This is a genomic window from Arthrobacter sp. V1I7, assembly GCF_030817015.1.
Classification (GTDB): Bacteria; Actinomycetota; Actinomycetes; order Actinomycetales; family Micrococcaceae; genus Arthrobacter.
In genome coordinates, this window is the sequence record NZ_JAUSYS010000001.1 from 1,189,629 (window position 1) to 1,303,998 (window position 114,370).

A 114,370-nucleotide genomic window follows, 5' to 3' on the forward strand; every position below is an offset into this window, starting at 1 on the left:
GAGCTGGCGGAGCGCCTCGATCATCAGCGCCGAGTCACGGGAATGCAACGGAGCCCGCAGGCGCGAGGGGCCGTCCGCGAGGGCAGCGAGCACCAGGTACCTGTTGGTCAGGGACTTGGACCCAGGAACGGTGACTGTCGCGTCGACGGGCCGTCCGGCATGCGGAGCCCGCCAGTGCGGTGCCCCGCCGGCCGGGATGGGGTGGGCAGCTGCTGTGGGGGTGGCGCCTGTCATTGTTTCCTTATGCTCCGGCCGTGTGGTCTACGGCCCTGCGGACGGCTTTGTCGGCCTTCTTCAACTGTTTGCCCGTGGTCTTCTTCACGTCCGAGGCGAGGTGTCCGGCGCTTTTCCTGGCATCGGCTGCGAGGTGCTCCGCGCGCCAGGCCAGGCCGGGCTTTCCGTTCGTGTCCACGGAGGCGAGCAGGACGCCGCCGGTCAGCGTGACGTTCTTGAGCAGCTGCTTGCGGCGGGAATCGCGGCCCTCCTTGGAGGAACCGTCAGCGCTGCGCCACTCGACGTAGCCGTTCAGTGCCGTGATCACGGCCAGCACAGTGGCGGCCAGGCGCGACGCCTTGCCCAGGGCGAGGCAGACGCCGGCGCCGACCTGGGTGCCGCCGAGAACGCGGGCGAGGACCTTCTCGTCAGTCTGGAAGGGCAGCGACGCAGCCGCGCCGCGCAGGAGGGGAGACAGTTGTGCCGCAGTGGCATCCGCGTTCTTCAGCTTGTCCATGCCCGCGAGGACGAAACTGGAGGCGAGCATGGGCCGGGCGAGAAAACGGACAAAGGACATGAATTTCCTCCTGGATGGACGAACCGCGGAATCGAAGCGGGAGAACCGGTTCCAGTCTTGCACTTTTGCGGAATATTTGCCCGTTGCGAGTGGTTGTGAATGGCAGGTTCCGGGCGCGTCGCGCGGCCGGATTTTGAGTGGGGTCGGGCCTGGAACGACGGGCCGGACCCACAGTCCAGAACAGCGGTCGGGCAGCGGTGCAATGAGGGCGGCGCCGTAACGGTGGCGGCTGTGCCGCGGCACGATGAAGGCACGGAAGGCGGAAATGTGTTGCTCGTGAAGGAAAGCGTAAAGCTGGGGACCGGGCCCGGTAATCCCTGGCTCAAGCAGAAGCCTGTTCGCGGGGTCGAGTCCCTGGGCGGCGCAGTTTCGGGTGCCCCGCGTACGGTGACAGTAGACTTGAAGGCAATGAGTTCCATGGATCCGGCCGTTGCGGCCACGCACGAGGTTGCCGGAAACGACACCACGCCCAATACGACACCCGTAGCCAGCCCGGTTGGCGCGTCTCCCGACCCTGCCCGGGAGATGATCGTGGACGGGCAACCGCTGGACACCGCCACGGAAACCGGAGAAGAGCGCCGGGTCCGGTTCGAACGTGATGCCATGCAGTATGTGGACCAGCTCTATTCCGCCGCCATGCGGATGGCCCGCAACCCGGCCGACGCCGAGGACCTGGTCCAGGAGGCCTACACCAAGGCGTTCTCGGCCTTCCACCAGTACAAGCCGGGCACCAACCTGAAGGCATGGCTGTACCGCATCCTCACCAACACCTACATCAACCTGTACCGCAAGCGGCAACGTGAGCCACTGCAGTCGAATTCGGACACGATCGAGGACTGGCAACTGGCCCGGGCCGGGTCGCACACCTCCTCGGGCTTGCGGTCGGCCGAGGCGGAGGCCCTGGACCATCTGCCGGACTCGGACGTGAAGCGTGCCCTGCAGGCGATCCCGGAAGAGTTCCGGCTGGCCGTCTACTTCGCCGACGTCGAGGGCTTCGCGTACAAGGAAATTTCAGACATCATGAACACCCCGATCGGGACCGTCATGTCCCGGCTGCACCGCGGCCGGAAGATGCTGCGCGACATGCTCGCCGACTATGCGGCCGAGCGGGGATTCAAGGCCGTCGAACCCACAGCAACGGCCGGAAGCAACAAACAGGAGAACAGGAAATGAGCGACTGCCAGGGACTGGGCGACTGCGACGACGCCCGGATGCAACGTATCTACGAGTATCTCGATGGGGCGCTCACGCACGATGACATCGCAGAGATCAAGGACCACCTGGAGGGCTGCCCGGAGTGCTTCGAGCAGTACGACCTCGAATGTGTCATCCGTGTGATGGTGAAGCGTTCGTGCACGGAGGCTGCCCCCGAGAACCTGAAGAACGCAATTCTCGACCGGATCCACGCCAGCAACCCGGTAGAAGCCTGACCAGTTGATCCCATAAAGCGAATGACCCCGGATTCCGTGAGGACTCCGGGGTCATTCGCTTTAAAGCTGTAATCCAAGCTTTTGCTTAGGCGTTGGGGCGCTTACCGTGGTTCGCGCCGCCACGCTTACGGTCACGACGTTTACGTGCACGTTTGCTCATAGCTGGCCTCCTTAATCTTGGTACTCAAAAGAGCTGCCCTCAAGTCTCCCACATCACGGGTTAGGCCGCGAACCGGGCCGGCGATCACTACGGCTCAGCCGTCCAGGGAATTGCGGATGGAGATCCGGGCCTGGTCCAGCACGGTCTTGACCGTCTCCAGCGTCACCGGAGTGATCGGCCGCCCGCTGCCGTGGCGGCGCAGTTCAATGCGGATGTCGTCGCGGAAGGCCTGGACCAGCATCTCCGCTTCCCGCAGCCGGCGGTCCCCCTCCTGGGAGTAGCGCGGGCCGGTCGCTGAGCCGGGTGCCGGCGCGGCGGAGCGGGCTGCGGAACGGGCGGCCTCGGCCGTCGCAGCCAGGTCCGCCCGCAGGCCCTGCATGTTGATCCGGATGTCCTGCCGGAGGTTGTCGGCGAGCCGGCGGACGGAGGCGGAGATGTCGTTTTCGACGCCGGCGAGTTCGTCCCGCCTGCGGTTGAGTTCCACGAGCCCGGCCGGGGTGATGTTGTAGTTTGTCCTGCGCCCCTCGGACTCGGTGGCGACGAGCCCCTCCTCCTCGAGTTTCCCGAGGCGGGGGTAAATCGTGCCGGCGCTTGGGGAGTAGGTGCCGCCGAAACGTTCGCTGAGTGCCTTCATGAGTTCGTAGCCGTGCTTGGGGCCGGACTCGAGCAGGGCGAGCAGATACAGCCGCAAGGCGCCGTGGGCAAAGACCGGAGGCATCAGCTGGCCTGTTCGGTATCCGCGGCCGGCTGGCCGTGGAAGATCGAGGTCTTCCCGGAGACGGAGTTGGTCCGGACCAGCATGAGCTGCGTATCCGGCCCGGCGATCGTCTGAACGGAACCGCCGGGCAGCGTGTATTTCTGGTCGTCGATGATGACGGCACCGCTGGCGGACTTCGCGACGATGTCGACGCCGACGTCGTGCGGGAGCCGGATGGTGACGTCGCCCGAGACGGAATTGGCACCGAAGTCATGGGTGAAGCCGTGCAGGTCGAAGCTGAGGTCGCCGCTGACGGTGTTGGCCCGGATGTTGCTGAACTCGCCCGAGGCCGTGACTTCCCCGGAAACGCTCCTGGCCGTCAGGATGCCGTGGTGGTTGCGGGCGATCACTTCCCCGCTGACGGTGCTGACCGCCAGCTCACCGGAGGTGCCGTCGGCGAGGACGGAGCCGGAGACGGTGCTGAGGCGGCTGTGGCCGCTGATGCCCGACACCATGCCATCACCGCTGACCGTGCCGGCCTCCACGTCCACGCCGGCGGGCAGGGCGATGCTGATCACGACGGCGTTGCTGCTGCTGTTGTTGACGGTTCCCATGAGGTTCTTGAACCAGCCCTGGGCGCCGTGCAGCTGGTGCCGGACCTCCAGCCGGCCGTTCACCAGCGAAACGGCGAGCGGGTCCCCGGAGATTTCGGAGACTTCGACCCGGGCCACGTCCTCCTCATGCGTCACGATGTCGAAGCGTCCCCGGACGATGCCGAGCTTGAGCGAGCGGACGCCGTCGACGTCGATGACCCGCGGGCCGGTCACGGTCCAGCTGTTCTCTTCCATGGTTCCTCCGGAGATAGGCTCTCATCGCACAGTTACGATATATCGTGACTGGTGCAGCTCACGCTATATCGCCTTTTTGATGCGGTCAAGATATATCGTGAACCTGTTCCGGAGGCGTTCGGAGGGCGCCCGCAGGGCGAGGCCGGCAAGGGGAGCATCGCAGGCCGGTCCTGCTTATTCCGGCGCGTCCATGCCCAGCCACTGGAACCAGCCGCGGTGCAGCACGAGCCACGCCATCAGCCCGTAGCCGGCCTGGCCGGGCGTGCCGCCGTTGGCCGCAAGGTCCTGGCGCCACTGTTCGTGGTTCAGCAGCGGTGAGAAAGTGTCCACGTAGACATGCTTGCGGCGCGTGGTGACGTCGGCGAACGCCGTGTTGAGATCACCGAGCCGGCGGTTCTGTGCGGGATCGAGCGTGGGCGGCGGTCCGACCACGAAGACCTCGATCTTGTTCTGCGTGGCCGAGTCCAGGATGTTCGCCAGGTTCAGCCGGCTGCGGGCCGTGGACAGCCCGAACTCAATGTCGCGGCCGGAGAGCCCGATCACGAGGCGGTTCTCGTGGTGGACGCTGAAGCGGCGGCTGGCCTCCTCGAGCCAGCGCGCGGCCAACCCTTCGGTGCCTTCCTGCGGGCAGGGCAGGGAGTAGCTCTCCACCGCTGCGCCGTCCTGCGGAGTGCGGGCCAGCACACGGCCCAGCCAGCCCAGCGCGCGGGGATCACCGAGCCCGGCCAGCAGCTCATCGCCAACGGCTGCGATCCGCAGCTTTCGATCTTCCACGACTACCTCTTCAGTCCACCGCGTCAATTAAACGGAATCAATTGAACACAGACGATTAAACAAAGCTGCCCGGCCGGAGTCGCGTTCTTCCATCTCCGGCCGGGCAGCTTTGAACTTATTTACGTGCGAATGCCTGCTTGAGCAGGGCATCCTGCTCGGCTGCGTGGCGCTTCATCGACCCGGCCGCGGTGGAAGCCGAGGCAGGACGGGAAACGAGGCGCACCCGGCGGTCAAGGGAGTCCGGCAGGTTGAGGCCCATGAACGGCCACGGACCCTGGTTGGCCGGCTCATCCTGCGCCCAGACGACGTCGGCGTTCGGGTACTTCGCCAGCTCCGCGGCGATCTCGGCGGCGGGCAGCGGGTAGAGCTGCTCGACCCGGACGATCGCCGTCGTCTTGTCCTCGGTCTTCTGCCGGGTGGACAGCAGATCGTAGTACAGGCGTCCGGAGACCAGCAGCACGCGCTCGACGGCGTCGGCCTGCAGCTGCTCGTGCTCGGGGATGACGGTCTGGAAGGTACCCGTGGTGAAGTCCTCCACGGAAGAGGCTGCGGCCTTGAGGCGGAGCAGCTGCTTCGGCGTGAAGATGATGAGCGGCTTGCGCGGCCGGCTGTACGCCTGGCGGCGCAACAGGTGGAAGTGCGAGGCCGACGTCGTGGGGTTGGCCACGATCATGTTCTCCTCGGCGCACATCAGCAGGAAGCGTTCGATCCGGGCGGAGGAATGATCCGGTCCCTGGCCTTCGTAGCCGTGCGGCAGCATCAGTACGAGCGAGGAGCGCTGGCCCCACTTCTGCTCGGCCGAGGAGATGAACTCATCGATGATGGTCTGGGCGCCGTTGACGAAGTCGCCGAACTGCGCTTCCCAGAGCACGAGGGCATCCGGGCGTTCCACCGAGTAGCCGTACTCGAAGCCCATGGCGGCGTATTCCGAGAGCAGGGAGTCGTAGATCCACAGCTTGGCCTGGTCCTCGGTGAGGTGGGCCAGGGGGATCCACTCGTCGCCGTTGGCGCGGTCGTGGAAGACCGCGTGCCGCTGGACGAACGTGCCGCGGCGGGAGTCCTGGCCGGCGAGCCGGACCGGGACGCCTTCCATGACGAGCGAGCCGAAGGCCGCGAGCTCACCGAAGCCCCAGTCAATGCCGCCCTCGCGGGACATCTGCTCACGCTTTTCCAGCAGCTGCTTGAGCTTCGCATGGACCGTGAAGCCCTCCGGAATGGCGGTGTGGGCCTTGCCGATCCGGGCCAGCGTCTCGGCGGAAATTGCGGTCGACGCGGGGGCGTTGTTGCCGCCGTCCGACTGCTGCGCGATCGGGCGCTCCAGGTCCGAGATTGCCGCGGAGTCCGCCGTGATGATCGGAATCGGCGAGGTCTGCGCGGCGTGGGTTTCGGCGAAGACCCGCTCGAGGCGTTCCTGGTAGTCGCGCAGCAGCTGCTCGGCTTCTTCCTCGGTGATGTCACCGCGGCCGATCAGGGATTCGGTGTAGAGCTTCCGGACCGACCGCTTGGCTTCGATCAGGTTGTACATCAGCGGCTGGGTCATCGACGGGTCATCGCCCTCGTTGTGGCCGCGGCGCCGGTAGCAGACCATGTCGATGACAACGTCCTTGTGGAAGCGCTGGCGGAACTCGTAGGCGAGCTGGCCGATCCGGACCACTGCCTCCGGGTCATCGCCGTTCACGTGGAACACCGGTGCCTGGATCATCTTGGCGACGTCCGTCGAGTAGGTGGACGAGCGCGAGGACGACGGTGCGGTGGTGAAGCCGACCTGGTTGTTCACCACGATGTGGATGGTGCCGCCGGTGCGGTAGCCGCGCAGCTGGGACAGGTTGAGCGTTTCCGCCACCACGCCCTGGCCCGCGAATGCGGCGTCGCCGTGGACCATGATCGGCAGGACGGGGAACGCCTCGCCCTGGTCCAGACGGTCCTGCTTGGCGCGGACGATGCCTTCGAGGACCGAGTCCACCGCTTCGAGGTGGGACGGGTTGGCAGCGAGGTAGACCTTGGTCTCCTTGCCGTTGTCCGAGGTGAAGGTGCCTTCGGTGCCGAGGTGGTACTTCACGTCACCGGAGCCCTGCACGGAGCGCGGGTCCTGGGTGCCCTCGAATTCGCGGAACACCTGGGCATAGGTCTTGCCGGCAATGTTGGTGAGCACGTTGAGCCGGCCACGGTGGGCCATGCCGATCGCTACCTCGTCGAGTTCGTCGTCGGCGGCGTCGGAGATGATGGCGTCCAGCAGCGGAATCAGGGACTCGCCGCCTTCCAGCGAGAAGCGCTTCTGGCCGACAAACTTGGTCTGCAGGAAGGTCTCGAAGGCTTCGGCGGCGTTGAGCTTGGAGACAATGCGCAGCTGCTCGTCGCGGCTCGGCTTGGAATACGGGTGCTCGAGCTGGTCCTGGAACCACTTGCGCTCGGCAGGGTCCTGGATGTGCATGTATTCGATGCCCGTGGTGCGGCAATAGGCGTCACGGAGGACGCCGAGGATGTCGCGGAAGGCAAGCACCGGCTTGCCTCCGAAGCCGCCCGTGGGCCATTCGCGGTCCAGGTCCCACAGCGTGAGGCCATAGGTCAGGACGTCGAGGTCCGGGTGTTTGCGCTGGACGTACTCCAGCGGATCGGTGTCCGCCATCAGGTGTCCGCGGACGCGGTAGGAGTGGATGAGCTGCTGGATCCGGGCGACCTTGTTGATCTTTTCTGCGGGGTCAACCTGCAGGTCGGGGCTCCAGCGTACGGGCTCGTACGGGATGCGGAGGGACTCGAAGATCTCGTCGTAGAAGTTCTGGGCACCGAGCAGCAGCTGGTGCACGAGCTTGAGGAACTCGCCGCTGCCGGCACCCTGGATGACGCGGTGGTCGTAGGTGGAGGTCAGCGTGAGGACCTTGCTGATGGCGTTCTGCGCGATGATCTTCTCGCTGGCACCCTGGAATTCGGCCGGGTAGTCGAGGGCGCCGACGCCGATGATGGCCGCCTGGCCCTTGGACAGGCGTGGTACCGAGTGCACCGTGCCGATTCCGCCCGGGTTCGTCAGCGAGACGGTGGTGCCCGAGTGGTCGTCCGCGGTCAGCTTGCCGGCGCGGGCGCGCTTGATCAGGTCCTCGTAGGTGTGCCAGAACTCGGAGAAGTTGAGCGTCTCCGCCTTCTTGATGTTGGGCACCATGAGCAGGCGGGTGCCATCCGGCTTGGGCATGTCGATGGCGATGCCGAAGTTCACGTGGGCGGGCTGGACCGCGACCGGCTTGCCGTCGACTTCGTCGTAGTACACGTTCATGGAGGGGAACTGGGCCAGGGCGCGGATGACGGCGTAGCCGATCAGGTGCGTGAAGGAGACCTTGCCGCCGCGGGCACGGGCGAGGTTGGAGTTGATGACCACGCGGTTGTCGATCAGCAGTTTCGCCGGGATGGCCCGCACGCTCGTGGCGGTCGGAACCTCCAGGCTCGTGATCATGTTGGTGGCGATGGCCTTGGCGGGGCCGCGCAGGACCGAGACGACGTCCTCTTCGGGCGCCGTCGGGGCCTTGATGTTCTTGGGCAGCTGGGCCGGGATCGGCTGCGTGCCGGGTCCGGCCTCAGTGGTCTTAGTGATCTTGGCGCCGTCCCGGGCGACGGTGGCCGGGTTCCTCTGGCCAGCGGGAGGAGCCGTGGCCGGAGCCGGAGCCGCTGGCGACGCCGGTGCTGCGGCAGCAGGAGCTACGACGGGAAGTTCGCGGGTTGCCGGGTGCACAGCGGGCGCTGCGCCCGAGGCCCCGTTGGAGGAAGAACCATCACCGGCGTCGAAGGATTCGAACAGCGGCCACCACTTGGCGTCCACGGAGTTCTTGTCCTGCTGATACCGCTCGTACAGTTCGTCAACGAGCCACTCGTTTCCGCCAAATTCCTCTGGTAGACGGTGGCTAGGCTGCTCTGGCACTTGAAATACGCCTCTTCCATGAGTTTGATTCCCACTGATTTCCACGGTGCCTCAGCACGACGGTGGACCAGTCTCCGCGTCCAGTGAACCCAGACCTCTGCCAGTCTAGTGACGATTCTTGCCAAACCGCCAATAAGGGTGACTCAAATCATGTAGTCATCGGGAGCCTTCGCCGCGGCGCCCGGACGACGCCTGCGAAGGCGGCTTCTGCAGCAGCTCCACAGGCCCGTCAGCCTCGCCTAGAATCGCTCTGGGAAGACTTTTAAACACCCACAATGCCTGTGAGCACCGAGAATGCCTATCGAGGAGCAGCGTGCGATTCCTGAATGAGCCCACCACCGACCTGACGTATTCGGACATCTTCCTGGTCCCGTCCCGCTCCGGTGTCACCTCGCGGCTGGACGTGGACCTCTCCGCGGACGACGGAACGGGCTCCACGATTCCCCTCGTGGCCGCGAATATGACGGCGGTGACCGGCAAACGCATGGCCGAAACGATGGCCCGGCGCGGCGGACTCGCGGTCCTGCCGCAGGATGTGCCGCTCGAGGTGATCCGGGACGTCACTTCCTGGATCAAGGCCCGCCACACGGTCCTCGAGACCCCTGTCACCCTCTCGCCCTCCGATACGGTCATCGATGCGTTGCACCTGATGGGCAAGCGGCCGCACGGCGCGGTGACCGTCGTCGACGACAGCGGCGCCGTAGCCGGCGTCGTCCGCGCGGCGGACTGCGAGGGCCAGGACCGCTTCGCGTCCCTGGCGTCGGTGCTCCGCCACCCGACCCTCGTGCTCGACGCGGCCCTCTTTGACGGCGTGTTCGACGGCGCGTTCGACGGCGGGAGCGACGCCGCGTCCGAGGCGGCGCTCCGCCGCGCGTTCGACGCGATGGACGCGGCCGGCACCGACTACGTGCCGGTGCAGCAGGGCGGCTCACTCAGCGGTGTTCTGACCCGGAAGGGCGCTTTGCGCTCCACGCTGTACCGCCCCGTTCTGGATGATTCGGGCCGGCTCAAGGTCGCTGCCGCGGTCGGGATCAACGGTGATGTCGCCGGACGGGCCGCCGAACTCCTTGCCGCCGGCGTGAACGTGCTGGTCCTCGATACCGCGCACGGCCACCAGCAGAAAATGTTCGACGCGCTGGGCGCCGTCAAGGGCATCAACCCCGGCGTGCCGGTGGTGGCGGGCAACGTGGTCACCGCGGACGCGACCCGGGAGCTTATCCAGGCCGGGGCAGACATCGTCAAGGTCGGCGTCGGGCCCGGCGCCATGTGCACCACGCGGATGATGACGGCGGTAGGCCGTCCCCAGTTCTCCGCCGTCCTGGAATGTTCCGCGGCGGCGCGCGCCGCCGGGGGCCGGGTCTGGGCCGACGGCGGCGTCCGCTACCCGCGTGACGTGGCCCTTGCCCTGGCGGCCGGGGCGAGCCAGGTCATGATCGGATCCTGGTTCGCCGGCACCCACGAGAGCCCGGGGGACCTGCAGCTGGATGCCGGCGGCCGGCAGTTCAAGGAAAGCTTCGGCATGGCCTCGGCGCGGGCGGTGCAGAACCGCAACCAGCGCGAGGGTGCCTTCGAAAAGGACCAAAAGGCCTTGTTCGAGGAGGGCATCTCCACCTCCCGCATGTTCGTGGACCCCGCCCGGCCCGGCGTCGAGGACCTGCTCGACACGATCACGGCCGGCCTCCGCAGTTCGATGAGCTACGCCGGCGCCGCGGACCTGGCCGCGTTCCGCGAACGGGCCGTTGCCGGGATCCAGTCCGCGGCCGGCTACGAGGAGGGCCGCCCGGTGCCGCAAAGCTGGTGATCATCGCCGGTGGTTGCGTGGCCGTCCGGGGACTCCGTCGCCGGTCGCCACCTGACGTCCGGCGGCAGGCGCTCCTGTAGACTGGCATTCTTATGGACAGTAAATCTAGGTGCCGGCCTGGGGGCTGCCAGCGGAGAACGAAAACCGTTACCGCGCAGTCCACCCGCAGAGCCGGCAAACCCCGTTCACGCGCCCCTCGCTCACCGGCAGCACACGAGCCCCGAGCCTTCCAGGAAACAGGGTCAGCGCACGCCGACCATCCTCCGCCGGGCCCATCCCAGAGGCCTCCAAGGACCGGGACTTCCTGCGCCCGCCACCGCGCCGCCCCGATTCCACGCTGTGCCGCAGCCCCGGAAGCAGGCCGCTAGATGGAGTGGTTCCTGCTCGCAGCCGGCCTGCTGCTCATTCTTGGCACCGGCTTCTTCGTAGCCGTCGAGTTCTCCCTTGTCGCCCTGGACCAGGCCACCGTCCAGCGGGCCGTGGACAACGGCGATACGGCCGCCGCGCCACTGCTCAGGTGCCTGAAATCCCTGTCCACCCAGCTTTCCAGCTGCCAGCTCGGCATCACCATGACCACATTGCTGACCGGCTACGTCATGGAACCGTCGGTCGGGAAGCTGCTCGAAGGGCCCCTGACCGTACTCGGGTTCCCGGAGGCGGCCGCGGCCTCGGTGTCCCTGGTGCTCGCGATGGCCTTTGCCACGCTGCTGTCGATGCTGATCGGCGAGCTGGTGCCCAAGAACATGGCCATAGCCTTGTCCTTTCCGATCGGGAGGGCCCTTGCGCGTCCGCAGCTGGTCTTCACGGCCATCTTCAAGCCCGCCATCGTGGTGCTCAACGGCTTCTCCAATATGATCCTCAACGTCTTCGGACTCGAGGCCAAGGAAGAGATCTCGGGCGCCCGCACCCCGGCCGAACTGGCGTCCCTCGTGCGCCGTTCCGCGGCGATGGGAACGCTGGACCTTGGAACCGCCAACTTCGTGGCCCGGACCCTTAAATTCTCTGCGCGGACGGCCGCGGACGTCATGACGCCGCGCATCCGGGTGGAAACGATCGACGCGGACCAGCCCGTCACCGACATTGTGGAAGCCGCCAAGCGCACGGGCTACTCGCGCTTTCCCGTCATCGGCGAGTCCTCCGACGACATCCGCGGCGTGGTCCACGTCAAGAAGGCCATAGCCGTTCCCTCGGGCCGGCGGGCCAACCTTGAGGCCGGTGCCATCATGACCGACGTGCTCCGCGTTCCGGAAACCATCCACCTCGACGCCCTGCTGGCCGAGCTGCGCGAAGGCAACCTGCAGCTGGCCGTGGTCCTCGACGAATACGGCGGAACCGCCGGCATCGCGACCCTGGAGGACCTCGTGGAGGAGATCGTCGGAGAAGTCGCGGATGAACATGACAAGGTCAGGCCGGGGGTGCTGCAGAGTGCCTCGGGGGACTGGTACTTCCCGGGACTGCTCCGGCCCGATGAACTCTCCGAACAGATCCCCGGCCTGACCGTGCCCGACGAAGCTGCCTACGAAACCGTGGGGGGTTACGTGATGAGCAAGCTGGGCCGCATCGCGTCCGTCGGAGACACCGTCGACGTCGGCGGGGGGACCTTGAGCGTGACCCGCATGGACGGGCGTCGGATCGACCGGATCTGCTTCCGGCCCGCCCGCTTCAGCGGCGGGGAACCCGGGGACAACCAGAAGTCCGGCCGGGTCGGTGCCGCATGAGCGACTGGGCGGGAATTCTCTGGCTCGTCATCCTGCTGATGGGCAACGCCTTCTTCGTGGCCGCCGAGTTTGCGGTCATGTCCGCCCGCCGGAGCCAGATCGAACCGCTTGCCGAGGCCGGGTCCAAACGGGCACAGACCACCTTGCGGGCGATGGAAAACGTCTCCCTGATGCTGGCCTGCGCCCAGCTCGGCATCACGGTCTGCTCGCTGCTCATCCTGCAGGTCGCGGAACCCGCCATCCACCACCTGATGGCGGTGCCGCTTGAAGCCGTGGGCATGCCGATGGAAATCGCCGACGTCGTCGCGTTTGGGGTCGCGCTGCTGGCCGTCACCTTCCTGCATGTCACCTTCGGCGAGATGGTGCCGAAGAATATCTCGGTTTCCGTCGCGGACAAGGCAGCCCTGCTGCTGGCTCCGCCGCTGATGTTCATCGCCCGCGCGGTGAAGCCGGTCATCGTGGCCCTGAACTGGTCCGCGAACCACATCCTGAAGCTGATGCGGATCGAGCCGAAGGACGAAGTCACGTCCTCCTTCACGCTGGAGGAAGTCCAGTCGATCGTGCAGGAGTCCACGCGGCACGGACTGGTGGACGACGACGCCGGGCTGATCACAGGTGCGCTGGAGTTCTCCGAGCACACGGCGTCGCGGGTGATGGTCCCGCTGGAGAAGCTGGTGATGCTTAAGGCAGCCACCACGCCGCTGGAGTTTGAGAAGGCCGTGAGCCGGACCGGGTTCTCGCGCTTTCCGATGCTGGATGAGGATGGCATGCTCTCCGGTTATCTGCATGTCAAGGATGTGCTCTCCATCGCCAACGGAGCGTACCGACAGCCGATCGCCGAGAGCCGCATCCGTTCGCTGGCAAACCTGGCGATGGACGATGAGATTGAGAAGGCCATGTCCGTCATGCAACGGTCCGGCTCGCACCTGGCCCGCGTGATCGGGCCGGACGGGAAGACCCAGGGCGTCTTGTTCCTCGAGGATGTCATTGAAGAACTCGTCGGCGAGATCCGGGACGCCACCCAGGCGACCGGCTACCGGAGGCTCGGACAGGACTAAGGCAACAACGGGAGGTAGCCCTAAATAGGAATCATTCCTATTTAGGGCTACACTTCTAGCTGTTGCTATTGCTCCTGATTCTCATTACCAGATCCGAGGTTCCCCCATGCGTCGTCCTACTGCCCGTGCCATAGTGACCGCTGTTGCCGGCCTCAGCGTGATGCTGACGGCCTGCAGCCCGACGGCGGAGAGCGCCCGGACGGGTGACGGCGACGGTGCAGACGGCGTTGTTGAGGTGGTGGCCTCCACCAGCGTCTACGGCGACATTGTCAGCACCATCGGCGGTGACAAGGTGCGGGTCAACTCCATCATCGCGCGCACGAGTCAGGACCCGCACTCCTATGAGGCCACCACCCAGGACAAGCTGGCCGTGTCCAAGGCCGAAATGCTCGTCGAAAACGGCGGCGGCTACGACGACTTCATCCACAAGCTCGCGGACGACGCCGGGCTGGACCACGCCAACGTCCTGAGCGCCGTCGAGCTTTCCGGGCTGGCCCCGGAGGAAGACGCCGGCGCCCACACCGAAACATCCGACGCGAGCGGCCACGGCCACGACCATGAAGGCTTCAACGAGCACGTCTGGTACAGCCTGCCGGCCATGTCACGGCTGGCCGACGCCGTCGCGGCCAAACTCGGCGAGCTGGAACCGGACTCCGCCGGGACCTTCAAATCCAACGCGGCGTCCTTCAAGGAATCCCTCGCGGGTCTTGAAGCCAAGCTGGCCACAACCGCAGCTATCGCCTCATCCGGCCAGGCCGGCCCGGCGGCGGTCGCCGTCACCGAGCCTGTGCCCTCGTACCTGCTGGCGGCTGCCGGCCTGGAAGACCAGACTCCCGCCGAGTACAAAGCAGCCATTGAATCCGGCTCCGACGTCCCGCCCGCCGTGCTGAAGGCCGCCGTCGACCTGGTCAGCTCCGGCGGCGTCAGGTTGCTGGCCTACAACTCCCAGACCGAAGGTCCCCAGACGCTGGCGCTGAAGGAGGCCGCAGCAGCGGCAGGCGTTCCGGTGCTGAACTTCAGCGAAACCCTGCCGGACGGCAAGAACTACCTCCAGTGGATGTCGGACAACGTCGACGGGATCACCAGGACACTGTCCTGAGACCAGGGCGGACGGCGGCGGCAACCGCCACCGGAACGTCCGGTCCCCGGAATACAGGGGGCCTAAGATTGTCGGGACAGCGCGAGCAGAACGACTTGCGCAGAAATCGAGGAAATCCACGTTGACACCCGTAGTCAGCCTCCGCGGTGCCTCCCTCTCGTTCGGCAAACGGACTCTCTGGGAAAACCTGGACCTGGACATCCACCCGGGCGAGTTCTTCGCCGTCCTCGGCCCCAACGGCAGCGGGAAGACCACTTTTCTCAAGGTGCTGCTCGGGCTGCAGGAGCTCACCTCGGGGACGGCGGTACTGGGCGGACACCCGGTCGAACGGGGCAGCCGGCGGATCGGTTACATCCCGCAGCAGAAGTCCTTTGACCCGGACACGCCACTGCGCGCCCGCGACCTCGTCGGGCTCGGCATCGACGGCCACCGCTGGGGGATTCGCCTCGGGGCCGCCACGGCTGGCCGCAGGATTGACCGGCTGCTCGAACTCGTCGGCGCCGAAGAGTATGCCAAGGTGCCGGTCGGCCAGCTCTCGGGCGGCGAACAGCAGCGGCTGCGGGTCGCCCAGGCCCTCGCCACGGACCCGAAGGTCTTGCTCTGCGACGAGCCCCTGTTGTCCCTCGACCTCCAGCACCAGCATGCCGTCAGCGGCCTGATTAATGACCAGTGCCGTGAGCAGAACAGCGCCGTGGTGTTCGTGACGCATGAGATCAACCCAATCGTGGACTACGTCGACACCGTGCTCTACCTGGCCGGCGGACGCTTCCGGGTGGGCAGGCCGGAGGACGTCATGACCACCGAGGTCCTTTCCGACCTGTACGGCAGCCATGTCGAAGTGATCCACGCGAACGGCCGGATGGTCGTGGTGGGCGTTCCGGATGCCACCACGCACCACCACGAGGATGCCCACGCCGTCGCAGGGGAGGTGGGCTAGTTGGACCTCGACAACCTGCTCAACTCGATCTTCAACTTCGAGAACTACGGCGAATTGCTCGTTCTAGTCCAGAACTCGATCTGGGCCGGGGCTGTCCTGGGCCTGTTGGGCGGCCTGGTCGGGACCTTCGTGATGAAGCGGGACCTGGCGTTCGCGGTGCACGGCATCTCCGAGCTCTCGTTCGCGGGCGCGGCGTTTGCCCTCCTGGTCGGCGTGGACGTGGTGCTCGGTTCCCTGGCCGGGTCGGTAGTGGCGGCGCTGCTGCTGGGCCTGATGGGCGTCCGTGCCCGGGACAAGAATTCGACCATCGGCGTTCTCATGCCCTTCGGACTGGGCCTGGGCATCCTGTTCCTGTCGCTCTATGAAGGCCGGGCCGCCAACAAGTTCGGTCTGCTCACCGGACAGATCGTCTCCGTCGGAACCGTCCAGCTCCAGGTGCTGGCCGGTGCCGCCGTCGTAGTGATGCTGGCCCTGATTGCCATCTGGCGGCCGCTGACCTTTGCCAGTGTTGATCCCGACGTCGCCGCGGCCCGCGGGGTACCGGTCCGGGCCCTTGCCCTCGGGTTCATGCTGCTGCTGGGCGTCAGCGTGGCGCTTTCCATCCAGATCGTGGGAGCCCTGCTGGTGCTGGCGCTGTTGATCACGCCCGCCGCCGCGGCCTTGCGGGTGACGTCCTCGCCCCGGCTGGTGGTGGCCCTCAGCGTGGTCTTCGCCGTGACCGCGACGGTGGGCGGCATCTTGCTGGCCCTCGGCGGCCGGCTTCCGATCAGCCCCTACGTGACCACCCTTTCGTTCCTGATCTACGTGGTCTGCCGGCTGATCGGCGGCATCCGGGCCAAGCGCGGCATCAACGGCCGGGTGCTGCGGAGCGAGCCGGTTCCCGTGTCCTGAGCCGGCCCGGCCGTGGCTATTTGCCGGCCTGCCTGGCCCTGCACTCCGGACACAGCCCGAAAATCTCCACGGTGTGCTCCACGGCGGTGAAGCCGTGCTCCTGCGCGATCCGGGCGGCCCACGCCTCAACGGCGGGCGCCTCGACTTCAACAGCCTTTCCGCAGTTACGGCAGAGCAGGTGATGGTGATGCCCGGTAACGGCGCAGCGCCGGTAGACGGCCTCGCCGTCGGCATTCCGGAGCACGTCCACGAGGCCGTCGTCGGCGAGGGACTGCAGAATCCGGTAGGAGGTGGCAAGCGAAACCGAGGTGCCCCGCTCGTGCAGGATACGGTGAAGCTCCTGCGTGCTCACGAAGTCCGCTAGCTCGTCGAGGGCGGCGGAGACCGCGAGGCGCTGCTTGGTGACGCGCTGCTCCTTGCCTGCGGCGGGAGCCGGGGCAGGGGTCCTGCTGCCGTCGGCGGGGGCGCCCTGGGACATTGACGAACTCACTTCACTGTCGGTTTCGTTGGCATGCTGGCAATGTCCAAGATTACCAGCCGGGGTCGTGGACACCGCGACGCCGGGTCCTTAGGCTGGCCCGATGAAGCTGACGAAATTCACCCACGCGTGTGTCCGCCTCGAAAAGGACAACAAGGTCCTGGTATTCGACCCGGGAAACCTCTCGGAGACGGACGAGGCGTTGGCCGGCGCGGACGCCGTGCTGATCACCCATGAGCATCCGGACCACATCGACGTCGACGCCGTCGTGGCCGCCCTGCTGGCCAGCAGCTCACTGCAGCTCTTCGCGCCGGCCGGTGTGGCGGCGCAACTGCGCGACAAGGCGCCCGACGCCGGGTCCCGGATCCATACCGTGGCGCCGGGGGAGAAGTTCGACGCCGCGGGGTTTGCTATCCGGAGCTTCGGCGGGCAGCACGCCGTGATCCATCCCCAGATTCCGGTGGTGGCGAACGTCGGCTATGTGGTGGATTCCAATGTCTACCATCCGGGGGACTCCTTCGCGGTACCCGACGGTGTCGAGGTCCAGACCCTGCTGGTGCCGATCCACGCGCCCTGGAACAAGGTGGGGGAGGTAGTGGACTTCGTGATCGGCGTCCGGGCGCCCCAGGCGTTCCCCATTCACGACGGTCTGCTCAACAAGAGCGGGCTGGGCCTCGTCGAGGGGCATGTCACGCGGATCGGTGCGCACTACGGCACCGAATACCGGCACCTCGCCAGTGGGGACTCGGTGGAGGTCTAGAGCCTAGGCCGGCCACACTCCGGTCCCGAAGAACTCGCCGAGGGTGGCTTCGTGGGGGTCCGGGTCAAGACCCTGGGACTGCAGCCACTGCGGGCTGTAGTAGTTGCCCGCATAGCGGTCGCCGCCGTCGCACAGCAGGGACACCACGCTGCCGCGGCGGCCCTCGGCGATCATCCCGGCGATGAGCTGCCATACGCCCCAGAGGTTCGTGCCGGTCGACGGGCCGGCGTGCAGCCCGGCGTAGCGCCCAAGGTGCCGCATGGCCGCCACCGAGGCGGCATCCGGGACCTGGATCATATGGTCGATCACGGCCGGGACGAAGCTTGGCTCCATCCGGGGCCGGCCGATGCCCTCGATCCGCGAGGGGAGACCGGTGGCCTTCGAAGATACCGCGCCGCCGTCGCGGCAGTCCAGCCACGCCGGGTAGAACGCCGAGTTCTCCGGGTCGACGACGGCCAGCCTCGTGTTGTGCCGATGGTAGCGCAGGTACCGGCCGATAGTTGCGCTGGTTCCGCCGGTTCCGGCGCCAACGACGATCCAGCTCGGAATCGGGTGCTCTTCGAGTGCGAGCTGTCCGAAGATCGACTCGGCGATGTTGTTATTGCCGCGCCAGTCCGTGGCCCGCTCGGCATAAGTGAACTGGTCCATGTAGTGGCCGTTGCAGCTCCGGGCCAGTTCGGCGGCGGCCTCGTAGACCTCCGAAGCGTGGTCCACCAGGCGGCAGGAGCCGCCGTACTGTTCGATCAACGCAATCTTTTCCCGGCTGGTGGTCCGGGTCATGACCGCGATGAAAGGCAGGCCCAGCAGCTGCGCGAAGTAGGCTTCCGAGACAGCCGTGCTGCCGCTGGACGCCTCCACGATCGTGGTGCCCTCCTTGATCCAGCCGTTGACCAGGCTGAAAAGGAACAGTGAGCGCGCCAGCCGGTGCTTGAGGCTGCCGGTCCGGTGCGCGGACTCGTCCTTGAGGTACAACTGGACGCCCCAGTGCTCCGGGAGCGGGATGGAGTACAGATGGGTGTCGGCGGAGCGGTTGTTTTCGGCGTTGATCCGGCGGATGGCCTCGTCGGCCCAGGCCCGGTCCTGCATACTCTCTCTCGTCACGGCACCAAGCCTACCGGCGGCTGCCACGCGCCAACGATGCCCTGACGGATGCCCGGCCCGCATGGATAGAGTTGGCAGATGCAGACACTTATGGACGCAGCCTCACTGAAGGACCGGCTGGACTCCGGCCGCCGCACCGTACTGCTGGACGTGCGCTGGGCCCTCGGCGATCCGCACGGACGCGAGCACTATCTGAAGGAGCACCTTCCCGGCGCCGTCTTCGTGGACCTTGCCACCGAACTGGCGGGCCCCGCAGACCCGGCCCGCGGCCGGCACCCGCTCCCGCCGCTGGAGCAGTTCCAGGCATCGGCCAGAGCCTGGGGCGTCCGTACCGGCGACGTCATGGTCGCGTACGACGATAGCGGCAACATGGCCGCCGCGCGGCTCTGGTGGATGCTCCGGAACGCCGGCCTTACTGACGCCTGTCTGCTCGACGGCGGACTGGCCGCCTGGCGCGCCGCCGGATACGCGACGGAAAGCGGCGAACGGCAAGCGGAGACCGGGGACGTCGTTCTGTCGGACGGTGCCATGCCCGTGATCGACGCCGGGCGGGCGGCTTCCTGGGCCACACAGGGCGTGCTGCTCGACGCCCGGGCCGGCGAACGTTTCCGCGGCGAAATCGAACCCGTGGACCCGCGCGCCGGCCACATCCCGGGTGCGGTGAGTGCCCCCACCACCGGCAACCTCGGCGATGACGGCCGGTTCCTGCCGGCCGAAGAGCTGCGCGGCCGCTTCGCGGGCCTCGGCGTGCGGCCCGGCGCCCGCACCGCTGTCTACTGCGGTTCGGGCGTCACGGCAGCCCACGAAATCGCAGCCCTCACCATCGCCGGATTCCCGGCCGCGCTCTACCCGGGCTCCTTCTCGGAATGGTCCTGCAACCCTTCGAACGAGGTCGTGACTGGTCCGGCGCCCTATGCCGACAGCATCGCAGCGGATTAGCTGCCGCTGGCGCGCGGGTGCCGCCGACTATCGCACCGTTAGGCGGCCGGCTGCACTGCGAGGCGCGGCCGCCTGCGTATCTTTGCCCGATGCCGGAGTTCCTTCCGCTGGCTTCCGGCGGCGGGGTCGGGCGGATCTGGAGGACCGGCCGCATTGTGGGCGAGGGCCGTTCCGGTCATACCCGTCTCGGTCACACCCGTGCCGGGCAGGGGTGGCGCGGTGGAGTGGTAGCTGTGGCCGGTGGGGGTGGTGAGGTCGAGGCCGTGCCTGTGCTTGTTGGAGCCGGCGGCCCGGGTCGTGGCCGGCTTGTCCAGCCGGGGGTTTCCTTGGTGTAGTTGCAGGCTTCGCAGCGCCCGGCACCGTTGGCCGAGGTGGTCGGCCCGCCGTGCTGCCACGCAATGATGTGGTCCAGATGCCGGATCGGGGCGTCGCAGTAGGGGTGCGGCAGGTGTCGTCGCGGGCCTGGAGGAAGCGTCGGAGCCCGGCGGGGAAGAGCCGGGCCCGGGAGTCCATCGCGACCAGGTCCCCGGTGCCGGGGGCGGTGTAGAGCCGCCGCAGCCAGGTCTGCAGCTGGGGGTCGCCGTCGCTGCCGGCGACGCCGCGGGTTTCCGCACCGCCGGCCCAGTTCCCGGCGGCGCCGCGGGTGTCCGCACCGCCGGCCCAGTTCCCGGCGGCGCCGGCGCTGCCGCCCCCACTGAATTTGCCTCCGGTGCCCGGCGCTGAGCCGGCGTTTTTGATCAGTTCGCGGGCCCAGCCGGCGGGGACGATGCCGTAGCCGGGGAGCCGGGCGGGTTCGCTGTCGCCCTGGAACAGGGTCCGGTCGGTCAGAACGAGCTGGATCTCGAGTCCGGTGATCCCGCCGGGGGTGCCGGTGAGGCGTTCGACGAGCCCGTCGGCCATCAGCTGCCCGCGGCCCCGGGGATCCCCGCCGGCGCGGAGCGAATCGGCCTGCCGGGACAGGGCGGCGTAGGCGGCGACGCCGGCGGAGACCGGGAGCAGCGCGGTCAGGTACGTCATGGTGTCCGGGGCGGGGCGGAGGCTGACGTGCCGGTCACCGGCGGCGTGGCTGGCCCGCTCCGTGACCGAGCGCGGGTCCCGCCGGTAGGCGCAGGCCCGGGCCGCGGCAACCATGGCCCGGTCGCCGGCGCCGGTGAAGGATCCGGTGTCGGCGGCGAGTTCCTCGTCGACGGCGCAGCGGTCCGCCGCGGACAGGCACGCGGTTTCCCTGACCAGGAGGGTGGCGCGCCATTCGTTGAGCTGCCCGGTCTCGAGCGCGGCGAGGGTGTGCGGCATTTCGGTCACGAGGGCTTTGGCCAGGCCCAGGAGCCGGCCGCCGCGGGCCGGGGATTCGCGCCGGGCGAGGGCGATCTGCGCCGCGACCCCGGCCCCGAGCTCGGCCGCGGGTATCCCCGCGGCACGCTGGGTCCGGCGCTGGGCGACATCGAAGGCGACCGCGATCCGGGCCTGCAGCGCGGCCGCGGCGGACTTCAGATCCTCGAGCTCCCGGAGCTGGTCAATCAGCCCGGGCCCCGGCACCGCCGCAGCCGGCCCCGCCGTCGTCGTGTTCGGCACCGAAGGCGCCGGCCCCGCCGCCGTCGTCGAGGTGGGAAACGCGCATGGTAGCGAGCAGGCGGGCGACATCCGGAACCGTCGCGCCGCTTCCAGCGCCGCCCCGTCCTCCCCGAACCACTTCGGGCTCCCTATTGCCGTCCATGAACCAACTCAATCAGAGACCTACGACATTTATCGCGCCGATGTCCTGCCGCTTCCGACGACCGCGCGCAGAAATTGGCCATGTTCCGGCGGCCGGGGGTAGCGTCGAGGCATGACTCCCGGAAGCCCCGTACCGCCGCCCCTCGCGAAGCCGCTGCCCACTGTCGACATCCCGTCCGAGGCTTACCACGCGCCCCGCCTCGCCGCCGCCTATGGCGCCACCTCCAGTGACAGCGGACTTGTTCCGCTGACCATCACCCGGCGTGCGCCCAAGGAAGACGATGTCGAGATCGCCATTGAGTTCTGTGGACTGTGCCATTCCGACGTCCACGCCACCCGCGGTGAGTGGGGCACCCAGAGCTACCCGCTGGTTCCCGGCCATGAAATAGTCGGGCGCGTGACCCGCGTGGGCTCCGCCGTCGACGACTTCACGCCGGGGGAGCGAGTGGGCGTCGGCTGCATGGTCGATTCCTGCCGGCAGTGCGACAGCTGCCTGGACGGGCTGGAGCAGTACTGCGAAAACGGCATGGTCGGGACGTACGGCGCAAAGGACCGCCGCAACTCGGACAGCATCACGCAGGGTGGCTACGCCAGCTCCATCGTGGTGGACCGCCGCTACGTGCTGCGGGTCCCGGAAAGCCTTGACCCGGCCGCCGCGGCTCCGCTGCTCTGCGCCGGCGTCACCACCTTCTCGCCGTTGCGCCACTACGAGGTCGAGGAGGGCGACGTCGTCGGGGTTGTCGGGCTGGGCGGGCTCGGGCACATGGCGGTCAAGCTCGCCAAAGCGATGGGCGCCGAAGTCAAGGTCTTCACCACTTCCGAGGCAAAGTTTGCCGCGGCCCGCGAGCTCGGTGCCGATGACGTGATTTTGTCCAGCGATGCGGCCGCGATGGAGGCCGCGAACCGGAGCATCGACGTCATCATCGACACGGTCGCGGCGCCGCACGACCTGAACCCCTATTTCCGCACCCTGCGCGTCGACGGGGCACTGTTCCAGCTCGGTCTGCCCTCGGAGGACATGCCCCCGGTGAACCCTCGGGCCCTGATCCGGCGCCGGATCGCGTACGCCGGATCGCTGATCGGCGGGATCGCCGAGACCCAGGAGATGCTGGACTTCTGCGCCGAACACGGCGTGGTGTCCGATGTCGAGGTGGTCCGGGCGGATCAGCTCAATGAGGCCTATGACCGGATCGTGGCCGGTGACGTGAAGTACCGTTTTGTACTGGACGCCAGCACCCTGGGGTCACCTTCGGAAAGGGCGGATGTATGAGCACTCTCTTCACCAGGATTATCAACGGCGAGATCCCCGGCCGGTTCGTCTGGCGCGAGGACGATGTGGCGGCCTTCCTGACGGCGGCCCCGTTGGCCGACGGCCACACGCTCGTCGTACCCACTCAGGAAGTGGACCGCTGGACGGACGCTCCCCCGGAACTGCTCACACGCGTCATGGAGGTGGCCCAAAAAATCGGCGCCGTCCAGGTCGACGTCTTTGACGCCGCCCGGGCCGGACTGATCGTGGCGGGCTACGAAATCAACCACCTCCACGTGCACGTCTGGCCGTCCAACACGATGGCCGACTTCGACTTCGGATCGGCGGACCAGCACCCCGAGCCCGCGAAGCTTGATGCCAATGCGGAGAAACTCCGCGAAGGCCTCCGGAACGCCGGCTTCGCGGCGCACGTCCCGGACGCCTGATTCCAGCCGGCACCACCGGTAGCGGCAACTTTCACTGGCGCCGGTCTGCACGCCCTGACGGGACGTCAGACCGGCGCCAGCGCCTTGTTGAGCACTGCCCGGATCCGTTTTTCCGACACCGAATACGCCGTTCCCAGTTCGACGGCGAACAGGCTCACCCGGAGCTCCTCGAGCATCCAGCGGACCTGGGTTAACTCGGCACCGGCCCGCCGTCCTGGCAGCAGGGCGGACACGGCGTCGTCGTAGTCGTCTTCCAAGGCCTGGACCGCTGCCATCTGCTGGGCATCCCGCTGCACATTAGTCGGAAGCTTCTCGAGGCGCTTCTCGATGGCGGCGAGGTAGCGCGGCAACTGGCTCAGCTGGGCGTAGCCCGTGCGTGCCACAAAGCCGGGGTAGACGAGCTGCTCGAGCTGGCTCTTGATGTCATTGAGCGCGCTGATCAGGGCCAGGCTCGTGGTTCCCTTCAGCTGCTTTTCAATCCGCCGGGTGCTTGCCAGGATGCGCTCCACGACGGCGGTGACGGTGAAGACTGTGTCGATGAGTTCGGCGCGGACCTTCTCATACAGGGCCTTGAACGATGCCTCATCCCAGGGCAATTCCGCGGGCGTGAGCTTATCGATGGCGGCGAGGGCGCAATCGGCGATCAGGGCCGACACGGAACCGTGCGGGTTCTGGCTGAAGGTCAGCTTCTCGGTGTTGTTCAGGTGCTCCAGGACGTAACGGTCCGGCGGCGGGACTTTGAGGGCGAGCAGGCGGATGACGCCGCCGCGCATGGCCTGCTCCTGTTCCGCGCTGGTCTGGAAGAGCCGCAGGGCAACGGAGCTGCCCTCGTCGACGAGCGCCGGGTAGCCGGTGACGGTGTGACCCGTGACGATGCCCTGGACCTGGCGCTGCACGGCGCCGAAAGTCCACTCGGTGAGACCGGACTTCTCCGTGAATCCGGTGGAGGCGGCGGCGTCTGCCCCGGACGCCGCGACGGCTCCGCTGGCAGGCCCAGCGTCATTGACCTGTCCGCCCTTTCCGGCCGCTTTCGCCACAGCCTTGGGCGCCGTGGTCCCCGGGGTGGCACCGAGCGATTCGGCGATCGCCCGGCGGGTGGCCGGGGCCAGCCGCTCCTGGAGCGCCGAGAGGTCCTTGTCCTCGTCCAGTACCTTCCCGCGTGAGTCCACGACCCGGAAGCTGACCCGCAGGTGCGGTGGCACGGCGTCCCAGTTCCAGGAATGCGGCGGGATGACCTGGCCCCGGATGCGGCGGAGGACCAACTCCAGCGAGGGCTCCAGTTCATCGGTGGCCGGATCGAAGCCGGCCTCCAGCGCTGCCACGGCCTGGCGCGCAACATCCGGGGCGGGAACAAAGTTCTTGCGCACTTGCTTGGGCAGTGACTTGATCAGGGCAGTGACAAGTTCCACGCGCTGACCCGGAATGAGCCAGCGGAAGGCGGCGTCGTCGAGCTGGTTCAGGAAGAGCACCGGAACCTCGGCGGTGACGCCGTCGGACGGGTTTGGCGGCGAGCCGGGGGCCACCGGGTGGAACTCGTAAGTCAGGGGCAGCTCGAAGCCCTTGTGCAGCAAGGTCTGCGGGTAGGCCGAATCGTCGAGGGCGTCGGCGTCTTCGCTGATCAGCAGTGCCTGGTCGAAGTCCAGCAGCGTAGGGTCCTGCTGACGCGCTTCCTTCCACCACTTGTCGAAGTGCCGTTCGGAGACGACCTCCTTGCCGATCCGGGCATCGTAGAACTCGAACAGCGCCTCGTCGTCCACCAGGATGTCCCGACGCCGCATCCGCGCCTCGAGTTCCTCGATCTCGTGGAGCAGGGCGCGGTTCCGGTGGAAGAACTTGTGGTGGGTCTGCCAGTCACCTTCGACGAGGGCATGCCGGATGAAGAGCTCGCGGCTCAGCTCCGGATCCACTCTGCCGTAGTTGATGCGCCGGCTCGGGATGATCGGCACACCATACAGCGTGACCTTCTCATGGGCCATCACGGAGCCCATCTTCTTGGACCAGTGCGGTTCGCTGTAGCTGCGCTTGACCAGGTCCGGGGCCACCTGCTCCACCCAGAGCGGATCGAACTTCGCGGCGACGCGGGCCCACAGCCGGCTCGTCTCGACCAGTTCCGCGGCCATCACGAACGTGGGGGACTTCTTGAACAGCGCCGAGCCCGGGAAAACCGCGAAGCGGCTGCCGCGGGCGCCGGCGTACTCGCGCTTGCGTTCGTCGAGGATGCCGATGTGGCTCAGCAGGCCCGAGAGCAGGCTGATGTGAATGCTCTCGTGCTTGCCTACCGGGTCGGCCAGACGGGTGTTGTCTAGGCTGATGCCGAGCGGGCGGGCGAGCTGGCGCAGCTGGGCGAACAGGTCCTGCCACTCCCGGACGCGCAGATAGTTGATGAACTCGGTACGGCAGAGCCTGCGGAACTGGGTCGAGGAGAGCTCCTGCTGCTTTTCCTGGATGTAGTTCCACAGGTTCAGGAAGCCGGTGAAGTCGGAATTCTCGTCCCGGAAACGCGCGTGCTTCTCCGCGGCGAGCTGCTGCTTGTCCGTCGGGCGCTCGCGGGGGTCCTGGATGGTCAGGGCTGCCGCGAGAATCATGACTTCACGGACGCAGCCGCGCCGGCCGGACTCCACGATCATCCGGCCGAGCCTCGGGTCCACGGGCAGCTGGGCAAGCTGCTGTCCGACGGCGGTCAGCCCGCCACCGTTTCTTCCGGCAGCAGCGCCGGCCGGCCGGCGGCCGGGGCGTCCGCCGCCGTCGTCCGCCTGTTCCTGCGGCCGCGCGACGGTGAGGGCGCCGAGTTCGCGGAGGAGGGTGACGCCGTCGTTGATGGCCCGCGGGTCCGGCGGTTCCACGAACGGGAAGTTCTCGACATCCTTGGGGCCGCGGGCCACGCCCATGGCGGTCATCTGCAGGATGACGGCGGCAAGGTTGGTGCGCAGGATCTCGGGGTCGGTGAAGAGCGGCCGGGACTCGAAGTCCTCTTCCGAATAGAGCCGGATGGCGATGCCGTCCGACACGCGGCCGCAGCGGCCGGAGCGCTGGTTCGCGGAGGCCTGGGAAACCCGCTCGATCGGCAGGCGCTGGACCTTGGTCCGGTGCGAGTAGCGCGAGATGCGGGCGGTGCCGGTATCGATGACGTACTTGATGCCGGGGACCGTGAGCGAGGTTTCGGCGACGTTGGTGGCCAGCACAACGCGGCGCTTGTTGCCCGGGTGGAAGACTTTGTGCTGCTCCTGCAGGCTCAGCCGGGCAAAGAGCGGGAGCACCTCGGTGCCGGCGAGCCGCCGGTTGGACTGGATCCTGCCGTTGAGCGCCTCGGCGGCGTCGCGGATTTCCCGTTCGCCGGAGAAGAAGATCAGGATGTCGCCGGGGGCTTCGAGCGCGAGTTCGTCGACGGCGTCGCACACCGCGTCCAGCGGATCGCGGTCCTCTTCCAGCTCGTCGTCGGAGGCGGGGATTCCCTCTTCGCCGGCCGCGGATCCACCGGCGGGCTGGGAGAGCGGCCGGTAGCGGATCTCGACGGGGTAGGTGCGTCCGGAGACCTCGATGATCGGCGACGGCTCCTCTTCGCTGCCGAAGTGCTTGGCGAAACGCTGCGGATCAATCGTCGCGGAGGTGATGATGATTTTGAGGTCCGGCCGCTGCGGCAGAATGCGCTTGAGGTAGCCGAGGATGAAGTCGATATTGAGGCTGCGCTCGTGGGCTTCGTCGATGATGATGGCGTTGTACTTGCGCAGCAGCTTGTCGCGCTGGATCTCGGCGAGCAGGATGCCGTCGGTCATGAGCTTGACCCTGGTGTTACGGCTGACCTCGCCGGTGAACCGGACCTGGAAGCCCACTTCCTGGCCGATCTCGACGCCGAGTTCCTCCGCAATGCGTTCGGCCACCGTGCGCGCCGCAAGCCGCCGCGGCTGGGTATGGCCGATCAAGCCGTTCTCGCCGAGGCCCAGCTCCAGGCACATCTTGGGGATCTGGGTGGTCTTACCGGAACCGGTCTCGCCGGCGATGATGGTGACCTGGTTGGCCGCGATGGCGGCCATCAGGTCCTCGCGGCGCTCGGAAACCGGCAGCTCGGCGGGGTAGGAAATATGCAGTGTCATGGCTGGCAATAGTCTACTGGGCTTGCCGACGGCGACGGCCGCCGCGCCGCCGGCGATGCCCCGGACATAACGTTGCCCGGACCCTTGGGGGGCCGGGCAACTGGCGGTGGGGTCCGGACCGGCCGGACTATTTCGGGAGCGGTGCTCAGAAGATCCGCAGGGTGTAGTTGGTGCTGGGAAGATCCAGAGCGGTCCAGGCATCCTCCGAGCGGACGGGCGGGTTGTGGCCCCGGCCATCACTACGAAGGACCGAGACGGTGGCTGAAAGGCCGACGATGATCAGGATGATGAGTGCTATTCCGAGGAGTTCCATGCCTCCATGGTTCTCTTGTCGGCGAGGCAAAAGAAGTGGCAGAAATGCCCAAAAAGGTAAAAATTCTGCCATCATAGATACATGATCAATTCAGTGGCGATGATCGTGGTTCCCAACTTCTCGATCTTCGAGTTTGCAACCGCCTTCGAGGTCTTCGGCATCGACCGTTCGGCCCGTGGAAGCGGGGTCCCCGCGTTCGACTTCCGCGTCTGCGCCCCGGATCCCGGCGACATTCCGCTCAAATCCGGGCTGACGATGCACGTGGGCCTGGGGCTGGAAGCCGCCGCCGACGCCGATCTGGTGATCATGACCCCCTACGGGCGCGACGACGACCTGCCCGAATCCGTCCTGGACACCTTGCGCGCCGCTCACGCCCGCGGCGCCTGGGTGATGTCGATCTGCTCCGGTGCCTTTGCCCTGGCCAGGGCGGGCCTGCTCGATGGCCGCCGCTGCACCACCCACTGGCACTACTCGCAGGAGCTCGCCAGCCAGTATCCCGCTGCGCTGGTGGATGAAAACGTCCTCTACGTCGAGGACAGCCGGATCATTACGAGCGCAGGCACGGCCGCCGGCATCGACGCGTGCCTGCATCTGGTCCGGGTGGAATTCGGCGCGAACGTGGCGGCGGGCATTGCCCGGGACATGGTGGTTCCGCCGCACCGCGACGGCGGTCAGGCGCAGTTTATCGACCGGCCGATCCCGGCCTGCGGCTCCGAACCCATGGAGGAACTGCTGCAGTGGATGGTCCGGCACCTGGAAGAGGATCATTCCGTCAACGAACTCGCCGCCCGGGTCCACATGTCACCCCGGACCTTCGCCCGGCGGTTCCGGTCCGAGACGGGCGCAACTCCCGCCGCCTGGCTCAACTCGCAGCGCGTCCTGCGGGCCCAGGAACTGCTCGAGACCACGGACCTCAACATTGACGAGATCGCCCGGGAATCCGGCTTCGGTCACTCCGTGCTGCTGCGCCACCACTTCGCGAAGGTGCTGGACACCAGCCCGCAGTCCTACCGGCGCACCTTCCGGGGGCAGCTGGTCGAGGCAGTTTAAGTCCCCGGATCCAGCAAACTGCCCGACGGCGGCGGCCGGCCGCCCGGCAGCGACATGCCGGGGTCTGGGGGCGTTGACTCCGCGGCGGCCCGGGCGTGATCGACGAGTTCCCGCCATGGTCCCGTGACGGCCTGCTCCGGCAGGGTGGCCCGGCGCTGGCCGGCGCGGATGCTGTACAGGAAGCGGTCAGGCTGAGTCCCGGCAGCTTCACGGGCGGTCTTAGGAGCTTCGTCCCAGGGGCAGGCCTCAACGAGCGGCTGCCAGAGGTCCTTATCCTCCGGGGGCGTGGCCAGCACGGACCAGGTCCGCGTCATTCCTGCGATGCCGCTACTGCGCTGGACCGTGATTTTCATGGAACTCGCATTTTCAGAAATCCGGGATTCTCATGGGACTGGGGACCTTCACTTGATGGTGAGGGCATCGTTCCTGGGCCGGAACGCCGCCGGCCGTTCGCCGGGCCGGCGGCGAACCGTCAAAGCTTTACCTTCACAGTTTCCCACGCCGAGCGTACGGCGTCATGCTCTTTCGATTCGGCTCCGAAGAGTTCCGCGGCGGAGGCTGCGGTGGCCCTGGCGAACACGCGGAAGGTCGCATTCGGCGCCAGCGTGCCGCCCGTCAGCGTCTCGTACCAGATCTGCGCCGGTGCATCCCAGGCGTTGCCGCCGAGGGCCGTCGCCACCAGGCAGAACGCGCGGTTGGGAATGCCCGAGTTGATGTGCACGCCGCCGCTGTCGGCGCTCGTGCGGACGTAGTCGTCCATCGAATCCGGTTGGGGATCCTTGCCGAGCACGTCGTCGTCGTATGCCGTGCCCGGTGCCTTCATGGAGCGCAGGGCCTTTCCCTGGACCCGATCCGTAAACAGACCCTCGCCGATCAGCCAGCTGGCTTCCGACGTCGATTGCTTCCGCACATGTTGCTCAACCAGCGCTCCGAAAACGTCGGACATGGACTCGTTGAGGGCGCCGGCCTGGTTCCGGTAGACCAGGCCGGCAGAGTACTGTGTCACGCCATGGGCCAGCTCGTGGCCGATGACGCTGAGGGACTTCGTGAACCGCTCGAAGATCTGCCCGTCGCCGTCGCCGAAGACCATTTGCCGGCCGTCCCAGAAGGCGTTGTCATACAGGCGGCCAAAGTGGACGGTGGCAACGAGGGGAAGTCCGCGGCCGTCGATGGAGTTGCGGCCGAACGCCTCGGCGTAGAGCCGGTGCGTGTGCCCGAGTCCGTCGTAGGCCTCATCGGCCGCGGGATCGCCGGTGGCCGGCTCGCCCTCTTTGCGCACCACGGTGCCGGGCAGCTGTTCGGAGAATTTCGCATCATAGACCGTGCGGTCGGGCGCTGCGGGCTTGAGTCCGCGCATGCCCGGGGGAGTAGCGGGGGCGGGAGCGGTCCGGGACGACTGAAAGCTCTTGACATGCAGCAGCGCTTCCCGCGCGGCACGGGCAGCCTCGGAGAGCGCCGGTTCATGCTGCGCCGCCAGCCGGCGCAGCAGGTACGGAGGAATGATGGAGCAGTACATGTGAGACCCCTTTGTGCTTCGGCGGGGTCACTGGCAGTACGGCGTCCGGTTCGGGGTCCGCTGCCGGCCGCCGGTAACCCCGCTGCCGATGCTGACAGCCTACGAGCGGGCTGCGACATTTGGCAGCGGCGGTCCCGGCGCGGCGGCCGCCCCTGTTCCGATTCGCTGGGCCGGACGTAGAATCGCGCATGGAAAAGTTGCAGTATTCGGTGCAGATCAACGCTCCCGCGCAGGATGTGTGGACCACGATGCTGGACGAGGCCAGCTACCGGGAATGGACCAGCGTATTCAACAGCGGTTCCTACTATGAAGGCGGCTGGGACAAGGGCGGCGAAATCCGGTTCCTGGGTCCGGACGACGACGGCAAGCTCGGCGGGATGATCGCGACCGTTGAGGAGAACAGACCGCATGAGTTCATCTCCCTTCGCTACACGGGCCAGATAGTCGACGGTGTGGACGACACCACGAGCGATGCCGCGAAGTCCTTCATCGGGGCCCACGAAAGCTATGCCTTCAAGGAAGCGGACGGCGTAACCACCGTGGAGGTGGAACTCGACAGCGAGGATGAGTTCGTCGCCGAGTTCAACGCAGCCTGGCCATTGGCCTTGGCCAGGCTCAAGGACCTTGCCGAGTCCCGGAGCTGAGTTACGGAGCTGAGCTGAGGCCCGGAGCCGAGGCGACGGCATCCTGCTGCCCTGCGGCCGCCTCTCATGGCGCCCGCGGGTCAAGGACGAATTGCTGCGCCATGGTCCACAGGTTGGTGGTGGTCCAGTAGATCAAGACCCCGATGGGGAAGATGATGCCGCCCACGCCGAAGACGATCGGCAGGATGTAGAGCAACATCTTTTGCTGCACCATGAATGGGCCGGCCACGGCCTGATCGGACATGTTCTTTGCCATGATGTGCTTCTGGGTGATGAATTGCGCTGCCGTCATGGCCAGGATCATCAGAATGGTCAGCACGGTCACGCTGGCGGGATTCCCGCCGCTACCGTGGAGCAGGGACGCGGACAGCGGGGCGCCGAAGATGCTCGACTCCTCGAACTGCACCACCTGCTCATGGCTCATCGCCCCGATGCCCTGGCCCCGCCCGGCAGCCGTCGCAATGCCTGAGAGCACGGTAAAGAGCGCGAAGAAGAACGGCACCTGGATCAGCAGGGGAAGGCAGGCCGAAAACGGGTTGGTGCCGTGCTTCTTGTACAGGGCCATCTGTTCCTGGGCCATGGCCTGCCTCGACAGCGGGTCGGACTTTCCCTTGTACTTGTCCTGCAGTTCCTTCAGGTCCGGCTGCAGCAGCCGCATGCGGCGCTGGGCCTTGACCTGTTTCAGGTATACGGGAATCAGCGTGGCACGGATGACCAGCACCAGGCCGATGATGGCGAGGGTCCAGGTCCAGCCGCTGGCCGCCGGCATGCCGATGCTGAGGGCATCATGAAGTCCCACCATGATGGCCGATACGAGCCACTGGAACGGAAACAGAATCTCGTTAACGACGTCCATACGGTGCCCCCGTTCGCCGGGCCGCAGTGCGGCCTTTTCCATTCAGTATGACTTTTCCGTTCAGTATGAGCACTCAAGTACCTCCCGTACGCGCCAGGGTGATTGGCGGGGGATGCCATGGACGGTTGCACCGTGCAGCAAACACAAAAGAACCCCTAGAATCCACTGGATTCTAGGGGTTCTTGGCTGTGCCCTCGATTGGAATCGAACCAACGACCTTCTGCTCCGGAGGCAGACGCTCTATCCCCTGAGCTACGAGGGCAATCAGGGACCCTGCCGTTACCGGCGGGACGTCCTAGAGCTTAGCAGGAAGGTGGCCTCCAAGGGAAAACCGACGGGTCTGTGTCGCCCGATCGGCCAGTCCGCCGGCGCCTTCAGTAGCCCGCAAAGGAGTCCACGTGGACCTTCCGTGCGCCGGCCGCCCGCGCGGCGACGCGGAGCGAGCGGACGCTCGCCGGCGAACCGGACACCAGGACGGTGCGGGCCGCGATGTCCGGCACGAGCGCTTTCAGCGCCTTCCCGTCGATCCTGCCGGACCCTGCGTCCTGCATGAACGACGGCGGGGCCGAGCCGTCCGCGAGACGGGCCAGGATCCGGGCGCCGGAGCGTTCCAGTTCCTCGGTGTAGGCGAGCTCCGCGGCGTTTTTGGCAAGATACAGCAGGACGACATCCCTCTCCCGGGCCGCCCCCGCGGCAAGCTGGGCCAGGAAAGGAGTGATGCCGATGCCGGCGGCAATCAACAGCACCGGCGACGCGGGATCCCGGGGCAGGACGAAATCCCCGCCCACGGTCGTGGCGGTGAGTTCGGCGCCCCGTTCCAGGGTCAGCAGGGAACGTTTGGCCGATGACAGCGGCTCGGCCGTTCCGACCCCGATCCTCAGCAGCGGGGAACCGGGTGCGCTGGTCAGGCTGAAGACCCGGCGCCGGCCCTTTCCATCGTGCTTGCCGTCGGCCTTGTCGGCGGGCAGATGCAGTTCCAGGTACTGGCCGGGGCTGAAGCGGACGGGACGTTCCGGCTGGAAGCTGAATTCCGTCGTCGTCGGCGTCAACGGCCGGGCGCCCTCGAAGCGGAGCCGGACGCCGCCGCGCTGGCCTACGGCGAACGCGAGGGCGTTACCCACCAGCAACGCCAGCTCGGGGGAATTGGCGACGAAGCCCAGGTTGTAGGGGATGGCGAACAGCAGGCCGACGACGGCGGCGAGCGCCAGCTGCTGCCAGCGCCGCGGCGGCAGCGTGAGCGGCTCCGTGAGCATGAAGCCGACGAAGAAGAGCACCGGCCGCTGGGCCAGCGGCTGCCACAGGGCCTCGCCAAGGGCAGCGCCGGACCGGAGCAGCTCCACCGTCACGATGGACACGGCGACCACGGTGAACACGGCAGCCATCAGCAGTTTCCGCACCCGGTACAGCACCAGCAGCACGCCCGGCAGCAGCAGCCACAGCATGGCGGGGGTGGCAGCCCACCAGGTGGCGATGTTCAGTCCGGTCAGCCCGGTGATGAAGGCGCCGGCCGCCGCCGGATTGAAGATATGGCGGCCACGCCAGGCCAGCGCGTACTTGGAGGCGGACGCGAGCACGCACGCCAGTGCAACGCCGGCCAGATCCAGCAGCTGCAACCCGGCGGAAAACTGCGTCGGCCAGAACAGGAAGTACAGCAGGAGGCCGGTGATCAGCGACGACTCGTTGTGCGGCTGCACGCGGAACAGGGCGGCGAGCAGGCGGTTGGAACCATAGGTCAGGCCGAGGCAGAGCGCCAGGTGCGCCAGCATCTCCGGCAGCCCGAAGGTCAGCCAGCCGAGCACGTCCAGCAACATGCTGTAGGCGGCGAGCACGGCAAGCACCCAGAGCACCAGCCGGTACATCGTGAGCCGGCCCAGTGCGGTGTCCAGCCGCGAGCCGATGGGAGTGGAGATAACGGCGGTCATGAGAACAGCACTCCTTCGAAATCGGCCGAATACTCCGCGTGCCCGTCCGAGTAGACGGCCAGCCAGGAAAACTCGAACTCCTCCCGCAACCGGGCTCCTTCAACAAAAAACAGGGCCGTGGCCAGCGCGTCTGCCAGCATCGCGCTGCCGGCCATGGCCCAGCTGGCCACAATGGTGCGCACCGGCGCCCCCGTGGTGCCGTCCAGGACATGGTGCAGCCCGTCGCCCCACGCCCGCCGGTTGGCCGCGGACGCGCACAGGGCACCCGCACCGAGCGTCACAACGCCGATGGCGCGGGAAGAGTCATAGGGATGTTCGAGGGCTACCTCAACCGGCGCGTTTCCGGGGTTCAACAGGTCCCCGCTGGCGTCGATGAAATGGTCGCTGATCCCGCTCGCGAGAAGCTCGGCGGAGAGCAGATCGGCCAGCTGACCCTTCCCGGCGGCACCGACGTCGATCACAACGGGAGCCCGGGTGGTCAGTACCGTCCCCTCCCACTCCAACACGTCCTCCCAGCGGGGGGCGGCCAGTGGAGGCCCCTCGGGGCGCAGCGAATAACCGGCACCGTAGCCGAGCTGCGCCAGGCTGCCGCCGATGAGCGGAGTCATGGCGCCATTGCTGAGCCGGTACAGCGCCCCGTAGAGCGGGCCCAGCTCGGCGGCCTCGGCAGGAAACTCATAGTTGCCCGGCTGCCGCGCTGCCCTGGAGACCAGCGAGTCCGGCCGGAAGCGGGACCAGGCGGTGTCGTAATCCGCCACGACGCCGAGAAGTCGGCGGCGGTGCCCCTCGGAAAGTGCGGAAGGCGTGGAAATCTGCCAACGGGTACCGATCCCGTCGAAACTGAAATCAGTCCAGCCCGGATGGGGCACCTGACCTCCCTTCCCGCCGCGCTTCCCGCCGGCTACGAGGCATCGGCCTTGATCTTCTCCACGGCCTGGTTGAAGCCGCCGCTGGTCAGCGAGGAACCGGCCACCTTGGCGACCTTGATCTCATCGAGTTGCTTGCCGGCGATCTGCGACTTGATGCCGCTGGCGAACTCGCCCTGGAATTTTCTGGTGTTCGGGTTGGAGGGATGCGGGGTGATCACGACATCGGACACAGACCCGCCGGCCAGCGTCAGCTGCACGCCGACCGTCTCCGTGCCGTTCGGTGACACGTAGTTGCCGTCGGCGGAGTAGATGCCGTCCTGGTAGCTGCCGGCAGCGGCTGTGGCGGGCGCCGAGGTTGCGGGCTGGGTAGCCGGCGCGGGGGCGTTCGGCGCCCCGGGGGCACAACCGGCCGCGGTCCCGGCCAGGGACAGGCCGGCGATGCCGACCAGGACGTTTTTGCGGAGGGAGGTATGCATGCCGCGACTCGTTTCGATAGTGGACCGGTTGGGCAGGAACTCAGCGGGTTGTCAGGTCCGGCCGGCTACAGGCTCTGCCGGCTACACCGAAGACAACGTTCACTTCAGCGTACTGGTTCACCTTGGACCAAAACTTGGAAAACCCTGTGAGGTTTTCCGTCCGCCGCCGGCGCAGTCTCCAGCACCGCCGCCCGCGCAGCGTCCGGGACCCGCGCCCGGCGGCTCCGGCCGGGCGGCCGCGCGCCCGCCCGGCCGGCGCGAAATTCCGCCAGACTGCGGGCCGACGGTAGGCTAGAGCCGTGACCCCAGAAGAACTCTCCCTCGCAATTTCCGCCTGCCTGAAGGACGCCGTCGCCGCCGGTGAAATCGGGCTCTCCGCATCCGACGTCCCGGATGAGGTGCGTGTGGAGCGGCCGAAGAACAGGGACCACGGAGACTGGGCCACCAACATCGCCCTCCAGCTGGCCAAGGCCGCCGGAACCAACCCGCGCGAATTCGCCGCGGTCCTCAGCGCCCGGCTGAAGTCCATCGACGGCGTCTCCGCCGTCGACATCGCCGGTCCCGGCTTCCTCAACATCACCGTGGACGCCGCCACGGCCGGTGCCCTGGCCAAGGCGATCGTCGAGGCGGGACCGGCCTACGGCACCAACGCCGCGCTCGCCGGCCACACGGTCAACATGGAATTCGTCTCCGCCAACCCCACCGGGCCGCTGCACATCGGGCATACCCGCTGGGCCGCACTGGGCGACTCGATCGCCCGCGTGCTGCGGGCCTCCGGCGCGGAGGTCACGGCCGAGTACTACGTCAACGACGCCGGCTCGCAGATGAACGTCTTCGCCCACTCGGTGCTGGCCCGGATGCACGGCCGCACCGTCCCGGAGGGCGGCTACCCGGGCGAGTACATCGCGGACCTCGGCCACGAGGTGCTGACGCGGCACCCGGACATCCGCGAACTCACCGACGTGGCCGCGCTGCCGGTCATCCGGGGCGCCGCGTACCAGGCGCAGCTGCACGACATCAAGCGGACCCTTGCGGAGTTCGGCGTCGACTTCGATGTCTACTTCTCCGAACAGGAACTCCACGACGCCGGAGCGATCGAGGACGCCGTGGCCCGGCTCCGCGAACAGGGCCACGTCTACGACGACGGCGGCGCGGTCTGGCTGCGCACCACGGACTTCGGCGACGACAAGGACCGCGTCCTGATCCGCGCGAACGGCGAGCCGACCTATTTCGCCGCCGACGCCGCGTACTACCTGTCCAAGAAGGACCGCGGCTACACCGAGAAGATCTACCTGCTCGGTGCCGACCACCACGGCTACATCAACCGGCTCAAGGCCATCGCCGCCGCCGCCGGCGACGATCCCGAGGTCAACATCGAGGTCCTGATCGGGCAGCTGGTCTCCGTCAACGGCGCCAAGCTGTCGAAGCGGGCCGGCAACATCATCGAGCTCAAGGACCTCATCTCCTGGCTGGGCAAGGACGCGGTCCGCTACTCACTGGCGCGGTTCCCGGCCGACTCGCCGCTGACCCTGGATCCGGATCTGCTCAAGAAGCACAGCAACGAGAACCCGGTGTTCTACGTCCAGTACGCCCACGCCCGGTCCCGCGGCGCGGCCCGCAACGCGGTGGCGGCCGGCGTCGAGCGCCGTGTAGATGGCAAAGACAGCTTTGACGCCTCGCTGCTGGACCATGCGACCGAAAACGAGCTGCTGTCCTACCTCGGCAGCTACCCCTCGATCGTCGCCAAGGCCGCCGAACTCCGCGAGCCGCACCGGATCGCGCGCCACCTGGAGGTCATTGCCGGCGCCTACCACCGCTGGTACGACGCGTGCCGCGTGGCGCCGCAGGGCGAGGAGCCCATCACCGACGTGAACCGTACCCGGCTGTGGCTCAACGACGCCACCAGCCAGGTATTGGCCAACGGACTCGACCTGCTGGGCGTCTCGGCGCCGGAACGGATGTGACTGCCATGACCGCGAACGCGCAGAACCCTGGAACCCCGGTAAACCCGGCCTCCCCGCTGGCCCCCGAATGGCTGCAGGTCCCCGCGGACCTGAACGCCCTGCATGAGCCCATGTGGGCTGCCGGCGTGGCACGGAACGACGACGGCGAACTCGCCCTCGACGGGATCCCGGTCAGCGAGCTCCAGCGCCAGTTCGGCACGCCGCTGTTCGTGATGAGCGAGAACGACTTCCGGGCCAGGGCACGGGCCTTTTCCGACGCGTTCAATGATGCCTTCGCCGACATCTGCGGGGGAGTGGACGTCTACTACGCCGGGAAGTCCTTCCTGTGCACCGCCGTGGTCCGCTGGGTGGAGGAGGAAGGGCTGCGCCTCGACACCGCCTCAGGCGGGGAACTCGCCGTGGCCGCGCGGGCCGGGATCCCGGGCGCCGACGTCGCGCTACACGGGAACAACAAGTCCGACGGCGAGATCCACCGCGCCCTGGATATGAGGCTGGGCCGGATCGTCGTGGACAGCCTCGCCGAACTGGACCGCGTCGCCACGATCGCGGCGGCCCGCGGTGAGAGCGCGAAGGTCATGCTGCGGCTCACGCCCGGCGTGCACGCGCACACCCACGAATTCATCGCCACGGCGCACGAGGACCAGAAGTTCGGCCTCTCCATGGCACCGGACTCCACGGAGGTGGCCGGATTGTCCGCGGCCGAAGAGGCCGTCGCGGCAGCCTCGGGGTACGAGAGTGTTGAGCTGCTGGGCCTGCACTGCCACATCGGCTCGCAGATCTTCGAGCCGGACGGCTTTGCCCTCGCGGCCGAGAAGCTGCTGGACTTCCTCGCCGCGATGCAGGCCAAGTACTCGATCGTGCTTCCGGAACTGGACCTGGGCGGCGGCTACGGCATCGCCTACACGCCCGTGGACACCCCGCGCCCCGCCGCCGAGATTGCCCAGGCCATGGCCGCCGTCGTCCGCTCCAAGTGTGCCGAGCTCGGCATCAGCGCGCCGCGGATCTCGATCGAACCGGGCCGCGCGATCGTGGGCAGCAGCACGTTCACGCTGTACGAAGTGGGCACCCTCAAGACCGTACGGGTGGACGCCCCGGCCGCCGGAACAGCAGAAACAGCCGAAACCGCACCCGAAAACGTTACGTACCCGCGCCGGTATGTGTCAGTGGACGGCGGCATGAGCGACAACGCCCGTCCGGTGCTCTATGACGCGGATTATTCGGCGATTGTGGCCTCCCGGACGTCGGACGCGGCGCCGCAGCTGTCCCGCGTGGTGGGCAAACATTGCGAGAGCGGCGACATAGTTGTTAGAGATGTATATCTGCCCGAGGACGTGGCAGCCGGTGATCTGCTCGCTGTACCGGGGACCGGCGCCTACTGCTGGGCCCTGTCAAGCAACTACAACTATCTGGCCCGGCCGGGCGTTGTCGCTGTGCGCGACGGATCTGCCCGGCTCATTGTCCGCGGGGAAACCGAACAAGATCTGCTGAACCGCGACATGGGAGTCTGAATGACCGAATTGCGAACCCTGAAAGTAGCCCTGCTGGGCTGTGGCAACGTTGGGGCCCAGGTTGCGCGGATTCTCATTGACGACGCAGGGTCGCTGGCCTCCCGCACCGGGGCCCGCCTTGAACTGAGCGGCATCGCCGTCCGCAACGTCGATGCCCCCCGCGATGTCGAACTGCCGCACGAACTGTTCACCGCCGACGCCGAGACGCTCGTCAAGGACGCCGACGTGGTGATCGAACTGATGGGCGGCATCGAACCGGCCCGCAGCCTGATCCTCAGCGCCATCCGCCACGGGGCCTGCGTGGTCACCGGCAACAAGGCCCTGCTCGCACAGGACGGTCCGACGCTGTATGAGGAGGCCGACAAGGCCGGCGTCCAGCTGTCCTACGAGGCGGCCGTGGCCGGGGCCATTCCCATCCTGCGCCCGATCCGGGACAGCCTGTCCGGCGACCGGATCACCCGCGTGCTGGGAATCGTCAACGGCACCACGAACTTCATACTGGACCAGATGGACTCCACCGGGGCCCAGTTCGCCGATGCCCTGGCCGAGGCCCAGCGGCTCGGCTACGCGGAGGCCGACCCGACGGCCGACGTCGAGGGCCATGACGCCGCCGCCAAGGCCGCCATCCTCGCCTCGCTCTCCTTCCACACCCGCTTCGCGCTTGAGGACGTCCACTGCGAGGGCATCAGTTCCGTCAGCGCGGCGGACATCGCCGCCGCGAAGGACGCCGGGTTTGTGATCAAGCTGCTGGCCATCGCCGAGAAACTGACGGACGCAGATGGCGGCACCGGGGTGTCCGTGCGCGTGCACCCCACCCTGCTGCCGCGCGAACACCCGCTCGCCGCCGTCCGCGGCGCCTTCAACGCGGTCTTCATCGAAGCTGAAAACGCCGGCGAGCTGATGTTCTACGGCCAGGGTGCCGGCGGAACCCCGACGGCGTCCGCCGTGATGGGCGACCTCGTGTCCGCTGCCCGGCGGCTGGTCCTCGGCGGCCCCGGACGCACCGAGACAACAACCGGCCACGTTCCCGCCCTGCCCATCGACGCCGCCGTCACGAGCTACTACATCGGCCTGGACGTCGCGGACCAGCCCGGCGTGCTGGCCCGGATCGCCCAGCTCTTCGCCGAGCACGGCGTCTCCATTGAAATCATGCGGCAGACCATCCACCGCGACGCTGCCTCCAACGTGGAGTCGGCAGAACTGCGGATCGTCACGCACCGCGCAAGCGAGGCTGCACTGGCAGCCACCGTCGAGGCCGTGAAGGGCCTGGACGTCATCAATTCCGTTACATCCGTACTGCGGGTAGAAGGAGTCTAAGTGGCTCACCAATGGCGCGGTGTCATCCGCGAATATGCCGAACGTCTGCCTGTCACCGGGGCCACGAAGGTCATCACCCTCGGCGAGGGTGGCACGCCGCTGGTCTACGCTCAAAAGCTCTCCGAGCTGACCGGCAGCGACGTCTACCTCAAGGTCGAGGGCATGAACCCCACCGGATCCTTCAAGGACCGCGGCATGACCATGGCCATGACGGCAGCCGTTGCCTCCGGCGCCAAGGCCGTGGTGTGCGCCTCCACCGGAAACACCTCCGCTTCCGCCGCCGCGTACGCGACGGCGGCCGGACTGCAGTGCGCGGTGCTGGTGCCCGAGGGCAAGATCTCGATGGGCAAGCTGAGCCAGGCGATCGCGCACGGCGCCACGCTGCTGCAGGTCGACGGGAACTTCGACGACTGCCTCGACATCGCCCGCAAACTCGGGGAGTCCTACCCGGTGTTCCTGGTCAACTCGGTCAACCCCGCCCGGATCGAGGGGCAGAAGACCGGCGCGTTCGAAATCGTTGATTCCCTCGGCGATGCGCCCGACATCCACGTGCTCCCGGTAGGAAACGCCGGCAACATCAGCGCGTACTGGAAGGGCTACAAGGAGTACTCCGCGCCGTTCGAGTCGGCCACCGCCGGCACCCTGGACCCGGTATCCACGAAGACCCCCGTCATGTGGGGCTTCCAGGCCGCCGGTGCGGCACCGTTCGTCGCCGGCCACCCGATCACCGAGCCCGACACCATCGCCACCGCGATACGGATCGGCAACCCGGCCTCCTGGGACACCGCCGTGGCCGCCCGGGACGAATCCAAGGGCCTGATCGAGGCCGTGACGGATGAGGAAATCCTGTCCGCCCACCGCTGGCTGTCCGCCCGTGAAGGCGTCTTCGTGGAACCCGGCTCCGCGGCCGGTGTGGCGGGGCTGATCAAGAAGCACGCCGCCGGCGAGGTCCCCGTCGGAAAGACCATCGTCATCACCGTCACGGGCCACGGCCTCAAGGACCCGCAGTGGGCGCTCCGTACCGAGGACGGCAGCGACGTTGAGCCCGTCAAGGTCTCGAACGACGTCGTTACCGTTGCCGCGGCCCTGGGACTGGAAGAAAAGTAGCCTTGGAAACGACCCTCACGATCCCGGCCGAGTTCCCTGCCGACACTCCGGCAGTCCTGGCCGGCCAGCTGGTGACCGTGCGGGTGCCGGCGACCAGCGCCAACCTCGGCCCCGGCTACGACAGCCTGGGACTGGCACTTTCGCTGCATGACACCCTGACGGTGGAGACCCTGGCCAGCGGTGGGCTCGAGTTCGAACTCAGCGGCGAGGGTGCCGCGACGCTGCCGCGGGATGCGAGCCACCTCGTGGTGAAGGCCGTTACCGAGGCGCTGCACCGACTGGGCTTCCGGCACGAGGGACTGCGGATCACGGCCGACAACGTCAATCCGCACGGCCGGGGGCTGGGCTCATCGGCGTCGGCCGTCGTCGCCGCAGTGACGGCGGCAAATGTGCTGGTGCCCGAGGCGTCCCGGCGCAGCAAGGACTGGATCCTGCAGCTGACGAGCGAGATGGAGGGTCATCCGGACAACGTCGCACCCGCCATTTTCGGCGGACTGGCGCTGTCGTGGCAGGACAGTGACCAGTACAGCAGCACCTGCGCGACCGTGGCGGACTCGGTCGTACCGGTCGTGGCTGTTCCGGATTTTGAGCTCTCCACCGAAGCGGCCCGCGCGCTGCTGCCGGCCTCGGTAGGCCACCACGCCGCGGCCATGAACTCGGGCCGGGCGGCACTCCTGATCCATGCGCTGACGCAAAAGCCCGAATTCCTGCTGCCCGGCACGGAGGATTACCTGCACCAGAGCTACCGGGCGCAGGCAATGCGGCCCAGCGCCGAACTGATCGCCGCCCTGCGGCGCGCCGGCCACGCCGCCGTCGTATCCGGAGCGGGTCCCACGGTTCTGGTTCTTGCCAACGGGGAAGCGGAAGCCGGGAGGATCGTCGACCTCATCGGCTCCCATACCGCGGGGAACACGCCGGAAGTGGGCTGGCGTGTGATGAAGCTGGCCGTGGACGTTGAAGGTGCTAAAGTGGAAGTGCACCGGCAGTAATCACGCAGGCGGTTAACCAGTAACTTTTTATAAGACCGCGATGTTGGCCAAGTTGCCTTTCTCATCTTTCATTGCGCAATATTTTCCGGTGCCACCTGCTTTTGGTCTGACGCAGGACTCAGCAGAAACTATCTCTGCCCCTGAAGTGTCAGCCCGCCGTTCATTAAAATTTTTTCGAACGCGCCAGGTGTGAGCAACTACCCGGTCCTGCTGGCAGATATCCGTCCGGCAGGGCCGAAATCCCGGCTGCAGATCTGAACTGCAGCCCAGATCAAATCATCGCGTCCAGCTCCTAGTCTGGACGCCGTCGAGGGGGAAGGATCCTTCGTGACCGAAACCACTGAGCTGTCTTCAGCTGTGGAAACATCATCTTCTGCTGCCGGATCGTCAACGGCCGCACCCGCCAAGAGCAGCGGCCTCGCCGGCCTCAAGCTCGCCCAACTGCAGGCACTTGCCAGCCAGCTGGGTATTTCCGGCGGATCCCGCATGCGCAAGGGTGATCTGGTCGCAGCCATTTCCGCCCACCGTGCAGGCACCCCGGTAAGCAAGGCTCCGGCCCGCGGAGCGGAAAAGGCCACCGACAACGGCAGCGTTGCCCAGGCCGCGGCTCCGGTCGCTGCGCCGGAAGCCGCTGCCGATTCCGAGGCCCCTGTCCAGGAAAACGCCCGGGCACGCGGCCGTGGCCGCAGCCGCCGTGCAGGCAGCGACGGCGTCATCACGACTCCCCCCGCCGAAGCTTCGACCGCCGAGGCTCCGGCCGCCGCAGCTCCCGCAGTGGAGGCCGCTCCTGCCGAGCAGGCAAGCGAAGGCGGCGACCGCACCCGCCAGCCGCGCACCCGCAACCGCCGCCGTGGCGAAGCCGCCGCGCAGTCCACAGGCCAGGCCACCGGCCAGAACACCGCCCAGGACGCAGAGCAGCAGGCCGCAGGCCAGGGCGCCGTGGCGGCCGAGGCCCCGGCCGAGCAGCCTTCCGTCGATCAGCGCCAGGCGGAGCGCGCGGAACAGCGTTCCGATCAGCGTCAGGCCGAGCGCACCGAGCAGCGCGCCGAACAGGGCAGCGAAGACGGCCAGCGCCGTGACAACACCCGCACCCGTGGGGGCCGCGACACCGCCGACACCCGCGAGAATGCAGGCAACCGCGACAACGCCGGCCGCGACACCGCCCGCGATATCGATGACAGCGACGGCGGCAGCCGCCGGAACCGCCGCAACCGGCGCGACCGCAACGACCGCTCCGGTGCGCAGGACAGCCGCGACAGCCGCGACGGCCGTGATGGCCGCGACAGCCGCGACAACACCTCCCGCAACGACCGCTTCCGCGACCGCAACGACCGCCGGCGGGGACGCGCCCAGGGACCGGACGTCGACGACGTCGAGGTCACCGAGGACGATGTCCTGCTGCCCGTCGCCGGTATCCTCGATGTGCTGGAGAACTACGCGTTCATCCGCACGTCCGGTTACCTGCCGGGCCCGAACGACGTGTACGTATCCCTCGCCCAGGTCAAGAAGTACAACCTGCGCAAGGGTGACGCCGTCGTCGGCGCGATCCGTGCACCCCGTGACGGCGAGGCCCAGCACGGGAGTCAGCAGCAGTCCGCCCGCCAGAAGTTCAATGCCCTGGTCCGCATCACCTCGGTCAACGGCAAGACCCCCGAGGAACTCAAGGACCGCGTCGAATTCGCGAAGCTTGTCCCGCTGTACCCCTCCGAGCGCCTGCGCCTCGAGACGGACCCCAAGAAGATCGGCCCCCGCGTCATCGATCTGGTTGCCCCGATCGGCAAGGGCCAGCGTGGCCTGATCGTCTCGCCGCCGAAGGCCGGCAAGACGCTCATCCTGCAGTCCATCGCGAACGCCATCACCACCAACAATCCTGAGGTCCACCTCATGATGGTGCTTGTTGACGAACGCCCCGAAGAAGTCACGGACATGCAGCGCACAGTCAAGGGTGAGGTCATTGCCTCCACCTTCGACCGTCCCGCCGACGACCACACCACGGTCGCCGAACTTTCCATCGAGCGTGCCAAGCGCCTCGTGGAAATGGGCATGGACGTCGTCGTGCTCCTCGACTCCATGACGCGACTGGGCCGCGCCTACAACCTGGCAGCACCGGCCTCCGGCCGCATCCTGTCCGGTGGTGTGGACTCCGCCGCGCTGTACCCGCCGAAGCGCTTCTTCGGTGCCGCCCGCAACATTGAAAACGGTGGCTCCCTCACCATCCTGGCAACCGCTCTCGTCGAGACCGGCTCCAAGATGGACGAGGTCATCTTCGAAGAGTTCAAGGGCACCGGCAACATGGAACTGCGCCTGTCCCGCCAGCTGGCAGACAAGCGCATCTTCCCGGCCGTGGACGTCAACGCGTCCGGTACCCGCCGTGAGGAAAACCTGCTTTCCCCCGAGGAAGTCAAGATCATGTGGAAGCTGCGCCGCGTCCTGTCCGGACTCGAAACGCAGCAGAGCCTTGAGCTGCTGACCAACAAGATCCGGGAGACCCAGAGCAACGTCGAGTTCCTCATGCAGGTGCAGAAGACGACGCTTGGTGCGAAGTCCGATAACGACAAGTAGTTGACGCAGGGGTGGGGCCGTCGGTTGTTTAGCCGGCCCCGCCCCTTTGTCGTTCGGTTTTTTGCCGCCCCCGCCCCTACGCGTGGAGGCTCGATCCTGACGGATCCGAGCCTCCACGCTCCGGCAGGCCCGAAGGGAGATGACGAGGGACCCGACCTGAGCTTGCGAAGGTTGGGAGTCTTCGACCGCACTCCCGGGGCGGCAAAAAACAGAACGACTTGCTCTCGTCCCACCTAACGCGCGGCGTAACTAGACTTGGTTTCAAGTCGAAAGAGGTTTTGAAATGTTTGAGTCCGTACAGGGGCTGTTGGATGAGCATGATGCTATCCAGGCGCAGCTTGGGGATCCTGCTGTTTATGCTGACCAGCGGCTGGCCCGGAAACTGGGGCGGCGTTCGGCCCAGCTGAACGGCATTGTCGAGGCTTACCATGCCTGGCACGGGATCCAGGAGGACCTGGCGGCGGCCCAGGAGATGGCGGGGGAGGATCCGGAGTTTGCCGCGGAGGTGCCGGAGCTTGAGGCGGCGCTGGAAACGGCCGCGGCAAAGCTGCGCCGGCTGCTGATCCCGCGGGACCCGGACGATGCCCGAAACGTGATCCTCGAGGTCAAGGGCGGTGAGGGCGGCGACGAGGCGGCCCTGTTTGCCGCCGACCTGCTGCGGATGTACACCCGCTATGCCGAATCCCGGGGCTGGAAGACCGAAATGATCTCGGCCAACGAGTCGGACCTGGGCGGATACAAAGACGTGCAGGTTGCCATCAAGGGCAGCTCGAACGACCCGGCCGAGGGCGTCTACGCGCGGCTTAAGTTCGAAGGCGGCGTGCACCGTGTGCAGCGCGTCCCCGTGACGGAATCCCAGGGCCGCATCCACACCTCGGCTGCCGGCGTGCTGGTGCTCCCCGAAGTGGACGAGCCCGAGGAACTCGAGATCAACCAGAACGATCTCAAGATCGACGTCTACCGCTCCTCGGGACCGGGCGGGCAGTCCGTGAACACCACCGACTCGGCCGTCCGCATCACCCACCTTCCCACCGGAATCGTGGTGGCGATGCAGAACGAGAAGTCGCAGCTGCAGAACCGTGAGGCGGGGATGCGCGTGCTGCGCGCCCGTATCCTGGCGCACCAGCAGGAGCAGATCGACGCCGAGAACTCGGCCCAGCGCAAGTCGCAGATCCGCACCATGGACCGCTCCGAGCGCATCCGCACCTACAACTACCCGGAAAACCGGATTGCGGACCACCGCACCGGTTACAAGGCCTACAACCTGGACCAGGTCATGAACGGCGACCTGGAACCGGTGATCCAATCGGCGATCGAACTGGACGAGCAGTCCCGGCTCGACGCCATCGGCGAATAAGCCCGCAGGAAGCGTTGCCGATGACAGAGGGCCCCGGGCTGAGCCTTGCGGAGGCGGTCCGCGAAGCGACTGCCGTGCTGGCTGCCGCGGGCGTGCCCAGCCCGCGGGTCGACGCCGAAGTCCTCGCCGAGCACCTCCTCGGCGTCGGGCTCGGCCGGCTCCGCGTGCTGCTGCTGGGCGACACGCCGGCGCCGGAAGGCTACGCCGACCTCGTGGCCGAGCGCGCCCGGCGCACTCCGCTGCAGCACATTACCGGGGTGGCGCACTTCCGCTACCTGGAACTCGCTGTCGGCCCGGGGGTCTTCATTCCCCGCCCGGAAACCGAATCCGTGGTGCAGCTGGTGCTGGACTGGCTCAAAGACAGGCGCCGGCTGCCGGGGATGGCGCATCCCAAGGTCGTGGACCTGGGCACCGGATCCGGGGCCATCGCCGGTTCGATCGCCCACGAGCTGCCGGGCGCCGAAGTCCACGCGGTGGAGTTCAGCGAGTTTGCCCACGCGTGGGCCGCAAAGAACCTGCTGCCCCTCGGCGTCTCCCTGGTCCGTGGCGATCTGCGCAATGCCCTCCCGGAGCACAATGGCAGCTTCGACGTCGTCGTCTCAAACCCCCCGTACATCCCGGCCGAAGCCATCCCGAACGAGCCGGAAGTTGCGCTGCACGACCCGCCCGAGGCACTTTACGGCGGGGGAGCGGACGGCATGGAACTTCCGACGGCGGCGGCGGCTTCGGCCGCGCGGCTCCTGGCGCCAGGAGGCTACTTCGTGATGGAACACGCGGAAGTCCAGGCGGCCTGGATAGCCGGCATGCTGGAGCGCACCGGACTGTGGACCGATGTGGCCACCCACCTGGACCTCAACGGAAAGGAACGGGCCACGAGCGCGGTCCTCGCGCCCCGCGGCCCGGCGGACGGAGCAGCCCTGAAGTGATGAAAGAATAGGGCAGTGACGACTAGCTACGATTGCACGGCAGCTGAGCAGCGCGCCGCAGGACTTGAGCACGCCCAGCGGGCCATCCGGGAACACAAATGCGTGGTTCTCCCCACCGATACCGTGTACGGGATCGCCGCCGACGCCTTTTCACCCGTGGCCGTGACCCTGCTGCTTGCGTCCAAAGGCCGGAGCCGGAAGATGCCGCCGCCGGTGCTGATCCCCAGGCTCAACGCCCTCGACGGACTCGCCACCGACGTACCGGCGGAGGCCCGGCGCCTCGCCGAAGCCTTCTGGCCGGGCGGCCTGACCCTGATCCTGCACGCCCAGCCCTCGCTGGACTGGGATCTCGGGGAGACCAAGGGCACCGTGGCGCTGCGGATCCCCGCCGATGACGTCGCCCGGGACCTCCTGACCATCACCGGACCGCTGGCCGTCTCCTCCGCGAACCGCACCGGTCATCCAGCAGCGCAGACCGCAGCCGAGGCGGAAGCGCAGCTCGCCGAGTCCGTCGAGGTTTACCTGGAAGACGGGCGCCGGCCCGTGGAGGGTCCAGAGGCCCTGCCGTCCACCATCATCGACGCCACCGCCCTGCCGCTGCGGGTGGTCCGCCAGGGCGCCATCAGCCTGGAACGCCTGCGGGACGTGGTCCCCGGACTGCTGGACGTGGACGGCAACGCCCCGGCCGGCCCGGACCACGACCCGGCAGGATCCGGCGAACCCGCCGGGACGGCGTGACCGTTCCGCGTCAGCACGTCCCTTTCCTGGAGGTGGACGCGACGCCAGTGACCGTTAACGAACTGACGGACGTCCTCGACGGGTTCATCGCCGAGGGCGGCACTAGGACCATCGTGGGCCACAACCTGCACAGCGTGACCCTGCTGCATTCCGATGACGGATTCCGTTCCTTCTACCAGCAGAGCGATGTGGTTCTCATCGATGGCGCCCCGGTGTTGTGGCTCTGGGCCAAGAGCCTGGAAGGCGATGGCGCCAAGGAACGCTCGATGGACTACCGGCTGGGCTCCACCGACTGGATTCCCGCGCTGGCGAAGGTCAAAGGTCTTAAGCGTCTCGCCGTAATCGGTGCCGGCAGCCAGGCCAACGCCCAGGCCGTGGCGCGGCTCCAGGACATCGTCCCCCAGGCGCAGGTGGATGGAATGCCCGGCGAGGGCTGGAACGCCGAGCTGGAAGCCCGGGCCGTCGCCTGGCTGGGAGAGCTGCGCCCGCAGCTGGTGCTGCTGGGACTCGGGATGCCGCTGCAGGAACATGTGCTGCAGCGCAACCTGGCCTCGCTGCCGCCGGCGGTCTACTGCACCGTGGGCGGAGCCATTGAGCAGATCGCGGGGATCCAGAAACTGGCCCCGCGATGGATCGGCCGCCTCGGACTTGAGTGGGCCTGGCGCCTTCTGCTGGACCCGAAGCGGGTGGCGTATCGGGTCTTCGGCGAACCCTGGGTGCTGATGGGGCTGCTGATCCGGCGGCGGCTACGCCAGCGCCGGCAGCGCTAGAACTTCTGGTCCTCGAGGGGGCCGAAGCCCTTGCCGCGGAGGCCGGTGGAAAAGGCCCGGAACCAGCCGGCCAGCCCGCGGAAGTCGCCGCGGCGCAGGAAATACCCGAGGTACCCGCCCACATCGGCGACGAGGGACTTGACCCGGAAATAGCGGCGGATGAGGTACCCGCGGTTGCGGTAATAGTAGTAGCGCTTGAAGGCGGTCTCCGGGACGATCACATGCCATCTGGCGCCGAAGACATGCTTGGTCTCCGAAAATGCGTGCGGGTGCGTGATGGCCGCCGTCGTCACGGTCCCGAAGCGGATGCCGGCCTTGCGCAGCCGGATCGTGAAATCCACTTCGTCGCCGCGGATGAAGAGGCGCATATCGGGCAGTCCGACCTTGAAGAAAACGTCGGAGCGGATCAGGGCGCCGTTGAAGAAGTGTCCGTCATCCGGGAGGAAGCCGACCTTTTCCAGTTCGGCCCGCTCATGCGTGACCTTGCCGTCCAGGCGGAAGAAGAAGGACAGCCGGTCCGGGTGCCCGGGGGCCACCACCAGCGGGACAACGGCGTCGAGGTTCCGGGCTTCGGCTTCACGGAGCAGCGTGGCGAGGCACTCCGCGTCGGCGGGTTCGGCGTCGTCGTCCATCATCCAGATCCAGTCAGCTCCGCTGGCGACCGCCTTGAGGACCGCGAGGGAAAAGCCGCCCGCCCCGCCGAGGTTCGCTTCGCTCCTGACATAGTCCACGTTGCCGTGCCCTTCGGCGACGTCCTTGGCGGGCGCCGTGCCGCTGTCGACGAGGCAAATGGAGCGCACCGGAGCCGTCTGGTTGTTGATGGCGTTCAGCAGAACGGCCAGCTCCCGGGGACGGTCAAACGTCACGGCAGCAACTGCAACCGACTGGGTCATCGCGGGGGTCCTTTCAGCGGGCCGTATGTGGTTTTCCCGCCGGCGATGGGCCGTGTGACGCGAAGACAGGTGGCCGTTGGCATTAGTATCTTGACTAGAGTCCACTGTAATACAGCCCTGTCAGGCACTACGCACTGCCTGCCCTGAGCACGGCGACGGAGAAGTTTCATTTACCGAAAGACACATCCACGGCAAGTTGCGCCACCCCTCTCCCCATACCCGCTACGGACACCGTGGCTGCGGAATGTGCAGCCGGGTGTCGCTTGCGCTGACATCCTCGGGCAGGTGGCTTCCCGGTGATCATGTACCTGCTCATGATGCTGACGGCGGCGGCAGTAAGCTATGCGGCGACGTGGGGCGCCCGGCTAGTCGGCAACAGGCTGGAGGTGTTCTCGCCCATCCGCAGCCGCGATATGCATTCCACCCCGATCTCCCGGCTCGGCGGCCTGGGCATCTTCGTCGGCGCCCTGGTGGCACTGGTGGTGGCCAGCCAGTCCTTCTTCGTGAAGGACATCTTCCGCGGCAACGATTCGCCGTGGGGGGTGCTGGCCGGTGCAGCCGTGATCGTTGTGGTTGGCCTTGCCGACGACCTGGTTGACCTGCGCTGGTGGGTAAAACTGATCGGCCAGGGCGTGGCCGGCACCGTGGTCGCCGTCTGGGGTGTCCGCGTTTCGATTGTTCCCTTCATTCCGGAACCGATCGTGATTGAGAATGAAGGGGCCAGCATCGTGCTCACGGCCGGACTCATTGTCGTCACCATGAACGCGTTCAACTTCATTGACGGGCTCGACGGACTTGCCGCTGGTGTGGCGATCATCGGGGGTGCAGCCTTCTTCCTCACGGCCTATTGGGTGCACCGGACCGCCGATATCCTGGATCGCTCCGACCTCGCAACCCTCCTGACAGCGATTGTGGTGGGCAGCTGTCTCGGGTTCCTGCCGCACAACTGGTTTCCGGCGAAGATCTTCATGGGCGACTCGGGCGCCATGCTGATCGGCTTGCTCCTGGCGTCAGCCGGCATCGTCTCCACCGGGCAGATCACCTCCGGGCTCTACGACCGGGTTAACGGCATCCCCACAATCATTCCGATCCTGTTGCCTTTCGCGGTCCTCTTCCTTCCGATCCTGGACCTGTGCCTCGCCGTGGTCCGGCGAACTGCCGTGGGCCGTTCGCCCTGGTCCGCTGACCGGGGACATCTGCACCACAAACTGTTGGACATCGGATACTCGCACCGCAGCGCTGTAGTGCTCATGTACCTGTGGACCTGCGTGCTTGCCTTCGGCGGTCTGGCCTTCGTGGTCTACCCGTGGCAAATCGTGCTGGCCGTAGACTTGGCGGCCACCGCAATCATGGCTGTTGTGACCGCGTGGCCCTACCTCCACAACAAGGCGCCGGGACGCGGTCCCCGCTCTGCGGCGGAAGTGGAATGACCCCCGCCGGCCCACGTTCCGAATAATTTCTATCTCATGTAGAATTCATGTGCGGCTTACCGCCGCACCGCTGCCTCCGGCATTCCGCCCTGCCAGCACCAACCCTGCGACGATTGGGATCTCATGACCTCCAACGCCGGTTCCGGACGCCCGTCCGGTAACGGACCCGTTGGCGTCTCGGGTCCCACAAAGTCCTTGTGGTTGCGGCTGCTGGTCCTGAGCTCGGCGGCAGCAGGCGGCGCACTACTGCTCGCAGGGGTGGCCGCACTCCTGGTCGAAGGCACGCCGGCCGCGCTTTCGTGCCTGTTCGGTGGAGCCCTGGTGATGGCATTTTTCGCGATCAGCCTGCTTGTCGGCCACTTTGCCGGCCGCAACAACCCGTCCGGCGCCATCGGCCTGTTCGTGGCTACCTATTTCATCAAGGTCGTCGGCTTTGCCGTGGTCCTTTTCGCAATCGGTGCCCCGGCATGGTTGAACGGCGCGTGGTTCCTGGCCGGCGCCGTCGTGGCCGTAGTGCTATGGCAGGCCGCCGAGGTCTACGGCTTCAGCAAAGCCCGGCTTCAGATCTATAACGACCCCGAGAGCACAGAAGGCGGCACCAATGTTTAGCCGCAAAGACGGACGCAGACGCATTAACAAGGCTGCCGCAACCCCCCGAACTACCGCCGGTGCCCCCGGTGTATCCGAGAACGGCAGGGACGGCGGATACAACGCCGGAATCGCCGTCTTTAGCTACATTGTTGGCGGAATCATGGTCTGGAGTTTGATAGGGTGGGGTCTGGATAATCTGTGGGGAACCCGCTGGATTGTGCTCGCAGGCGCTCTGCTTGGAGCCGCGGGAGGGTTCTATCTTTCTCATATGCACGGCCTCACCAGTTCGGGTAATTCCGCTGGCGGGGACACTGCTGCACGTGGCCCGTCCCAGGACGAGGATCAGTAATGCCAAATAATTTCACATGGGGAGATGCGGACCGTAAAGTCGCCGCTCCTCTACCAACGCCCAATGATGGACACTGCAGAGAGGAAACGCGTTGATCGCGCTTGCGCTCCCGGCCCAAGATTCAGGACCTTTTACGCCTCCTGGAATTGATGAAATGCACCTGCCGGCAATCCTGCCGTGGGGGGCGGCCGACGGATTCTCCAAGCAGATGCTGCTGGTAATCCTGTCGGTCGTTATTATCGCCACATTCTTTCTGCTAGCTGCCCGTAAGCAGCAGCTTGTTCCCGGCAAACTGCAGTTCGCAGGCGAGATGGCCTATGGCTTCGTCCGCAACAGCATCGCCAAGGACATCATCGGCGGCCGGGACTTCATGAAGTATGTCCCGCTGCTGTTCAGCCTCTTCTTCTTCATCCTGGTGAACAACATCTACGGCGCGATCCCCGTGATCCAGCTGCCGAGCTTCTCGCACGTCGGCGGCGCCTATGTGCTGGCCGCGATCGTGTACATCACCTGGATCGCCATCGGCATCAAGAAGAACGGACTGAAGTACTTCAAGCTGGCCACCGTGCCGTCCGGAGTGCCGGTCTACATCCTCCCGATCGTCATCCCGATCGAGATCATCTCAAACTTCCTGGTCCGCCCCGTAACGCACAGCCTCCGTCTGTTCGCGACCATGCTGGCCGGCCACCTGATCGTGATGATCGCCGGTTCCGGCATCGAGTTCCTCGTGATGCAGGAGAACCTGCTCCTCAAGGGCACGTCGGTCCTCGTGCTCGTCGGTGCGATCGCCATGTACATGCTGGAGGCGCTGATCATGGCGCTCCAGGCCTACGTCTTCACGCTGCTGACCGCCATCTACATCGAAGGCGCTTTGCACGCGGAAAGCCACTAGGCTCCCACAAACTTCCCCTTGCGGGGATGAAGCAAACCAAACGACCTGCCACATGGATGGCATCTTGAAAGGAAAAAAATGGAAGGCAATCTCAACCTCGTAGGTTACGGTCTGTCCGCAATCGGCGGTGGTATCGGTGTTGGTCTCGTGTTCGCCGCTTACATCAACGGCGTCGCACGTCAGCCGGAAGCACAGCGTGTGCTTCAGCCGATCGCATTCCTCGGCCTCGCGCTGACTGAAGCCCTCGCCATCCTCGGCCTGGTCTTCGCTTTCGTTCTCTAGTCTGAACTTCAGAACAAGCGAACATCCAGAACCGAGTAGATAGGACGGGTGAATTATGAATCAGACGATCATCTCAGCCGCCACTGAGGGCACCAACCCTCTGGTTCCCAATGTCTGGGAAATGGGCGTCGTCCTCGCCGGCTTTGCTGTCCTCATGTACATCGTGGTCAAGTTCATTGTCCCGATGTTCGAGAAGACCTTCGCAGAGCGTGCCGAGGCCATCGAAGGCGGCATTGCCAAGGCTGAAAAGGCCCAGGCAGAGGCTTCCGCCGCACTCGAAGAGTACAAGCAGCAGCTCACTGATGCCCGTGCCGAGGCCAACCGCATCCGCGAGGAAGCACGTGCCGAAGGCGCCCAGATCCTCGCGGACCTGAAGGAGAAGGCAGCTGCAGAGTCTGCCCGCATCACTGCCCAGGCCCACACGGCGATCCAGGCCGAGCGCCAGGCTGCCGTTGTGTCGCTCCGCGCGGAGGTCGGTTCGCTGGCCACCACCTTGGCAAGCCGCGTCGTCGAGGAGTCACTCAGCGATGACGAGCGTGCCCGCCGTGTGGTTGACCGCTTCCTGGCAGATCTGGAGAACCAGAACGCAGGTGCAGCTAAGTAATGGCAGGTGTATCGAGCGAATCGCTGGCCGCAGCCTTGGCGTCCCTGGAAGCCAAGCTTCCGAACGCCTCGCTGCAGTTGGCTAAGGAACTCTTCGGAATCCTGGGAACGGTGGACAGCTCGGCTGGCCTGCGCCGCGCCCTGACTGATCCGTCCCGTAGCGGTGACGAAAAGTCGGCGCTGGTCAAGCGGCTCTTCGGCGGAAACGTCTCCGCCGATGCTGCGGAAATCGCGAGCGGGCTGGCCGGCTCACGCTGGGCATCCGCACGGGATATCGGCGATGCACTCGAGACTCTTGCCGCTACGGTGGTCATCGCCGTAGCTGAAAACAAGTCTGCCGTCTCTGCCTCGGGAATCACCGGCCTGGAAGCACTGGAGAACGATTTGTTCGCCTTCAGCCAGGCCGTGGAGTCCAACCACGAGGTGCAGCGTGCTCTGTCCGAGCCGCAAGCGAGCCCGGCAGCCAAGATTGCCCTCGCCGAAAAGCTCGTTCCCGGTGCAAGCGAGGAAGCGAAAGTCCTCACGGCACAGGCCGTTACTCAGCCCCGTGGCCTCAAGGTAACCAGGCTCGTGCGTCGTTTCGCCGAGCTTGCAGCCAAGCGGCAGCAGCGCTGGATTGCCGTTGTCAGCGTCACCCGTCCGCTGACGGAGGCACAGACCAGTCGTCTGCAGGCGGCGCTGAACGGCCTCTACGGGCGCGATCTTAAGATCAACATGAACGTTGACCCGGCACTGATCGGTGGCATCCGGATCCAGGTAGGTGACGAAGTGGTTGACGCTTCGGTTGCCGCCCGCCTGGCCCAGCTGCACCGTCAGCTTGTCGGCTAGCCGGACAAGCACCACCCAACGACACGAAACCCCGGTCATCGCGAGCACCGATGATCACGAAAACAGGAGAGCAGGGACTGCAGATGGCCGAATTGACCATCAACGCCGACGACGTCCGTATTGCGTTGAACGAGTTCGCGGCGTCCTACGAACCCGGAAACGCAGAGCGCGTAGAGGTCGGCCGTGTAACAACCGCAGGTGACGGCATCGCCCGTGTTGAGGGCCTTCCCTCGGTCATGGCGAACGAACTGCTGCGCTTCGAAGACGGCACGCTGGGCCTGGCCCAGAACCTCGACGTCCGCGAGATCGGTGTCATCATCCTCGGTGACTTCACCGGGATCGAAGAAGGCCAGGAAGTCCACCGCACCGGTCAGGTTCTGTCCGTTCCGGTAGGCGACGCCTTCCTCGGCCGCGTGGTTGACCCGCTGGGCATGCCCATCGACGACCTCGGCGACATCAAGGCCGAGACCACCCGTGCCCTGGAACTCCAGGCGCCCGGCGTGACCCAGCGCAAGTCGGTTCACGAGCCGATGCAGACCGGTCTCAAGGCTATCGACGCCATGATCCCGATCGGCCGCGGCCAGCGTCAGCTGATCATCGGCGACCGCCAGACCGGCAAGTCGGCGATCGCGATCGACACGATCATCAACCAGAAGGCCAACTGGGCTTCCGGGGATGTCACCAAGCAGGTGCGTTGCATCTACGTGGCGATCGGCCAGAAGGCATCTACGATTGCTGCCATCCGCCAGACCCTCGAGGACAACGGCGCACTGGAATACACGACCATCGTGGCTTCCCCCGCATCGGACCCCGCAGGCTTCAAGTACCTGGCACCGTACGCCGGCTCGGCCATCGGCCAGCACTGGATGTACGGCGGCAAGCACGTCCTCATCGTTTTCGATGATCTCTCCAAGCAGGCCGAAGCATACCGCGCCGTGTCGCTGCTGCTGCGCCGCCCGCCGGGACGCGAAGCCTACCCGGGCGACGTCTTCTACTTGCACTCCCGCCTGCTGGAGCGTTGTGCCAAGCTCTCCGACGAGCTCGGCGCAGGTTCGATGACCGGCCTGCCGCTCATCGAGACCAAGGCAAACGACGTTTCCGCCTACATCCCGACCAACGTGATCTCCATTACCGATGGCCAGATCTTCCTGCAGTCGGACCTCTTCAACGCCAACCAGCGTCCCGCTGTTGACGTGGGCGTGTCCGTCTCCCGCGTTGGTGGCGCCGCACAGGTCAAGTCCATGAAGAAGGTCTCCGGTACCTTGAAGCTGGAACTGGCCCAGTACCGCGACATGCAGGCCTTCGCAATGTTCGCGTCGGACCTCGACGCCGCATCGCGCCAGCAGCTGACCCGTGGTGCCCGCCTGATGGAACTGCTCAAGCAGGGCCAGTACTCACCGTTCCCGGTCGAGAACCAGGTCGTCTCCATCTGGGCCGGTACCAACGGCCACCTCGACGAGGTTCCGGTTGAAGACATCAACCGCTTCGAGACCGAGTTCCTGGAGCACCTCAAGCACAAGTCCTCCATCCTGACGACGCTGGCCCAGACCAACGTCATGGACGATGACACCGCAGAAGCATTGAAGACCGCGATCGTGGACTTCAAGAAGGGCTTCTTCGGCGAGGGCGACAGCTACCTGGTCGGTGCGGGGCACGAGGAGCACGCCCCCATCGACGAGACGCAGGTCGACCAGGAAAAAATCGTCAAGCAGAAGCGCTAGTTTCGCTGGCAGGGACTGCCGGAACCCCCGCGGGTTCCGGCAGTCCCGGCCACCGGGATCTTAGGAAAGGATAAGTATGGGAGCCCAGATTCGGGTCTACCGCCAGAAGATCAGCTCGACGACGTCGATGCGAAAGATCTTCAAGGCGATGGAACTGATCGCTACCTCGCGCATCGGCAAGGCCCGCGCACGCGTAGCGGCTTCACTGCCTTACGCGAACGCGATTACGCGTGCCGTTTCTGCTGTCGCAAGCCAGAGCGAAATCGACCACCCGCTCGTCACCGAGCCGGAGCAGATCCGTCGCGCCGCCGTCCTGGTCATCACCTCGGACCGCGGCCTGGCCGGATCGTACTCGGCAACCGTGCTCAAGCAGGCGGAAGGTCTCATCGAGCTGCTCCACGAGGAGGGCAAGGAAGTCAAGACCTATGTCATGGGCCGCAAGGCGCAGGCATACTTCGACTTCCGGAACCGCCCCTACGAGCGCGCATGGACCGGCAACACCGACGCACCGGTGTTCGAAACAGCCCAGGAAGTCGGCAGCGCACTGCTGGAAGACTTCGCGACGGCGTACGAAGAGGGCGGCGTCGACGAGATCCATGTCGTCTACACCCGCTTCAAGTCCATGGTGACGCAGGAGCCGACGGTTGTGCGTCTCCTCCCGCTCGAGGTTGTGGAAGAGCAGGCCGCGTCCGAATCGGAGCTCCTGCCGCTCTACGAATTCGAGCCGGAAACGGAGCAGGTTCTCGATGCCCTGCTGCCGCGCTACATCGAATCACGCATCTTCGCCGCTATGTTGCAGGCAGCAGCTTCCGAGCTCGCCGCCCGCCAGCGGGCGATGAAATCCGCCGGCGACAACGCCACGGACCTCATCAAGAAGTACACGCGTCTGCGCAACACTGCCCGCCAGGCTGAGATTACGCAGGAGCTTTCCGAAATCGTTGCCGGTGCAGACGCCTTGAGCGCCTCCTAGCCAGCACGTTCCGGACCAGCTGTACCTGCACAAAAGAACAACTTAACCCCCACGCCATCTACTGAGTGAAGTGAGAGAGATGACTGCCACTGCTACCGATCACGTAGCCGCAACGTCCGGTGCTACCGGCCGTATTGCACGTGTCATTGGCCCGGTTGTCGACGTCGAATTCCCGGCTGACGCAATCCCCTCGATTTACAACGCACTCACCACGGAGATTACTCTCAACGGTGAGACCAAGACCATCACGTTCGAGGTTGCGCTGCACCTTGGCGACAACCTCATCCGCGCCATCTCCCTGCAGGCAACCGACGGACTCGTCCGCGGTACCAATGTGGTCGACAGCGGCGGGCCGATTACCGTGCCCGTCGGCGACGGCGTCAAGGGCCACATCTTCAACGTCCTGGGCCAGCCCCTCGACGTCGAAGAGTCGGAACTGCAGATCAGCGAACGCTGGCCGATCCACCGCAAGGCTCCCGCCTTCGCGACCCTCGAAGGCTCCACCGAGATGCTGGAAACCGGCATCAAGGTGATCGACCTCCTCACCCCGTACATCAAGGGTGGCAAGATCGGTCTGTTCGGTGGCGCCGGTGTCGGCAAGACCGTGCTGATCCAGGAAATGATCACCCGTGTTGCCCGCAACTTCGGCGGCACCTCGGTGTTCGCCGGTGTCGGCGAGCGTACCCGTGAAGGCAACGACCTCTGGGTTGAAATGGAAGAGGCCGGGGTCCTCAAGGACACCGCCCTTGTATTCGGCCAGATGGATGAGCCGCCGGGAACGCGTCTGCGCGTGGCGCTGTCCGCCCTGACCATGGCGGAGTACTTCCGCGATGTGCAGAACCAGGACGTGCTGCTCTTCATCGACAACATCTTCCGCTTCACGCAGGCAGGTTCCGAGGTTTCCACCCTCCTCGGCCGTATGCCGTCGGCAGTGGGCTACCAGCCCAACCTGGCAGACGAGATGGGCCTCCTCCAGGAGCGCATCACGTCCACCAAGGGCCACTCGATCACCTCGATGCAGGCCATCTACGTTCCCGCAGATGACTACACCGACCCGGCCCCGGCCACGACCTTCGCACACCTCGACGCGACCACGGAACTTTCCCGTGAAATCGCTTCCCGTGGTCTGTACCCGGCCGTTGACCCGCTGACGTCGACCTCCCGCATCCTGGATCCGCAGTACATCGGCAACGACCACTACAACACGGCCGTCCGGGTCAAGCAGATCCTGCAGAAGAACAAGGAACTCCAGGACATCATCGCCATCCTCGGCGTTGACGAACTCTCTGAAGAGGACAAGATCGTGGTGTCGCGTGCACGCCGCATCCAGCAGTTCCTCTCGCAGAACACCTACACCGCCAAGCAGTTCACCGGCGTCGAAGGCTCCACCGTTTCCATCAAGGACACGGTTGAAGGCTTCACCGCGATCTGCGACGGCGAGCTTGACCACATCGCAGAGCAGGCGTTCTTCAACATCGGCGGCCTGGATGACGTCGAGCGCCAGTGGGCCAAGATCCAGGAACAGACCAAGTAATATGGCTGAGCTTGAGGTTGAGATTGTTGCAGCGGACCACTTCGTGTGGTCCGGAGCGGCCAAGATGGTCAAGGCCCGCACCAGCGATGGTGAAATCGGAATCCTGCCCGGCCACTCGCCCCTGCTGGCGATTCTGGCCGAAGGTGAACTGGCCATCCAGCCGGTCTCCGGTGACCGCATAGCCGTAGTCGTCGACGGGGGATTCTTCTCCGTCGACAACAACCGGGTCGTCATTGTTGCTGACAACGCCCAACTGGGCGACGCAGCTACTGCGGGGATCCGCTAGCACGACCAGATGAACGATACTGTTGTCCCGTTCATCGTCCTGGCAACGATCTTTGCGTTGCTGGTATTTGCACTGTGCCTTTCCGGGGTGCGCCGCTTCAACCTGCGGCGCGCCCTGGGCACGGTGGACGCCTCCATTTGCACGGCTGGAAACAGCTGGCAAATGGGGGTTTGTCGTTATCAGGACAACGACCTGGAGTGGTTCCGCCTTGCTTCCCTCAGCACCCGGCCCAAGCACACGTTCCGTCGCAGCTCGCTGGAGCTGCTGGGACGGCGCAAGCCCACGGAATCCGAACTCGTCAAAGTCCAGCCCGATGCCGTGATAGTTGAACTCCGGTACGAAGGGCAGGAGGTCCTGCTCGCGATGAGATTCGACGCTTACACCGGCCTCTCCTCCTGGCTTGAGGCCGGGCCGGTCATCGGCGTCGGCACCTGGCGCTAGCCCCGATGGACTTCCTCGAAGACATCCGGCTGGTGGATGGTCCGGTACTGTGGATCGCCTGGGCCGCGGGTGCCGCCGGGCTGGCATATCTGCTCTGGTGGCGGGACGGGGCGTCCCGCCTCCAACGCGTCCTCCGGTCAGGGGCCGCCGCGGTGCTTTCGGCACTGCTCGCTGCCGCCCTCGTGGCCGGCGGGCACTGGCTGCTGATCTACGTCTTCTCGGCCTTCCCCGAGGTACTTCCCCGCGAGGTCCTGGCCTGGACCGTTCCCGCCGTCGCCGCCCTGCTGCTCCTTATCCTGCGTCTGAAGGGTATCTGGGGAGCAAAGCGCCCCGCACGCCCCTGGCGGAAGACCGCCGCCGCAACGGTGGCGGTGCTCGGCATGGTGACGCTCTCCGCCGTCCAGATCAACGACTATTTCGGGCTGAACCACACCGTGAGCGATCTGACGGGTACGGCGGTGGCCCGGATCCAGCCGCTCGAGGACGGCCTGAAGCGGGCCTCGGGTGCGGCCCCCGGGGTCAGCCTGGCCGGCTGGACAGCCCCTGCCGGCCTGCCGGACGGCGGTGAGCTTCGACGGGCGTCGATCCCCGGCACGAACTCGGGCTTTCAGAGCCGCGAGGCGTACATCTATCTTCCCCCGGCGTACCAGGCGTCTCCGCGCCCGGCCTTGCCCGTGTTGGTGCTCTTTTCCGGGCAGCCCGGGGCTCCGGCCGACTGGCTCACCGGAGGTGCGCTCCGCAGCCGGATGGACCGGTTCGCGGCAGCGCACCACGGCGTGGCGCCGGTGGTGGTCGTCGTTGATCCGAACGGTTCGACCTCGGGCAACACGATGTGCCTGGACAGCAGGATCGCGCAGGCTGACACCTTCCTGTCCCAGGACGTCCCGGCGTGGATTGACCGGACGCTCGCCGTCGATCCGGACCGCCGCCAGTGGGCCGCCGGCGGATTCTCCTTCGGAGGCACCTGTGCGGTGCAGATGGTGACCCGCCACCCGGAGATCTACAGTTCCGCGCTGGCCTTCTCAAGCGAGCAGGAACCGGCCATCGCGAAGGAACGCGAGAAAACCATCGAGGCCTCCTTCGGCGGCGACACGGAAGCCTTCGAGCGGCTGACGCCGTTGCGGCTGATGGCCGAGCGCCGCTTCGAGGGGAACGGCATCTACTTCGCGGCCGGTGTCCGGGACCCCGAGTTCATGGGCTACCTGGACGTGCTCTCTGCAGCCGCGCGGGATGCCGGTTTCAGCGTGGAGACCCGCAGCATCGACAACGCGGGCCATTCCTGGCTGGCGGCCTCCAGCGGCCTGCCCGGAGGCCTTGATTTCCTGGCCGCCCGGTGGGGTATCCGGCCGTGACGCTGGACGCAGCAGCCGGAGCACGGCCGGCGGCGGGCCAGGGCGGCACCTCGCCCCGCGGCGTTGTGCGGGAGTCGCTCGGCGCTGTCCTGGCCCATTTCCAGGCCATCCCGTTCACGCTCGCAGTGCTCGCCGTCTTTTTGGCCACCGGGGCGGTCACCGGGAGCTTCCTCTCCGGGCCGCCGGAGCGGCTGCTGGCCGTGGCCTCGGTCAGCGCCCCGGGCCTGAAAGCGGGCCAGTGGTGGTCCCTGTTCACCTCGATGTTCTTCGCGACCAACGTGCTGGCCTACTTTTCCGCGTCGCTCATGATCCTCCTGCTGCTGGGCCTCGCCGAACGCCGGCTCGGCTCGAGGCGGGCCGCGGTATTCTTCTTTGCCGGCCAGTTTGCCGCCGTCACCCTGTTCCTGCTGTTCACCCAGCTCGCCCGGTTTGCCGGCGACGGCTGGTTGGGCCTCATGGTGGACGCCCGGCTGATTGGTCCCTATGCGGCGGTCCTCGCCGCTTCCCTCGCCTCCAGCGGCCTGTTGCCCACGCTCTGGCAGCGGCGGCTGCGGACGGCCGTCCTGTCGGGTTCGCTCCTGCTGGTGCTGTATGTGGGCCATCCGGAAACCGTCGTGGGGCTGGCAGGGGCGGTGGCCGGGATGGCGGCGGGCTGGTGGATCCAAGGCGACTCGGGCACCCTGCACCGGCACCGCTCGACCGGGCGCGAAACCCGCAACCTGCTGGCCCTCACCGTGGCAATCTTCGCCGTCGGACCCATCCTCACCGCCGCGGTCCGAAGCCCCACCGGGCCCCTGGCCCTGCTGCGGGACGTCGTCCTGAACCCGCTGCCCACGCTCAGCCAGCTGGAGCAGAACTGCGGCGGCACGGTCGACGTCGGGTGCCTGGAAGTGGGCCGGGCGGGCTTCGCCGGACCGCTGGGCCTTGCCCTCGCCGTGGTGCCGGTGGTCTTGCTGCTCATCTGCGCGGACGGCATGCGGCACGGCCGCCGGCTCGCCCTCCGGATCGCCGTGCTCATACAGCTCGCGGTGACGGCGATGGCTGCGGTCTATCTCACCCTGTTCGCCCGGATGCCGCATGGCCCCGGCGGCCGTCCGCATACCGCCGTGATGGGTTCCGGCTTCGTCCACGTGCTGCCTCTCGTGGCGGTCCCGCTGCTGCTGGTCGTGCTGCTGTGGGCGAACCGCCGGCAGTTCCGCGTCGAGACCACCCCCCGGGCCCGTCGGACCCTGGCCGCAGTGGTCGGCGGCACGTGGCTGGTGCTGGCGTCCGGCTACACCGCGGCCTGGCTCGCCGCCGGCGGAATGACTCGGGACGGCGGACTGCAGGGACTGGCCGCTGAGCTGGCGCGGCAGTACCTGCCGCTGCCGATTCCGGGCGCCTACAGCCGTGTCTTCGAGAACCGCAACACCCTCGAAGCCTTCCTCTTCGCCTACTCCGGCATCATCTTCTGGTTTGTCGCCCTGGCCGCGGTGTGGCTGGTCCTGCTGCGACGGCTTCACCGCACCGACGCCGGCACGGGGGACCGTGACGTGGCCCGGGGCCTGATCCGGCAGGGCGGCGACTCATTGTCCTGGATGGCCCTCTGGGAACCGAACAAGTACTGGTTTGCCCCGGACCGGCGCAGCGGGGTGGCGTACCAGCAACACGGCAACGTGGCACTGACCCTGGCCGGACCGTTCGGCCCGGCGGCGCTCCATGCGGACGCCGCTGCCGGGTTCATGCGCTATTGCGCCGAACACGCCCTGATCCCGTGTTTCTATTCCTGCACGGACGGGCTGTGGCCGGCCCTTCAGTCGCGGGGCTTCCGCCGGGTGGCCGTGGCCCAGGAGACCCGGCTGGCCGTGCGCGAACTCGAATTCAAGGGCAAGGAGTGGCAGAACGTCCGGACGGCCCTGAACCGTGCCGCCAAGACGGGCGTGCAGGCGGTCTGGGGCCGCTACAGCGACTTCCCGGCACCGCTGCGCGCCCAGCTCAGCGAGGTCTCGGAAGAATGGGCGGCGCAGAAGTCCGTCCCGGAAATGGGCTTCACTCTGGGCGGCATTGATGAACTCGAGGACGAGGATGTGCTGTGCTGCCTGGCGCTGGATGCGGAGGGCCAGGTGCTGGGCGTCACCAGCTGGCTGCCGGTGTTTGAGGACGGGCGCCTGGTGAGCTGGACCCTGGACTTCATGCGGCGGCGCGGGGAGGCCTTTCCCGGCGTGATGGAATTCCTGATCGCCTCGGCAGTGCAGGAGTTGCGGAGCTCAGTGGAGGTCATCTCGCTGTCCGGATCACCGCTTGCCAAGGACGGCGCCGCCAGCAAGTCCGAGGGTTTGGCGGCCATCCTGGATGTGGTGGGCAGGGCGCTGGAACCGGTTTATGGATTCCGGTCCCTGGCCACCTTCAAATCGAGGTTCAAACCTGACTACCGTACGCTCTACCTTTATTATCAGGACCCGCTGCAGCTGCCCGCCATCGGCCGCGCCCTGAGCCGGGCCTACCTTCCCGGTCTCTCGGTCCGCCAGAGCGCGCGCCTGCTTCGGACGCTGGTGCGCTAACTGCCGGAAGTGCGGGCGCTTGCGGAAGTGCGGGTGTTTGTGGGCCGCTATTCGCGCCAGCTATTCACGTCGGCTATTCGCGCCGGTCATTCCAGCCGCCACTCGCGTTGGCCATTACGGCTGGCTATTCCGGCCGCCGGCCGGAAATGCGAATTGCGCTCCAACGATCAATACCAAAAAAATGATCCCCGGCACCAATGCCGGGGATCATTTCCTGTGGAGGTTGCCTCAGGCAACTCCCAGCGGGTGACTAGACCAGCGTGACGCCGGTAGCCTGGGGGCCCTTGGCCCCCTGGCCGATTTCGAACTGAACGCGAGCGTTCTCGTCGAGGGTCTTGAAGCCACCGGTCTGGATCTCAGAGTAGTGAACGAAGACATCGCCGTCGGAGTCATCCGGGGTGATGAAGCCGAAGCCCTTTTCAGCGTTGAACCACTTCACGGTTCCCTGTGCCATTAGTTTCTCCTCATTGTGGATCTTGAATAAGGCCGGCACACTTCGTGCCGGTCTTGGTCACTCTGCGAGAAGAACCTTGGCTTTCGGACCGGGACAACCGGGCTTCGGCGGCAGGAGCTTCACGTTCGCAACATGTCTTGCGAGCATGAAAAAACACCTACACAAAGACTCGTATTAGAATTTCATGTCCGTTGCGTCAGGTCAACGGGCGCGACGGAGAATTCTCCAAATTTTGCACAAAGAAGGGACGAAGCCTGCCGGCGCCGGCGAATGCGGCTATGGCCCGGCCCGCGTCGGGAATGCCGAGCCCGCCATTGCCGCCGCGCATTACTCTGCGAAGTCCGAGCCGGGCACGTCAAGAAGCGCCCTGAAATCGTCCGGCAGATCGCTGCCGCGGGCCACCTGCTGGGTAACCACACCGTGCGTGCGGGTGCTGCCGCCGTCCGGAACTATCATGGCCAGCACATCCACGCTGATGCTCTCGTCCAAACGGTCGAGGATGGCCAGCGTTCCCGCGGTGTCTGGGATGTCGTTGAACGAATGGCGGGATGCCAAGGCCTTGACCTGGTCCGCGCCGGCAACGAGCTCCTGCAGCTCCTGCATGCTGGCCGGATGGCGGATGGCGGGTGGCGGATCACCGGAGCACGGGGGCGTGGATGTCGGCCTAGTTACGTTCGCTTGCGATCTGATGCATGCGCTGTTGTCCTCCGCTGACCCCCATGGCTTATTTTGATGTCGCGTCCTACATATCTGCCGGAGGTGGACGGGGCCATAGAAAGCATCAGACTCAGAGGGCGCGGTCGACGCGGAGGGCGCAGAGGACGTGCTTGACATCACGAATATTTGGAATATGTTTGGTCATGAAACATTTCCCTTTGAGATGCCACGGCGGTGTTTCGAACCTTGAGTATCAGCCCTCTATCCCTCGGAGCATTTCAATGGCGATCCAGCCCACTCGTGAAGATAAGTTTTCCTTCGGCCTTTGGACAGTTGGCTGGGAGGCGCAGGACCAGTTCGGGTCAGCCACGCGCCCGCCGCTGGATACGGTTGAGGCCGTCAATCGGCTCAGCGACCTCGGCGCGTACGGCCTGACCTTTCACGACAACGATCTTTTCCCCTTCGGGTGCCCAGCGGCCGAGCGCCAGCGGGAGATTGACCGCCTTACCGGTGCACTCAAAGCCACCGGCATGGTGGTGCCCATGGTCACCACCAACCTGTTCAGCCACCCGGTGTTCAAGGACGGCGGCTTCACCAGTAACGACCGCGGCGTGCGCCGCTTCGCCCTGCGCAAGGTCCTGGAGAACATCGACCTCGCCGCCGAACTGGGCGCCGAAACGTTCGTGATGTGGGGCGGGCGTGAAGGCAGCGAATACGACGCCGCGAAGGACATCCGCGGCGCCCTGGAGCGCTACCGGGAAGCCGTGAACCTCCTGGGCGATTACGTCACGGACAAGGGATATAACATCCGCTTCGCCATCGAGCCCAAGCCCAACGAACCCCGCGGCGACATCCTGCTGCCAACCCTTGGCCACGCCCTCGCGTTCATCGAGACCCTGGAGCGTCCGGAGCTTGTAGGCGTTAATCCCGAGACGGGTCATGAGCAGATGGCCGGACTGAACTTCACCCACGGCATCGCCCAGGCGCTCTACCAGGGCAAGCTTTTCCATATCGACCTCAACGGCCAGCGCAGCATCAAGTTCGACCAGGACCTGGTGTTCGGCCACGGAGACCTGCAGAACGCCTTCTCGCTCGTGGACCTGCTGGAAAACGGCGGACCCAACGGCGGCCGGGCCTATGACGGTCCGCGCCACTTCGACTACAAGCCCAGCCGCACCGAGGACATCAACGGCGTGTGGGACTCTGCCGCGGCCAACATGCAGACCTACCTCCTGCTGAAGGAACGTGCCAAGGCCTTCCGCGCCGACCCCGAGGTACAGGCGGCACTTGAGGCCTCGCGGGTCTCCGAAATCAATGAGCCCACCCTCAACCCGGGCGAAGGCTACGAACAGTTGCGGGCGGACAAGTCCGCCTATGAAGAGTTCGACGTCGACGCCTACTTCGGCGGCAAGGGCTTCGGTTTCGTGAAGCTCCAGCAGCTCTTCATCGAGCACCTGCTGGGAGCGCGCTGATCCCATGACGCTGGTTGCCGGAGTGGATTCTTCCACCCAAAGCTGCAAGGTTCTCATCCTCGATGCCGAAACCGGCATTCCCGTCCGCGAAGGCCGTGCTGGCCATCCGGACGGCACCGAGGTCCACCCCGACCATTGGTGGCAGGCGCTGGCAGAAGCCATTGACGACGCCGGCGGGCTGGCCGGCGTCGGCGGCCTCTCCATCGCGGGCCAGCAGCACGGAATGGTGCTGCTGGACCGCGACGGAAATGTTCTCCGCCCGGCACTGTTGTGGAACGACACCAGGTCTGCCGGCGCTGCCGCCCAGCTGACCGCCGAGGTAGGCGCGAAGGAGTACGCCCTGCGGACCGGCCTGGTGCCGGTGGCTTCCTTTACCTCTACCAAGGTCAGGTGGGTCAGGGACCATGAGCCGGAAATCGCGGCCAAGGTGGCCGCCGTCGCGTTGCCGCATGATTGGCTGACCTGGCGTATGCGTGGCTTTGGTCCTTCAGGGTCCAGCCCCCTGGGCCCGGACCTGGAACAGCTCACCACCGACCGCTCCGATGCCAGCGGCACCGGCTACTGGAATCCGGAATCGGGAGCCTATGACTTGGAACTTTTCAAGCTGGCCTTCGGACGGGAGGCCCGTGAGGCAGGGGACTTTGCGGGGCCGGGCGGCGTCGTCGTCTTGCCCAGGGTTCTTGACCCCGGTGCTACGGCGGGGCAGATTCATTCCGAATGCTTCCCCGCCGGCGGCAAGGGCACGTCAGGGCCCGGCTTGGGCGCGGGTTCCGCAAAAGGTGGAATCGCCGTTGGCGCCGGAGCCGGTGATAACGCGGGCGCTGCGCTGGGCCTGGGGCTCGGCCCCGGCGATGTGGTGGTTTCCGTGGGGACGAGCGGCACGGTGTTTGCCGTCGCTGCCGAGCCCTGCACGGACGTCACCGGCACCGTTGCGGGGTTCGCCGACGCGGGCGGCGGCTACCTTCCCATTGCCGTGACCTTGAACGCTGCCCGGGTCCTCAGTTCCATCGCCGAGGTACTGGACGTCGATTTCGATGGTCTGGCCCGCCTGGCGCTGGACGCGGTGCCCGGCGCCGGGGGAGTGGTGCTGGTGCCGTACTTCGAGGGTGAACGCACCCCCAACCTGCCGGACGCGAAGGCCAGTCTGCACGGCCTCAGCATCGCGTCCGCGACGCGTAGCAACATCGCCCGGGCAGCTGTCGAAGGCATGCTGTGCGGACTGTCAGGTGGGATTGATGCGTTGCGTGAACTGGGAGTGCCCGCCCGGCGCCTGCTGCTCATCGGCGGCGCAGTGCAGAACCCGGCCGTGCAGAAAATTGCGGCGCAGGTCTTCGACCTTCCCGTGGTGATCCCCAGCCCCGGCGAGTACGTCGCCCGGGGTGCCGCCGTCCAGGCCGCCTGGGCCCTCACCGGCAAACGCCCGGAATGGCCCGTCGCCATGGACAGCACACCCGAGCCGGACTTCCAGCCGCTCATCAGCAGGAACTACAAGATCGCGAGCGGCTGCATTGACTCCGGCAACTGAGCCCACTGTCGACCCTTCTCCTGCTGACCTTCTCCGTTGAGATGTCAGGAGTCAAGACAAAATGGGTCAACTTCCTGATCTTCGTCAACATCGGAGTACTCTCGGGACTGGCAGGTGTTGTCAGTACGGCCAGAGCGGGCGGGTGCTGTAGCCTCTGCCGGGCAGAACTACGAGCTCGATGCCATCAGCGGTATTCACCCTGATGAGGGTGGAAAGCCGGGTGCCGGCCAGGCTCCTGACCGCGAAATTGGCGGTGCGGCGGTCCAGGCTGGAATAGGAACGGTGGTCGGCGCGGTCATCGGAGGCCTCGTGATGGGTGTGCTTAATAGGGTCTGTCGGTTCTCTCCGTCGATGCCGCCTGGCAAATGGCTATCAAGGGTCTGGTGCTTCTTCTGGCCGTCGCTTTCGATATCTTCAACAAGCGCCGATCAGGCGGAAGATAAGCAGGCACTACAACTAGTTTCGAGAGGCATAGGGTGACGGCTTCACACCTGACCAAGCTGGACGGTGCGCAAAGAACCAGCGCGAAGCCGCTCCAGAGCACGGACACTATTCGGCGCAACAACCTGTCGCTGATTTTGGGCCTGCTCCACAGAGGGGGAGCGCTATCGCGTGCCCACCTGACAAAGCGGACGGGGTTGAACCGGTCAACCATCAGCGCTCTTGTCGCCGAGCTCGGCGACTTGGGACTTGCCTATGAAACAGAAGCGCCTGCCGTAGGGCGCGTCGGACGGCCCAGCCCCCTTGTCCATCCGAACGAGAACATCGCCGCCCTGGCTATCAATCCAGATGTGGATGCCGTGACGGTGGGGCTGGTCGGCCTAGGCGGGCGCGTTCATCGAAGGATCCGGTATGAGGCGGCCACACAACCTTCCGTCACGGAAACAGTCAACATCAGCCGGGCGATTATAGAAGGAATGCAAGCCGATCTGGAGGCCATGGACCGCATTACCGGAGTCGGGGTTGCCGTTCCTGGACTAGTCAGGTCGTCCGACGGGCAGATACTCTTGGCGCCACACCTCCAGTGGGCTGACGAGCCACTGTCGGCTTCCCTGGAGCAGGCCTTGGGCCGCCCCGTGCGTGCCGGGAATGACGCCACCCTAGCGTCGCTCGCAGAAAGCATTTACGGGGCCGCCGTCGGGTTTTCGGATGTTGTGTATCTAAACGGCAGTGCCAGCGGCATTGGCGGCGGAGTCATTTCCGGAGCAAGGCCTTTGCGCGGTTCTGCAGGTTTTGCCGGCGAACTTGGTCACACTCTGGTGCGAACCAACGGGGAAAGGTGCCACTGCGGACGGTCCGGGTGTTTGGACGCCGAAGTTCGCCTTGAACGGTTGCTCGTTCCACTCGGCCTCGTCCGGGCGGATCAGGACGATCTCGAGAGGGCCATTGCCGAGCATCCGTCCCCGGAGCTAGCAGAGGAAGCTGAAAGGCAGATCGACCTCCTTGCCGTAGCGCTGACGAATTTTGTGAACATTTTCAACCCCGAAATAATCGTGCTCGGCGGGTTTCTGGGATCAATCTTTGACCTGAATCCCGAACGCCTTGTCTCGGCCGTAGCGAAAGAGACGATCGGCGGACTGGGAGCCGGCGTAAAGATTAAGAGGGCGATCCTGGGATCCGAGTTGCTGTTGGTGGGCGCCGCGGAACTGGCGTTTGCCCAGCTTCTCTCTGACCCGGCCGGTACGGCATAGAGCTTCCACCAGGGATCCCGTACAAATCCGGTGCCGGTCCAACTTCCTCTCACACCCAGTCAAAGAAGTCTGGCGGCGTCAGCGTAGGCGCGGCCCCAGAACCAGAATCACCGGCAACACAAACCATCGCCATGGCCTCCTACCAAGGCTCGCCCAAGCATTTGTCAATCGTTTCGGCTCTCCCGAACTGTCCCTGAATCCCGATTTGAGTCCTGAGTGGCCAAGCCATCCGCATGTGTACGGCACCAATATGACTAAGACCTCGGGTCATACTCGGCAGGTCCGCTCGTCCACTCCAGCACCGGACCGCCGCCGGCTGCGTGCCCGGGCGTGGCAGGGCACGCTCCCTGTGTCAGACGGGGCGCTCGGAGGGAGTGTGGCGGCTGACGGGTGTGATGGCTGGACCGGCGTGGTTCCTGGCCGCCCACGCTAACTTATCCGACCTCGGCGGTTACCGGGTCATCTGGCGTCGTCCGGGCTGCCCAGGGGCGAAGGGCCGGGCGCCATGCTAGATGCGGCGTAACGCGGAAAGCGTCCGCCATAGCTGTATCGGCGTCTGTTCCGGCCCTTCGTCGGTTCCAGCGTCTCACCGCCGGCCCGGGTTGTGAAGGAAAACCGCGCACCTCCTTCGGGTCCGGAAGCGGGGCTTTCCCGGCTGGCGGGCGTAGGCGATCCGGGTGGCACGGTGCGCCGTGGCGCAGGCGATGACCCCGCCATGTTTGCCCCCCCGTTTTGAGCACGGCCGCGTAGGCCCGGCTCGGCGTATCGTTGAACCACAGCCCCACACCGAGATCGATCAGGGCCCGGCGCAGCGCCACGCTGCCTTCCCTGCTGATGGATCCGTCGCGCCGTTTGCCTGCCGACTCATACTGCGCCGGGGACAGCCTCGACGCCCGGTAGATCTGCGACGGTCCGGGCCAGCGGTGCGGGTCGCCCAGCGCCCCGGTATAGTTCCCGGCACTCACCACACCCCAGCCCGGGGTGGTGGTGAGGGTCGCGAACGGGCTCAGCGGCAGCAGCCGGGCGAGCTCGGCCTCGGCCGCGTCGATCTGCGCGGTCAGCTCTGCCGGCAGGGCCAGGTACTCGGCGAGCACGCGGCGGGCCACCGGCGCGTCCACGGTGGCCAGGGTGTCGCGGGCAGCACCGACGATGCGTTCGGCCAGTGGCCGGCGCACCGCCAGTCCGCGGGCGGCCGCGGACCGGATGAACCGGCCCGCGCCCAGCGCCTCGAGCCGGCAAGGGTCGGCGAATTCGGCCGTCAACTGGTTCTTCGTCGCCGTCCGCACCTGGACCCGGCGGGTCCGGTGCACGGCCCACGCGCCCAACTCCCCGATCACCGCCTCGTGCGCCGTAACCGGGATGCCGCGGCCGGCCAGCACCAGCTCCGTGATCGCTTCCAGATCCAGGGCGTCCGTCTTGACCCGGCGGCGTCCCTGGACCCTGCGCTGTTCGGCCACACTGCGCGGGATTGAGCTCGAGGACCTGCCAGTCTGCAGGCCACACTGAGGGCCCCAGCAGCGGCCGGTGGTAGTGCCCGGCGGCCTCGATGCCGACTTTCACCGGAACATCCGCCCCGGCCAGCGTTCTTCTGATCAGGGCGAGGACCCCGTCCAGGCCCCGCCCTGTCATCTCAAATTCCAGCGGACCCAACAGACGGTGCCGGCCCGCATCAGTGACCGACAACGCGACCACCTTCTTGCCCACATCGACGGCAACAACCACGGGTAAGTCCGTGGCCACCACGGCCTGAACAGACATAAAACACCTCCGGGTGTCGGGAGGACTCGCGGATCAACCCCAGGTCCTCAAGGGAAACCTGATACATCCCGTCCTGACATCTCCGGAGGTGTTTGTGAAGGACAGACTCAACTCATATCAGCTGTTAATACGGCACGCCGATAATGGACCTTCCGTAAAGCTGTCGCCGCTTCGGTTGGGACTGTAATTTAAACGGTGTAACTCCAGAGAATTAGGAGGTTGCCGTGACTGATGTGATTAGTGATGTGACTGCTGCGACGAGCATGGTTGCGCCGGCTCCGGCGGACGCGCTGGATGAGCAGTTGGTGCAGCAGCTGAGTGAGCGGGCGCGTGCGGAAGGCCTGCGGCTGACCGGTGAGGGCGGGCTGCTGTCCCGGCTGACGAAGATGGTCGTGGAATCGGCGCTGGAGGGCGAGATGGAGGACCATCTGGGCTACGCCCGGCACGATCCGGCTGGCAGGGACGGCGGGAACTCGCGGAACGGCACCCGGTCCAAGGAGCTGTTGACCGAGGCCGGTCCGGTGCAGATCGCGGTGCCGCGGGATCGGGACGGCTCGTTCACCCCGGAGCTGGTCAGGAAGCGGCAGCGCCGCCTGTCCGGGCTCGATGACCTGGTCATCTCGCTGTCCGCCAAGGGACTCACGCACGGGGAGATCTGCGCCCACCTGGCCGAGGTCTACGGCGCGGAGGTCTCCAAGCAGACGATCTCCACCATCACGGAGAAGGTCTTGGAGGGTTTGGCGGCCTGGCAGAGCCGGCCGCTGGATCCGGTCTATCCGGTGATCTTCATCGACGCGGTGAACGTGAAGATCCGCGACGGGCAGGTCACGAACCGGCCGATCTACGTGGCGCTGGCGGTGACCTGCGAGGGCACCCGTGACATCCTTGGGCTCTGGGCCGGCGAGCACGGTGACAGGGAGGGGGCGAAGTACTGGCTGCGGGTCCTGTCCGAGATCAAGAACCGCGGCACCCAGGACTGCCTGATTGTGGTCTGTGACGGGCTCAAGGGCCTGCCCGAGGCCATCGCCACCGTCTGGCCTCAGACGATCACCCAGACCTGCATTGTTCACCTTTTGCGCAACTCGTTCCGCTACGCGTCGAAGAAGGACTGGTCCGCGATCGCGAAGGACCTCAAGCCCGTCTACACGGCGGCGTCGGAATCCGATGCCCTGGACCGGTTCGTGGAGTTCAGCGAGAAGTGGGAAAAGCGCTACCCGGCGATCATCCGGCTCTGGACCAACGCCTGGGCCGAATTCGTGCCCTTCCTGCAGTTCGACCGCGAGATCCGCACGATCATCTGCACGACCAACGCCATAGAGAGCATCAACGCGCGCATCCGGCGAGCCGTGAATGCCCGCGGACACTTCCCCACGGAGCAGGCCGCGCTCAAATGCGTCTATCTGGCGGTCATGAGTCTGGACCCCACCGGGACGGGCCGACAACGCTGGTCCAACCGCTGGAAGGCTGCGCTCAATGCCTTCGAAGTCACCTTCGACGGACGCCTGTCCGCCGGCAAGAAATAAAATCAAAACCAGTTACACCGAAAACTTGACGCTGATACTGGAAGGGTCCGGGAATGCAGTGACCCGATACTTGACTGGCGGCCCCCTTCGGGGGACCTGTCCTTGACCTGATTTGTCCTGCGTTCCCGGGACCAGCCGTGGGCTCTGCCGGTTCATGACCTCATAGGAGCATGACCGATCCCATGACCAGTTGGCCCTGCCATGGTGCGCGTCCCTTCAGCGTCCTGTCTGCGGCCGACAGGGCCAACGGTGACAACCCGAACCGTTGCTTGGAAGGACACCATATGCCACACGCGAGAGCGGATGTCGACGCGGCCGGACGCGTCGCCGGGGTCGACACCCACACCGACACTCACACCCTTGCCATTCTCACCGAGAACGGCGCGGTGGTCTCCACCGCGACGTTCACGGCGGACAGCCGTGGCTATGCCGCGCTCATCGATGCCGTAGCCTCAGCCGGCCCCGTCCGGGGGATCGGTGTCGAGGGCACCAACTCCTACGGCGCCGGCCTGACCCGGGCCCTTCAGTCCGCCGGACACACCGTGCTGGAAGTCCTGCGCCCTACCCGGCAGGTGCGCCGGATGAATGGGAAATCAGATCCTGTCGACGCAGTCGAAGCTGCCCGTACGGTGCTTTCCGGCCGTGGCATCTCCATCCCGAAAGACACCAACACCGCCGCTGAATCCATCCGATTCCTGCTCGGCGCGCGGAAACGGTTCGTCTCCTCCATGACCTCGATCTCCAACGCCATTAAAGGGCTGCTGATCACCGCTCCAGAACCGGTCCGCGCCAGATACCGGGACCTGGACACGGACGCGCTGCTGCGCCGTCTGGCCAGTAGTCGTCCTGGATCCGATCTGGCCGGCCCTGAAGACGCCGCCGGGCTGGCCCTGAAGACGATGGCTTGCGCCCACCAGGAGCTCTCAGACCGCGTCGCCGGCATCGAGACGCAATTGCATGAACTCGTCCAGGCGCACCACCCAGCATTGCTGGATGTCTACGGCGTCGGGACCCTGGTCGCCGCGCAACTCGTCGTGACCGCGGGCGGCAACCCAGAGCGGATCCGCAACGAAGCGTCGTTCGCCGCGCTCTGCGGCGCCGCGCCAATCCCGGCGTCCTCCGGGCGCACCACCCGCCACCGGCTCAACCGTGGCGGCGACAGACAGGGTAACGCCGCCCTCCACCGCATCGCACTCGTCCGAATGCGCCACGACCCCAAAACCCGCGCCTACGTCGAGCGCCGCACACAGGATGGCAAGAGCAAGAAGGAAATCATCCGCTGCCTCAAAAGGGCCATCGTCCGAGAGATCTACCGCATCCTTACCAGCCCAGCAGTAAGGACGGTCCAAGCCGACCTCCGCGCCATTCGCACGAAAAAGAACATCACCCTCAGTCAAGTGGCCGTAGCCTTAAGCACGTGGCCCGCCCGGATCTCCGATATCGAGCGCAAAGCCCGGCCGCTGCCCGAACTCGCCGATCGCTACAGAAACTGGCTCGCCACCGCTTGACACACGATAGGAGCATCAGACCCCTTCGGTTCCGCATAGTGGCGCAGCGACGATGGGGGAGTGGCTTAGTCCAGCTTGGCGTGGCGCAGGTATTGATAGACGGTCTCGCGGCTGATCCGGCGAACCGCAGCAGTTCCGCGAGCTGGGCCTGGCAGTGTCCCTGCCCGAGGCCTTGTCGGTGAAGACTTGGTCCAGAACCTGGCCTTCGAGCTGGCGTTTTTCGTTTTGATCCAGCGTGCTCACCCGCATGTACCCAATCCGTTACCCGGCCACAGGTGCCTCCGACCCTCATCCGTAAGGTTGAATTTTAGGCCCATCGCAACCCGGTCAAACCAAGGGGTAGATCCGCAGCCGCCCTGACGACTCGGTGCAAAAATTGGGGCGGAGCAATTCCTTTGTTCTTTGGGACGTCTTCAGCTCAGCTTCGCTTGACTGGTCGCCGGTATACCCGTAGTCCATCGCCGTACAGGAACAGCGCGCGGCCTTTTCCGTCGTCCTGCTGGAGCCAGAGGACGCTGCCGTCCATGGCGAGCATGTCGATGCGGCCTGAGGTTATGACTTGTCCCTGATTGTGGATCTCTACTTGGTCGGCGCGGGAAAGTGTGGACCAGTTGGGGATGGGTTCGGGCCTCGGGGATCCAGTGTGGGGCGTGGTTATGCGAGAGCGGCTGTTCATCTCGGTTGTCCTTGATCTGGGGCGGTTCGGGCTAGTTCTTCTGGGTGGTTATGGGAGGAGGCAGGGTGACCGTTTGGTCACCCTGCCTCCGTTTGCGTGCTGCTCTGTCCTCGCGCCCGTCCGTCGGGCTACCTGTTGCGATGGAGTGCGGGAACGGCAGCACGCGCGCCGGACAATGTGTCCGGCAGTCAGTAGCGCAGGGTCAGAGTTTGTCCGCCCGGACTGCGAGTACGGGGCAGGTGGCGTCGAGCAGGATGCGCTGGACGGTGCTTCCGAGGATGAGCTTGCCCACCATGGACCGGTGTCTCAGTCCAATGACAATCACTTCGACGCCGCGGTCCTGGGCGATCTGGATGACCGCGTCCCCCGGATCGGCCAGGATTGAGGATTCGATGGTCAGGGCCAGGCCGGCTTCGGTCAGTTGGCCTTCGAGCTCCTGTAGTTCCTGCGTCTCCAGGTCGTGGTGGCCACGGCCAATGTTCACAATGAGCAGGTCTGACTTCCGCCGGTGGGCTTCCTTGATTCCCTCGGTCAGTGCCTCCCTGCCTTCGGGAGCGGATGCGTAGGCTACGAGTACCGTCATTTTTTGATTCTCCAATGGCGTTCTATTTGCGGGGTGTCCGGTGCTAGACGAGGGTGTTGAGCCAGCCCTGCGGCAGGTCGATCGGCAGCAGCGAGGGCAGTGCCAGGAGCACGATGTACAGGACGCCGGTGTAGATGATGGCAACCTTGAGCCGAGCCCTTGCGACTATCAGGAGGAAGGCCGGGATGAAGATCGTGACTGCAATCAGGTATCCGAAGGCGGCCGTGAGAGCCAGGAAGCCTGTCATCCATAGGAAGGTCTTCAATGCGAACTTTGCATCAAGGGTCCAACCTGCCTTCGCGGGCTGTGCGTCAAGGATCCCCTCTGCCTCCTCAGCAAGGATCCCCTCTGCCTCCTCAGCAAGGGTCTCATCTGCCTTCGGGGTTCTGTCGCGAAGCCTTCTCCGGATCTCAATGAAGAGCAGGATGCCGGAGAAGATCAGGCCTCCGGTGCTCACCAGCTGCGGGACCAGTCTGGCTTCCGGTGAGAATGAAGCGGACGAGATTAAGGCGGCGGCGAAGGCGACGAAGAAGATGCCTGATGCTGTGAGGGACCAGATTGAATTCTTCAGCGGAGCTTCGTCGTCCTCGGGCTGTTCGTCCCGGTGACCATCGTCAAGGTTGGTGTGTCGGCGCGCGCGGATGAACTTGATGAACGCCCAGATCATAGGCAGGATCAGGATTGCCAGGAAGACCATGACTCCGGGGCGGGCCATCCAATCGAAGCCTTCGTAGAGGCTGTCGGTGAGGAAGTAGTAGCGTTCCAGCGGAATGGCCAGGACGAAACCGATCAGGAACGGTGCCCGGGGGAACCCTGTCGATTTCAGCAGCCATCCGAAGACGCCGAGGATGATCATGATCCAGAGGTCGCCGAGCTGGCCGCCTTCCTGGAATGAGCCCAGGAGCATGATGGCTACGAGGCCTGCTGCCAGGACGGCGAAGGGGACCTTGGTCAGTTTTGCGAGTTGTTTGACGCTGAGGAAGCAGAGCAGCGCGCCAAGGATCGAGGCGATCGCGAAGGACCAGACGATCAGGTACATCAGGTCGAGGTGTTCGGTGATGATGGAGGGGCCAGGCTGGATGCCGTAGGTGAGGAGCATTCCCAGGAGCATCGCTGAGGGCACGCCGCCGGGGATGCCGAAGAGGAGGGTGGGGATCAGGTCGCCGGCTTCCACGGAGTTGTTGGCGCTTTCGGGGCCGACAATGCCGCGGGGGTCTCCCTTGCCGAACTGGCGCTTGTCTTTGGCGGTTGCGACGGCCTGGCCGTAGGCCATCCAAGTTCCGGCGGTGGCGCCGACGCCGGGCAGGACGCCTGCCCAGATACCGATGAGCGCTCCGCGGATGACCTGGGTCCAGTGGGTGAGCCATTCCCGGATGCCCTGGCCCCAGCCTCCGCCGAGGCTGATGGTTTGCTTTTCTCCGCGGCGTTGGCTGGCGCGGGATGCGATTTCGGCCAGACCGAAGATGCCCAGGGCAACGGCGACGAGTGACAGGCCGTCGCCGAGGAACAGGCTGCCGAAGGTAAAGCGTTCCTCAGCTGTGGTCGGTGAAGTTCCAACCATGCCCAGGATCAGGCCAAGGAGGCCTGCCGAGACTCCCTTGATGATGTTTCCCCGTGACAGGACTGCCGCCAAAGATACACCGAGGACGGTCAACATGAAGAGCTCGGGACTCGCGAAGGAAAGGACTAGGGGCCGGGCCAGCGGGATCGCGAGGGTCAGGCCGACCGCGCCGATGATGCCTCCGGCCATGGAGGAGAGGAACGCCAGGGTCAGCGCGCGGGCTGCCTGCCCCTTCTTGGCCATGGAGTAGCCGTCGAGCATGGTGACGCTGGCTGATGCTGAACCTGGGGCGCCGAGCAGTACGGCGGAGACGGTGTCGGAGGTGTGAACGACGGCGAGGGCGCCGATGAGGAGCGCCAGAGCCTGGGGCGGTTCCATGCCGAAGGTGATGGGCAGCAGGATTGCAACGGCTCCTGTGCCGCCAAGTCCCGGGATGAGGCCCATGATCAGACCGGCGACCGTGCCGATCAGGAGCATGATGAGGAGGGAGGGGTCAGCGAGGGATGCCAGCGCTGCCATTGCGGAGTCAAGCATGATGGTCCTTATTCAACGTGGATGTTGTATTTGTCCGCGAGCAGCCCTGTGACATAGGACCGGACGGAGCCGCTGACTTTGTAGGCGTCGCGGACGCGGTCGGCCATGCCGGTGTCCGCGACGAGCGGATAGCCGCCAAGTACTTTGGAAGCCTTTTCCTGGAAACCTGTGTCCGTGCCGAGCTTCTCGCTGGATTGGCGCAGCAACTCGTAGGCGTTCTCCGGTGTCTCCTGCGGAACCCAAAGTCCTTTTTGGTAGGTATAGGTGAGCCCGAGCAGGGTCTTGTAGGCGTCGTACTTTTCCCCTGACGGCTTCTTTCCGTGGAGAGTTTCGTAGGCTTCTGCGACAGTGGGCACGTCGGGGAAGTTCGGGTCACGGATGACGTCCCCGGCCTCGTTCAGCTGGCCGAAGGACATCAAGACGACGGCTTTGCCTTCCTTGACGATGCCGGCGACGGCCGAGCCGTAGGCTGAGGTCGTCTGGTAGTCCAAGTCGATTTCGCCGCGCTGCAGGGCCAGGTTGACCGGGCCTCGGCCTTCGAACCCGAAGGTGCTCGTGACGTCTGCTTCGAGCAGGTCGAAGGCTACCAGGGTGGTGATATCCAGGCCTGTGGCGCTGATCCCACCGAACTCGAGCGGCTGGTCTCTGTTGATCAGGTCCTGAATACCGGTTAGCCCGGCTTCGGCCCGGGCGTAGATGACTCCGCCGGTGCCGTTGACGACGACGGGCTTAAGGTCTTCAAAGGAGTATTTAACGGCCGAGCGGCCCAGGACCCAGGGCACTACGGTTGATGCCGTGCCGACCAGGATCTCGGTGCCGTCGGTCTTGGCTGAGCGGGCGAACCTGTTGGTGCCCAGAATGCCTTCGCCGCCGGCTTCGTTCACGGGTGCAAAACCGGGGCGGCCGGGGACGTAGTTAGTCAGTTCGGTGCCGATGAACCGGGCCCAGGTATCTGTTCCACCGCCTGAAGCCAGGGGAATCAGGAATTCGAGGGTTTCGCCGCTGAAATTGCCGTCTTCGGTGCTGGAGGGCGGGTTCAGCAAGCTGCCACCAAGGACGGTGGTTGCCGTTCCCAGCAGTGCGAATGCGCCTACGGCTGTGAGGATGGTGCGCCGGGAGTGCTTGGGCGGATCAGGCTGCTCGCTTGGCTCGGTCTGCCCGTCGGTGCCTTCCGGGAAGAGTCCGGGCGGCTCCAAGGATGACTTGTTGCTCGTCATTGAGGAATCCTTTGCTTGGGCCTACCTCAATGCAACACCACTCCGGTGTCGATAAGAGGACGGGCTGTTATTTTGTGTTCCGCTTACCAGGACTCTGGAAGCAGCAGTTCGGCGTCCGCGATGCGGCGGGCGCTTCGAATGGTTCCGACGACGGGCACGCCGTCGCTGATTTCCGCCCATGTCTGGACTAGGCCGGCGGGGGTGCGCATAATCAGCCCGGACGAAGGATCCGTTGAGAGGAGGTCCCGGACCACTGTGCGTTCCTGCTGAGCCGCCATGGTCAGCGCCACACTTCCCGTGATAGCCAGGGCCGGGTGGAGCCTGCCCATGGACAGCATTCTGACGTTGAGGTCAGCTTCATCCTCCGGGCCCGCCCTGCCAACGAGTGCCAGCTTCGGTATCGCCCGCGCGGCTTCAGCACGTGTGGCTACAAGGCCCATGCGGACGGCGGCATCCCGGCGTACGTCATCCAGATGCACAAGGAGTGCAGCCTGGCCGTCGATGTCCGCGGCCGTCTCGGTGCCGGTGAGGCCGATGGACTCAGCGTCCAGAATAATCAGGGGAGCACCGGCATCAATGAGCGTGGCCGAGACTTCCCGTCCGTCGAATGTCACCTTCTCCACCGGTTCACCGGTGGGGAACAGTTTCCCTGTAGTCCTCCCGGCGGGATCCAGGAATCCCATGCCGACCGACAGCCCGGGGAACGGAACGCCCGGGATCATCTGAGTGCCCGGATCCTGAAGTTTGCCACCCGGAGTCGGAACCTTCTGCAGAATCAGCTGATCGGTGTTGGTGTTCAGGGTCCGCACGGCTGTGCTCTCCTGGCCGGGAGCCACCCAACCTCGTTGGATTGCATACGGTGCGACCACGGCTGAGCAGTTGCCGCAGTTACTGCCCCAATCAACTCTCTGCTCGTCGATGGCCACCTGTGCGAACGTGTAGTCGACATCGGCCTCGTCGCTGAGGGAGCGGGAGAGGATGACGGCCTTGCTTGTCGTGGATGTTCCGCCTCCGACGCCGTCGATCTGACGGTTGTCGGGGCTGCCGAAGAGACGCAGAAGAACTTCGTCCACGCTCTTTCCAGGGACCTGTAGGTTGTCCCATTCGAACACCCAGCATTTGCTGGTTCCGCCCCGCATCCACGCCGCTGGGATCTTAAACATGATTGCTTTCACACCTTCCTGGGCCCTTCCTTGGGCCTGCAAGCCTTGCCGGCTGGTCTAAGTGTGATCCGAACCTCATATGAAATACAAACGGCAAATAATGCATATCCCTGCACTCATACTTCAATCAGCCGACCTTGAGATGCCCTTTTACAGGGCCAGGCACCCTAACCTGAACAAATCTTGAGTGATCAGGAGCGCCAAATTGTGGCCGATCTGAAGCGCAGGCATAGGATTGTGAGGGGGGCGTAAGAAATACTTCAAAGGAGGTGGCCGACTGTGTTGAACATCCGGAGGCTCGAATTGCTCTTAGACGTGGTCGAGCTCGGATCGATTACCGCTGCTGCAGAAAAGCATGTGTACTCCCCGTCGGGAGTTTCGCAGCAGCTGCGGCGCCTGGAAGCCGAAATCGGGCAGCCACTTCTTCAGCGGCAGACCCGTGGTATGGTCCCCACTGATGCCGGGCATGTTCTTGCAGCGCACACGCGACGCATCCTGCGTCAGATGGCTGCCGCTGAGGCGGATCTGGCAGAAATCGCAGGACTCCACCGGGGCAGCCTGACCATGGGGACCTTCCCCACCCTGGGCGGATCCTTTCTCCCGCTCGTGATCAGCCGGTTCAAGAAGGAGTACCCGGCGATTGAGCTGCACGTCCGCAGCAGCCGTTTCGAGGACTTGGTTGAGATGCTGGAAAACGGCCAGGTTGGAATGTCTCTCCTCTGGGACTACGAATGGAACCGGATCAATCCGGGGGACTTTGCCCTCACGACTGTTTTCGAGGACGCCACGGCGCTCATTGTGGGCAAGGACCACCGACTGGCGCGACGAAAGCAGGTGGACATGGCAGACCTGGCCGCCGAAGAATGGATCGTTCGCGGGGATGCGCATCCTGTGGTTGAAGTACTGCAAAGAAGCGCAAGTGCGGCAGGGTTCAGTCCACGGATCGCTTTCCAGGCCAACGACTACCAGGAGGCCCAAGCAATGGTCAGTGTTGGCCTGGGCATAGCGCTTGCTCCGCGAACCGCCGTCGTCAATAAGCATCCCGGTGTCAGCATCGTTTCACTGGGTGCGAGTGCCCCGTCCCGAAGGGTGCTCCTCGCCCACCGCCACGACAGGGTACGGGCTGCCGCAGAAATGGCCTTCCAGGCAACCCTCCTGGAGGTTGCCAAAGATACAACCGCGGACTTCCGGTGAAGCGCTGCGTTCGAGAAGTCCCGTGTCTGCGGTGAGGCAGGTTGTATCCGGATCGCGTCGCTTGGCAACGACTGACCTGACCGCACCAAAGGGGGAATGGTGAGCGAGGGGAAGTCCACCCGGTGGTTATGGATGCTGATCGCATCCGCGGTGCTTTGCCAAATCGCTCTCAATCTGGCGAGGCCACTCATTTCTTATAAGGTGTTGGCCCTGGGCGGTGACTCGGTTGCAGTGGGCTTGACTTCTGCCTCCTTCGCCCTCCTTCCCGTGGCGATCGCCCTCTGGCTCGGTCGCCTGTCAGACCGCCGAACCTCGATGAAGGGCATCACCCTGGCGGGCACGCTCTTACTCGCAACCGGTCCATTCCTGCTCTCGGCCGCCCCATCCCTTCTGCTCGTTGCTGTGTCCAGCGCAGTACTGGGTATTGGACACCTGTGCTTCACGATTGCCGGGCAGTCCGCCATCGCACGATTCGTTCCCCTCAGCCGGATGGACGCAGCCTTCGGCTGGTTCACCGCGGCGTTCTCCCTAGGCCAGCTCGTTGGTCCCCTTCTTGGCGGTCTGGCCATGGGATCTGCAGGAAACGCGTCCACAGCCACCCGGCTCATTGACGCGAACGCGGCATTGATACTCGCGGGGGCGATATCGGTGCTGGCCATTCCGGTCGCCCTCGGGGCATCGGCGAGAGAACGCGCAAGTGCCCGAGAAGCCTCAGAGGCAGCTCAAGCGAAGGCTCCCACATCAAAGTCTGTCGCCCACCTTCTGGGTATCCCCACCGTGAAGACCAATATGCTCGCCAGCCTCGCACTGCTGGCCACAACCGACATCATCGTTGCGTTCCTACCTCTACTGGGAGAAGAAAACGGGATCGCACCCATCGGAATCGGCGTCCTTCTGGCGATTCGGGCGGCCGCCTCGATCACATCCCGCCTGCTCCTGCCCGTGATGCTGTCCCGATGGAGCAGAACCGGACTCATCACCGCCAGCCTCGCGGGGGCAGGTATCACCCTATCGATCCTGCCATGGCTGTTCGGGAATCCTGTCCTGGCCGCGGTCCTCTTAGCCATCATTGGATTCTTCCTCGGACTCGGACAACCCATCACGATGACACTCATCACCCAAGCGGTCCCTCCCGAGGCGCGAGGCGCCGCACTGGCGCTGAGGCTGCTAGGCAACCGCCTCGGACAGGTTGCCCTGCCGATCGGGGCAGGGTTGCTGGCAACTCCAGCCGGACCGGGCGGAGCCTTATGGATGTCGTCAGCAGTTCTTTGCGCCGCGTCCATAAGATGGCCAAGAAGGCCCAGAGCCTAGGCCTGGCATCTGAAACGAAGTGCCATGGATTGCCGACTTGCTTAGGGACCGGCGGCATCCAAAAGTTGTATTGGCTGGCAGTATCAGCAACATAGGCGGGTTCATCCATCACAATGAAACTAACGGTCACGACGCCGTGAATGTGGAGATGATGTAGCGCCGAGCGGAGCCGCAGATGAATCAGAACCAGCGACAAGCAGAAGTCGCGGTAGAGCTCCAAAAAACGGTTGACCGCGGCGACCCTGATCACGCCCCAAGGGCCGCAGTCACCCTAGGGACACTGCGGCTAGAATCCGGTGACCCCGCCGGAGCACAAAGGGCGTTCCAGACTGCCAAGGACAGCGGCCATCCCGAGTACGCCCCAAGAGGTGCTGTCCTTGTCGGGATAAGGCTGATGGAGGCCGGCGACTGGGACGGAGCCCGTCATGCGTATGAGCAGGCTATTGCCAGTCGCCATCAAAATCATGCCCCTTCCGCCTGGGTCATGATGGGGATGCTCCTGGAAAAACAAGGACATCTGGCTGAGGCGAACGCAGCATACCGGACAGCAGTCGACAGTGGTCACCCTGAATATGCACCCCTGGCCGCGGTCGGGCTGGGGCTACTCCTCCAAGGACAGGGCGACGCTATCGGCGCCCAAAGGGCCTACCAAACAACAATTGACAGTGGACACCCCGACCACGCACCCTTCGCGACGCTACTAATGGGGGAATACTTCACCGGGGGAGATCTGCGGTCCCGTAAGCGCTTCCGCAACACAGCGGCCGGTTACGGGAACCCGGACGTTCTCGTGAGCCTTGCCGAGCTTTACATTGCCGAGCAGGAAATACCCACAGCCCGCCGGCTGCTTCAACAGGCGGCGGTCTTGGGCAACAGTGTCGCCGCCCATTCGCTTCAGATATTCGGTCGTCCGGACGCCGACACGATAACCAGTGACGCCGCATCAAAAGCAGTCCTAGCATCTGCTCAAGAGGACGACACTGACAGCATGAACATGCTCGGCCTTCTTGCCGCCGTTCACGGAGACGTCGTCGAAGCACGCTCATGGTGGACTAAGTCCGCCAGCGAGCGGGACATGATTGCCCCACTGTTGCTCTCACGCCACTTGGGTTAGTGGACTTCACCATTACGAGGATGCCGAAAGGGAGTGTGGACGGACCCTCGGCCAATGACCATCGAACAGCTCCATATTGCCGAAGTAGCCCACAATTCCAGATCTCTGCCCAGGCATCGCAGCTCACCTGAGGGAGCCTGCGCCGCCGGGACGAGATCAACCGGGACCGGAAAGGGCTCATGTTGTCGGAAGCGGGAAGTCATGGAATCAAGCCGTAAAAGCGCGCGCCCCGTTCTCGTAAAGGGCGAGACTCGCGTCCTCAGCAAGAATGTCCGCAACGAGTTCCACGTCCTTCGGCTGAAACGGCTCGCGGGCTCTCGTGCTAGGAATGTCAGTTCCAAACATCAAAGCCTCGGGATTCTGCTTGTGGATTTCCCGGATAGCGGAAGCGACGTCGAGCTCAACCCGACCAAACCCCGTGGCTTTCACCCGTACGCCACGGGACACAAGGCGGAGCAGGACATTGCGATGCATCGAAGTCATGCCCAGGTGGTCGATGCTCACCTTGGGAAGTGCTGCAATGACCGGTTCCAACTCGACTAGGTCGTTCGCGTCGAGGTAGAACTCGAAGTGCATCCCTGCAACGTCCCAGACGCGTCGCCCAATCTATTTCCGCGGAGCCGCCCCGGTAGAGATTGAATCGAACGCCACGGACTCCCGCTTCACCGAGACGAAGAAGTTCGTCGTCGCTTGTCGTCTCGGCAATATTGGCAACGCCCACGAACATAGGGCCAAGAGTTGCCAACGCAATCAATCAGATAACTCTGGTCGAACGCCTGGAATGAACCAGAGACGACAGCACCGCCCGTAACTCCCAGATCTGAAACGGCGCCAAGATAATCCGCCGCCGTGAATTCGGGCGGCAGGTATCCGTTGTTCCGCACGAGCGGGAAGCGGGTATCGATGATGTGGAAATGGCCGTCAAAGATCTGTCGAATCATTGTGTTCCCCGTAAGTGGATTGTGCGCCTCAAACCCTCATTCTGTCAGCTTGAGTTCGAGGCCCGCCCGAGAAAAGTCAGGACATACGCCACCGATTCGTCAGGTTGGGGTGTAGCCCGACCTGTCGATGACTCAAGTCAAGGTTCCCTGATTGCCTATCGTGCGCCGAGTCGGGCCGAGGCTGAAGCCACACGATCTTTGGCGAGGAACGGCGCTGTGCTGACCGCGTCCATGTTTCCGGCGGTTGCCGGTCAGACCTCACTGAGCGCCAGCCGATCGTAACTGCCCGCTTACCGTCCTTTCCCCGGGCTGTGATTGGTGCGATTACACCTGCAGTGGATTCCCGGGCAGGAATGCGAAGAACCGGATGACAGGCCCCAGGAAGATTGGTCCCTTGATCAGCTGATCGCGCTTGGTGTAGGCGCAGCGTTCTACGAATACGACTTTGGCGACAGTTGGCTGCACCGGCTCGAGCTGGTGTCCCGCCGGCCCGCAGACGAAGAGACTCCGCCCGCACGGCTGAGCGGCGGCGCCCCGCGCGTCCCGGCTGGAAGACTCTGGAGGATTTCCCAACTACGAGGAGATCATGGAAGCCTTGGCCGATTTGACCCATCCTGGCTACGTCGAACACGCCAAATGGGTGGCCGAACTAACCCGCTCCGATGCGCCTTTTGACCTCTGCCGTGAACCGGGCGCTGACTGAGCCGTTCTGACTTAACGGAGTCTGGGCAATAGGCCACGAATGATGGCAGGAAACAGCCCCTTTCACGGGCACTCCCCCGCTAATTTTCAGAGAACCGATAACGCAACAGCCAGTGCGAGCTCTGGGTCTCAGTAGGCCAGGCAAGCCCCGCCGTAGCCTAATGCTCACCGGGCCTGCATCCGCCTAGTTTTACTGCTGGGCCCGCAGCGCATTTTTGAACTGGCTGGCCATCTCCTCGCGGAAGCCATCGAAGTCACCCTCCAAAGCAATCGCAGCCAATTTGTCGTGCTCAACGGCGATTTCATGGAGGTCGCTGTAAGTACGGTGTCGGCTTGGCCCCGAGCGCCAACCTGAACCCCGAAGGCGACTTCCCGTCCCTCTTCGAACCGGTCCACGGCTCGGCACCGGATATCGCAGGCAAGGGCCTGGCCAACCCCGTGGGCCAGATATGGTCCGGAGCGATGATGCTCCAGCACCTCGGCCACCCCGAGGCTGCCGAGCACCTCCAACTGGCGTTCGAATCCGCACTCCGGGACGGCTTGGGCACCCGCGACGTCGGCGGCCCGTCCTCCACCTCCGAATTCACCGCCGCGGTTCTGGCCGCCATTGACGTCTATCACGCGCTGGATGCGATCGATGCGGACGTGTCACGCGGCCCGGCGGCAGCACCGGCGTCGTCATCGTGACCGCCCCCACGAGGCACCAGGCCTATTGTCCCGCGATGGCGACGTTGGGGGCGGTGGTAAGGGTCCGGCGGAGCTGGGAGCGGCATTGAGCTGTCCTGCAGGGCCCGAACTCCGCTGCCAGGACGGTCGGGGAAGTGCCGGAAGGTGGGGGCACATATGCCTGGTCGCCCGCAATGTGTCCAGGCGACGTAGAGCCAAAGCAACGATGGCCGACACCTAGCAACACGGCCGCAAGGAAAAGATGAAGGGACTGAGCTCGGTGTATTACCGGACTCAGTCCCTTCAGGTCCAGCTCTCAGGTGAGCTGGTCATATTGTGGGTGTGTTATTTCTTTTCGGGGAGGAACATTGCTTTTTCCAGCGGTGTCACGGTGAGTGATTTGAGCTGCGCGGTCCCGCCTTCGGCGAAGAGGGCCATCTTGTCGGCTCCCGGGTTGGGGAATACCTGGTCGGTGATGGTCTTCAGGCCGTTCTGGGCGAACACCTCCACGGAGGAGCGGTCGAGGTAGATCCGCATGGTGATGTTGCCGTTCTTGTCCAGCGTGACGGGGGCGTCCTCGATGGAGGCGAAGGCCGGGTGGAATGCGGTGTTGCCGGAGTTTGTCCGGTCAACGAACATCTTGCCGGTAGTGGCGTCGTAGCCGATGACCGTGGATGACTGTCCGTCGCCGAGGACGGTGATGCCGGATTTTGTTGCGGTACCGGGGGCGAAGGTGATGTCCACCAGCTGCACCTGGCCTGCCGACTGTGCAGGCAGCGGGTGCGTGCCTGCTGAAATCGGGCCGCCCTTCTTGTCGTTGTAGGTGACTTTCCCTCCCAGTTTTTCGACTTGCTTTACGGCGCTTTGGGTGAGGCGGGGGCCGTCAGGGGTTTGGGTGAGTTTTACTTCGCGGGGAAGGGCCATGGCGCTGCGCCAGGGGCTGGTTGGGGTGTTGTTGGCGTAATCCCAGTTGCTCATCCAGCCCAGCATGATCCGCTTGTCGTCGGGCATGTTGGCGAAGGATACGGTGGCGTAGTAGTCCCGTCCGTAATCCAGCCAGTCATAGGACTCCAGACGGGAAGTCGCTGGGGTGGAGCTTGCTGTGAATTCGTCCGCGAGTATGTGCCCCCAGCCGAACCTGTTGTTATCGACAACCTTGATTTGTGCCTGCTGGCCAACGAATTCCTTGACATCCCATGATGCCCAGTCCAAGGATTCACTGTCGTTGCCGGTGGCCGTACGGACCACCTGTTCGTTGACTACCAGATTCACCGTTTCTTCATCGGACCTGGGAACAGCTGCGGTGTCGGTGAGCATGACGTGGTCAAGGGTCAGGTGTCCCCACCCGCCGGTAGCTTCGTCAACGATCCGCAGCTGGGCGTTTTGCCCGGCGAATTCGGAGACGTCCCAGCCTTTCCAGTTCAGCAACCCGGCATTGTCGCCGGCCAGGGAGCGGACCACGTTGCCATTAATCAGCAGTTCGACTGCGAGGGTCTGTCCGAAGTCCGCCGAACGGTTGCCGCCTCCGACCAACATGCTCATGAAATTCTTCGTGATGGGGAACTCGGGTGATGTCAGGGTACCTTGGCGGTCATCACCGGGCACGGTGCCGGTTTCGAACGTGTTAATCCGTTTGGCGCCAATGTAATAGTCCCCACCGCTGGTGGCTGGCTGGAAATTGGGGGTCAGGTCTCCTGTGCCGGTCCAGCCGGCATCGGCCAGCGTAGTTCCCTCGGGAACCTCAAAGCCTTCAAACTTGAGCTCTCCCTCGGGCGGGTTATTGTCCAGCTTGTCGGAGACATGGGGATGCTTGCCTCCGCCTACGAGGAAGTTCAAGTAGTCGTCCGTCACGGTGAATGTGGGTGACTGCATGGAACCGAGGGGCCAGTCCCCGTCATTGAAGGAGTTGATCAGTCCGCTGCCGCCGAATCCGGTCACGGGGCTCTGACCGGGCAGGGAACCGGTCGCCGGGGCGTCACCGAAGGGGCCATTCTTCCAGTTGCCCGGTTCGTTGTTCACCGTCCAGCCGTTGTAGGTTCCGTCGTTGAATCCGGCCACGACTGTTCCGGCCGGTGGGGCAGGGGCTGGTTCGGTGGTTTCGGAGGTGAACGTGGTGCCGTCGAAGTTGCCCACGAAGTACTGGACGGCTGAGCCTCCAGCGACGCCGCCGGGGTTGATGCTGACTATCATGACCCATTTGACGTTGTTCGGGTCACCGTCAACAGCCAAGGGGAACAGGTCGGGGCATTCCCACTGCCCGCCAGTGGCGTTGGCGGGCCCGAAGTCGCTCAGTGCGGTCCAGTCCTTAAGGTTGTCGGACTTGTACAGGACAACCTTGTGCTCCTGCGATTCCACCGCGGTCATGACCCAGTAGCCTCCGCCGGCCGGGTTGTCGTACCAGAACACTTTGGGATCACGGAAATTGGCTGAATTCCGGTTCAGCACGGGATTGCCGTCGTACTTGGTCCAGGTCTGGCCATCGTCCAGGCTGTAGGCCAGGGACTGGGCCTGGAGCCCGCGGTGCGGGGACGCTTCCTTATAGGCGCTGGTGTAGATCGCGATCAGCGGCGGGTTCTCGGCGGTGCCGAGTCCGGACGTGTTGTTTTTGTCCACGACGATGCTGCCGGAGAAGACATCTTCCTGTGCATCGGTGGAGATGGCCAACGGCTGCTCTTCCCAGTGGACGAGGTCCTTGGACGTGGCGTGGCCCCAGGACATGTTCCCCCAGGTGTTCCCGGAGGGGTTGTGCTGGTAGTACAGGTGGTAGACGCCCTTATGGAAGACGAGCCCGTTGGGGTCGTTCATCCAGTTCTTCTCGGGCGTGTAGTGGATGGCCGGCCGGTGCTGCTCATCCCCGAGTTCGGCGGCGGAGGCGGGCATGGAACCAGCCAGTGCTGCGGCGAGCGAGAGGCTGGCCAGTGTCAGTGCAGAGACGCTGCGCGTCCTCCGCATTGTGGATTGTTTCATGTTGCTTGTGTCGCCCTTCATTGCGCGTGTCTAGCCAGTAGACAACGTTGTCAGTCAGTGCGTTGGACACTAAAAGATGTCTAGCGGACAAGTCAACGGTCATTTTGTGCCGATTTTTTCAGGTTCTGACCGAGGTGCTGCCCACTGGCACGACGCTTGGCCCCGCGTCCGTGGGACGGGGGCTGAGGCGATTTGATGGGCTGCCTTTACCGGGAACCGGGGGTGGCGGCTACCCGATGGCGGCTGTTTGGCTGGGCTATTGAACGGGATTGAGCCAGGTCAGCTCCGAGGCGTCGCCTTCGATGTGGCGGGCCAGTTCCTCGTTGAACCTGGCTCCGTAGTCGGCGTTGATGTGCTCCTGGAACGCGGCTTCATCCCGGTAGACCTCGAAGACGAAGTATTCCCGGGGATTCTCTTCGCGGGTGTAGGGGAGAAACAGTTCGTTGCCTGCTTCCTTCCGGACGTGCTGGGTCAATTCGACCATCATGGCGGCAACGCGAGCCTCACTGCCGGCTTTGACGGTGAACTCGGCATACAAGGTTTTGGTCATGATCTCTCTCTTCAGGTTGGTTTTGCAGAGGCGAAGTTCTTTGGGAAGAGGGTTATGCCGACGGGCGGATTTCGCCGGATCCTCTTTGGATGAGCTCGGAGGGGACAACGTACGTCCGCGGAGCTTGATCGTCGCCATCGATTCTGGCCAGAAGTCGTTCGGCCGACATGACGCCGATCCGCTCCGGGTGTTGAGCGATGACAGTAACCCCGGGGTCCATCATGTCGGCAAGCGTGAAGTCGTCAAACCCGACCAGCGCCACACGCTTGTGTACGCCGAGTTCCTTCAGGGCGCGCATTGTGCCGAAGGTGACCAGGTTCTGACTGGAGAAGATTGCCGTCGGAGGATCCTCAGAACTCAACAGTTCAAGGGCTGCCCGCCTCGCTGCTCCCTCATCATGAAGATTTTCCACGACGGGCAGCGTAGAGGTGGGAATTCCTGCCCTGCCGACCTCCTCGAGGAAGCCCCGCCGGCGCTCCCGTGCGGTCTGAATGTCCGTGCGGTCGCCCAGGTAGGCCAATTTGGTGTGTCCGTGCGTCAGCAGATGTGCGGCCGCTTTGCCCGCGCCCACTGCGTTGTCAGTGACCACAGCATCAGCCTCAACCCCAACCGGCTCCCGGTCAATAAAGACCATTGGCAGGTTTCTGGAGTGCTCCGGGATCATATACGCCTGGTTTTTTGCGATGGGTGTGAGGACAAGCCCGTCGACGCGCCTACCCAAAAAGGCGGCGATAATGGCCTGTTCCCGCTGAGGGTCATCGTCGAGACTGGCGGCGAAAACGGCTATTCCCCTGACGCCAAGCGCATCTTCCATGGCCCGGTGTATCTCACCGCTGAACGGGTTGGAGACACTAGGCAGCAGGAGGCCAACCGAGAGGGTCCTTCTGCCTGCTCGGCGCAGACTGCCGGCTGTGACGTCCAGATGGTAATTGAGCTGCGCGACGGCATCGAGCACCTTTTGCCGAGTGGCCTCGGACACCCCGGCTTCGTCGTTGATTACACGTGACACGGTCTTGATTCCGACACCTGCGAGTGCGGCCACATGGCGCATCGTGGGCCGGGTCGGGGACAGAGGTGGCTGGTAACGATCGGACATCGTTGTCAAGAAAACCGCTCCTTCTCATTCATTTCCTATTGACTCTAGCGTGTGATCCTGCTTACCTCGTTATGACATCGTTGTCGAGGCCATGGCGGCCTCAAACACCAGGAGATTCAATGTTGAGTTCCAAATCCCACCTTGCAACGGCCACTCGCATCTTTGCGGCGGGAGCGGCCCTTACCCTAGGAACGCTCAGCCTTTCCGCTTGCGGAGGAAGTTCCACCGCGCCGGCTGCCAGCGAAGGCACGTCAGGCGAAAAAGTCGGCGTTTCCCTGATCGTGAAGACCACGACCAACCCGTTCTTTGTTTCGATGCAGGACGGGGCGAAGAAGGCTGCCGAGGCCGAGGGCGTAGACCTGAAGCTCGCCGCCGGCAAGGCCGACGGCGATGAGGACACCCAGATCCAGGCCATCGAAAACGCGATCTCCAAGGGCGACAAGGGCATACTCATCACCCCGAACGGCCCGTCCGTGGTGGATGCCCTTAAGAAGGCCAGGGATGCCGGGCTCTTCGTCATCGCCCTGGATACCCCGCCGGACCCCGCCGATGCAGTGGACATCACGTTCGCCACGGATAACTTCGCCGCCGGCGAGCTGATAGGCAAATGGACCGCAGCCCAGCTGGACGGGAAAAAGGCCACGATCGCGCTCGTGGACCTTTTTGACGACAAGATCGTCTCGGTTGATTACAACCGGGACCAGGGTTTCCTGACCGGCCTGGGCATAGACACTGCGGACAAGAAGAAGAACGGCGACGAGGCCAAAACCGGAAAGTACACGGGCGGCAAGGGCGGCGACTACGAGATCGTTGGCAACCAGGCCTCGCAGGGCGCTGAAGACGGCGGCCGCACCGCCATGGAAACCCTCCTATCGAGCAATCCCGACATCAACGTTGTCTACACCATCAACGAGCCTGCCGCGGCAGGCGCCTTCGAGGCGCTGAAGTCCGCCGGCAAGGACAAGGACGTGCTGGTCGTCTCCGTTGACGGCGGCTGCACGGGTGTGAACAACGTCAAGTCCGGTGTCATCGGCGCCACCGCTCAGCAGTACCCGGTCAAGATGGCCGAACTGGGAGTGAAGGCAATCGTGGATCTGGCTAAGACCGGGAATAAGCCGGCCAACTCCGAGGGTCTGGACTTCTTCAACACCGGCGTCGAACTCGTCACCGACAAGCCGGCCGACGGCCTCAAGAGCATCACCACCACGGAAGCTACCGACATCTGCTGGGGAAAGTAACCACCCAGCTTCCCGCGGGGAGACCGGAGCCGCTATCGGCCTCCCCGCGCTTGTCTACCGAGCTAGCTCCGCTATAGCTACCATCACCAAAGATCAGGACCTATCGTGACCCAGCAACAGACCGCCGGACCGCCCAGCGCCGGGCATGCCGACCTGGCCGAGGAATTCCTTGACCGCCAGACACCGCTCAGTCGGATACGCAATATCCTCCACCGTTACCCCGCCGTCAGCCCCGCCCTCGTCCTCCTCATCGCGGTGGTCGTGTTCGGCCTCCTCAATGACCGGTTCCTGCGGGTTGAAAACCTCTCCCTGATTACCCAGCAGGTCTCCGTCGTCGGCACCCTGGCCATCGCCCAGACCCTCATCATCCTCACCGCAGGCATCGACCTTTCCGTCGGGGCCGTCATGATCCTGTCCTCGATGGTCGTGGCCCAACTCGCCGTCAACAACGGACTGCCGGCACCTGTTGCACTCCTCGCAGGCCTGATCGTCGGACTCGCAGCCGGAGCACTCAACGGATTCCTGGTCACCCGGTTCCGGCTCCCACCGTTCATCGTCACCTTGGGCACGCTGAATATCTTCATCGCCCTGACGCTGCTCTACTCCAACGGTGCGACAGTGCGCGGCTCGGCCATGCCGGACCTGCTCACCTGGACCGGAACCACCTTCCCGGTGGGCCCGGTAAGGATCTCCACCGGCGTCGTTGTGATGCTGCTGCTCTACGTCGCCATCGCGTTCATCCTGGGCAAAACCGCCTGGGGCCGGCACGTCTACGCCGTGGGCGATGACAAGGAAGCCGCCCGCCTGGCCGGTATCGCCGTGAACAAAGTCCTCATGAGCGTCTACCTCGCCGCCGGCGCTGTCCTGGCGATCGGCGCCTGGATCCAGATCGGCCGCACCAACGCCGCCAGCCCCAACGCAGGGATGGACCTGAACTTGGACTCCATCACCGCCGTGGTCATCGGCGGAACCAGCCTCTTCGGCGGCCGTGGTTCCGTCTGGGGAACCCTCCTGGGCGCCCTGATCGTCGGCGTCTTCCGCAACGGACTCTCCCTCGCAGGCCTCGATGTGCTCTACCAGACCCTCGCCGTGGGCGTCCTCATCATCCTCGCTGTGTCCATCGACCAGTGGATCCGAAAGGTCAAGTCATGACCATGACAGAATCTGCAGCCCCCAACGTGGCCACCCGCGAGCCCATCCTGAAGGCCAGAAACCTCGTCAAGACCTTCGGCCGCGTCGTCGGCCTGGACGGAGTCAGCCTCGACCTGTACCCGGGCGAAGTCCTGGCGATCATCGGCGACAACGGCGCCGGAAAATCAACCCTGATCAAATGCCTGACCGGAGCAGAAGTACCGGACTCCGGCGAACTCACTGTCTCAGGACAGCCGGTGCACTTCAAACGCCCCCAGGACGCCAGGGTCCACGGCATCGAAACTGTGTACCAGAACCTGGCGGTCTCGCCGGCCCTGGATGTCGCCTCCAACCTGTTCCTGGGCCGAGAGGAAAGGCGTGCGGGAATTCTCGGGAGCGTGTTCCGGATGCTCGACACCAAAGGCATGCGCCTGAAGGCCAAGCAGGAGCTGACCCGGCTGGGCATCTCCACCCTCCAGGACGTGACAGTGCCCGTGGAGAACCTCTCCGGCGGCCAGCGCCAAGCCGTCGCCGTGGCCCGCGCCGCAGCGTTCGGTTCAAAAGTAGTCGTGCTTGATGAACCGACAGCGGCACTCGGCGTCCGGGAATCCAACCAGGTCCTGCAGCTGGTCCGGGACCTCCGGGACCGCGGCCTGCCAGTCATCCTGATCAGCCACAACATGCCCCACGTCTTTGACGTGGCGGACCGGATCCACATCCAGCGCCTCGGCAAGTGCGCGGCCACGATCACACCGCAATCACACAACATGACCGATGCGGTTGCGATCATGACCGGTGCGGCCACCGCCTGAACGACTGCTGTCCTCACGTCAGTCCGCAGACCCGCTACCGGTCCGCGGACTGACGTGGCTTGAACAGCCCCCCGCCCCGCCACAACAGCTCCCCACGAGAGACAGACCATGGATTACCTCACAACAGCCCGGCATGACGCCCACCAGACCCTGGACGTCATGGTCGTAGGCGAAGCGCTGATCGACGTGGTCATAACCCCACACGACCGAGTGGAACACCCGGGCGGCTCGCCGGCCAACGTCGCGTACGGACTTGGCCGCCTCGGCGTAACCACAGGTCTGCTCACGGCCATCGCCCCGGACGCCCGCGGGAATGCCATCGAAAACCATCTCCACAGCGCAGGAGTCATACTTCTGCCCGGCTCAAAATCCCTCACCCGGACGGCATCGGCAACAGCAACCCTTGCACCGGACGGTTCCGCAAGGTACGACTTCGACACCTCCTGGGACCTTGCCCCAACAGCCCCGGCCTACTTCCCGAAAATACTGCACACCGGATCCATCGCCACGTTCCTCAGCCCCGGTGCCAGTGCCGTGAAAGCTCTGCTCGAACAGGCCCACAGACAATGCATGATCACGTATGACCCCAACATCAGGCCAGCCCTGCTCGGCAGCCAAGCCGAAGCGAAAGCCATCTTTGAAGAGCTCGTGGCCTTAACCGACGTCGTCAAACTCAGCGACGAGGACGCCCGGTGGTTGTACCCCCGGAAAAGCCTGGACGAAACCGCAGCACACATCCTCGGGCTGGGCACCCAGCTGACCGTCATAACCAAAGGCGCCGAAGGCTCACAATTCACATCCGCCGACGCCAACATCAACATCCCCGCCGTGAAAACCACCGTTGCAGACACCATCGGCGCCGGAGACTCCTACATGTCCGCCCTCATTCTGGGCTTCCTCACCCGAGGAACCGAAGGCTTCGCCCCCGCTGTCTTGGAGCAGCTTGGACACACCGCAGCCGCAGCCGCGGCCATCACCGTACAGCGCCCGGGAGCAAACCCACCGACCCTTGAGGAACTAAACGCCGCAATCGAAGCAAATACCCCCGCCCAATACGCGGGTACCTGAAGGACATCACCAACCAGGGCCCATCAGGAGAGCTGCCCAGTCGCATGAACGGGCTGATCCTGCCACTACTTTTTCGGCGTCAGATGCCTGATTTTCTCGTCTGTTGCGTCCGAATCAAACGCCGATAATGGACCTTCCCTCAAGCTAAGGGAGCTCGGCATGGGCATGCCGGCTGTGTCGGAAGGGGAGGGGACTCACCCCGACTTGCCGTGGCGCAGGTACTGGTAGACCGTCTCCCTGCTGATCCCGAAATTACGGGCAAGGACTGCCTTCGAGACACCGCTGTCGGCGCGCTGGACCAGCTCCGCCGCCCGTTCCGACGTGAGGGTCCTTTTCCGCCCTTTGTAGGCGCCGCGCGGCTTGGCCAGGGCGATGCCTGCCCTCTGCGTTCCCTGATGCGTTCCCTGATGAGGGAGTGTTCGAATTCAGCGAACGCCCCCATAACGGAGAGCATGAATTGGCCATGGAGGAGTCCTCCCCGGACAAGACAAGGCTCTCTGTGACGAACTCCACCCGCACGCCTTTGCGGGTGAGGCCCTCTACGAGAGCACGTAAGTCATCGAGGTTGCGGACGCGCCGGTCCATGCTGTGCACGACCACGGTGTCCCCCTCGCGGGCGAACCGCAGCAGTTCTGTGAGCTGTGGCCTTGAGGTGTCCCTGCCGGAAGCCTTGTCCGTGACGACACGGTCCAGAACCTGGCCTTCGAGCTGGCGCTTCTCGTTCTGGTCGAGAGTGCTCACCGGCATGTACCCGATCCTGGCCCCTGAATTGGAGCGACTTTTGCCCGTTCTCGGTGTGGAGCGTGATGTTCTGCTCCTGGGTGAGGTAGTTGGACACCAGATTGAACCGGTTTGCCGCCAGCTTCGGCGTCGGCCTACAAATCAGATAGCACCTTGGCAGGCCCTACTGAGCCTCGTTCTATTAGTCGCGCTTCAAGGGCGGGCGAGGCGTCGCATGCTTTCCGTCCTTCAATCTGCCGGATCAAAGCAGTGGCAGCGGCGACGCCCATGTCGTAGACGGGTTGGGCAATGACTGTCAGGGGCGGCGTGGTGAGGCGTGTCCATGCGAAGTCGTCGTACATGAGGAACGAGACGTCCCTGGGGATAGCGAGTTCAAGTTCCTGTATGGCCCCTAGAACGCTGAGGGCGATGAGTCCATCTGATGCCACGAGGACCGTCGCCGGGTCCGGTAGGACGAGGAGTTTACGCGTGATGTTTCGGATGGAGTCTGCATCGCCGGCATTGAGCCGCACCAAATCGTGGGGGAACGCCAGTCCTTTTTCCGAGAATGCCCGCCGCATGCCGTCCAGGCGTTCAGAAATCTGTGAAGAATCCACCTGAGTCGCCGCGTTAAACGGCGAGCCAGACTTCAACGTGGAGATGAAGGCGATTCTGCGGTGGCCGGAGTCCATTAGGTACCTCGTGGCCTCGTATGAGATACCAGCCATGTTGACAGCGACGGTTTCTGCTGAGAGTCCGGTGGCGGCTCGGTCAAGCAGGACCAAAGGCCGCCCCGATTCGTAAACACGCTGTAAATGTTTTGTTTCGGTCGATGACGCAGGAGCCACTATAAGGCCGTCTACCCGCTTGTCCAGCAGAACCTGGACGGCATCGACTTCGGCGGCTTGTTCCTCGTCCGTGTTCACAAGGATAACGTTGTAGGCGCTCTTCTTTGCGGTGTCGGTGATGCCCCTGGTGGCAAGGCCAAAGTGCGGGTTTTCGATGTCACCAACCACCACACCTATCGTGTGCGATTTCCCCGTGTTCATGCTGCGAGCGAGCTCATTCGGGCGGTAGGAAAGTTCCTCGGCTGCGGCCAGGACGCGCTCCCGGACATCGCCGCTCACGGCCCCGTAATTACCCAGCGCCCGCGCAGCTTGTGCCTTGGAGACATTGGCCGCTTTGGCCACGTCCGCGACGGTGACGTCGCGACGCCTGGAACTGTTGCTGCTCATTTCTGCCTTTCGAAAGGGCCTTGACGGCCGATGTGGCTTCAGTTACATTTTTACCAACCCTCATGTGAGTCCGGTCTCAACCCTAGCCGTTGAGACCGGACTCAACAAGCAATATCACCGAAGGCCGAAGGGCCACTCTGCTTCCCACGATTGGAAAACCTTGAACACACGATTCAACTTCCGCCCGGCCGCTATGGTCGCGGCCGCCGTCGCGGCTCTCCTGGCACTGTCGGGCTGCGGGGGGTCAACTCCCGCCCAGTCCTCAGCTGATAACCCGTATGGGCTGATTGAGCCGGGCACTGTCCGGGTTGCCAGCCTGGGCGATTCGAAGCCGTACACTTTCACCGACGCGCAGGGCAACTTCACCGGTTTCGACGTTGAGCTTTTCAAGGACGTAGCCAAGCGGGCGGGAGTGGACAATGTGGTCTTCACCGGCCAGGACTTCTCCGCGATCCTCCCGGCTGTGGCCAACGGCCAGTTCGACGTCGGCGTGGCCGCCATCGGAATCACCGAAAAGCGCAAGGAAACCGTGGACTTCTCCGAGGGATACCTCGCCGGCTACCTGACGGTCCTGACCACCCAGAACTCCGGCATCAAGGACGCGAATGGTCTATCCGGCAAGCGGCTTGGCGTGGTGCAGGGAACGCTGCAGGAAGCCTACGCAGTGAAAAACTTCACCACCACGAACCTGGTCCGGTTCCCGGACAACAACTCAGCAATCGCAGCCGTGAACAGCGGCTCGGCTGACGCCCACTTCCTGGACTACGAAGCGGCCAAGGATTACCAGGAGCAGCACGGCCTGGTCAGTGTTGCGGACATCCCTTCCTTCGACGCTCCGGCTGGTTTCGCTGTTGCCAAGGACAAGACCGCTTTCAAAGAGGCCCTCAACAAGGCCCTGGCAGAGGCAATGGAAGACGGCACCTGGAAGACACTCTACGAAAAGTGGTTCCCGGGCTCCCCGATGCCCGAGCAGTACCTCCCCAAGGCTGAACAAACCTCCAGCCCCGCACCCACAAAGTAAACCTCCCAAGGTTGCGGGGGCGGCCCGCCACCGATCACCACCGGCAGTGCCGCCCCCGTTCCACCAGCTAACAACGTCTGAGAGCAACCATGGACTGGTTCGACACCATCATCCGCACCTTCTTCGACTTCGGCGCAATGGCCGAAGTCCTGCCCCAGCTTCTGGCTGTAGGCCTCCTCAACACCCTCGTCATCTCCGTCGCGGCAACGATCATCGGAGTCGTCCTCGGCATGATCGTGGCCGTGATGGGCATCTCGCCCTCGAAATGGCTGCGCGTTCCGGCCCGGATCTACACCGACCTGTTCCGCGGCCTTCCCGCGATCCTGACCATCCTGCTCATCGGTCAGGGCTTCGCCCGGCTGAGCCAGTCGATCTTCGGGCCTTCGCCCTACCCGCTGGGGATCATCGCCCTGAGCCTGATCGCCAGCGCCTACATCGGCGAGATCTTCCGCGCCGGCATCCAAAGCGTAGACAAGGGCCAGGGCGAGGCCTGCCGCGCATTGGGCATGAGCTATGGCAAGTCCATGGCACTCGTGGTCATTCCCCAGGGCATCCGCCGGGTCCTCCCGGCACTGGTGAACCAGTTCATTGCCATCGTCAAGGACTCCTCGCTCGTCTACTTCCTCGGACTGCTGGTCAGCGAACGCGAACTCTTCCGGGTAGGCCAGGACGCCGCCGTACTCTCCGGAAACCTCTCCCCTCTGGTCATGGCCGGCATCTTCTACCTCATCATCACCGTCCCCCTGACCCACCTGGTCAACTACTTCGACAGCCGCTTCCGGGCAGGAAAACGCCGGCCCACGGCACCATCCAGTGGCCTGAACGAAGTCAAAGAACTCGACGCGGCCTCGCCGCTGATCACCGGGAGCAACACATGAGCCTCGCCAGCAACACCTCACGCAACACAGCCCCACACAAACCGGCCACCCCAGATATCGAAACCTTCCACGGCTCCAGCCTGGAACTAAAAGACCTGACCATGGCCTACGGGGACATCGAGGTCCTCCGCAACGTCAACCTCACGGTAAAACCGGGAACCACCACCTGCATCATCGGGCCTTCAGGTTCGGGCAAATCCACGCTCCTCCGGGGCGTCAACCGCCTGCATGAACCCAAAAGCGGGGACGTGCTCCTGGCGGGCGAAAGCGCGCTGAAGGTCAACCCCGACATCCTGCGTGCCCGGATCGGCATGGTGTTCCAGCACTTCAACCTCTTCCCGGACCACACCGCCCTGGAGAACGTCGCCCTGGCCCTCTGGAGCGTCAAGAAAATGCCCAAAGCCGAAGCACGCGAACGCGCCCACCGCCGCCTGGCCGAAGTGGGTTTGGCCGAACGTGCAGACCACCGCCCGCGGGACCTCTCCGGCGGCCAGCAGCAGCGCGTCGCCATCGCCCGCGCCCTGGCCATGGAACCGGAAGTCATGCTCTTCGACGAAGCCACCAGCGCATTGGACCCGGAACTGGTCAAAGGCGTGCTGAACCTCATGGCAGGACTCGGACGACGCGGCATGACCATGCTCGTGGTCACCCACGAAATGGGCTTCGCCCGGAAGGTCGCGGACCAGGTCGTCTTCATGGACGAAGGCGAAGTCGTCGAATCCGGCACCCCCGCCGAACTCTTCGACAACCCCCAAAGCGAACGCCTCCAGCGCTTCCTCTCAGAAGTACTCTGATGCGTCAACTTACAGCCTCACCCATACGGACCGCAGTCGTGGGATTCGGCGTCTCCGGCAAAGTCTTCCACGCGCCGCTCATCGCAGCGGATCCCGGCTACTCGCTGGACTTCATTGTCACAGCTGATCCAGCCCGCGCTGCGGAGGCGGCCAGGCTTTATCCTCAGGCCCGGGTTGTTCCAACGCCGGAGGCCCTGTTCGCCCTCTCCGGCGGTCTTGACTTGGTAATCCTCGGAACCCCGCCGCTTACCCACTTCGACGTTGCCTCGACAGCGATGGCCCAGGGCCTCCATGTGGTCGTGGACAAGCCGTTCGTCACCACATCGGCTCAAGGCGAAGGCCTCATCTCTCAGGCAACTGAAGCCGGCGTCCAGCTCACAGTCTTCCAAAACCGCCGGTGGGACGCGGACTTCCTGACGCTCAAGAAGGTGCTGAGGGAAGGCGCGCTGGGCGAGGTCCGCAGCTTCGAGTCTCGCTTTGAATGGTGGCGGCCGGAAGGCTTCGGGAATTGGCGCGACACCGCTTCCCTGGCGGAAGGCGGCGGAATCCTCCACGATCTCGGCGCCCACCTGATCGACCAGGCCGTTCAACTGTTCGGGGCGGTCGAAGAAAGCTACGGGGAGACGGCAAACCACGGCCCGCAGGACGGAGCTGACACGGAGGCCTTCGTGTCACTCCTCCATGAATCAGGTATCCGGTCCAGGCTGTGGATGAACGGCATGGCAGCGCAGGTCGGCCCACGTTTCCATGTCCTGGGCTCCCAGTCCGGCTACACCAAATGGGGCCTGGATCACCAGGAACCTGCCCTCGCGGCGGGTATGTCCCCATTGGACCCCTCGTATGGCGTGGAGCCCCAGGACGCTTGGGGGGTCCTGGGAATCGACGGTTCCACGACGAGCGTTCCCGCCGAAACCGGGGCCTACCCACAGTTCTACGCGCAACTGGCTACCGCCCTGCGCGGCGAGGGCCCTCTGCCAGTCAACGCTGCCGAGTCCCTTGAAGTCCTTCGAACCATCGAAAAAATTCACGCCTTCGCCTAGCTCGAGCCGAACCGGGCAGCGCAGGTGCAGTGCCATCCCTGCGCGCATCATCGTTCCAAAAACACTTAGAAAGGGAGAACCATGTCCTCCACAGCTCCAGCCAAACACATCGTCGTCGTCGGCGGCGGCATCCTCGGTGCATCCACCTGCATGCACCTCGCACGGGGCGGCGCCCGGGTGACACTTGTAACAGCCGGGCCGCTAGCGAACGGGGCCTCGGGCCGCTCGATCGCATGGCTGAACTCATCGGGTGCCCGCTCCGCCGAATACCACTACCTTCGGATGCTTGCCATCGACCGCTACCGTACCTGGAGCGCGCACCACCCGGAGAGCCGCGGCTACATCCGGTTCGATGGCGCATTGAAGTGGGCAGGCCCCAATGAAACCTTCCGCGAGACCTTCGCCTTCGAGCGTTCAACCGGGTATGACTCCCTCTGGGTCGACCGCGCCGACGTGCCCGGGATCGCGCCGGACGTGAACGCGGATGCGGTGGCCGAAGAAGGCGCAATCTACAACCCAGGCGAAGGCTGGGTGAACATGCCGGATTTCATCCCGGCGCTAGTGACTGAAGCGGTGTCCCACGGCGCGGCCGTCATCGAGAACGCCGGCGATGTGCGGGTTGACGTGCGGCACGGCGCCGCGGCTGGCGTGATACTCGGCGACGGGACCCGTTTGGCTGCCGACCAAGTAGTGCTGGCGACCGGCGGTGAGGTTCCAGCTCAGCTCGCCGCCTTGGGCGTAACGGTTCCGGATGCCACACCCGCAGCCTTCGTGCTGTTCACCGATCCGATCGACATCAAAGTAAAAACCGTGCTAAACACCCCGCGCGTCGCGGTGCGGCCCACCCCCGACGGCCGGCTCGTACTCGATGCCGATTGGGCAGAGCAGTCGGTGATTGTTGAGGAGGACGGTTCGTTCACGGTTCCCGAAGAGTCGGTACAGGGCTTGCTCGACGAGGCATCGAAGGTGCTCAATGGGAACCCCCGGCTGACCGCGCAGCAAGTAGGAGCAGGACTAAAACCCATTCCCGGCGACGGCGAACCGGTGGTGGGCCCGGTGCCTTCAATCTCGGGACTGCACACAATGTTCACCCACTCGGGCGCAACGCTCGGGCTTATCCTCGGTGAACTCCTCGCCGAGGAAATCCTCACCGGAACCCCCTCCCCGGTGCTGAAGTCCTTCCGCCTCGACCGCTTCAACACCGGCGTCCCCACGCCGGAAGCCGTGAGCACGGGCGCCTGGGCCCCCGTGCACCAGAACTAGCAGACCGGGAAGTGGTGGACACGGCCGCATCCACCACTTTCCCAGGCGGTGCGGTCCTACATCCGCCGATGCACTTGCAGGCAGTTTTCGTGTCGTCCGTGTTCTGCCAGCAAGTAGAGCCCCGAATTCCCGCGACTGGGCTGACATGTCCGCACTCCGGCAGCAGGGCACCTTCCCTTGTGGCCTTGGCTACCAAAGTTGCCTTGCCCTACTCCGCGCGTCGCGGCGGTACTTACGCTAGTTTGTCTCTACTTGGTGCGGAGGAGGGCCGACCGAGTCTCGGATATTGAGCCGTGCTTCCAGGACATTGTGCTTTGGGACGGATGTCTCGCCGGCGATTCTGGCAAGGAGAAGCTCCGCTGCCATTGAGCCGATGCGGTGCACCGGCTGGTGAACGGATGTTATGGCCGGTTGCATGAATGTCATCCAGTCGAGGTCGTCGAAGCAGACGACGGAAAGTTGGTCGGGGACCTTGATTTTGAGGTCGGCGATGGCCTGCATGAGTCCGTGGGACATGGTTCCGTCGGCGGTGAAGACGGCGGTAGGTCGGTGGCCGGGCTCGAGGAGCTGAATGGCCTCGTGGCGTGCGGCTTCTGAGGAGTAGGCTCCAGCGCGGCGGATCAGTTGAGTCTGTACGGGGATGTTCGCTTCCCGGTGGGCGTCGAGGTATCCGAGTAGTCGCTGCCAGCTTGGATAGAGCGTTTCGGAGGTCACGGGGGAAAAGACCGTTTGGGCGACAAAGTCCTCAAGGCTGCCTTTTTCGGTTTGCTCGAGTTCGGCGATGATTCCTATCCGTTTGTGGCCTGCCTTCAGCAGGTGAGCGACTGCTTCACGGGCGGAACCGCGATTGTCTACGGTCACTGAGTCTGCTGCCAGGTCGTAGGCTGCCCGGTCTATTTGGACTGTTGGGCAACCGCCGGCTATGAGACTGCGGAGATGTTCGGATCCCTGAACATCGCAGGGGCTGATTATGAGGCCGTCGACGCGTTTTTCGAGGAGAAGCTGAACCGCTTCTTTCTCGCGTTCAAGGTTCTCGTCGCTGTTGGTGAGGATGACGCCGAACCCGCGTGATCTTGCCACGTCGCCGATTCCGCGCAGGACACGGGCGTAAAAGGCGTTGTCGATGTCAGCGGCGACGACGCCTATGGTTTGGCTGCGGCCGGTGACGAGGCTTCGGGCAAGCGTGTTCGGCTTGTAGCCCAGCTTTCGGGCTGCAGCTTGCACCCGGGCAGCGACGTCGTCGCTGGAATAGCCGTAACCGCCAAGGACCCGCCCGGCTGTTGCCGTGCTGACCCCGGCTTCGGCTGCGACCTGAGTGATGGTGATCCTGGGCGGTGGCGGCATGTGAGTCTTTCGTTATTGGGAATGTTCCGGGGCGCTGTTCGCAGCCCGGAGCCGGGGGGTCAGTAGCTTACCTGCCATATGAACGGCGCCCTTCCAAGGCGTGAACTCCCACTAGCTGATCCCTAGACCGGGACGGACGGTGGGGGAGTGTTGCCAGTGCTGGAAAGCACCGCCATCAGGGAGTTCGCCCCCACTCTAGACGGTGCCCAGTGGTAGACCTCGTCGGAGTTGGAGGTGTGCCGCGGAATTTTGGAGTGGAGTTCTTTCCGGTTCCAGTGGTTCGTGGTTTGTTATTGCGGAACATCCAATGGCACGGCGTCCTGATGTGTCGGCAGCGGCAAGGCGGCGAGGAGTTTGCCTTTTCCGAAGGCTCCGAGCCTGCTGCATGTCTGGGCGGAGGCTTCGGAGGCCCTGGTCATGGCTTCATGTGGGTCCTTTGCTTGCAGGAGCCCGGTTAGAAGGGTGGCCATAAACGTATCACCGGCCCCCAGGGTGTCAACCAGGGTGGTGTTTGCCGCTTGAACTTCATAGGAGTGTTCCCTGCTCACCAGGACAGCGCCGTCTCCTCCACGTGTCACCAGCGCCCAGGTCGCACCGAGGGCGATGGCGTGCCGGGCCAGGTCTAGTCCCTCGGGCCCGGTGAGGTCTCCGCCTGAGAAGGAGGCAAGATAACAGTGCTGCGCGACCGCGCTGAGCAGGTCCGCATTCCTGTTGGTTGAGAAGTCGAAGGACAGGCGCGAGACAGATGCGAGGTCCGGCACCAAATCCTCAAGGGCGCTGGATACGCTGAGGTGCACAGCATCAAAACCGGACGCCGGCGCGACGAAACCGCCATCGAAGTTAGCCTGCGAGACTCCTAGCCCGACTTCCCGGAATACCCTGTCCCCGTTATTCCGGCCGATCACGCAGTAAGCGGTACTGCCGGGTTTGACTTGCAGAAAGTCCGTCGACACGCCTTCAAGAGTCAAGGCGCTGCGGATAAGGGCTCCGGCAGCATCTGTTCCAACTGTGCCGGCGTAGGCCGCTCTTGCTCCCGCCCGCCGGGCGAAAACCGCGACGTTTAGGGCGTTTCCGCCCGCAAACACCTGCCCCTCATCCAGGTAGCAGTCAACGACGTTGTCCCTCGCTGTCAGGATCGAAACCATCATGCCTCCAAAAAGTAGATATGGCCTCCAGCGTATGAGAACGCTCGCAGAATGTCGAGCCCACGAAGCCTTCGTGCTGACAGGGTCCGACCTCGGAGTAGGGCTCCCAGAAGCCGTAATTACGGGGACAACGAAAAATTTGGGCGTGACCTTGCCCACGCTTGACGTGCCGGAGCGAGAGGCTGTAGCTTTGCATTATCTGATAACGCTCTCATACGCCGCGCCGTCCACTCCGGACCGGGACCGGCTATCTTTTTCACAGATTGGAAAGCAATGCGCACTTTTGGTTCAAAGAAGTTCCGCCTTGGCGCTGCGGTGGCCTCAGCGGCTTTGATCGCCAGCCTTGTCACTGCCTGTGGCGGGACTTCCCCGTCGTCTTCGGCGGAGGCTAACCCGTATGGGCTGATTGAGCCGAGCACGGCACGGGTCGCCAGCGTCGGGGATCTCAAGCCCTATGCGTTCGCCGACGAGAAGGGTAACTTCACGGGTTTCGACGTTGAGTTGTTCAAGGACGTTGCCAAGCGGGCGGGAGTGGACAATGTGGTCTTCACCGGCCAGGACTTCTCGGCGATTCTCCCGGCTGTGGCCAACGGCCAGTTCGACGTCGGCGTGGCGGCGATCGGGATCACGGACAAGCGAAAGGAAACCGTGGACTTCTCCGAGGGTTACCTCGCCGGCTACCTGACGGTCATCACCACCAAGACTTCCGGTATCACGGGCGTCGAGGATCTGGCGGGCAAGCGGCTTGGCGTGGTGCAGGGAACGCTGCAGGAAGCCTACGCACTCAAGAACTTCACCACCGCGAACCTGGTCCGGTTCCCGGATAACAACTCGGCGATCTCCGCGGTGAACAGCGGCTCGGCTGACGCCCACTTCCTGGACTACGAAACAGCCAAGGACTATCAGCAGCAGCACGGCCTGGTCAGTGCAGCGGATATCCCGTCCTTCGACGCTCCGGCCGGTTTCGCGATTGCGAAGGGCAAGACCGCTTTCAAAGAGGCCCTCAACAAGGGTCTGGCCGAGGCGATGGAGGACGGCACATGGAAGAAGCTCTACGAGAAGTGGTTCCCCGGATCGCCGATGCCTGAGCAGTACCTGCCCAAGGCCGAGCAGACAGCTACGCCGGCCCCGACCGCGAGCAAGTAAGCCGGACCCTCACCAGATTCGGGCCCGGGCGGGCCGCCATCCGCGGCCCGCCCGGAATTCACAAGCTAACTACGTCTGAGAGCAACCATGGACTGGTTCGACACCATTATCCGCACCTTTTTCGACTTCGGCGCAATGGCCGAAGTCCTGCCCCAGCTTCTGGCTGTAGGCCTCCTCAACACCCTCGTCATCTCCGTCGCGGCAACGATCATCGGAGTCGTCCTCGGCATGATCGTGGCCGTGATGGGCATCTCGCCCTCGAAATGGCTGCGCGTTCCGGCCCGGATCTACACCGACCTGTTCCGCGGCCTTCCCGCGATCCTGACCATCCTGCTCATCGGTCAGGGCTTCGCCCGGCTGAGCCAGTCGATCTTCGGGCCTTCGCCCTACCCGCTGGGGATCATCGCCCTGAGCCTGATCGCCAGCGCCTACATCGGCGAGATCTTCCGCGCCGGCATCCAAAGCGTAGACAAGGGCCAGGGCGAGGCCTGCCGCGCATTGGGCATGAGCTATGGCAAGTCCATGGCACTCGTGGTCATTCCCCAGGGCATCCGCCGGGTCCTCCCGGCACTGGTGAACCAGTTCATTGCCATCGTCAAGGACTCCTCGCTCGTCTACTTCCTCGGACTGCTGGTCAGCGAACGCGAACTCTTCCGGGTAGGCCAGGACGCCGCCGTACTCTCCGGAAACCTCTCCCCTCTGGTCATGGCCGGCATCTTCTACCTCATCATCACCGTCCCCCTGACCCACCTGGTCAACTACTTCGACAGCCGCTTCCGGGCAGGAAAACGCCGGCCCACGGCACCATCCAGTGGCCTGAACGAAGTCAAAGAACTCGACGCGGCCTCGCCGCTGATCACCGGGAGCAACACATGAACCTCGCAAGCACCAGCACCAGCGAAACGGTCCCGGACATCGAGACCTTCCACGGCTCCAGCCTGGAACTGAAGAACCTGACCATGGCGTACGGCGACGTCGAGGTCCTCCGCAACGTCAGCCTCACGGTAAAACCGGGAACCACCACCTGCATCATCGGGCCTTCAGGTTCGGGCAAATCCACGCTCCTCCGGGGCGTCAACCGCCTGCATGAACCCAAAAGCGGGGACGTGCTCCTGGCGGGCGAAAGCGCGCTGAAGGTCAACCCCGACATCCTGCGTGCCCGGATCGGCATGGTGTTCCAGCACTTCAACCTCTTCCCGGACCACACCGCCCTGGAGAACGTCGCCCTGGCCCTCTGGAGCGTCAAGAAAATGCCCAAAGCCGAAGCACGCGAACGCGCCCACCGCCGCCTGGCCGAAGTGGGTTTGGCCGAACGTGCAGACCACCGCCCGCGGGACCTCTCCGGCGGCCAGCAGCAGCGCGTCGCCATCGCCCGCGCCCTGGCCATGGAACCGGAAGTCATGCTCTTCGACGAAGCCACCAGCGCATTGGACCCGGAACTGGTCAAAGGCGTGCTGAACCTCATGGCAGGACTCGGACGACGCGGCATGACCATGCTCGTGGTCACCCACGAAATGGGCTTCGCCCGGAAGGTCGCGGACCAGGTCGTCTTCATGGACGAAGGCGAAGTCGTCGAATCCGGCACCCCCGCCGAACTCTTCGACAACCCCCAAAGCGAACGCCTCCAGCGCTTCCTCTCAGAAGTACTCTGAAAGCCCGCAAGGTGATGAAGCTGAAACATCAGGCCGAACCACGCATAGCAGGCTCGCGCCAGCGGCCTGCAAGGCGGAACCGCCCAGCACACCCGGCCGAGATCGTGATTGACACCTCGGCGCCGAAGAGACGCTGTGCGCACGGGTACTGGTCCGCCCCGCTCCGGCCAAAGAGCCGACCCTTTCTTCCCCCGCGCAGCTGCAGCGGCCACGCAGACCTGCACAAGATTTGGCGCCTTCGGCCACCGCAAAGCTATCGGCCCGGAATCGCCGCAACGACTCGCTGGGCGCCCACCGCCCAGCGGCCAGGGCCCCAGCCCGCTACCACGAAAGTAAGGAACAACAATGACCGACGGCACCTTCATCGGACGACAGCCTGTCAAAGAAATCCCTGACAATGTCCGGGGCTCGCAGGAGCATGCCCTGACCCTCTGGCCTGAAATCAGGTCTTATGTATCAGGCCTGTCGGAACTCAACAGGGTCTACCTTGTAGGCGCCGGAGGCTCGCTGTCCGGCCTGCACGCGGCACAGTACTTCCTGGACCGCCGTGCCACAACGCCTGTAACGTCCGTGAACTCCGACGAGTTCTACTACCGCGCATCACCCGGGGTCGGGGCCGGTGCGCTCGTAATCTCCTTCTCGGCTGCAGGCATGACTCCCGAAACGGCGAAGGCAGCCTCCTGGGCACAGGAACGGGGGGCCGCTGTAGTGGCAGTGACGCTGAACGCTGAAGGATCCCTGGCGAAGGCAGTCGATACGGCCTTTGTTGCCAGAACCGGGGATGGCAACCAGATCCTCCTGCAACTGCTCGCTCTTGCAGTTCTGGAACGTGAAGGCCAGAACGTGTCCGAGGAGCTTTCGGCTCTGGCTGCGCTGCCGGCCGCCACCGAAACCGCGGTTCGCGCGTTCGAGCCCTATGCGGCCAAGATTGCTGAGAACATGAAGGACGTCCCGGTAACGTACCTCATCGCTTCGGGAGCGCTGCAGGGTATGGGCAGCACCTTCACCAGCTGTTTCCTGCAGGAAATGCAGTGGATGCACGCGGCGACCATCAACGCTAATGAGTTCTTCCAGGGCCCGTTCGAGGTCTTTGACAAGGACACCAAAAGCATCCTGTATTTGGGCGAAGACGAGACTCGTCCCATGGCGGAACGCGCTGACCGTTTCCTTGAGGAGTACAGCGGCGAGACGTTCCGGGTCGACAGCCGTGAACTCGAGCTTCCCGGCATTCCTCAGAAAATGCGTGCCTTCGTCGCCCCGCTGGTCTTCTACCCCATTTCGTTCCGACTCGCAGCCCACTACGCAGCAGTGCGGGGATATTCACTGGACGGACGCCGCTACATGTGGCAGTTCGCGTACTAGCAAGACTGGGGTGAAGCTGGGAGGGGCTGCGGAGCCCCTCCCAGACACTTCTTCTCCATATCGCCCGATCAGTGCCTCATAAGCCGCGAGGCTATGCCTACGGATCGGTTTCACGGCCACCGCACACGTTGGCATAACCGCGGCGACTCCCAACCTTGCGCTCGTCGCGGCGAGTTGCTTCGTCGTAGGTCTCCGACTGATCGCTGCCCAATCCAGTGCGCAGTGGCATGAACGCGGAGTCGTCACCGGAGCCGACCTCTTGGCACGGTACATAGGGCAGTGTCTTACGCTGTCGCAGTCTTCGACACCTGGCTCGCCGAACGGCACGACTGCTGTCCAATCCACTGGGTCGGCTTCGGTGGCAGTGTTCTTAGCCGTACGCATTGGAGCCGTTCCTGACCGCCATCGCCGTGCTAATCATGCAGGTCACGGCCCTCGACACCATCCCGAAAACCAATACTCCGGCTCGTTCCTCTCAAGAGGGCACGAAGTTATCGGCGGCCGGGCGGCTTCTTACCACAATGACAGTCCCAGTATCTGTGGGGAACAAGTAGGGCCTTAAATGACTCGACCATTGCTCTCCCCCGACAAATTTCAAGCGCCGAAATGGACCTCCTGTAAAGCTGCGCCCCTTGGACGACGTGATGAGGACGGCCCCTACGGTCTCCACTCCATTACTGACCGGGCCGAAAAATAGTCCAACGAGTGCCGTCGAACCCTGCCGCGTGCCGGTCCTCCCGCGCCGCCGCGAGCGAGGCGGCGGCCGTGGCCCGTCGCCGTCCGTGTGCCCGCGCGAGGGGATGACGCCGTTCCGGCTGAGGAACGCGGCACCGGGAAGCTCCGGGGAGCAGGTCATCCTGGCCAAGGTTCCCTGGGCTGCCGCGTGCAGGTCGGTCGGGAACCCGGGGTCCGGTTCCCGCAGGATTGCCGGGTTCTGCGCGCCGCAGCGGTCCGCGAGCGGAACGGCCCTCCAGATGGATCCCGGGGAGCAGCCCCCGCGCTCAGGGCGGCGTGGCCCCATCCCGTGCAGCAGGTTCTCCCGGGACGCGGGTCCGGCCGTTGGCTCCTAGAAGAGCCGGGACTCGCTGTCGTCGACGCCGCGCATGGCGTCATAGTCGAGGGTGATGCAGTCGATGCCGCGGTCCTTGGCGAGGACCTTGGCCTGCGGCTTGATCTGCTGGGCGGCGAAGATTCCGCGCACCGGGGCCAGCAGCGGGTCGCGGTTCAGCAGTTCCAGGTACCGCGTGAGCTGTTCGACGCCGTCGATGTCGCCCCGGCGTTTGAGCTCGATGGCCACGGTGGCGCCCTCGGCGTCGCGGGCCAGGATGTCCACCGGCCCGATGGCGGTGAAGTATTCGCGGCGGACCAGGGAAAAGCCGGTGCCGAGGAGCTCGATCTGGTCGGCCAGCAGCCGTTGCAGGTCCGCCTCGACCCCGTCCTTGATCAGGCCCGGGTCCAGGCCCAGCTCGTGGGAGGTGTCGTGCAGCTGCTCATGGATGTTGATGATCAGCCGGTCATCGGTCTTGGCGGACTGGACGGTCCACTGCTCGACCACCCCGACCTCGACGTCGATCTCCTCCGGGGTGGAGACCCGCAGCGATGCCGGGGGGCTCATCCAGTTCAGCGGCTTGTAGGATCCCCCGTCCGAGTGGACCAGTACGGAGCCGTCCGCTTTGACCAGCAGGAGGCGGGTGGCCAGCGGAAGATGGGCTTTGAGCCGGCCGACGTAATCGACGGAGCAGCGGGCTATGACTAAACGCACCCGGTCAACACTACCTTCTGGAGGGAGCGGGAGGCATCCGGACTGGGGCAGAATGGAAGCATGCCCCGTTCCAACCGTCCCCGACGCGCCGTCTCCGGAAGAACAGGCGCCGGAAGAACAGGCGCCGGCAGAACAGGCGCCGGAAAGGCGGCCGGGCCGGGAGCCAAGGGCGGGCCGCAGCCCGAGCTGGACCTGGAACGCGCACGCTCCGGATTCGCCCGGCGGGAGAGCGCCCCGGACGGCGAATGGATGGTCCGCCCGATCACGGCCGGCCGGGCCGAGAAGAGCTATGTCTGCCCGGGGTGCTTCACCGCCGTGCCGCCGGGAGTGGCACACCTCGTCGTCTGGTCCCAGGACCATATCTTCGGCGAGGCCGCCGGGCTGGCCGAGCGCCGACACTGGCATTCGAACTGCTGGACCTCACGCAGCTACCGGTATCGCTAAGCTGGTCAGCATGACTCCTGAGCCCGCCGGTTTTGACCCGGCGTCGTACGTTTTCAGCCAGCCGTCCGCGACGACGGCGATCCGCGCGTCCACCGTGCTTCCGGCGCACCGCGAAAACGTGGAGCTCCGCACATCGGACGGGCACAAGCTGGTCGGCGAACTGGCCCTGCCGGAATCCGGCGGGATCAGGGCGACCCTGATCACCCTGCACCCGCTGCCTACACACGGCGGGTTCATGGATTCCCACGTCTACCGGAAGGCGTCCTACCGCCTGCCCGCCCTGGCCGGTATCGCCGTGCTCAGGTTCAACACCCGTGGCACCGCCTCGCCCCGGGGCACCAGTACGGGCGACTTCGAGGAGGGCATCGGCGAACGCCTCGACGTCGAGGCGGCGGTACGTTTTGCCGTGGACCGCGGCCTGCCGAACCGCTGGCTGGTGGGCTGGTCCTTCGGAACGGAGCTGGCCCTGATGTACGGTGCCACCGAACCGGTGGCCTCGGAGGTGGAGGGCGCCATCCTGCTCTCACCGCCGCTGCACCGGGCCACCGACGTGCACCTGTTGGAATGGGCGGACTCCGGCAAGCCGCTGAAGGTGCTGGTGCCGGAGCATGACGACTACCTGCAGCCGGCCGCCGCGGCGGAGCGGTTCGGCCTGGTGCCGCAGGCCCGTGTCGTGGGGGTCGACGGCGCCAAGCACCTGTGGGTGGGGGAGAAGTACGCCAGCCGGGTCCTGAACGAGATCGTGGACGAGGTCCTTCCCGGTGGAGCCGGCAGCACTGACGGAACAGCTGCCGGGCTGCCGCAGGAATGGGACGGCCCGGTGGCGACGGCCCACGCCTGAGGCCACGCCCGAGCCCAGGCCTGAGGCCGGGTCCGCTACGTCAGTGGTTGTCCTGGCGGACGATGAAGATTTCCTTTACCAGCAGCATGATCGCGGCGGCGGTAGGGATCGCGATCAGCGCACCGAGGACGCCGAGTACGCTGCCGCCGGCAATGACCGAGATGACGGCCACGGCGCCCGGGACCGCGACGGCCTTCTGCATCACGCGCGGCGAGATGAAATAGGCCTCGAACTGCAGGTAGGCGAAGTAGCAGATGGCGTAGACCACGGCCGTCTGCCAGCCGGCGGTCAACGCGATCAGCGTCACGATCACCCCGGCGATCATGCCCCCGACCAGCGGGATGAAAGCCAGCAGCGCCACGATGAACGCGAGCAGCACGGCAAACGGAACACCGATGATCGTCATCACGATGAATGCGAAGGTGGCGTTCAGCAGGGCGACGACGGCCTGGCCGATCACGTAGTTGCCGACCGAACCGGTGATCTCCTCAGAGAGTGCTTCGACCCGGGCGCGCCGCGAACGCGGCGCCAGCCGGTAGCCCCACTTCTTCATGGCGGGCAGGGCGGCCAGGAAATAGAGGCTCAAAACCAGCACGATCAGCGCCCCGAACAGTCCGTTCGCCACGGTGGAGCCGAAGCCGACGACGCCGCCAAAGATGCCGCCCATAGCCTCCGGGTCATTGACGAACTTTTCGAGTTCCTGGGTAATCCGGTCCCGCACGCCGAACTGGTTGTCGACGGTGCGGAAGAAGTCCGAATCGATGAAGTCCTGGATCCAGCGCGGTGCCTGCTGCACGATCTGGGTCACCTGCTGGACGATCGTGGGGATGAGGGTAGCGAAGAACCCGGCCACCGCCAGGGTCAGCGTGGAGACGGCGATCAGGATGCCGGCGGCCCGGGGGACCTTGTTTTGTTCCAGCCAGCGCACCACGGGGTCCAGCCCCAGCGCAATGAACAGCGCCGCCACGATCCACAGCAGGAGCTGGGTGGTGTTGGAGCCGATCCAGTACAGGAGCAGCGCGGCCCCGACGCCGACGGTCCCCATGAACCCGACGTACAGCGGGTGCTGGGATGACATGCGAGGCCCCGGGTTGCCGAAGCGGGCGCTGGTCTCGGTCTCCGGGGCGGGTTCCTCCAGAAGCTCCGGCGGCATTTCGAACCGGAGCCGGGGCTGGGCGCCGGGGAGGGGCTGGCGCAGGCGGCGCGCCACCGCGTTCAGGGCTCCGGCGACGGCGGCCCGGCGGTTCGAAAGCTGATCCTGGGGTGCGCGTACCCTGGTCCCGGATTCTTGGCTTTCTTCCTGTCCGGCGGGGGACGAATCCGTATGTTCACTCACTGCGCTGAAAGCCCTTTATCTCTGGTTATCCCCTGTGGGGCCGCGGTCGCGGGCCGGATGTGATAATCAACGCAAACACTATCAGCAGGCTTGTTAGCACACGGTTTTTCGGCGCCGCGGTCCCGGGGCGAAGGGCTTGACAAAATCACCCGACCTGACTGATGGGTAACAAAATGGTTACCATTGAAGCTAAGCGTCCGCTGATGATAGGTAATATTTTGCGTTTCAAGACTGCAGTTGCACTAGTGCTGCTCGGCCTCCTGACACTGCTGGCGGGAATCGGCCAGAAGACATTCTGGGCTCCGGCCGAGACCGTCACGGCTACCGCCCCCACTGACGCCGCCGCCGCGCCGCTGACCGTTTTCGACGAGAAGCTGCGCACGCTGGAGGGCGGCACGGTCAAGATCAACGTCAAGGGCGAGGGCAGCTTCCTGCTGGCCGCCGGCCGGCCGGACGACGTCGACGCGTGGGTCGGGGCGACGGCCCACAACACCGTTTCCGGAGTGTCCGACGACGGCAAGGCACTGCAGCTCACGCATACCGACGGTGAGGCCACCGCGCCCTCGCCCGCCGGTTCCGACCTGTGGGTCACCACCGAGAACGCCAGCGGCGAACTGAACTACTCGTGGACGCCGCCCGCGGACGGCGACTGGTCGCTTCTGCTCGCGACGGACGGCACCAAGCCGGCCCCCGCGTCGATCACCATGACGTTCCCGAATGACACTTCGACACCGTGGGCCATCCCGTTCATTGTGCTCGGCTGCCTGCTGATCATTGCCGGTGGCGCGCTGCTGGTCCTGAAGCCCAAGCCCGGCGCCGGCAACGGCAGGGGCGGTTTACTGGGCAGCATGTTCGGTCGCCGCCGGGGGGCCAAGGCGGCCGCACGCCCCGCAGCCGCCGGGGATACAACCGGCGCCGGCACAACGTCCGGCGTTCCGGCAGCCAAGCCGGCGAATCCGGCCGAAAACAGCCTTGCCGCGTGGCGCACTGCGGGACACCGACTGCGCCGGTCCGGCGCGGTCGTGGCAGTGCTGGCGGCTACCGCCCTCGCCGGTACCGGCGTGGCCGCCCACGCCAGCCAGACCCCGGCGCCGGCCCCCGGCACCCCGACGAGTGCCGCAGCCGCCGCGACCCCGCCGGCCGCGGCCGAGCCCGCCCCCGAGGCCCCGGTCCTTATCGATGCGCAGTTCCGCCGGATCCTGGAACAGGTTGCCGGTGCCGTCGATGCCGGCGACGCGGCGAAGGATGCCTCCAAGCTCGACCCGCGCGTGGCGCAGGCGGAGCTCGAAGTCCGCACGCAGAACTACAAGATCCGTTCCCAGGTCGGCGCCTATGAGGCCCGGATGCCCGTGCGGGCCACCAAGCTCCTGACCACTGTCGTCACCAAGAAGCGCAGCTGGCCGCGCTCGGTCCTGGCCGTGACGCAGGGTGAGGGCAATGTCGTCCCGCAGCTGCTCAGTTTGACCCAGGCGTCACCGCGCGAGAACTACAAGCTCGTTGCCACCACGCCGCTGCAGCCGGGCACCACGTTCCCGTCCATCCCTCGGGACGGCACCGAGACGCTCGCACCCGCCGACAAGACGGGGCTCCTCTACAGCGGTGAGGAAGCACTCGCCGGCCTGGGCGACCGGCTGACCAATGCCGAATCTCCGTTCAAGGACAGGCTCGTGGAGGGACAGTCCTCCCCGTACATCGCGGACACGCTCGCCTACCAGGCGGACGTGGTCAACTCCGGCGTCAACGGCACCTTCGCCTTCACCCACAAGGTGGTGCCGGAAAGCATCGTCGTGTTCCGCGCCGCCGACGGCGGGGCCCTGGTCCTGGGGCGGCTGAACTTCTCGTTCGACGGCACGCCCAAGGCGGCCGGAGACAAGCTGACCATCGGCGACGACGCGGCGGCCATAGCGGGCGGCAAGGAAACGAGCACCGGCATGGTGCTCAACTTCGCCGAGTCCATGGCCGTCTACGTTCCGCCGGCCGGGTCCACCGATCCGATGAAACTCGTCGCCGCCACCCGCGGCCTGGTCGGGGCAGGCTTCAAGTAACTCCAGCAACAGCTAAACAGCGGCCCGGCCGCAGCGGTTCCGCCGCTGCCGCCGGGCTGTTGGCTTTCGGCCGGTATCGCCCATTGCGGTGGTACCGGGCCGGGCCGCAATGGTTAGAGTGGAGCTATGACTTCGCCAGCTTCCCGCCCGGTCCCGCCAACTGCCGCCAATCCGCTTAACCTGCGGGGCGCCGTCGACCTCTCTTCACTGAAGCAACGGCCCCCGGCGCCGTCCGCCGCTCCCGCCGGGCCTGGCGCTCCGGCCCCTGGTGCCCCGGCCCCGGGGGCCGGCGGCGCGGAGTATCCGGTCCACCCGCTGCGGGTCGACGTCACCGAGGCCAACTTCCAGGAACTCGTAGAGCTCTCCGCCCAGGTTCCCGTGGTCATCGCACTCTGGGCCGCCTACTCGCCGGGATCCGGCCAGCTCGTGGACGGCCTGGCGGAGATCGTGGACAGCTACGCCGGCCGGCTGGTGCTCGGCGCCGCGGACATCGACGCCTTCCCGCAGCTTGCCCAGGCCTTCCAGGTGCAGGCCGTCCCGACCGCCGTCGCCGTGCTCAAGGGCCAGCCGGTGCCCCTGTTCCAGGGCGGCGCCGAGGAGCAACAGATCCGCAGCCTGCTCGATGAACTGCTCAAGGTTGCCGCCGCCAACGGCGTGACCGGGCGGATCGGCGGAAGCGGGCCGGGGGCGGACGAGGCTGAGGCTCCGCCGCTGCCACCGCTGCACCAGAAGGCTTTCGACGCCATTGAA

General features: G+C 65.2%; 99 protein-coding genes, 1 tRNA gene and 7 pseudogenes (2 of these 107 only partly in view). 67 read left to right on the forward strand and 40 right to left on the reverse strand.

What is annotated here, in order from left to right; genetic code table 11:
* Both aroA and QFZ69_RS05625 read right to left on the reverse strand, forming a co-directional pair.
* A protein-coding gene (gene aroA / locus QFZ69_RS05620; protein WP_306916231.1) for a 3-phosphoshikimate 1-carboxyvinyltransferase crosses the window boundary here: on the reverse strand, nt 1-234 show its start. The gene continues 1,209 nt to the left of window position 1, outside the view; the window shows 234 of its 1,443 coding nt (coding positions 1-234); it begins with the start codon at nt 232-234; its stop codon lies off the left edge, out of view.
* Nucleotides 235-241: 7 nt separating this feature from the next.
* Nucleotides 242-790 (reverse strand): DoxX family protein, encoded by a 549-nt coding sequence (locus tag QFZ69_RS05625; protein WP_306916234.1) that lies wholly within the window; start codon nt 788-790, stop codon nt 242-244.
* A gap of 408 nt (nt 791-1,198) precedes the next feature.
* Between QFZ69_RS05625 and QFZ69_RS05630 the strand changes: the two genes are divergently transcribed.
* Nucleotides 1,199-1,963: a sigma-70 family RNA polymerase sigma factor gene (locus QFZ69_RS05630; RefSeq protein ID WP_373461801.1), complete on the forward strand. Its 765-nt coding sequence runs from the start codon at nt 1,199-1,201 to the stop codon at nt 1,961-1,963.
* Complete coding sequence (gene rsrA, locus QFZ69_RS05635; RefSeq protein WP_306916235.1) at nt 1,960-2,220, forward strand: mycothiol system anti-sigma-R factor; 261 nt, start codon at nt 1,960-1,962, stop codon at nt 2,218-2,220. Before QFZ69_RS05630 ends, rsrA begins: the two co-directional genes overlap by 4 nt.
* A gap of 85 nt (nt 2,221-2,305) precedes the next feature.
* Here rsrA and QFZ69_RS23235 read toward each other — a convergent pair whose 3' ends face one another.
* The 5 genes from QFZ69_RS23235 to QFZ69_RS05655 form a co-directional block, all read right to left on the reverse strand.
* A complete protein-coding gene (locus QFZ69_RS23235) occupies nt 2,306-2,380 on the reverse strand; it encodes a 50S ribosomal protein bL37 (protein WP_104061284.1) in 75 nt (24 codons plus the stop codon).
* Nucleotides 2,381-2,474: 94 nt separating this feature from the next.
* Nucleotides 2,475-3,098 carry a PadR family transcriptional regulator gene (locus QFZ69_RS05640; RefSeq protein ID WP_306916237.1) on the reverse strand — a complete coding sequence of 208 codons (624 nt, stop codon included), beginning with the start codon at nt 3,096-3,098 and terminating at the stop codon, nt 2,475-2,477.
* A complete protein-coding gene (locus tag QFZ69_RS05645) occupies nt 3,098-3,925 on the reverse strand; it encodes a DUF4097 family beta strand repeat-containing protein (RefSeq protein WP_306916239.1) in 828 nt (275 codons plus the stop codon). The genes QFZ69_RS05640 and QFZ69_RS05645 overlap by 1 nt, the downstream gene beginning before the upstream one ends.
* A gap of 174 nt (nt 3,926-4,099) precedes the next feature.
* Nucleotides 4,100-4,699, reverse strand: a complete 600-nt coding sequence (locus QFZ69_RS05650; RefSeq protein WP_306916241.1) for a GDSL-type esterase/lipase family protein — start codon at nt 4,697-4,699, stop codon at nt 4,100-4,102.
* A gap of 115 nt (nt 4,700-4,814) precedes the next feature.
* Nucleotides 4,815-8,603 carry a multifunctional oxoglutarate decarboxylase/oxoglutarate dehydrogenase thiamine pyrophosphate-binding subunit/dihydrolipoyllysine-residue succinyltransferase subunit gene (locus QFZ69_RS05655; protein WP_306916243.1) on the reverse strand — a complete coding sequence of 1,263 codons (3,789 nt, stop codon included), beginning with the start codon at nt 8,601-8,603 and terminating at the stop codon, nt 4,815-4,817.
* A gap of 313 nt (nt 8,604-8,916) precedes the next feature.
* Between QFZ69_RS05655 and QFZ69_RS05660 the strand changes: the two genes are divergently transcribed.
* From QFZ69_RS05660 to QFZ69_RS05685, 6 genes are all read left to right on the forward strand, one after another.
* Nucleotides 8,917-10,404, forward strand: coding sequence for a GuaB1 family IMP dehydrogenase-related protein (locus QFZ69_RS05660; RefSeq protein ID WP_306916245.1), 1,488 nt, complete (start codon nt 8,917-8,919; stop codon nt 10,402-10,404).
* A 368-nt stretch (nt 10,405-10,772) separates the two neighbouring features.
* Nucleotides 10,773-12,122, forward strand: coding sequence for a hemolysin family protein (locus tag QFZ69_RS05665; RefSeq protein ID WP_306916247.1), 1,350 nt, complete (start codon nt 10,773-10,775; stop codon nt 12,120-12,122).
* Nucleotides 12,119-13,180 (forward strand): hemolysin family protein, encoded by a 1,062-nt coding sequence (locus QFZ69_RS05670; protein ID WP_306916249.1) that lies wholly within the window; start codon nt 12,119-12,121, stop codon nt 13,178-13,180. The genes QFZ69_RS05665 and QFZ69_RS05670 overlap by 4 nt, the downstream gene beginning before the upstream one ends.
* A 106-nt stretch (nt 13,181-13,286) precedes the next feature.
* Complete coding sequence (locus QFZ69_RS05675; protein ID WP_306916250.1) at nt 13,287-14,279, forward strand: metal ABC transporter solute-binding protein, Zn/Mn family; 993 nt, start codon at nt 13,287-13,289, stop codon at nt 14,277-14,279.
* Between the two features lie 121 nt (nt 14,280-14,400).
* Nucleotides 14,401-15,216 carry a metal ABC transporter ATP-binding protein gene (locus tag QFZ69_RS05680; RefSeq protein WP_306916253.1) on the forward strand — a complete coding sequence of 272 codons (816 nt, stop codon included), beginning with the start codon at nt 14,401-14,403 and terminating at the stop codon, nt 15,214-15,216.
* Nucleotides 15,217-16,107 carry a metal ABC transporter permease gene (locus QFZ69_RS05685; protein WP_306916254.1) on the forward strand — a complete coding sequence of 297 codons (891 nt, stop codon included), beginning with the start codon at nt 15,217-15,219 and terminating at the stop codon, nt 16,105-16,107. It abuts the gene before it with no gap.
* A 16-nt stretch (nt 16,108-16,123) separates the two neighbouring features.
* Here the strand turns inward: QFZ69_RS05685 and QFZ69_RS05690 are convergent, their stop codons facing one another.
* A complete protein-coding gene (locus QFZ69_RS05690) occupies nt 16,124-16,585 on the reverse strand; it encodes a Fur family transcriptional regulator (protein WP_306916255.1) in 462 nt (153 codons plus the stop codon).
* Between the two features lie 103 nt (nt 16,586-16,688).
* On the opposite strand from QFZ69_RS05690, the gene QFZ69_RS05695 reads away from it, so the two are divergent.
* Nucleotides 16,689-17,345 (forward strand): MBL fold metallo-hydrolase, encoded by a 657-nt coding sequence (locus QFZ69_RS05695; RefSeq protein WP_306916256.1) that lies wholly within the window; start codon nt 16,689-16,691, stop codon nt 17,343-17,345.
* A gap of 3 nt (nt 17,346-17,348) precedes the next feature.
* Here the strand turns inward: QFZ69_RS05695 and QFZ69_RS05700 are convergent, their stop codons facing one another.
* A complete protein-coding gene (locus tag QFZ69_RS05700; RefSeq protein ID WP_373461928.1) occupies nt 17,349-18,431 on the reverse strand; it encodes a PLP-dependent cysteine synthase family protein in 1,083 nt (360 codons plus the stop codon).
* 93 nt (nt 18,432-18,524) lie between these two features.
* Here QFZ69_RS05700 and QFZ69_RS05705 point away from each other — a divergent pair, with 93 nt between their 5' ends.
* Nucleotides 18,525-19,385 carry a sulfurtransferase gene (locus tag QFZ69_RS05705; RefSeq protein ID WP_306916260.1) on the forward strand — a complete coding sequence of 287 codons (861 nt, stop codon included), beginning with the start codon at nt 18,525-18,527 and terminating at the stop codon, nt 19,383-19,385.
* 38 nt (nt 19,386-19,423) lie between these two features.
* Here the strand turns inward: QFZ69_RS05705 and QFZ69_RS05710 are convergent.
* Both QFZ69_RS05710 and QFZ69_RS05715 read right to left on the reverse strand, forming a co-directional pair.
* Nucleotides 19,424-20,957, reverse strand: a pseudogene (locus QFZ69_RS05710) (DUF222 domain-containing protein).
* On the reverse strand, nt 20,899-21,099 hold the full coding sequence (locus QFZ69_RS05715; protein WP_306916262.1) for a hypothetical protein: 201 nt from the start codon (nt 21,097-21,099) through the stop codon (nt 20,899-20,901). Before QFZ69_RS05715 ends, QFZ69_RS05710 begins: the two are co-directional and overlap by 59 nt.
* A 111-nt stretch (nt 21,100-21,210) precedes the next feature.
* Between QFZ69_RS05715 and QFZ69_RS05720 the strand changes: the two genes are divergently transcribed.
* Both QFZ69_RS05720 and QFZ69_RS05725 read left to right on the forward strand, forming a co-directional pair.
* Nucleotides 21,211-22,368 carry an NAD(P)-dependent alcohol dehydrogenase gene (locus QFZ69_RS05720; RefSeq protein WP_306916263.1) on the forward strand — a complete coding sequence of 386 codons (1,158 nt, stop codon included), beginning with the start codon at nt 21,211-21,213 and terminating at the stop codon, nt 22,366-22,368.
* Nucleotides 22,365-22,793 (forward strand): HIT family protein, encoded by a 429-nt coding sequence (locus tag QFZ69_RS05725; RefSeq protein WP_306916265.1) that lies wholly within the window; start codon nt 22,365-22,367, stop codon nt 22,791-22,793. Before QFZ69_RS05720 ends, QFZ69_RS05725 begins: the two co-directional genes overlap by 4 nt.
* A 65-nt stretch (nt 22,794-22,858) precedes the next feature.
* Here the strand turns inward: QFZ69_RS05725 and hrpA are convergent, their stop codons facing one another.
* On the reverse strand, nt 22,859-26,884 hold the full coding sequence (gene hrpA / locus QFZ69_RS05730; protein WP_306916268.1) for an ATP-dependent RNA helicase HrpA: 4,026 nt from the start codon (nt 26,882-26,884) through the stop codon (nt 22,859-22,861).
* Between the two features lie 145 nt (nt 26,885-27,029).
* Entirely contained in the window at nt 27,030-27,197 is a 168-nt protein-coding gene (locus QFZ69_RS05735) for a hypothetical protein (RefSeq protein ID WP_306916271.1), read from the reverse strand.
* A gap of 81 nt (nt 27,198-27,278) precedes the next feature.
* On the opposite strand from QFZ69_RS05735, the gene QFZ69_RS05740 reads away from it, so the two are divergent.
* Nucleotides 27,279-28,247: a GlxA family transcriptional regulator gene (locus QFZ69_RS05740; RefSeq protein ID WP_306916273.1), complete on the forward strand. Its 969-nt coding sequence runs from the start codon at nt 27,279-27,281 to the stop codon at nt 28,245-28,247.
* Here the strand turns inward: QFZ69_RS05740 and QFZ69_RS05745 are convergent.
* Complete coding sequence (locus tag QFZ69_RS05745) at nt 28,244-28,600, reverse strand: protealysin inhibitor emfourin (protein WP_306916275.1); 357 nt, start codon at nt 28,598-28,600, stop codon at nt 28,244-28,246. The genes QFZ69_RS05740 and QFZ69_RS05745 overlap by 4 nt on opposite strands.
* Nucleotides 28,601-28,719: 119 nt before the next feature.
* Complete coding sequence (locus QFZ69_RS05750; RefSeq protein ID WP_306916277.1) at nt 28,720-29,763, reverse strand: M4 family metallopeptidase; 1,044 nt, start codon at nt 29,761-29,763, stop codon at nt 28,720-28,722.
* Nucleotides 29,764-29,951: 188 nt separating this feature from the next.
* On the opposite strand from QFZ69_RS05750, the gene QFZ69_RS05755 reads away from it, so the two are divergent.
* Nucleotides 29,952-30,407 carry an SRPBCC domain-containing protein gene (locus QFZ69_RS05755; protein ID WP_306916279.1) on the forward strand — a complete coding sequence of 152 codons (456 nt, stop codon included), beginning with the start codon at nt 29,952-29,954 and terminating at the stop codon, nt 30,405-30,407.
* A 64-nt stretch (nt 30,408-30,471) separates the two neighbouring features.
* On the opposite strand, the gene yidC is transcribed toward QFZ69_RS05755, so the two are convergent.
* The 5 genes from yidC to QFZ69_RS05780 all read right to left on the reverse strand — a co-directional run bounded on the left by yidC (nt 30,472) and on the right by QFZ69_RS05780 (nt 34,530).
* Nucleotides 30,472-31,263, reverse strand: coding sequence for a membrane protein insertase YidC (gene yidC, locus QFZ69_RS05760; RefSeq protein WP_306919607.1), 792 nt, complete (start codon nt 31,261-31,263; stop codon nt 30,472-30,474).
* Nucleotides 31,264-31,452: 189 nt separating this feature from the next.
* A tRNA-Arg gene (locus QFZ69_RS05765) sits at nt 31,453-31,525 on the reverse strand.
* Between the two features lie 112 nt (nt 31,526-31,637).
* Nucleotides 31,638-33,185, reverse strand: a complete 1,548-nt coding sequence (locus QFZ69_RS05770; RefSeq protein WP_306916281.1) for an FAD-dependent oxidoreductase — start codon at nt 33,183-33,185, stop codon at nt 31,638-31,640.
* A complete protein-coding gene (locus QFZ69_RS05775) occupies nt 33,182-34,054 on the reverse strand; it encodes an FAD:protein FMN transferase (protein ID WP_306916282.1) in 873 nt (290 codons plus the stop codon). Before QFZ69_RS05775 ends, QFZ69_RS05770 begins: the two co-directional genes overlap by 4 nt.
* Nucleotides 34,055-34,086: 32 nt before the next feature.
* Nucleotides 34,087-34,530, reverse strand: coding sequence for a hypothetical protein (locus QFZ69_RS05780; RefSeq protein ID WP_306916284.1), 444 nt, complete (start codon nt 34,528-34,530; stop codon nt 34,087-34,089).
* Nucleotides 34,531-34,829: 299 nt separating this feature from the next.
* On the opposite strand from QFZ69_RS05780, the gene argS reads away from it, so the two are divergent.
* The 10 genes from argS (at nt 34,830) to QFZ69_RS05830 (ending at nt 47,768) form a co-directional block, all read left to right on the forward strand.
* Complete coding sequence (gene argS / locus QFZ69_RS05785) at nt 34,830-36,494, forward strand: arginine--tRNA ligase (RefSeq protein WP_306916286.1); 1,665 nt, start codon at nt 34,830-34,832, stop codon at nt 36,492-36,494.
* A gap of 5 nt (nt 36,495-36,499) precedes the next feature.
* Nucleotides 36,500-38,002, forward strand: coding sequence for a diaminopimelate decarboxylase (gene lysA / locus QFZ69_RS05790; protein WP_306919608.1), 1,503 nt, complete (start codon nt 36,500-36,502; stop codon nt 38,000-38,002).
* Entirely contained in the window at nt 38,003-39,319 is a 1,317-nt protein-coding gene (locus tag QFZ69_RS05795; protein WP_306916289.1) for a homoserine dehydrogenase, read from the forward strand. It abuts the gene before it with no gap.
* Complete coding sequence (gene thrC, locus QFZ69_RS05800) at nt 39,320-40,426, forward strand: threonine synthase (RefSeq protein WP_306916291.1); 1,107 nt, start codon at nt 39,320-39,322, stop codon at nt 40,424-40,426.
* A gap of 2 nt (nt 40,427-40,428) precedes the next feature.
* On the forward strand, nt 40,429-41,415 hold the full coding sequence (gene thrB, locus QFZ69_RS05805; protein ID WP_306916293.1) for a homoserine kinase: 987 nt from the start codon (nt 40,429-40,431) through the stop codon (nt 41,413-41,415).
* A 327-nt stretch (nt 41,416-41,742) separates the two neighbouring features.
* Nucleotides 41,743-43,977 (forward strand): transcription termination factor Rho, encoded by a 2,235-nt coding sequence (gene rho / locus QFZ69_RS05810; protein ID WP_306916294.1) that lies wholly within the window; start codon nt 41,743-41,745, stop codon nt 43,975-43,977.
* Nucleotides 43,978-44,260: 283 nt separating this feature from the next.
* Entirely contained in the window at nt 44,261-45,334 is a 1,074-nt protein-coding gene (gene prfA, locus QFZ69_RS05815; protein WP_306916295.1) for a peptide chain release factor 1, read from the forward strand.
* A 20-nt stretch (nt 45,335-45,354) separates the two neighbouring features.
* A complete protein-coding gene (prmC, locus tag QFZ69_RS05820; RefSeq protein WP_306916299.1) occupies nt 45,355-46,260 on the forward strand; it encodes a peptide chain release factor N(5)-glutamine methyltransferase in 906 nt (301 codons plus the stop codon).
* 15 nt (nt 46,261-46,275) lie between these two features.
* Nucleotides 46,276-46,998 carry an L-threonylcarbamoyladenylate synthase gene (locus QFZ69_RS05825; RefSeq protein WP_306916301.1) on the forward strand — a complete coding sequence of 241 codons (723 nt, stop codon included), beginning with the start codon at nt 46,276-46,278 and terminating at the stop codon, nt 46,996-46,998.
* The gene (locus QFZ69_RS05830; RefSeq protein ID WP_306916303.1) at nt 46,995-47,768 is read left to right on the forward strand and encodes a WecB/TagA/CpsF family glycosyltransferase; all 774 of its coding nucleotides are present in this window, start codon (nt 46,995-46,997) and stop codon (nt 47,766-47,768) included. The genes QFZ69_RS05825 and QFZ69_RS05830 overlap by 4 nt, the downstream gene beginning before the upstream one ends.
* Here the strand turns inward: QFZ69_RS05830 and QFZ69_RS05835 are convergent.
* Nucleotides 47,765-48,661 (reverse strand): glycosyltransferase, encoded by an 897-nt coding sequence (locus tag QFZ69_RS05835; protein WP_306916304.1) that lies wholly within the window; start codon nt 48,659-48,661, stop codon nt 47,765-47,767. The genes QFZ69_RS05830 and QFZ69_RS05835 overlap by 4 nt on opposite strands.
* A 296-nt stretch (nt 48,662-48,957) precedes the next feature.
* Between QFZ69_RS05835 and QFZ69_RS05840 the strand changes: the two genes are divergently transcribed.
* The 14 genes from QFZ69_RS05840 to QFZ69_RS05905 all read left to right on the forward strand — a co-directional run bounded on the left by QFZ69_RS05840 (nt 48,958) and on the right by QFZ69_RS05905 (nt 62,480).
* Nucleotides 48,958-50,091 carry an MraY family glycosyltransferase gene (locus QFZ69_RS05840; RefSeq protein WP_306916306.1) on the forward strand — a complete coding sequence of 378 codons (1,134 nt, stop codon included), beginning with the start codon at nt 48,958-48,960 and terminating at the stop codon, nt 50,089-50,091.
* 123 nt (nt 50,092-50,214) lie between these two features.
* Complete coding sequence (locus tag QFZ69_RS05845) at nt 50,215-50,700, forward strand: hypothetical protein (protein WP_306916308.1); 486 nt, start codon at nt 50,215-50,217, stop codon at nt 50,698-50,700.
* Nucleotides 50,693-51,031 (forward strand): hypothetical protein, encoded by a 339-nt coding sequence (locus tag QFZ69_RS05850; protein ID WP_306916310.1) that lies wholly within the window; start codon nt 50,693-50,695, stop codon nt 51,029-51,031. The genes QFZ69_RS05845 and QFZ69_RS05850 overlap by 8 nt, the downstream gene beginning before the upstream one ends.
* A 91-nt stretch (nt 51,032-51,122) precedes the next feature.
* On the forward strand, nt 51,123-51,923 hold the full coding sequence (atpB, locus tag QFZ69_RS05855; protein ID WP_306916312.1) for a F0F1 ATP synthase subunit A: 801 nt from the start codon (nt 51,123-51,125) through the stop codon (nt 51,921-51,923).
* Nucleotides 51,924-52,001: 78 nt separating this feature from the next.
* Nucleotides 52,002-52,205, forward strand: coding sequence for an ATP synthase F0 subunit C (atpE, locus tag QFZ69_RS05860; RefSeq protein WP_009356484.1), 204 nt, complete (start codon nt 52,002-52,004; stop codon nt 52,203-52,205).
* Between the two features lie 55 nt (nt 52,206-52,260).
* The gene (locus QFZ69_RS05865) at nt 52,261-52,809 is read left to right on the forward strand and encodes a F0F1 ATP synthase subunit B (RefSeq protein WP_306916313.1); all 549 of its coding nucleotides are present in this window, start codon (nt 52,261-52,263) and stop codon (nt 52,807-52,809) included.
* Nucleotides 52,809-53,636: a F0F1 ATP synthase subunit delta gene (locus QFZ69_RS05870; RefSeq protein ID WP_306916316.1), complete on the forward strand. Its 828-nt coding sequence runs from the start codon at nt 52,809-52,811 to the stop codon at nt 53,634-53,636. The genes QFZ69_RS05865 and QFZ69_RS05870 overlap by 1 nt, the downstream gene beginning before the upstream one ends.
* 83 nt (nt 53,637-53,719) lie before the next feature.
* The gene (atpA, locus tag QFZ69_RS05875) at nt 53,720-55,357 is read left to right on the forward strand and encodes a F0F1 ATP synthase subunit alpha (protein WP_306919609.1); all 1,638 of its coding nucleotides are present in this window, start codon (nt 53,720-53,722) and stop codon (nt 55,355-55,357) included.
* A 76-nt stretch (nt 55,358-55,433) separates the two neighbouring features.
* Nucleotides 55,434-56,327, forward strand: a complete 894-nt coding sequence (locus QFZ69_RS05880; protein ID WP_306916318.1) for a F0F1 ATP synthase subunit gamma — start codon at nt 55,434-55,436, stop codon at nt 56,325-56,327.
* A gap of 79 nt (nt 56,328-56,406) precedes the next feature.
* Nucleotides 56,407-57,861, forward strand: a complete 1,455-nt coding sequence (atpD, locus tag QFZ69_RS05885; protein ID WP_306916319.1) for a F0F1 ATP synthase subunit beta — start codon at nt 56,407-56,409, stop codon at nt 57,859-57,861.
* 1 nt (nt 57,862) lies between these two features.
* Nucleotides 57,863-58,147, forward strand: a complete 285-nt coding sequence (locus QFZ69_RS05890) for a F0F1 ATP synthase subunit epsilon (protein WP_247042889.1) — start codon at nt 57,863-57,865, stop codon at nt 58,145-58,147.
* 9 nt (nt 58,148-58,156) lie between these two features.
* Nucleotides 58,157-58,588 carry a DUF2550 domain-containing protein gene (locus tag QFZ69_RS05895; RefSeq protein ID WP_306999966.1) on the forward strand — a complete coding sequence of 144 codons (432 nt, stop codon included), beginning with the start codon at nt 58,157-58,159 and terminating at the stop codon, nt 58,586-58,588.
* Nucleotides 58,589-58,593: 5 nt separating this feature from the next.
* Nucleotides 58,594-59,940: an alpha/beta hydrolase family protein gene (locus tag QFZ69_RS05900; protein ID WP_306916323.1), complete on the forward strand. Its 1,347-nt coding sequence runs from the start codon at nt 58,594-58,596 to the stop codon at nt 59,938-59,940.
* A 2-nt stretch (nt 59,941-59,942) separates the two neighbouring features.
* Nucleotides 59,943-62,480, forward strand: a complete 2,538-nt coding sequence (locus tag QFZ69_RS05905) for a bifunctional lysylphosphatidylglycerol flippase/synthetase MprF (RefSeq protein ID WP_373463160.1) — start codon at nt 59,943-59,945, stop codon at nt 62,478-62,480.
* A gap of 250 nt (nt 62,481-62,730) precedes the next feature.
* Here QFZ69_RS05905 and QFZ69_RS05910 read toward each other — a convergent pair whose 3' ends face one another.
* Both QFZ69_RS05910 and QFZ69_RS05915 read right to left on the reverse strand, forming a co-directional pair.
* Nucleotides 62,731-62,934 (reverse strand): cold-shock protein, encoded by a 204-nt coding sequence (locus tag QFZ69_RS05910; RefSeq protein WP_024365900.1) that lies wholly within the window; start codon nt 62,932-62,934, stop codon nt 62,731-62,733.
* Nucleotides 62,935-63,261: 327 nt separating this feature from the next.
* On the reverse strand, nt 63,262-63,537 hold the full coding sequence (locus tag QFZ69_RS05915; protein ID WP_306916324.1) for a hypothetical protein: 276 nt from the start codon (nt 63,535-63,537) through the stop codon (nt 63,262-63,264).
* A 335-nt stretch (nt 63,538-63,872) separates the two neighbouring features.
* Here QFZ69_RS05915 and xylA point away from each other — a divergent pair, with 335 nt between their 5' ends.
* From xylA to QFZ69_RS05935, 4 genes and pseudogenes are all read left to right on the forward strand, one after another.
* Nucleotides 63,873-65,063, forward strand: a complete 1,191-nt coding sequence (gene xylA, locus QFZ69_RS05920; protein WP_306916326.1) for a xylose isomerase — start codon at nt 63,873-63,875, stop codon at nt 65,061-65,063.
* Nucleotides 65,064-65,067: 4 nt separating this feature from the next.
* Nucleotides 65,068-66,588 (forward strand): xylulokinase, encoded by a 1,521-nt coding sequence (locus tag QFZ69_RS05925; protein ID WP_306916328.1) that lies wholly within the window; start codon nt 65,068-65,070, stop codon nt 66,586-66,588.
* Between the two features lie 29 nt (nt 66,589-66,617).
* Nucleotides 66,618-67,031 (forward strand): annotated as a pseudogene (locus QFZ69_RS05930) (hypothetical protein); the annotation flags it as partial.
* A 33-nt stretch (nt 67,032-67,064) separates the two neighbouring features.
* Entirely contained in the window at nt 67,065-68,279 is a 1,215-nt protein-coding gene (locus QFZ69_RS05935; protein WP_373461805.1) for an ROK family protein, read from the forward strand.
* Nucleotides 68,280-68,713: 434 nt separating this feature from the next.
* Here the strand turns inward: QFZ69_RS05935 and QFZ69_RS05940 are convergent, their stop codons facing one another.
* Nucleotides 68,714-69,736 (reverse strand): transposase, encoded by a 1,023-nt coding sequence (locus QFZ69_RS05940; RefSeq protein ID WP_306916333.1) that lies wholly within the window; start codon nt 69,734-69,736, stop codon nt 68,714-68,716.
* Between the two features lie 49 nt (nt 69,737-69,785).
* Nucleotides 69,786-70,037 (reverse strand): annotated as a pseudogene (locus QFZ69_RS23240) (hypothetical protein); the annotation flags it as partial.
* A 263-nt stretch (nt 70,038-70,300) separates the two neighbouring features.
* Here QFZ69_RS23240 and QFZ69_RS05945 point away from each other — a divergent pair.
* Together QFZ69_RS05945 and QFZ69_RS05950 are read left to right on the forward strand one after the other, a co-directional pair.
* On the forward strand, nt 70,301-71,560 hold the full coding sequence (locus QFZ69_RS05945) for an IS256 family transposase (RefSeq protein ID WP_306919611.1): 1,260 nt from the start codon (nt 70,301-70,303) through the stop codon (nt 71,558-71,560).
* A gap of 284 nt (nt 71,561-71,844) precedes the next feature.
* Entirely contained in the window at nt 71,845-73,068 is a 1,224-nt protein-coding gene (locus QFZ69_RS05950; protein ID WP_306912914.1) for an IS110 family transposase, read from the forward strand.
* A 121-nt stretch (nt 73,069-73,189) separates the two neighbouring features.
* Here the strand turns inward: QFZ69_RS05950 and QFZ69_RS05955 are convergent.
* From QFZ69_RS05955 to QFZ69_RS05975, 5 genes and pseudogenes are all read right to left on the reverse strand, one after another.
* Nucleotides 73,190-73,317, reverse strand: a pseudogene (locus QFZ69_RS05955) (recombinase family protein); the annotation flags it as partial.
* Between the two features lie 629 nt (nt 73,318-73,946).
* Nucleotides 73,947-74,327, reverse strand: coding sequence for a universal stress protein (locus QFZ69_RS05960; RefSeq protein ID WP_306916335.1), 381 nt, complete (start codon nt 74,325-74,327; stop codon nt 73,947-73,949).
* A 43-nt stretch (nt 74,328-74,370) separates the two neighbouring features.
* Entirely contained in the window at nt 74,371-76,422 is a 2,052-nt protein-coding gene (locus QFZ69_RS05965; RefSeq protein ID WP_306916337.1) for a tripartite tricarboxylate transporter permease, read from the reverse strand.
* Nucleotides 76,423-76,430: 8 nt separating this feature from the next.
* Entirely contained in the window at nt 76,431-77,639 is a 1,209-nt protein-coding gene (locus tag QFZ69_RS05970; protein WP_306916339.1) for a tripartite tricarboxylate transporter substrate binding protein, read from the reverse strand.
* Nucleotides 77,640-77,722: 83 nt separating this feature from the next.
* Nucleotides 77,723-78,802 carry a PrpF domain-containing protein gene (locus tag QFZ69_RS05975; RefSeq protein ID WP_306916341.1) on the reverse strand — a complete coding sequence of 360 codons (1,080 nt, stop codon included), beginning with the start codon at nt 78,800-78,802 and terminating at the stop codon, nt 77,723-77,725.
* Between the two features lie 279 nt (nt 78,803-79,081).
* On the opposite strand from QFZ69_RS05975, the gene QFZ69_RS05980 reads away from it, so the two are divergent.
* The 3 genes from QFZ69_RS05980 to QFZ69_RS05990 all read left to right on the forward strand — a co-directional run bounded on the left by QFZ69_RS05980 (nt 79,082) and on the right by QFZ69_RS05990 (nt 82,421).
* On the forward strand, nt 79,082-79,996 hold the full coding sequence (locus QFZ69_RS05980) for a LysR family transcriptional regulator (protein ID WP_306916343.1): 915 nt from the start codon (nt 79,082-79,084) through the stop codon (nt 79,994-79,996).
* 132 nt (nt 79,997-80,128) lie between these two features.
* Entirely contained in the window at nt 80,129-81,307 is a 1,179-nt protein-coding gene (locus QFZ69_RS05985) for an MFS transporter (RefSeq protein WP_306916345.1), read from the forward strand.
* A gap of 175 nt (nt 81,308-81,482) precedes the next feature.
* Nucleotides 81,483-82,421, forward strand: coding sequence for a lipopolysaccharide assembly protein LapB (locus QFZ69_RS05990; RefSeq protein ID WP_306916347.1), 939 nt, complete (start codon nt 81,483-81,485; stop codon nt 82,419-82,421).
* A gap of 207 nt (nt 82,422-82,628) precedes the next feature.
* Here the strand turns inward: QFZ69_RS05990 and QFZ69_RS05995 are convergent, their stop codons facing one another.
* Nucleotides 82,629-82,997: an amidohydrolase family protein gene (locus QFZ69_RS05995; protein WP_306916349.1), complete on the reverse strand. Its 369-nt coding sequence runs from the start codon at nt 82,995-82,997 to the stop codon at nt 82,629-82,631.
* Nucleotides 82,998-83,680: 683 nt separating this feature from the next.
* Between QFZ69_RS05995 and QFZ69_RS23245 the strand changes: the two are divergent.
* From QFZ69_RS23245 to QFZ69_RS06005, 3 genes and pseudogenes are all read left to right on the forward strand, one after another.
* Nucleotides 83,681-83,833 (forward strand): annotated as a pseudogene (locus tag QFZ69_RS23245) (plasmid pRiA4b ORF-3 family protein); the annotation flags it as partial.
* Nucleotides 83,834-83,948: 115 nt separating this feature from the next.
* Entirely contained in the window at nt 83,949-84,065 is a 117-nt protein-coding gene (locus QFZ69_RS23250) for a hypothetical protein (protein ID WP_373461806.1), read from the forward strand.
* Nucleotides 84,066-84,391: 326 nt separating this feature from the next.
* Nucleotides 84,392-84,751 (forward strand): annotated as a pseudogene (locus QFZ69_RS06005) (isocitrate/isopropylmalate family dehydrogenase); the annotation flags it as partial.
* Between the two features lie 324 nt (nt 84,752-85,075).
* Here the strand turns inward: QFZ69_RS06005 and QFZ69_RS06010 are convergent.
* The 3 genes from QFZ69_RS06010 to QFZ69_RS06020 all read right to left on the reverse strand — a co-directional run bounded on the left by QFZ69_RS06010 (nt 85,076) and on the right by QFZ69_RS06020 (nt 89,298).
* Nucleotides 85,076-87,697 carry a GH32 C-terminal domain-containing protein gene (locus QFZ69_RS06010; protein WP_306916355.1) on the reverse strand — a complete coding sequence of 874 codons (2,622 nt, stop codon included), beginning with the start codon at nt 87,695-87,697 and terminating at the stop codon, nt 85,076-85,078.
* Nucleotides 87,698-87,953: 256 nt separating this feature from the next.
* Nucleotides 87,954-88,247, reverse strand: a complete 294-nt coding sequence (locus tag QFZ69_RS06015) for a putative quinol monooxygenase (RefSeq protein WP_306916357.1) — start codon at nt 88,245-88,247, stop codon at nt 87,954-87,956.
* Nucleotides 88,248-88,299: 52 nt separating this feature from the next.
* Nucleotides 88,300-89,298: a LacI family DNA-binding transcriptional regulator gene (locus QFZ69_RS06020; RefSeq protein WP_306919612.1), complete on the reverse strand. Its 999-nt coding sequence runs from the start codon at nt 89,296-89,298 to the stop codon at nt 88,300-88,302.
* Between the two features lie 164 nt (nt 89,299-89,462).
* Between QFZ69_RS06020 and QFZ69_RS06025 the strand changes: the two genes are divergently transcribed.
* From QFZ69_RS06025 to QFZ69_RS06040, 4 genes are all read left to right on the forward strand, one after another.
* The gene (locus tag QFZ69_RS06025; RefSeq protein WP_306916359.1) at nt 89,463-90,581 is read left to right on the forward strand and encodes a substrate-binding domain-containing protein; all 1,119 of its coding nucleotides are present in this window, start codon (nt 89,463-89,465) and stop codon (nt 90,579-90,581) included.
* Between the two features lie 105 nt (nt 90,582-90,686).
* Nucleotides 90,687-91,733: an ABC transporter permease gene (locus tag QFZ69_RS06030; RefSeq protein ID WP_306916361.1), complete on the forward strand. Its 1,047-nt coding sequence runs from the start codon at nt 90,687-90,689 to the stop codon at nt 91,731-91,733.
* Nucleotides 91,730-92,524, forward strand: a complete 795-nt coding sequence (locus tag QFZ69_RS06035; protein ID WP_306999967.1) for an ATP-binding cassette domain-containing protein — start codon at nt 91,730-91,732, stop codon at nt 92,522-92,524. The genes QFZ69_RS06030 and QFZ69_RS06035 overlap by 4 nt, the downstream gene beginning before the upstream one ends.
* Nucleotides 92,525-92,632: 108 nt before the next feature.
* Nucleotides 92,633-93,592 carry a carbohydrate kinase gene (locus QFZ69_RS06040; RefSeq protein ID WP_306916363.1) on the forward strand — a complete coding sequence of 320 codons (960 nt, stop codon included), beginning with the start codon at nt 92,633-92,635 and terminating at the stop codon, nt 93,590-93,592.
* A 194-nt stretch (nt 93,593-93,786) separates the two neighbouring features.
* On the opposite strand, the pseudogene QFZ69_RS06045 reads toward QFZ69_RS06040, so the two are convergent.
* Nucleotides 93,787-94,339: pseudogene (locus QFZ69_RS06045) on the reverse strand (recombinase family protein).
* A gap of 128 nt (nt 94,340-94,467) precedes the next feature.
* Entirely contained in the window at nt 94,468-95,547 is a 1,080-nt protein-coding gene (locus QFZ69_RS06050; protein WP_306916365.1) for a LacI family DNA-binding transcriptional regulator, read from the reverse strand.
* A 193-nt stretch (nt 95,548-95,740) separates the two neighbouring features.
* On the opposite strand from QFZ69_RS06050, the gene QFZ69_RS06055 reads away from it, so the two are divergent.
* From QFZ69_RS06055 to QFZ69_RS06075, 5 genes are all read left to right on the forward strand, one after another.
* Entirely contained in the window at nt 95,741-96,568 is an 828-nt protein-coding gene (locus tag QFZ69_RS06055; RefSeq protein WP_306919613.1) for an ABC transporter substrate-binding protein, read from the forward strand.
* An 89-nt stretch (nt 96,569-96,657) separates the two neighbouring features.
* Complete coding sequence (locus QFZ69_RS06060; protein WP_306916367.1) at nt 96,658-97,446, forward strand: amino acid ABC transporter permease; 789 nt, start codon at nt 96,658-96,660, stop codon at nt 97,444-97,446.
* Nucleotides 97,443-98,240, forward strand: coding sequence for an amino acid ABC transporter ATP-binding protein (locus QFZ69_RS06065; protein ID WP_306916369.1), 798 nt, complete (start codon nt 97,443-97,445; stop codon nt 98,238-98,240). Before QFZ69_RS06060 ends, QFZ69_RS06065 begins: the two co-directional genes overlap by 4 nt.
* The gene (locus QFZ69_RS06070; protein ID WP_306916370.1) at nt 98,240-99,280 is read left to right on the forward strand and encodes a Gfo/Idh/MocA family oxidoreductase; all 1,041 of its coding nucleotides are present in this window, start codon (nt 98,240-98,242) and stop codon (nt 99,278-99,280) included. The genes QFZ69_RS06065 and QFZ69_RS06070 overlap by 1 nt, the downstream gene beginning before the upstream one ends.
* Nucleotides 99,281-99,361: 81 nt before the next feature.
* The gene (locus QFZ69_RS06075; RefSeq protein ID WP_306916372.1) at nt 99,362-100,543 is read left to right on the forward strand and encodes an FAD-binding oxidoreductase; all 1,182 of its coding nucleotides are present in this window, start codon (nt 99,362-99,364) and stop codon (nt 100,541-100,543) included.
* A gap of 237 nt (nt 100,544-100,780) precedes the next feature.
* Here QFZ69_RS06075 and QFZ69_RS06080 read toward each other — a convergent pair whose 3' ends face one another.
* Nucleotides 100,781-101,887 carry a LacI family DNA-binding transcriptional regulator gene (locus tag QFZ69_RS06080; RefSeq protein WP_306916374.1) on the reverse strand — a complete coding sequence of 369 codons (1,107 nt, stop codon included), beginning with the start codon at nt 101,885-101,887 and terminating at the stop codon, nt 100,781-100,783.
* Between the two features lie 290 nt (nt 101,888-102,177).
* Nucleotides 102,178-103,035 carry a PfkB family carbohydrate kinase gene (locus QFZ69_RS06085; RefSeq protein ID WP_306916376.1) on the reverse strand — a complete coding sequence of 286 codons (858 nt, stop codon included), beginning with the start codon at nt 103,033-103,035 and terminating at the stop codon, nt 102,178-102,180.
* Between the two features lie 270 nt (nt 103,036-103,305).
* Between QFZ69_RS06085 and QFZ69_RS06090 the strand changes: the two genes are divergently transcribed.
* The 4 genes from QFZ69_RS06090 (at nt 103,306) to QFZ69_RS06105 (ending at nt 107,192) form a co-directional block, all read left to right on the forward strand.
* On the forward strand, nt 103,306-104,178 hold the full coding sequence (locus QFZ69_RS06090; protein ID WP_306916377.1) for an ABC transporter substrate-binding protein: 873 nt from the start codon (nt 103,306-103,308) through the stop codon (nt 104,176-104,178).
* 87 nt (nt 104,179-104,265) lie between these two features.
* On the forward strand, nt 104,266-105,054 hold the full coding sequence (locus tag QFZ69_RS06095; protein WP_306916367.1) for an amino acid ABC transporter permease: 789 nt from the start codon (nt 104,266-104,268) through the stop codon (nt 105,052-105,054).
* Complete coding sequence (locus QFZ69_RS06100; protein ID WP_306916378.1) at nt 105,051-105,830, forward strand: amino acid ABC transporter ATP-binding protein; 780 nt, start codon at nt 105,051-105,053, stop codon at nt 105,828-105,830. Before QFZ69_RS06095 ends, QFZ69_RS06100 begins: the two co-directional genes overlap by 4 nt.
* A gap of 345 nt (nt 105,831-106,175) precedes the next feature.
* Nucleotides 106,176-107,192 carry an SIS domain-containing protein gene (locus QFZ69_RS06105; protein WP_306916380.1) on the forward strand — a complete coding sequence of 339 codons (1,017 nt, stop codon included), beginning with the start codon at nt 106,176-106,178 and terminating at the stop codon, nt 107,190-107,192.
* 1,066 nt (nt 107,193-108,258) lie between these two features.
* Here the strand turns inward: QFZ69_RS06105 and nucS are convergent.
* Entirely contained in the window at nt 108,259-108,954 is a 696-nt protein-coding gene (gene nucS / locus QFZ69_RS06110) for an endonuclease NucS (protein ID WP_306916382.1), read from the reverse strand.
* Nucleotides 108,955-109,014: 60 nt separating this feature from the next.
* On the opposite strand from nucS, the gene QFZ69_RS06115 reads away from it, so the two are divergent.
* A complete protein-coding gene (locus QFZ69_RS06115; protein ID WP_306916384.1) occupies nt 109,015-109,398 on the forward strand; it encodes an ATP/GTP-binding protein in 384 nt (127 codons plus the stop codon).
* Between the two features lie 10 nt (nt 109,399-109,408).
* Nucleotides 109,409-110,239: an alpha/beta hydrolase gene (locus tag QFZ69_RS06120; protein WP_306916385.1), complete on the forward strand. Its 831-nt coding sequence runs from the start codon at nt 109,409-109,411 to the stop codon at nt 110,237-110,239.
* 40 nt (nt 110,240-110,279) lie between these two features.
* Here QFZ69_RS06120 and QFZ69_RS06125 read toward each other — a convergent pair whose 3' ends face one another.
* A complete protein-coding gene (locus QFZ69_RS06125; protein WP_306919614.1) occupies nt 110,280-111,458 on the reverse strand; it encodes an AI-2E family transporter in 1,179 nt (392 codons plus the stop codon).
* Nucleotides 111,459-111,778: 320 nt separating this feature from the next.
* Between QFZ69_RS06125 and QFZ69_RS06130 the strand changes: the two genes are divergently transcribed.
* Nucleotides 111,779-113,620, forward strand: a complete 1,842-nt coding sequence (locus QFZ69_RS06130) for a hypothetical protein (RefSeq protein ID WP_306916387.1) — start codon at nt 111,779-111,781, stop codon at nt 113,618-113,620.
* A gap of 126 nt (nt 113,621-113,746) precedes the next feature.
* Nucleotides 113,747-114,370: the 5' portion of a tetratricopeptide repeat protein gene (locus QFZ69_RS06135; protein ID WP_306916390.1), read on the forward strand. Its footprint extends 384 nt past the window's final position; only the first 624 of its 1,008 coding nucleotides appear in the window; its start codon is at nt 113,747-113,749; the stop codon falls past the right edge of the window.

Coding starts and splice junctions, on each gene's coding strand:
- QFZ69_RS05625 (WP_306916234.1), bottom strand. CDS start 790: ATGTCCTTTGTCCGTTTTCTCGCCCGGCCCATGCTCGCCTCCAGTTTC.
- QFZ69_RS05630 (WP_373461801.1), top strand. CDS start 1,199: ATGAGTTCCATGGATCCGGCCGTTGCGGCCACGCACGAGGTTGCCGGA.
- rsrA (WP_306916235.1), top strand. CDS start 1,960: ATGAGCGACTGCCAGGGACTGGGCGACTGCGACGACGCCCGGATGCAA.
- QFZ69_RS05640 (WP_306916237.1), bottom strand. CDS start 3,098: ATGCCTCCGGTCTTTGCCCACGGCGCCTTGCGGCTGTATCTGCTCGCC.
- QFZ69_RS05645 (WP_306916239.1), bottom strand. CDS start 3,925: ATGGAAGAGAACAGCTGGACCGTGACCGGCCCGCGGGTCATCGACGTC.
- QFZ69_RS05665 (WP_306916247.1), top strand. CDS start 10,773: ATGGAGTGGTTCCTGCTCGCAGCCGGCCTGCTGCTCATTCTTGGCACC.
- QFZ69_RS05670 (WP_306916249.1), top strand. CDS start 12,119: ATGAGCGACTGGGCGGGAATTCTCTGGCTCGTCATCCTGCTGATGGGC.
- QFZ69_RS05675 (WP_306916250.1), top strand. CDS start 13,287: ATGCGTCGTCCTACTGCCCGTGCCATAGTGACCGCTGTTGCCGGCCTC.
- QFZ69_RS05690 (WP_306916255.1), bottom strand. CDS start 16,585: ATGTCCCAGGGCGCCCCCGCCGACGGCAGCAGGACCCCTGCCCCGGCT.
- QFZ69_RS05695 (WP_306916256.1), top strand. CDS start 16,689: ATGAAGCTGACGAAATTCACCCACGCGTGTGTCCGCCTCGAAAAGGAC.
- QFZ69_RS05700 (WP_373461928.1), bottom strand. CDS start 18,431: ATGCAGGACCGGGCCTGGGCCGACGAGGCCATCCGCCGGATCAACGCC.
- QFZ69_RS05705 (WP_306916260.1), top strand. CDS start 18,525: ATGCAGACACTTATGGACGCAGCCTCACTGAAGGACCGGCTGGACTCC.
- QFZ69_RS05715 (WP_306916262.1), bottom strand. CDS start 21,099: ATGGACGGCAATAGGGAGCCCGAAGTGGTTCGGGGAGGACGGGGCGGC.
- QFZ69_RS05720 (WP_306916263.1), top strand. CDS start 21,211: ATGACTCCCGGAAGCCCCGTACCGCCGCCCCTCGCGAAGCCGCTGCCC.
- QFZ69_RS05725 (WP_306916265.1), top strand. CDS start 22,365: ATGAGCACTCTCTTCACCAGGATTATCAACGGCGAGATCCCCGGCCGG.
- hrpA (WP_306916268.1), bottom strand. CDS start 26,884: ATGACACTGCATATTTCCTACCCCGCCGAGCTGCCGGTTTCCGAGCGC.
- QFZ69_RS05735 (WP_306916271.1), bottom strand. CDS start 27,197: ATGGAACTCCTCGGAATAGCACTCATCATCCTGATCATCGTCGGCCTT.
- QFZ69_RS05740 (WP_306916273.1), top strand. CDS start 27,279: ATGATCAATTCAGTGGCGATGATCGTGGTTCCCAACTTCTCGATCTTC.
- QFZ69_RS05745 (WP_306916275.1), bottom strand. CDS start 28,600: ATGAAAATCACGGTCCAGCGCAGTAGCGGCATCGCAGGAATGACGCGG.
- QFZ69_RS05750 (WP_306916277.1), bottom strand. CDS start 29,763: ATGTACTGCTCCATCATTCCTCCGTACCTGCTGCGCCGGCTGGCGGCG.
- QFZ69_RS05755 (WP_306916279.1), top strand. CDS start 29,952: ATGGAAAAGTTGCAGTATTCGGTGCAGATCAACGCTCCCGCGCAGGAT.
- yidC (WP_306919607.1), bottom strand. CDS start 31,263: ATGGACGTCGTTAACGAGATTCTGTTTCCGTTCCAGTGGCTCGTATCG.
- QFZ69_RS05770 (WP_306916281.1), bottom strand. CDS start 33,185: ATGACCGCCGTTATCTCCACTCCCATCGGCTCGCGGCTGGACACCGCA.
- QFZ69_RS05780 (WP_306916284.1), bottom strand. CDS start 34,530: ATGCATACCTCCCTCCGCAAAAACGTCCTGGTCGGCATCGCCGGCCTG.
- lysA (WP_306919608.1), top strand. CDS start 36,500: ATGACCGCGAACGCGCAGAACCCTGGAACCCCGGTAAACCCGGCCTCC.
- QFZ69_RS05795 (WP_306916289.1), top strand. CDS start 38,003: ATGACCGAATTGCGAACCCTGAAAGTAGCCCTGCTGGGCTGTGGCAAC.
- prfA (WP_306916295.1), top strand. CDS start 44,261: ATGTTTGAGTCCGTACAGGGGCTGTTGGATGAGCATGATGCTATCCAG.
- prmC (WP_306916299.1), top strand. CDS start 45,355: ATGACAGAGGGCCCCGGGCTGAGCCTTGCGGAGGCGGTCCGCGAAGCG.
- QFZ69_RS05835 (WP_306916304.1), bottom strand. CDS start 48,661: ATGACCCAGTCGGTTGCAGTTGCTGCCGTGACGTTTGACCGTCCCCGG.
- QFZ69_RS05845 (WP_306916308.1), top strand. CDS start 50,215: ATGACCTCCAACGCCGGTTCCGGACGCCCGTCCGGTAACGGACCCGTT.
- QFZ69_RS05850 (WP_306916310.1), top strand. CDS start 50,693: ATGTTTAGCCGCAAAGACGGACGCAGACGCATTAACAAGGCTGCCGCA.
- atpE (WP_009356484.1), top strand. CDS start 52,002: ATGGAAGGCAATCTCAACCTCGTAGGTTACGGTCTGTCCGCAATCGGC.
- QFZ69_RS05865 (WP_306916313.1), top strand. CDS start 52,261: ATGAATCAGACGATCATCTCAGCCGCCACTGAGGGCACCAACCCTCTG.
- QFZ69_RS05870 (WP_306916316.1), top strand. CDS start 52,809: ATGGCAGGTGTATCGAGCGAATCGCTGGCCGCAGCCTTGGCGTCCCTG.
- atpA (WP_306919609.1), top strand. CDS start 53,720: ATGGCCGAATTGACCATCAACGCCGACGACGTCCGTATTGCGTTGAAC.
- QFZ69_RS05880 (WP_306916318.1), top strand. CDS start 55,434: ATGGGAGCCCAGATTCGGGTCTACCGCCAGAAGATCAGCTCGACGACG.
- atpD (WP_306916319.1), top strand. CDS start 56,407: ATGACTGCCACTGCTACCGATCACGTAGCCGCAACGTCCGGTGCTACC.
- QFZ69_RS05890 (WP_247042889.1), top strand. CDS start 57,863: ATGGCTGAGCTTGAGGTTGAGATTGTTGCAGCGGACCACTTCGTGTGG.
- QFZ69_RS05895 (WP_306999966.1), top strand. CDS start 58,157: ATGAACGATACTGTTGTCCCGTTCATCGTCCTGGCAACGATCTTTGCG.
- QFZ69_RS05900 (WP_306916323.1), top strand. CDS start 58,594: ATGGACTTCCTCGAAGACATCCGGCTGGTGGATGGTCCGGTACTGTGG.
- QFZ69_RS05910 (WP_024365900.1), bottom strand. CDS start 62,934: ATGGCACAGGGAACCGTGAAGTGGTTCAACGCTGAAAAGGGCTTCGGC.
- QFZ69_RS05915 (WP_306916324.1), bottom strand. CDS start 63,537: ATGCAGGAGCTGCAGGAGCTCGTTGCCGGCGCGGACCAGGTCAAGGCC.
- xylA (WP_306916326.1), top strand. CDS start 63,873: ATGGCGATCCAGCCCACTCGTGAAGATAAGTTTTCCTTCGGCCTTTGG.
- QFZ69_RS05925 (WP_306916328.1), top strand. CDS start 65,068: ATGACGCTGGTTGCCGGAGTGGATTCTTCCACCCAAAGCTGCAAGGTT.
- QFZ69_RS05945 (WP_306919611.1), top strand. CDS start 70,301: ATGGTTGCGCCGGCTCCGGCGGACGCGCTGGATGAGCAGTTGGTGCAG.
- QFZ69_RS05950 (WP_306912914.1), top strand. CDS start 71,845: ATGCCACACGCGAGAGCGGATGTCGACGCGGCCGGACGCGTCGCCGGG.
- QFZ69_RS05960 (WP_306916335.1), bottom strand. CDS start 74,327: ATGACGGTACTCGTAGCCTACGCATCCGCTCCCGAAGGCAGGGAGGCA.
- QFZ69_RS05965 (WP_306916337.1), bottom strand. CDS start 76,422: ATGCTTGACTCCGCAATGGCAGCGCTGGCATCCCTCGCTGACCCCTCC.
- QFZ69_RS05970 (WP_306916339.1), bottom strand. CDS start 77,639: ATGACGAGCAACAAGTCATCCTTGGAGCCGCCCGGACTCTTCCCGGAA.
- QFZ69_RS05975 (WP_306916341.1), bottom strand. CDS start 78,802: ATGTTTAAGATCCCAGCGGCGTGGATGCGGGGCGGAACCAGCAAATGC.
- QFZ69_RS05985 (WP_306916345.1), top strand. CDS start 80,129: ATGCTGATCGCATCCGCGGTGCTTTGCCAAATCGCTCTCAATCTGGCG.
- QFZ69_RS05990 (WP_306916347.1), top strand. CDS start 81,483: ATGAATCAGAACCAGCGACAAGCAGAAGTCGCGGTAGAGCTCCAAAAA.
- QFZ69_RS05995 (WP_306916349.1), bottom strand. CDS start 82,997: ATGCACTTCGAGTTCTACCTCGACGCGAACGACCTAGTCGAGTTGGAA.
- QFZ69_RS23250 (WP_373461806.1), top strand. CDS start 83,949: ATGGAAGCCTTGGCCGATTTGACCCATCCTGGCTACGTCGAACACGCC.
- QFZ69_RS06010 (WP_306916355.1), bottom strand. CDS start 87,697: ATGAAACAATCCACAATGCGGAGGACGCGCAGCGTCTCTGCACTGACA.
- QFZ69_RS06015 (WP_306916357.1), bottom strand. CDS start 88,247: ATGACCAAAACCTTGTATGCCGAGTTCACCGTCAAAGCCGGCAGTGAG.
- QFZ69_RS06020 (WP_306919612.1), bottom strand. CDS start 89,298: ATGCGCCATGTGGCCGCACTCGCAGGTGTCGGAATCAAGACCGTGTCA.
- QFZ69_RS06025 (WP_306916359.1), top strand. CDS start 89,463: ATGTTGAGTTCCAAATCCCACCTTGCAACGGCCACTCGCATCTTTGCG.
- QFZ69_RS06035 (WP_306999967.1), top strand. CDS start 91,730: ATGACCATGACAGAATCTGCAGCCCCCAACGTGGCCACCCGCGAGCCC.
- QFZ69_RS06040 (WP_306916363.1), top strand. CDS start 92,633: ATGGATTACCTCACAACAGCCCGGCATGACGCCCACCAGACCCTGGAC.
- QFZ69_RS06050 (WP_306916365.1), bottom strand. CDS start 95,547: ATGAGCAGCAACAGTTCCAGGCGTCGCGACGTCACCGTCGCGGACGTG.
- QFZ69_RS06055 (WP_306919613.1), top strand. CDS start 95,741: ATGGTCGCGGCCGCCGTCGCGGCTCTCCTGGCACTGTCGGGCTGCGGG.
- QFZ69_RS06060 (WP_306916367.1), top strand. CDS start 96,658: ATGGACTGGTTCGACACCATCATCCGCACCTTCTTCGACTTCGGCGCA.
- QFZ69_RS06065 (WP_306916369.1), top strand. CDS start 97,443: ATGAGCCTCGCCAGCAACACCTCACGCAACACAGCCCCACACAAACCG.
- QFZ69_RS06070 (WP_306916370.1), top strand. CDS start 98,240: ATGCGTCAACTTACAGCCTCACCCATACGGACCGCAGTCGTGGGATTC.
- QFZ69_RS06075 (WP_306916372.1), top strand. CDS start 99,362: ATGTCCTCCACAGCTCCAGCCAAACACATCGTCGTCGTCGGCGGCGGC.
- QFZ69_RS06080 (WP_306916374.1), bottom strand. CDS start 101,887: ATGCCGCCACCGCCCAGGATCACCATCACTCAGGTCGCAGCCGAAGCC.
- QFZ69_RS06085 (WP_306916376.1), bottom strand. CDS start 103,035: ATGATGGTTTCGATCCTGACAGCGAGGGACAACGTCGTTGACTGCTAC.
- QFZ69_RS06090 (WP_306916377.1), top strand. CDS start 103,306: ATGCGCACTTTTGGTTCAAAGAAGTTCCGCCTTGGCGCTGCGGTGGCC.
- QFZ69_RS06095 (WP_306916367.1), top strand. CDS start 104,266: ATGGACTGGTTCGACACCATTATCCGCACCTTTTTCGACTTCGGCGCA.
- QFZ69_RS06100 (WP_306916378.1), top strand. CDS start 105,051: ATGAACCTCGCAAGCACCAGCACCAGCGAAACGGTCCCGGACATCGAG.
- QFZ69_RS06105 (WP_306916380.1), top strand. CDS start 106,176: ATGACCGACGGCACCTTCATCGGACGACAGCCTGTCAAAGAAATCCCT.
- QFZ69_RS06115 (WP_306916384.1), top strand. CDS start 109,015: ATGCCCCGTTCCAACCGTCCCCGACGCGCCGTCTCCGGAAGAACAGGC.
- QFZ69_RS06120 (WP_306916385.1), top strand. CDS start 109,409: ATGACTCCTGAGCCCGCCGGTTTTGACCCGGCGTCGTACGTTTTCAGC.
- QFZ69_RS06130 (WP_306916387.1), top strand. CDS start 111,779: ATGATAGGTAATATTTTGCGTTTCAAGACTGCAGTTGCACTAGTGCTG.